This is a genomic window from Streptococcus infantis, assembly GCF_047464615.1.
In the GTDB taxonomy this organism is placed as follows: domain Bacteria; phylum Bacillota; class Bacilli; order Lactobacillales; family Streptococcaceae; genus Streptococcus; species Streptococcus infantis_Y.
The window spans coordinates 1-115,343 of record NZ_JASHBO010000005.1; the positions used below are offsets into that span (position 1 = coordinate 1).

General features: G+C 39.3%; 111 protein-coding genes, 1 tRNA gene and 3 pseudogenes (1 of these 115 running past the window's edge). 19 read left to right on the plus strand and 96 right to left on the minus strand.

Annotation, left to right across the window (positions count from 1 at the left end; all coding sequences use genetic code 11):
* Nucleotides 1–164: 164 nt before the first annotated feature.
* The 15 genes from QM450_RS03695 to QM450_RS03765 all read right to left on the minus strand — a co-directional run bounded on the left by QM450_RS03695 (nt 165) and on the right by QM450_RS03765 (nt 11,577).
* On the minus strand, nt 165–1,685 hold the full coding sequence (locus QM450_RS03695; protein WP_414319697.1) for an ABC transporter permease/substrate-binding protein: 1,521 nt from the start codon (nt 1,683–1,685) through the stop codon (nt 165–167).
* On the minus strand, nt 1,678–2,406 hold the full coding sequence (locus QM450_RS03700; RefSeq protein ID WP_414319698.1) for an ATP-binding cassette domain-containing protein: 729 nt from the start codon (nt 2,404–2,406) through the stop codon (nt 1,678–1,680). The genes QM450_RS03695 and QM450_RS03700 overlap by 8 nt, the downstream gene beginning before the upstream one ends.
* Entirely contained in the window at nt 2,407–3,366 is a 960-nt protein-coding gene (locus tag QM450_RS03705) for a zinc-binding dehydrogenase (RefSeq protein WP_414319699.1), read from the minus strand.
* 13 nt (nt 3,367–3,379) lie between these two features.
* Nucleotides 3,380–4,144: an ester cyclase gene (locus QM450_RS03710; RefSeq protein ID WP_414319700.1), complete on the minus strand. Its 765-nt coding sequence runs from the start codon at nt 4,142–4,144 to the stop codon at nt 3,380–3,382.
* A 3-nt stretch (nt 4,145–4,147) separates the two neighbouring features.
* Nucleotides 4,148–4,597, minus strand: coding sequence for a MarR family winged helix-turn-helix transcriptional regulator (locus tag QM450_RS03715; RefSeq protein WP_414319701.1), 450 nt, complete (start codon nt 4,595–4,597; stop codon nt 4,148–4,150).
* A gap of 660 nt (nt 4,598–5,257) precedes the next feature.
* On the minus strand, nt 5,258–5,770 hold the full coding sequence (locus QM450_RS03720; protein ID WP_414319702.1) for a GNAT family N-acetyltransferase: 513 nt from the start codon (nt 5,768–5,770) through the stop codon (nt 5,258–5,260).
* Nucleotides 5,771–6,159: 389 nt separating this feature from the next.
* Nucleotides 6,160–6,723, minus strand: coding sequence for a hypothetical protein (locus QM450_RS03725; RefSeq protein WP_414319703.1), 564 nt, complete (start codon nt 6,721–6,723; stop codon nt 6,160–6,162).
* A 117-nt stretch (nt 6,724–6,840) separates the two neighbouring features.
* Entirely contained in the window at nt 6,841–7,101 is a 261-nt protein-coding gene (locus tag QM450_RS03730; RefSeq protein ID WP_414319704.1) for a hypothetical protein, read from the minus strand.
* 111 nt (nt 7,102–7,212) lie between these two features.
* The gene (locus tag QM450_RS03735) at nt 7,213–7,530 is read right to left on the minus strand and encodes a hypothetical protein (protein ID WP_414319705.1); all 318 of its coding nucleotides are present in this window, start codon (nt 7,528–7,530) and stop codon (nt 7,213–7,215) included.
* 250 nt (nt 7,531–7,780) lie between these two features.
* A complete protein-coding gene (locus QM450_RS03740; protein WP_414319706.1) occupies nt 7,781–8,296 on the minus strand; it encodes a hypothetical protein in 516 nt (171 codons plus the stop codon).
* A gap of 150 nt (nt 8,297–8,446) precedes the next feature.
* Nucleotides 8,447–8,986: a T6SS immunity protein Tdi1 domain-containing protein gene (locus QM450_RS03745; protein ID WP_414319707.1), complete on the minus strand. Its 540-nt coding sequence runs from the start codon at nt 8,984–8,986 to the stop codon at nt 8,447–8,449.
* A gap of 173 nt (nt 8,987–9,159) precedes the next feature.
* Nucleotides 9,160–9,366, minus strand: a complete 207-nt coding sequence (locus QM450_RS03750; RefSeq protein WP_414284306.1) for a hypothetical protein — start codon at nt 9,364–9,366, stop codon at nt 9,160–9,162.
* Nucleotides 9,367–9,391: 25 nt separating this feature from the next.
* Nucleotides 9,392–9,904 (minus strand): hypothetical protein, encoded by a 513-nt coding sequence (locus QM450_RS03755; protein WP_414319708.1) that lies wholly within the window; start codon nt 9,902–9,904, stop codon nt 9,392–9,394.
* Between the two features lie 708 nt (nt 9,905–10,612).
* On the minus strand, nt 10,613–10,951 hold the full coding sequence (gene cadX / locus QM450_RS03760) for a Cd(II)/Zn(II)-sensing metalloregulatory transcriptional regulator CadX (RefSeq protein ID WP_000711088.1): 339 nt from the start codon (nt 10,949–10,951) through the stop codon (nt 10,613–10,615).
* Between the two features lie 11 nt (nt 10,952–10,962).
* Complete coding sequence (locus QM450_RS03765) at nt 10,963–11,577, minus strand: CadD family cadmium resistance transporter (RefSeq protein ID WP_000615750.1); 615 nt, start codon at nt 11,575–11,577, stop codon at nt 10,963–10,965.
* 28 nt (nt 11,578–11,605) lie between these two features.
* Here QM450_RS03765 and QM450_RS03770 point away from each other — a divergent pair, with 28 nt between their 5' ends.
* Together QM450_RS03770 and QM450_RS03775 are read left to right on the plus strand one after the other, a co-directional pair.
* On the plus strand, nt 11,606–11,779 hold the full coding sequence (locus QM450_RS03770; protein ID WP_071788300.1) for a FanG protein: 174 nt from the start codon (nt 11,606–11,608) through the stop codon (nt 11,777–11,779).
* 251 nt (nt 11,780–12,030) lie between these two features.
* Nucleotides 12,031–12,408 (plus strand): annotated as a pseudogene (locus QM450_RS03775) (hypothetical protein).
* 460 nt (nt 12,409–12,868) lie between these two features.
* Here the strand turns inward: QM450_RS03775 and QM450_RS03780 are convergent.
* The 4 genes from QM450_RS03780 to QM450_RS03795 form a co-directional block, all read right to left on the minus strand.
* Nucleotides 12,869–13,063 (minus strand): hypothetical protein, encoded by a 195-nt coding sequence (locus QM450_RS03780; RefSeq protein ID WP_000469564.1) that lies wholly within the window; start codon nt 13,061–13,063, stop codon nt 12,869–12,871.
* Nucleotides 13,044–13,376, minus strand: a complete 333-nt coding sequence (locus tag QM450_RS03785; RefSeq protein WP_414319709.1) for a hypothetical protein — start codon at nt 13,374–13,376, stop codon at nt 13,044–13,046. Before QM450_RS03785 ends, QM450_RS03780 begins: the two co-directional genes overlap by 20 nt.
* A gap of 359 nt (nt 13,377–13,735) precedes the next feature.
* Nucleotides 13,736–14,575 (minus strand): phage replisome organizer N-terminal domain-containing protein, encoded by an 840-nt coding sequence (locus tag QM450_RS03790; protein WP_001014727.1) that lies wholly within the window; start codon nt 14,573–14,575, stop codon nt 13,736–13,738.
* Nucleotides 14,576–14,583: 8 nt separating this feature from the next.
* On the minus strand, nt 14,584–14,865 hold the full coding sequence (locus QM450_RS03795; protein WP_000005472.1) for a hypothetical protein: 282 nt from the start codon (nt 14,863–14,865) through the stop codon (nt 14,584–14,586).
* Nucleotides 14,866–15,012: 147 nt separating this feature from the next.
* On the opposite strand from QM450_RS03795, the gene QM450_RS03800 reads away from it, so the two are divergent.
* Both QM450_RS03800 and QM450_RS03805 read left to right on the plus strand, forming a co-directional pair.
* Nucleotides 15,013–15,531, plus strand: a complete 519-nt coding sequence (locus QM450_RS03800; protein ID WP_000181350.1) for a helix-turn-helix domain-containing protein — start codon at nt 15,013–15,015, stop codon at nt 15,529–15,531.
* Between the two features lie 51 nt (nt 15,532–15,582).
* Complete coding sequence (locus tag QM450_RS03805) at nt 15,583–16,737, plus strand: tyrosine-type recombinase/integrase (RefSeq protein WP_414319710.1); 1,155 nt, start codon at nt 15,583–15,585, stop codon at nt 16,735–16,737.
* A gap of 131 nt (nt 16,738–16,868) precedes the next feature.
* On the opposite strand, the gene rpsI is transcribed toward QM450_RS03805, so the two are convergent.
* The 8 genes from rpsI to pbp2b form a co-directional block, all read right to left on the minus strand.
* On the minus strand, nt 16,869–17,261 hold the full coding sequence (rpsI, locus tag QM450_RS03810; RefSeq protein ID WP_000075973.1) for a 30S ribosomal protein S9: 393 nt from the start codon (nt 17,259–17,261) through the stop codon (nt 16,869–16,871).
* Nucleotides 17,262–17,279: 18 nt separating this feature from the next.
* The gene (rplM, locus tag QM450_RS03815) at nt 17,280–17,726 is read right to left on the minus strand and encodes a 50S ribosomal protein L13 (protein WP_001044622.1); all 447 of its coding nucleotides are present in this window, start codon (nt 17,724–17,726) and stop codon (nt 17,280–17,282) included.
* Nucleotides 17,727–17,885: 159 nt separating this feature from the next.
* On the minus strand, nt 17,886–18,593 hold the full coding sequence (locus tag QM450_RS03820) for a TIGR02206 family membrane protein (protein WP_414319711.1): 708 nt from the start codon (nt 18,591–18,593) through the stop codon (nt 17,886–17,888).
* Between the two features lie 120 nt (nt 18,594–18,713).
* On the minus strand, nt 18,714–19,325 hold the full coding sequence (locus tag QM450_RS03825; protein ID WP_414319712.1) for an NUDIX hydrolase: 612 nt from the start codon (nt 19,323–19,325) through the stop codon (nt 18,714–18,716).
* The gene (locus QM450_RS03830; RefSeq protein WP_414319713.1) at nt 19,312–20,685 is read right to left on the minus strand and encodes a UDP-N-acetylmuramoyl-tripeptide--D-alanyl-D-alanine ligase; all 1,374 of its coding nucleotides are present in this window, start codon (nt 20,683–20,685) and stop codon (nt 19,312–19,314) included. The genes QM450_RS03825 and QM450_RS03830 overlap by 14 nt, the downstream gene beginning before the upstream one ends.
* Nucleotides 20,686–20,738: 53 nt before the next feature.
* Nucleotides 20,739–21,782: a D-alanine--D-alanine ligase gene (locus QM450_RS03835; RefSeq protein ID WP_414319714.1), complete on the minus strand. Its 1,044-nt coding sequence runs from the start codon at nt 21,780–21,782 to the stop codon at nt 20,739–20,741.
* Between the two features lie 175 nt (nt 21,783–21,957).
* Entirely contained in the window at nt 21,958–22,554 is a 597-nt protein-coding gene (recR, locus tag QM450_RS03840; protein ID WP_315639846.1) for a recombination mediator RecR, read from the minus strand.
* Nucleotides 22,555–22,564: 10 nt separating this feature from the next.
* On the minus strand, nt 22,565–24,622 hold the full coding sequence (gene pbp2b / locus QM450_RS03845) for a penicillin-binding protein PBP2B (protein ID WP_414319715.1): 2,058 nt from the start codon (nt 24,620–24,622) through the stop codon (nt 22,565–22,567).
* Between the two features lie 174 nt (nt 24,623–24,796).
* Between pbp2b and QM450_RS03850 the strand changes: the two genes are divergently transcribed.
* Nucleotides 24,797–25,642 (plus strand): MurR/RpiR family transcriptional regulator, encoded by an 846-nt coding sequence (locus QM450_RS03850; protein ID WP_414317604.1) that lies wholly within the window; start codon nt 24,797–24,799, stop codon nt 25,640–25,642.
* 544 nt (nt 25,643–26,186) lie between these two features.
* Here QM450_RS03850 and QM450_RS03855 read toward each other — a convergent pair.
* The 16 genes and pseudogenes from QM450_RS03855 to QM450_RS03930 form a co-directional block, all read right to left on the minus strand.
* A pseudogene (locus QM450_RS03855) lies at nt 26,187–32,446 on the minus strand (SIALI-17 repeat-containing surface protein).
* Between the two features lie 321 nt (nt 32,447–32,767).
* On the minus strand, nt 32,768–33,652 hold the full coding sequence (locus QM450_RS03860) for an ROK family protein (RefSeq protein WP_414319716.1): 885 nt from the start codon (nt 33,650–33,652) through the stop codon (nt 32,768–32,770).
* Between the two features lie 15 nt (nt 33,653–33,667).
* Complete coding sequence (locus QM450_RS03865; RefSeq protein WP_414319717.1) at nt 33,668–34,585, minus strand: dihydrodipicolinate synthase family protein; 918 nt, start codon at nt 34,583–34,585, stop codon at nt 33,668–33,670.
* A gap of 164 nt (nt 34,586–34,749) precedes the next feature.
* Nucleotides 34,750–35,400 (minus strand): DUF624 domain-containing protein, encoded by a 651-nt coding sequence (locus QM450_RS03870; RefSeq protein WP_414319718.1) that lies wholly within the window; start codon nt 35,398–35,400, stop codon nt 34,750–34,752.
* Between the two features lie 20 nt (nt 35,401–35,420).
* A complete protein-coding gene (locus QM450_RS03875) occupies nt 35,421–35,873 on the minus strand; it encodes a YhcH/YjgK/YiaL family protein (protein WP_301559561.1) in 453 nt (150 codons plus the stop codon).
* Nucleotides 35,874–36,073: 200 nt separating this feature from the next.
* Nucleotides 36,074–36,916, minus strand: coding sequence for a carbohydrate ABC transporter permease (locus QM450_RS03880; RefSeq protein WP_311523629.1), 843 nt, complete (start codon nt 36,914–36,916; stop codon nt 36,074–36,076).
* A gap of 15 nt (nt 36,917–36,931) precedes the next feature.
* Nucleotides 36,932–37,798 (minus strand): carbohydrate ABC transporter permease, encoded by an 867-nt coding sequence (locus tag QM450_RS03885; RefSeq protein ID WP_075227343.1) that lies wholly within the window; start codon nt 37,796–37,798, stop codon nt 36,932–36,934.
* Nucleotides 37,799–38,031: 233 nt separating this feature from the next.
* A complete protein-coding gene (locus tag QM450_RS03890) occupies nt 38,032–39,357 on the minus strand; it encodes an ABC transporter substrate-binding protein (protein WP_414319719.1) in 1,326 nt (441 codons plus the stop codon).
* A gap of 114 nt (nt 39,358–39,471) precedes the next feature.
* Entirely contained in the window at nt 39,472–40,170 is a 699-nt protein-coding gene (locus QM450_RS03895; protein WP_414319720.1) for an N-acetylmannosamine-6-phosphate 2-epimerase, read from the minus strand.
* A 293-nt stretch (nt 40,171–40,463) separates the two neighbouring features.
* The gene (locus QM450_RS03900; protein WP_414319721.1) at nt 40,464–43,466 is read right to left on the minus strand and encodes an SIALI-17 repeat-containing surface protein; all 3,003 of its coding nucleotides are present in this window, start codon (nt 43,464–43,466) and stop codon (nt 40,464–40,466) included.
* Nucleotides 43,467–44,137: 671 nt separating this feature from the next.
* Nucleotides 44,138–45,118: an acetylxylan esterase gene (locus tag QM450_RS03905; RefSeq protein WP_414319722.1), complete on the minus strand. Its 981-nt coding sequence runs from the start codon at nt 45,116–45,118 to the stop codon at nt 44,138–44,140.
* A 511-nt stretch (nt 45,119–45,629) separates the two neighbouring features.
* On the minus strand, nt 45,630–46,556 hold the full coding sequence (locus QM450_RS03910) for an ATP-binding cassette domain-containing protein (RefSeq protein WP_414319723.1): 927 nt from the start codon (nt 46,554–46,556) through the stop codon (nt 45,630–45,632).
* A gap of 10 nt (nt 46,557–46,566) precedes the next feature.
* Nucleotides 46,567–47,634: an ABC transporter ATP-binding protein gene (locus QM450_RS03915; protein WP_414319724.1), complete on the minus strand. Its 1,068-nt coding sequence runs from the start codon at nt 47,632–47,634 to the stop codon at nt 46,567–46,569.
* 8 nt (nt 47,635–47,642) lie between these two features.
* Nucleotides 47,643–48,569, minus strand: a complete 927-nt coding sequence (oppC, locus tag QM450_RS03920; protein WP_414319725.1) for an oligopeptide ABC transporter permease OppC — start codon at nt 48,567–48,569, stop codon at nt 47,643–47,645.
* Nucleotides 48,569–50,065, minus strand: coding sequence for an ABC transporter permease (locus QM450_RS03925; RefSeq protein WP_414319726.1), 1,497 nt, complete (start codon nt 50,063–50,065; stop codon nt 48,569–48,571). Before QM450_RS03925 ends, oppC begins: the two co-directional genes overlap by 1 nt.
* Before the next feature lie 65 nt (nt 50,066–50,130).
* A complete protein-coding gene (locus QM450_RS03930; protein WP_414319727.1) occupies nt 50,131–52,110 on the minus strand; it encodes a peptide ABC transporter substrate-binding protein in 1,980 nt (659 codons plus the stop codon).
* Nucleotides 52,111–52,291: 181 nt separating this feature from the next.
* Between QM450_RS03930 and QM450_RS03935 the strand changes: the two genes are divergently transcribed.
* Nucleotides 52,292–52,362 (plus strand) — tRNA-Cys (locus tag QM450_RS03935).
* A gap of 86 nt (nt 52,363–52,448) precedes the next feature.
* Here the strand turns inward: QM450_RS03935 and QM450_RS03940 are convergent.
* The 11 genes from QM450_RS03940 to QM450_RS03990 form a co-directional block, all read right to left on the minus strand.
* Entirely contained in the window at nt 52,449–53,780 is a 1,332-nt protein-coding gene (locus QM450_RS03940) for a hemolysin family protein (RefSeq protein ID WP_414319728.1), read from the minus strand.
* Between the two features lie 252 nt (nt 53,781–54,032).
* The gene (locus QM450_RS03945; protein ID WP_414319729.1) at nt 54,033–54,863 is read right to left on the minus strand and encodes a DNA/RNA non-specific endonuclease; all 831 of its coding nucleotides are present in this window, start codon (nt 54,861–54,863) and stop codon (nt 54,033–54,035) included.
* Nucleotides 54,864–55,216: 353 nt separating this feature from the next.
* Nucleotides 55,217–55,411, minus strand: a complete 195-nt coding sequence (locus QM450_RS03950; RefSeq protein WP_414319730.1) for a DNA-directed RNA polymerase subunit beta — start codon at nt 55,409–55,411, stop codon at nt 55,217–55,219.
* The gene (gene murA / locus QM450_RS03955; protein ID WP_414319731.1) at nt 55,398–56,684 is read right to left on the minus strand and encodes a UDP-N-acetylglucosamine 1-carboxyvinyltransferase; all 1,287 of its coding nucleotides are present in this window, start codon (nt 56,682–56,684) and stop codon (nt 55,398–55,400) included. The genes QM450_RS03950 and murA overlap by 14 nt, the downstream gene beginning before the upstream one ends.
* Nucleotides 56,685–56,709: 25 nt before the next feature.
* Nucleotides 56,710–56,940, minus strand: coding sequence for a DUF1146 family protein (locus QM450_RS03960; RefSeq protein ID WP_000615324.1), 231 nt, complete (start codon nt 56,938–56,940; stop codon nt 56,710–56,712).
* Between the two features lie 56 nt (nt 56,941–56,996).
* A complete protein-coding gene (locus QM450_RS03965) occupies nt 56,997–58,034 on the minus strand; it encodes a SepM family pheromone-processing serine protease (protein WP_414319732.1) in 1,038 nt (345 codons plus the stop codon).
* Nucleotides 58,018–58,506, minus strand: a complete 489-nt coding sequence (coaD, locus tag QM450_RS03970) for a pantetheine-phosphate adenylyltransferase (protein WP_414319733.1) — start codon at nt 58,504–58,506, stop codon at nt 58,018–58,020. The genes QM450_RS03965 and coaD overlap by 17 nt, the downstream gene beginning before the upstream one ends.
* On the minus strand, nt 58,496–59,035 hold the full coding sequence (gene rsmD, locus QM450_RS03975; RefSeq protein WP_045762698.1) for a 16S rRNA (guanine(966)-N(2))-methyltransferase RsmD: 540 nt from the start codon (nt 59,033–59,035) through the stop codon (nt 58,496–58,498). Before rsmD ends, coaD begins: the two co-directional genes overlap by 11 nt.
* A gap of 60 nt (nt 59,036–59,095) precedes the next feature.
* Nucleotides 59,096–60,088: an aspartate--ammonia ligase gene (gene asnA, locus QM450_RS03980; RefSeq protein WP_414319734.1), complete on the minus strand. Its 993-nt coding sequence runs from the start codon at nt 60,086–60,088 to the stop codon at nt 59,096–59,098.
* A gap of 96 nt (nt 60,089–60,184) precedes the next feature.
* Nucleotides 60,185–60,868 carry a Bax inhibitor-1 family protein gene (locus QM450_RS03985; protein ID WP_414319735.1) on the minus strand — a complete coding sequence of 228 codons (684 nt, stop codon included), beginning with the start codon at nt 60,866–60,868 and terminating at the stop codon, nt 60,185–60,187.
* A 53-nt stretch (nt 60,869–60,921) separates the two neighbouring features.
* On the minus strand, nt 60,922–61,662 hold the full coding sequence (locus QM450_RS03990) for a TrmH family RNA methyltransferase (RefSeq protein WP_414319736.1): 741 nt from the start codon (nt 61,660–61,662) through the stop codon (nt 60,922–60,924).
* Between the two features lie 33 nt (nt 61,663–61,695).
* Between QM450_RS03990 and QM450_RS03995 the strand changes: the two genes are divergently transcribed.
* Nucleotides 61,696–61,974 carry an acylphosphatase gene (locus QM450_RS03995; protein ID WP_311523064.1) on the plus strand — a complete coding sequence of 93 codons (279 nt, stop codon included), beginning with the start codon at nt 61,696–61,698 and terminating at the stop codon, nt 61,972–61,974.
* A 77-nt stretch (nt 61,975–62,051) separates the two neighbouring features.
* Complete coding sequence (yidC, locus tag QM450_RS04000; RefSeq protein WP_045762702.1) at nt 62,052–62,978, plus strand: membrane protein insertase YidC; 927 nt, start codon at nt 62,052–62,054, stop codon at nt 62,976–62,978.
* An 83-nt stretch (nt 62,979–63,061) separates the two neighbouring features.
* On the opposite strand, the gene pflA is transcribed toward yidC, so the two are convergent.
* The 13 genes from pflA to QM450_RS04065 form a co-directional block, all read right to left on the minus strand.
* Nucleotides 63,062–63,856: a pyruvate formate-lyase-activating protein gene (gene pflA / locus QM450_RS04005; protein WP_001287990.1), complete on the minus strand. Its 795-nt coding sequence runs from the start codon at nt 63,854–63,856 to the stop codon at nt 63,062–63,064.
* Nucleotides 63,857–63,989: 133 nt separating this feature from the next.
* Nucleotides 63,990–65,243: a diaminopimelate decarboxylase gene (locus QM450_RS04010; RefSeq protein WP_414319737.1), complete on the minus strand. Its 1,254-nt coding sequence runs from the start codon at nt 65,241–65,243 to the stop codon at nt 63,990–63,992.
* Nucleotides 65,244–65,315: 72 nt separating this feature from the next.
* Nucleotides 65,316–66,140, minus strand: coding sequence for a pur operon repressor (gene purR, locus QM450_RS04015; protein ID WP_414316910.1), 825 nt, complete (start codon nt 66,138–66,140; stop codon nt 65,316–65,318).
* A 102-nt stretch (nt 66,141–66,242) separates the two neighbouring features.
* On the minus strand, nt 66,243–67,184 hold the full coding sequence (locus QM450_RS04020; protein ID WP_414319738.1) for a 3'-5' exoribonuclease YhaM family protein: 942 nt from the start codon (nt 67,182–67,184) through the stop codon (nt 66,243–66,245).
* Complete coding sequence (gene rmuC, locus QM450_RS04025; protein WP_075232255.1) at nt 67,174–68,430, minus strand: DNA recombination protein RmuC; 1,257 nt, start codon at nt 68,428–68,430, stop codon at nt 67,174–67,176. Before rmuC ends, QM450_RS04020 begins: the two co-directional genes overlap by 11 nt.
* Before the next feature lies 1 nt (nt 68,431).
* On the minus strand, nt 68,432–69,094 hold the full coding sequence (locus QM450_RS04030; protein WP_153225132.1) for a thiamine diphosphokinase: 663 nt from the start codon (nt 69,092–69,094) through the stop codon (nt 68,432–68,434).
* A complete protein-coding gene (gene rpe / locus QM450_RS04035; protein ID WP_049528300.1) occupies nt 69,057–69,713 on the minus strand; it encodes a ribulose-phosphate 3-epimerase in 657 nt (218 codons plus the stop codon). The genes QM450_RS04030 and rpe overlap by 38 nt, the downstream gene beginning before the upstream one ends.
* Nucleotides 69,714–69,723: 10 nt before the next feature.
* Nucleotides 69,724–70,602, minus strand: a complete 879-nt coding sequence (gene rsgA / locus QM450_RS04040) for a ribosome small subunit-dependent GTPase A (RefSeq protein WP_414319775.1) — start codon at nt 70,600–70,602, stop codon at nt 69,724–69,726.
* A 1-nt stretch (nt 70,603) separates the two neighbouring features.
* A complete protein-coding gene (gene rsmA / locus QM450_RS04045) occupies nt 70,604–71,476 on the minus strand; it encodes a 16S rRNA (adenine(1518)-N(6)/adenine(1519)-N(6))-dimethyltransferase RsmA (RefSeq protein ID WP_414319739.1) in 873 nt (290 codons plus the stop codon).
* A gap of 19 nt (nt 71,477–71,495) precedes the next feature.
* A complete protein-coding gene (locus QM450_RS04050; RefSeq protein ID WP_414319740.1) occupies nt 71,496–72,209 on the minus strand; it encodes a dimethyladenosine transferase in 714 nt (237 codons plus the stop codon).
* An 89-nt stretch (nt 72,210–72,298) separates the two neighbouring features.
* On the minus strand, nt 72,299–73,726 hold the full coding sequence (locus tag QM450_RS04055; protein ID WP_414319741.1) for an SseB family protein: 1,428 nt from the start codon (nt 73,724–73,726) through the stop codon (nt 72,299–72,301).
* A gap of 132 nt (nt 73,727–73,858) precedes the next feature.
* Nucleotides 73,859–74,422: a ribonuclease M5 gene (gene rnmV, locus QM450_RS04060; RefSeq protein ID WP_414319742.1), complete on the minus strand. Its 564-nt coding sequence runs from the start codon at nt 74,420–74,422 to the stop codon at nt 73,859–73,861.
* On the minus strand, nt 74,419–75,195 hold the full coding sequence (locus QM450_RS04065) for a TatD family hydrolase (protein ID WP_414319743.1): 777 nt from the start codon (nt 75,193–75,195) through the stop codon (nt 74,419–74,421). The genes rnmV and QM450_RS04065 overlap by 4 nt, the downstream gene beginning before the upstream one ends.
* Before the next feature lie 154 nt (nt 75,196–75,349).
* Here QM450_RS04065 and QM450_RS04070 point away from each other — a divergent pair, with 154 nt between their 5' ends.
* Entirely contained in the window at nt 75,350–77,194 is a 1,845-nt protein-coding gene (locus tag QM450_RS04070) for an APC family permease (protein ID WP_414319744.1), read from the plus strand.
* 295 nt (nt 77,195–77,489) lie between these two features.
* On the opposite strand, the pseudogene QM450_RS04075 reads toward QM450_RS04070, so the two are convergent.
* Nucleotides 77,490–79,453: pseudogene (locus QM450_RS04075) on the minus strand (peptide ABC transporter substrate-binding protein).
* A gap of 143 nt (nt 79,454–79,596) precedes the next feature.
* The gene (gene rpmH / locus QM450_RS04080) at nt 79,597–79,731 is read right to left on the minus strand and encodes a 50S ribosomal protein L34 (protein WP_000831905.1); all 135 of its coding nucleotides are present in this window, start codon (nt 79,729–79,731) and stop codon (nt 79,597–79,599) included.
* Nucleotides 79,732–80,473: 742 nt separating this feature from the next.
* On the opposite strand from rpmH, the gene QM450_RS04085 reads away from it, so the two are divergent.
* The gene (locus QM450_RS04085; RefSeq protein ID WP_414319745.1) at nt 80,474–80,710 is read left to right on the plus strand and encodes a hypothetical protein; all 237 of its coding nucleotides are present in this window, start codon (nt 80,474–80,476) and stop codon (nt 80,708–80,710) included.
* Nucleotides 80,711–80,750: 40 nt separating this feature from the next.
* Here the strand turns inward: QM450_RS04085 and QM450_RS04090 are convergent, their stop codons facing one another.
* The gene (locus tag QM450_RS04090) at nt 80,751–81,086 is read right to left on the minus strand and encodes a helix-turn-helix domain-containing protein (protein ID WP_414319746.1); all 336 of its coding nucleotides are present in this window, start codon (nt 81,084–81,086) and stop codon (nt 80,751–80,753) included.
* A gap of 154 nt (nt 81,087–81,240) precedes the next feature.
* Here QM450_RS04090 and QM450_RS04095 point away from each other — a divergent pair, with 154 nt between their 5' ends.
* On the plus strand, nt 81,241–83,847 hold the full coding sequence (locus QM450_RS04095; protein WP_414319776.1) for an SEC10/PgrA surface exclusion domain-containing protein: 2,607 nt from the start codon (nt 81,241–81,243) through the stop codon (nt 83,845–83,847).
* A gap of 5 nt (nt 83,848–83,852) precedes the next feature.
* The gene (locus tag QM450_RS04100) at nt 83,853–84,296 is read left to right on the plus strand and encodes a hypothetical protein (protein WP_414319747.1); all 444 of its coding nucleotides are present in this window, start codon (nt 83,853–83,855) and stop codon (nt 84,294–84,296) included.
* A gap of 292 nt (nt 84,297–84,588) precedes the next feature.
* Here the strand turns inward: QM450_RS04100 and rpmG are convergent, their stop codons facing one another.
* From rpmG to QM450_RS04120, 4 genes are all read right to left on the minus strand, one after another.
* Entirely contained in the window at nt 84,589–84,738 is a 150-nt protein-coding gene (gene rpmG / locus QM450_RS04105; RefSeq protein WP_001265622.1) for a 50S ribosomal protein L33, read from the minus strand.
* A 15-nt stretch (nt 84,739–84,753) separates the two neighbouring features.
* Entirely contained in the window at nt 84,754–84,936 is a 183-nt protein-coding gene (gene rpmF, locus QM450_RS04110) for a 50S ribosomal protein L32 (protein WP_000290417.1), read from the minus strand.
* Between the two features lie 147 nt (nt 84,937–85,083).
* Nucleotides 85,084–85,284 (minus strand): PTS ascorbate transporter subunit IIC, encoded by a 201-nt coding sequence (locus QM450_RS04115; RefSeq protein WP_414319748.1) that lies wholly within the window; start codon nt 85,282–85,284, stop codon nt 85,084–85,086.
* A gap of 2 nt (nt 85,285–85,286) precedes the next feature.
* The gene (locus QM450_RS04120; protein WP_414319749.1) at nt 85,287–86,294 is read right to left on the minus strand and encodes an SPFH domain-containing protein; all 1,008 of its coding nucleotides are present in this window, start codon (nt 86,292–86,294) and stop codon (nt 85,287–85,289) included.
* A gap of 184 nt (nt 86,295–86,478) precedes the next feature.
* Between QM450_RS04120 and ilvD the strand changes: the two genes are divergently transcribed.
* Together ilvD and QM450_RS04130 are read left to right on the plus strand one after the other, a co-directional pair.
* Entirely contained in the window at nt 86,479–88,182 is a 1,704-nt protein-coding gene (gene ilvD, locus QM450_RS04125) for a dihydroxy-acid dehydratase (protein ID WP_414319750.1), read from the plus strand.
* A 106-nt stretch (nt 88,183–88,288) separates the two neighbouring features.
* Complete coding sequence (locus QM450_RS04130; RefSeq protein WP_414319751.1) at nt 88,289–88,657, plus strand: glyoxalase; 369 nt, start codon at nt 88,289–88,291, stop codon at nt 88,655–88,657.
* A 43-nt stretch (nt 88,658–88,700) separates the two neighbouring features.
* Here QM450_RS04130 and QM450_RS04135 read toward each other — a convergent pair whose 3' ends face one another.
* From QM450_RS04135 to tgt, 3 genes are all read right to left on the minus strand, one after another.
* On the minus strand, nt 88,701–89,042 hold the full coding sequence (locus QM450_RS04135; protein ID WP_153225650.1) for a metal-sulfur cluster assembly factor: 342 nt from the start codon (nt 89,040–89,042) through the stop codon (nt 88,701–88,703).
* A 266-nt stretch (nt 89,043–89,308) separates the two neighbouring features.
* Entirely contained in the window at nt 89,309–91,126 is a 1,818-nt protein-coding gene (locus QM450_RS04140; RefSeq protein WP_414319752.1) for an acyltransferase family protein, read from the minus strand.
* Between the two features lie 132 nt (nt 91,127–91,258).
* Nucleotides 91,259–92,401: a tRNA guanosine(34) transglycosylase Tgt gene (gene tgt / locus QM450_RS04145; RefSeq protein WP_004250663.1), complete on the minus strand. Its 1,143-nt coding sequence runs from the start codon at nt 92,399–92,401 to the stop codon at nt 91,259–91,261.
* 116 nt (nt 92,402–92,517) lie between these two features.
* Between tgt and QM450_RS04150 the strand changes: the two genes are divergently transcribed.
* A complete protein-coding gene (locus tag QM450_RS04150) occupies nt 92,518–93,375 on the plus strand; it encodes a DUF975 family protein (protein WP_414319753.1) in 858 nt (285 codons plus the stop codon).
* Between the two features lie 51 nt (nt 93,376–93,426).
* On the opposite strand, the gene QM450_RS04155 is transcribed toward QM450_RS04150, so the two are convergent.
* From QM450_RS04155 to QM450_RS04200, 10 genes are all read right to left on the minus strand, one after another.
* The gene (locus QM450_RS04155; RefSeq protein ID WP_414319754.1) at nt 93,427–94,854 is read right to left on the minus strand and encodes a cytosine permease; all 1,428 of its coding nucleotides are present in this window, start codon (nt 94,852–94,854) and stop codon (nt 93,427–93,429) included.
* A complete protein-coding gene (locus tag QM450_RS04160) occupies nt 94,854–95,039 on the minus strand; it encodes a hypothetical protein (RefSeq protein WP_153225647.1) in 186 nt (61 codons plus the stop codon). Before QM450_RS04160 ends, QM450_RS04155 begins: the two co-directional genes overlap by 1 nt.
* A gap of 1 nt (nt 95,040) precedes the next feature.
* Complete coding sequence (locus QM450_RS04165; RefSeq protein WP_414319755.1) at nt 95,041–96,819, minus strand: phosphotransferase; 1,779 nt, start codon at nt 96,817–96,819, stop codon at nt 95,041–95,043.
* A gap of 354 nt (nt 96,820–97,173) precedes the next feature.
* Nucleotides 97,174–97,536 (minus strand): DUF1304 domain-containing protein, encoded by a 363-nt coding sequence (locus tag QM450_RS04170; protein WP_414319756.1) that lies wholly within the window; start codon nt 97,534–97,536, stop codon nt 97,174–97,176.
* Between the two features lie 10 nt (nt 97,537–97,546).
* On the minus strand, nt 97,547–97,963 hold the full coding sequence (locus tag QM450_RS04175) for a MarR family winged helix-turn-helix transcriptional regulator (RefSeq protein WP_414319757.1): 417 nt from the start codon (nt 97,961–97,963) through the stop codon (nt 97,547–97,549).
* 253 nt (nt 97,964–98,216) lie between these two features.
* Nucleotides 98,217–99,341: a LysM peptidoglycan-binding domain-containing protein gene (locus QM450_RS04180; protein ID WP_414319758.1), complete on the minus strand. Its 1,125-nt coding sequence runs from the start codon at nt 99,339–99,341 to the stop codon at nt 98,217–98,219.
* Between the two features lie 176 nt (nt 99,342–99,517).
* Nucleotides 99,518–100,132: an HAD-IA family hydrolase gene (locus QM450_RS04185; RefSeq protein WP_414319759.1), complete on the minus strand. Its 615-nt coding sequence runs from the start codon at nt 100,130–100,132 to the stop codon at nt 99,518–99,520.
* A 3-nt stretch (nt 100,133–100,135) separates the two neighbouring features.
* Complete coding sequence (locus QM450_RS04190) at nt 100,136–101,416, minus strand: MATE family efflux transporter (protein ID WP_414319760.1); 1,281 nt, start codon at nt 101,414–101,416, stop codon at nt 100,136–100,138.
* A gap of 60 nt (nt 101,417–101,476) precedes the next feature.
* Nucleotides 101,477–102,961, minus strand: coding sequence for a threonine synthase (gene thrC, locus QM450_RS04195; RefSeq protein WP_414319761.1), 1,485 nt, complete (start codon nt 102,959–102,961; stop codon nt 101,477–101,479).
* A 74-nt stretch (nt 102,962–103,035) separates the two neighbouring features.
* Nucleotides 103,036–104,313: a gamma-glutamylcysteine synthetase gene (locus QM450_RS04200; protein ID WP_414319762.1), complete on the minus strand. Its 1,278-nt coding sequence runs from the start codon at nt 104,311–104,313 to the stop codon at nt 103,036–103,038.
* A 369-nt stretch (nt 104,314–104,682) separates the two neighbouring features.
* Between QM450_RS04200 and adhP the strand changes: the two genes are divergently transcribed.
* From adhP to QM450_RS04220, 4 genes are all read left to right on the plus strand, one after another.
* Entirely contained in the window at nt 104,683–105,702 is a 1,020-nt protein-coding gene (gene adhP / locus QM450_RS04205; RefSeq protein ID WP_251937337.1) for an alcohol dehydrogenase AdhP, read from the plus strand.
* 351 nt (nt 105,703–106,053) lie between these two features.
* On the plus strand, nt 106,054–107,043 hold the full coding sequence (locus QM450_RS04210) for a PTS sugar transporter subunit IIB (protein WP_075230374.1): 990 nt from the start codon (nt 106,054–106,056) through the stop codon (nt 107,041–107,043).
* Nucleotides 107,044–107,072: 29 nt separating this feature from the next.
* Entirely contained in the window at nt 107,073–107,885 is an 813-nt protein-coding gene (locus tag QM450_RS04215; RefSeq protein WP_281335193.1) for a PTS mannose/fructose/sorbose transporter subunit IIC, read from the plus strand.
* 14 nt (nt 107,886–107,899) lie between these two features.
* Complete coding sequence (locus tag QM450_RS04220; protein ID WP_000818311.1) at nt 107,900–108,811, plus strand: PTS system mannose/fructose/sorbose family transporter subunit IID; 912 nt, start codon at nt 107,900–107,902, stop codon at nt 108,809–108,811.
* Between the two features lie 234 nt (nt 108,812–109,045).
* Here QM450_RS04220 and QM450_RS04225 read toward each other — a convergent pair whose 3' ends face one another.
* The 9 genes from QM450_RS04225 to gtfB form a co-directional block, all read right to left on the minus strand.
* Complete coding sequence (locus QM450_RS04225) at nt 109,046–109,465, minus strand: leucine-rich repeat domain-containing protein (RefSeq protein ID WP_223339927.1); 420 nt, start codon at nt 109,463–109,465, stop codon at nt 109,046–109,048.
* A 338-nt stretch (nt 109,466–109,803) separates the two neighbouring features.
* Nucleotides 109,804–110,049 carry a glutamate synthase gene (locus tag QM450_RS04230; protein ID WP_414319763.1) on the minus strand — a complete coding sequence of 82 codons (246 nt, stop codon included), beginning with the start codon at nt 110,047–110,049 and terminating at the stop codon, nt 109,804–109,806.
* A 166-nt stretch (nt 110,050–110,215) separates the two neighbouring features.
* Nucleotides 110,216–110,794 carry a DUF4230 domain-containing protein gene (locus tag QM450_RS04235; RefSeq protein WP_000493216.1) on the minus strand — a complete coding sequence of 193 codons (579 nt, stop codon included), beginning with the start codon at nt 110,792–110,794 and terminating at the stop codon, nt 110,216–110,218.
* Between the two features lie 261 nt (nt 110,795–111,055).
* The gene (locus tag QM450_RS04240; RefSeq protein ID WP_414319764.1) at nt 111,056–112,372 is read right to left on the minus strand and encodes an ISL3 family transposase; all 1,317 of its coding nucleotides are present in this window, start codon (nt 112,370–112,372) and stop codon (nt 111,056–111,058) included.
* A 138-nt stretch (nt 112,373–112,510) separates the two neighbouring features.
* Nucleotides 112,511–113,845: an aminopeptidase C gene (gene pepC / locus QM450_RS04245; RefSeq protein ID WP_315640006.1), complete on the minus strand. Its 1,335-nt coding sequence runs from the start codon at nt 113,843–113,845 to the stop codon at nt 112,511–112,513.
* 110 nt (nt 113,846–113,955) lie between these two features.
* A complete protein-coding gene (locus tag QM450_RS04250; protein WP_153225671.1) occupies nt 113,956–114,678 on the minus strand; it encodes a pseudouridine synthase in 723 nt (240 codons plus the stop codon).
* A gap of 244 nt (nt 114,679–114,922) precedes the next feature.
* The gene (gene asp5, locus QM450_RS04255; protein WP_075230877.1) at nt 114,923–115,147 is read right to left on the minus strand and encodes an accessory Sec system protein Asp5; all 225 of its coding nucleotides are present in this window, start codon (nt 115,145–115,147) and stop codon (nt 114,923–114,925) included.
* A gap of 4 nt (nt 115,148–115,151) precedes the next feature.
* Nucleotides 115,152–115,331 carry an accessory Sec system protein Asp4 gene (gene asp4, locus QM450_RS04260; protein WP_075230876.1) on the minus strand — a complete coding sequence of 60 codons (180 nt, stop codon included), beginning with the start codon at nt 115,329–115,331 and terminating at the stop codon, nt 115,152–115,154.
* Nucleotides 115,324–115,343: the final stretch of an accessory Sec system glycosylation chaperone GtfB gene (gene gtfB / locus QM450_RS04265; protein WP_414319765.1), read on the minus strand. The gene runs 1,327 nt beyond the window's last position; 20 of the gene's 1,347 nt are visible here — the last part of the coding sequence; its start codon lies off the right edge, out of view; it ends in the stop codon at nt 115,324–115,326. The genes asp4 and gtfB overlap by 8 nt, the downstream gene beginning before the upstream one ends.

The following is a 115,343-nucleotide window of genomic DNA, read 5'->3' on the forward strand; positions in this document are numbered from 1 at the left end:
AGCTCCTTGAAGCTTTGACCTTGCTTTCTAAGTTCATAGATCTGAACTTTATCATCATAAGTTAATTTCATAATAAAAATACCCCAAAAGTTAGTTTTTTTCTGTCTAACTTTTGGGGTGCAGTTCAAGATGGGGTTTTTGTTAGTATAAAGTCTTTTCTACGTTTATTTTTGAAGAATTCCTTCTTGAAGGAGAAAGTCCCGTGCTACTTCTTCAGCAGACTTGCCTTCCACACCAACCTGATAGTTCAGCTGGCTCATTTGGCTCTCAGTGATTTTACCAGCTAGTTTATTGAGGACTGCTTCCAATTCTGGATGTTTTTCGAGTAATTCAGCTTTCATAAGTGGTGCCCCTTGATAAGGAGGGAAAAGATGTTGATCATCTTCTAAAACCACTAAATCATAGCGTGCAATTTCTGCATCCGTTGAGTAAGCATCTGTAATTTGAAAATCACCAGACTGGATGGCTTGGTAGCGAAGGGCTGGCTCCATCGTTGCCACATTGAGATTCAATCCATAAACAGACTGCAACCCTTTATAACCATCCTCACGGTCATTAAACTCTAGAGTAAAACCTGCCTTGAGCTGTCCTTCTACTTTTTTCAAGTCTGAGATTGTCTTAAGTCCATATTCTTGGGCAATCTTTTTCGGCACAGCTATGGCATAGGTATTCTGATAAGCCATGTGATTCAGTAAGACTAGATTATTCTGTTTATTAATACCATCACGCGCTACTTCATAAACTTCTTCAGAGTCATTGCTCACTTTAGGAGCTGGTTGTAAGAGGGAGCCTGTAATAGTACCTGTAAATTCTGGATAAATATCAATATCCCCTTTTTTCAATGCTTGGTAAAGGAAATCTGTCTTCCCAAAGTTAGGGTTGACCGTCACCGTCATATCAGTATTTTCCTCGATGAGAAGTTTATACATATTCATGAGAATCTCAGGCTCAGGTCCCAACTTCCCTGCAATGACGAGATTGTCTTCCTCCTTATGGGGAATGATGCTTGGAGCATAACTAGCTCCCAAGCCAAGGACCATGACAGCAAAGGCTGCAACAATCGTACGCAACTTTGCCTTTTCCAACCATTTGAGAATGCTATTAAAGAGAATGGCTAAAATAGCTGATGAAATAGCCCCGATTAAAATGAGACTAGCATTCCGACGATCAATACCCAAAAGGATAAAAGAGCCTAATCCTCCAGCTCCCACAAGGGCAGCTAGAGTCGCTGTCCCAATAATCATAACAGTTGCTGTGCGAACTCCTGATACAATAACAGGCATTGCAAGTGGAATTTCAAACTTCTTAAGTCGCTCCCACTTGGTCATACCAAAAGCAATCCCCGCCTCCTCAAGATTAGGATCAATGCCGTTCAAGGCTGTGATTGTATTTTCCAAAATCGGAAAAATAGCATAGATGACAAGAGCTGTGAGAGCTGGTAAGGTTCCAATCCCCATGAAAGGAATAAAGAGACCCAACAAAGCCATTGAGGGAATGGTCTGGAAGATGCCTGCAACTTGTAGCACCCAGTTCGCTGCTTTTTTATGACCATTTAGATAAACAGCAAGTGGGATAGTCAGAAAAATAGCGACCAATAAGGTCAAAAGAGATAATTGTAAGTGTTGCCCCAGAGCAGTTAACCATTCACTAAAACGCTCCTGAAAAGTTGAAATGAAATTAGACATGAAGGCTACCTCCAAACAAGTTTGCTACAAAGTCTGTCGCAGGCGCTTGTAAAATTGTTTCAGGTTCTGCCACCTGGCGAATTTCTCCATCCTGCAAAACTGCAATTCGATCCCCTAATTTTAAGGCCTCGTCCGTATCATGTGTTACGAAAATGGTCGTCATGCCGAACTCTTTGTGCAAGTCTTTGGTGAGAGCCTGCAACTGCTTGCGAGAGATGGCATCCAAGGCTGAAAAAGGCTCATCCATCAATAGAATTTTTGGTTCCCCAATGATGGCGCGCACAATGCCAATCCGCTGTTGCTCCCCACCAGATAACTCGCTTGGTAAACGATGGGCATACTCTGCAGCAGGTAGCCCCACCTTGTTCAAGAGTTCTTCGGTTTTAGAGGTGATTTGCTCCTTGCTCCAGCCCTTCATCTCAGGAATGAGAGCTATATTTTCCGCAACCGTCAAGTTAGGAAATAAGGCAATGGCTTGGAGGACATAGCCGGTACTGAGACGGAGTTCACGCACCTCATAGTCCTTGATACGCTTCCCATCCATGTAGATATCACCATCTGTTGGCTCCAAAAGACGATTAATCAATTTAAGCATAGTGGTCTTCCCAGATCCTGAAGGACCCACTAGTACCATGAATTCTCCATTTTCAATGCGGAGATTGACATCTTTTAAAATATTTTTATCCGTGTAGCGCAAGGCTACATGTTTGTATTCAATCATTTAATCTACCTCATTTTTCACGATCACTTTGCCAAAAGAATGGCTTCCTTCCAGATAAGCATGCGCTTCCTGAATTTGGTCAATCTTATAAACTTTTTCAGGTCCTACATCTACATGATACTGCTCGACAAAATCTACCAAAGCCTGAAGCTTGTCTTGAGACACATTGCCAGAAACAAAGGTCGTCAAGTAGAGATTGCGATAGAGCATCTCGATCGGATCAAAGTCTGGAACAGTCCACTGACCACCCAGTAGCCCACAAGAACAGATAATTCCGCCTTCTGCTGTCCGCGCAAAAGTATCGAGAATAGCACTTGGACCAACAAGGTCCAAAACCTTATCGAACTGCTCTTTCGTGTGCAAGACTCCATCCTTCTCCAAAATCACCTGATCAAATCCAACCGCTTTCAGTTGCTCTTCCTTAGCTAGATTTCGGCTAGTTCCTGTCAGGTGAATATTAGGAAATCTCCCTTTCAGCAATTTAGCAAAGGCAATTCCTACACCACTGGTTGCTCCGCGAACTAACACCGTATCTTTCTCCTCAATCTTAAGGTTAAGAAAAGAGCCAAAAGCCGTGTAATACGTTTCCGGAAGGGCAATCAAACTTTCCAAATCAAGTTCTGTCTTGATTGGATAAATTTGCTCATTTGGAAGAAGGGTATACTCTGCATATCCTCCATCAAAGGCTCGCCCCATCTCCCCCATAATGGAAATGATTTGCTGGCCAATCTTCAAATCTGGTCGTGTCGTTTCTTCCACAAGACCGACACACTCAATCCCTAACACACGAGGAAATTTTACTGATGGTGATTGTCCCTTGCGTGTAAAAATTTCACTGTGATTGATGCCAAATCCTTGGATTTTCACCAGGGTCCAACCTGCCTTCAGGACTGGTTTTGGTAGTTCGACAACTTCTAATACCTCTGGTCCACCTGGAGTGCTCACCACAACTGCTTTCATAAGGTCCTCCTTCTTAAAACTTCCCTCTATTAGTCAAGTCTTCTACCTTAGGCATCACTTCCTTATTATCCCAATGTTCAACAATCTTTCCATTTTCTAAACGGAAGATATCGTATTGAGCATAGGCAACGCCATCAATCAATACCTGACCATAACTCACTACAAAATTTCCTTGCGTTAAGAGTTGGAAAACAAAATCATAGGTCACATCATGCTCACCTACGTAATCCTTATAGGCTTGGCTTCCTTGCTCAATCTCATGATTATGCTGGATCAGATCCTCTGCCACAAAGTCTTCCCATTGATCGAGCTCCTTGTTTTGAAAAATTTCTGTCAAGAAACGACGGACCAGCTTTTTATTTTCCACTGTCTTGTCCAAATCCTTGATCTCAAAGTCTCCAAAGATTTGGTCTAGTTGGCCATTTTCAGGTGTGCGATAGTAGTCAATAACGTCCCAATGCTCAACGATGCGACCATTTTCATCTGCACGGAAGGTATCTGTCGTCACCCATTGGGCTTCTCCACCGTTCAGATATTGGTGGACATGAACAAAGACTAGATTTCCATCTTCAATAGTCCGAACAATCTTAATCTCACGTTCTGGATGGCGTTTGAAAAAATCTACAAAGAAAGCAGCGAATCCTTCTTTCCCATCCGGCACTCCTGTCGAGTGTTGGATATAGGTATCCCCTACAGAGCTCGCCTGCGCTTCTGCTACACGCCCATCTTGAATAGCATGAATATATAGATTTTGTGCATTTTGGGATTGAAGGGACATGATTTATTCCTCGTTTTCTTTTTTCTTTAAATTAGTGATAATACGCTCTTGATAAGCTTCAAATTCTCGGATTTCTTGATCTGAAAAACCTTGGTAGAAAATCTCTCCCAGTTCTTTACTGACACGGTCTCCAATTTCTTTTTGCGCCCAACCGAGATCTGTCAAAGAGATATATTTTTTTCTTTTATCCTGTGTACAAGGCTTAATCGCAACCAAACCCTGTTCTTCTAATTTCTTAACCATACTGGTCAATGTATTATTGGCTAGACCCGTCGCAAGAGCGATATCGGTCGCAGTAGCACAACCCAACTCTTGCTTCCACAAGATTGTTAAAATTTTTCCCTGCTCACTTCTGTATTGGGCATCTGGTTCCTTGCTCAAGAGTTTTTGAAAGATTCGCCCATTCAACAATCGAATCTGTAGAGATTGATAGCCACCTAACATCTTATCCATTTTGTCTCCTTTTTATTCTATATGGAACTTTCTGAAATTATTGTAACGTTTTTGATTACACCTGTCAACTGTTTCGATATAGAAATAATAAAAAACTTCCTACCCAAAAGTAGAAAGTCATCATTTTTATAAAATCAAACATGAATCACATCAGAAGCATTCCTCTCAAAGAGAGTACTATGGACTAGATAAGGATCATACTTAGAATTTTGGCTAGAAACCAAGCATAAAGGAATGATAAAAATTTTTATAAAATACAGTAAACAAAAGAGTAAGAAAAGACTAAAACTAAGATTCCTTAATTAAAAAAATAAAGATAAAAGAAAATTAAAGCATTTAATAGAATATTAACCCCCGTAGCAAAACTGGCAGATAGAATATTCGTCTTAAGATGAGGATTAAAGAGTTTGATAAGAAACAAGGCTAATAAAGAGATATTATAGATACAAATTGGCTTGAAATCATGACGATAGAAAACTAAAAACAAGAACAAAGAATGCTATAGTGTATTGAACTTAGAGTAGTACAATATAGATTCCAAAACATTTTTAGCAGTCTTGGTGTACTGTTCTAGATTCATTCTACTATATTTTCCGTATAAAAGTAGACGAATGTCTACTGGGAATGTTGAGTTTTGGCAAACGACTGGTAATGATGATGCTATAGATTCCTTATTTCAAATACTGCCGTATGAATCCACTCGTTATGCATTTGAAAGTCATTTTCTATGATTTTACTAAAGGTGAAACCGTTTTTTAAAAGCACTCTCTGAGAAGCCAGATTATCCCTTGCCGTTCCTGCGATAATCTTATGTAAACCATAAGTAGTAAAGGCTTTTTCTAAAACGAGTTTAACCGCTTCGCTGGCATATCCTAAATTAGTAACATTTTCTCCAATCCTATATCCAAGTTCTGCTGTTTTTCGATCATCCTCTAAGACACTTAAATTGATTCTTCCGACCATAGTACCTTGTGCATCTCTAATAAGATGCATATAGACATCATGGCTCTCTTGTTCCCTTAACAATTCCCTTGTAATTTCTTTAAAACCTTCTGAGTCAAAATAGTGAGCTGGTCTAGGAGGTAAACTTCGCTCAAAATACTCCCGATTTTCTTTTTCAAAAGAATAAACATCTATGCTATTTTCTTCAGACATCAACTCTAAACTTATCATTCTAAACCATTTCCTATCATTCTCTAAACTCAAATTTACTCATGTTCACACAAAGTGACATTTACAGAATTTACAGAGCTATCTTAATTTTTTCATATCGTATCTACATTATAACACCACATACTATGAAGAAAAATAATATCCATCAAGGTCCTCATAAATTCCAACATCTTACTAAACAGGTTGGAACACCTATGGAAGCTATTTAAAAAGCACTAACGCGCAAGCGATACAGGCTTTCCTATCAGAACAAATGCGACGCTTATCCTGGCATTTAGTTACAGTTCAAACTCTAACTTGACATCTAGAAATTCCAATCGCGGGATTAGCACATTTGCAAAGTAAGATAAAGTTTTCAAGGGTGCGACCAGTTATCTTTGTAAAAACATTTAATAAAAATCACTCGTCCAGAAGGGTACTGGCTTATAGTCTTTTAAAGACAGAGAAAGTTTTCTATTTCCAAATTCAATCTCAAAATAATCGTATAAGTCTTTGCCATAATAAATAATATCTAAATCCACTACTGATAAAATAGGCATCTCCTGATTCTCATAATTAGGAAGAAATCGATGCCCATATAAGGGGATTAAGCGAGGTGCTGCTTCTAACATTTTCCTGATTTGAACATTTCTGTCCAAGAGTGCAGTTGGCTCGTTCCCCCAAGAGGCATCCCACACCAGTTCATCCAAACTCTCCAAAATTCCTTCATAAGGAGCAGCTAGGTTCCGTTTCATATGTTCTATATTTTCAGCCGAAAAATCTCTCCAGTTATAAAAACCTTCTGAAATAGGCAACAATTGTTGATAAACTGCCAACCACTGCTCAGGAAATTCAATTTCATATATCATCTCGACTTTTTGTATTTCTTCATCACTTAGACCTGGTTCCAAAGAAACGCCATTCTCGAGCAATAGCATCTTAATCCTATCGATTTTCAAAAGATCTCCAACCATTTTTCTCCTCCGACATCTCCCCGTATTGAAGTAGCTCTCTTACAACTTTCGGTATCAGAACTCCACATACATCACATGGATATAGTTATGAAAGCTGCAGTTCTCCTTACAACCAGACTAGAATGACTTCAAAAAATCAACAAGCCCATCATGTAATTGTATATTCTTATTTAAGACTTCCTTGCTCTCTTTATCAGATAACTCCAAGTTCATGTTACGATAGCCATCCAACAATTCCATCGTCAAAACCAAAGTATCATAACTGACATTAAAGAGCAGTTCTTCTTTAGTTAAATCACTTTGATGGAGATTCATATTTACAGCTTGTTCCTGGATGATTTTTAGTTCTTGCAAAAATATTGCTTGCTGATCTATCATACTTCATCTCATTTTTCTATTTTTATTAGGGGTATGTTGAACTTCCTTATCGCATAAGCTGGAGATTCAAGTTATCAAAATTCTTTCTTTGACAAATGAAGATTGCTCCTGTTATAAGATAAATTTCCTGAATAATTCTGGAATTTCACCTTCTTGTATAAATAAAGTCTTTACAGCAAAATCATTATCGCAAAAAACGACTTCTTGAAAGACATTATCCATTCTCCACTCGATATCCGTATAAGGAATATTATCATTTTCTACATTAATAATTTCAAACCAACCTATCACCACTCCATAAAAAATAATCTCTTCCAATATCTGAGGCGAATACCCTTTATTTTTAATAAAAAACGAAAATAAGGTCGAAATAATAGCATCTTCTTCAGCTATCGAGAGTAAGAGTTCTCTTAAATCTTCAAAAGTCATTTTATTTACCTCCAGTCAAAGGAATTCTGCCTTCACTTGCAGATAATCTTGTTTTAAATTGACTCAACTACAAGGTTCATCCTAGCACCAAGTCACTATCGCGCAACTACTAACAATCTCCTTTGAGGATTCAAACAAGGTATTGATTTCAAAACTGAGTCCCTATCTAATCAGATATACTTACTGGATAAATGAAATGAGGTACGAATTGCTATCGTTTATCATTAGCTATTCTAAAATAGTCATTATACTACTCTTCAAAATTAACCTTTAGCCAAAAAGCTTCTATATCGCCCTTCTCATTTAACGCTGCAATACAATCTGGATAAAACTCAACATACTCTACTGAATCTGATAATTTTTCCTTACCAAAATAAGTATATCCTTTGCTTGGTGAATAATAACTTACCCAACTATCTGATTGTACGAATCGAATACTATCCCCTAAATCTAACTGGCATTCATCCAATAATAGAATAACACTCCCTTTATTCGAGTTAGGAATGAGAACATCTCTTTCTTCTGCTTGTACTATCTGAGGAAAAAATCCAAAAATTTGTACGCACGCATTGTTCTCTGAATCAAAGCCAAGTTGGAGTGTGTCAAATAATATGTAGTAATCAGAATTTTTTAGAGGTATGGAATCAAAACTATATTCTTCTGGTCTATAAACTAATCGTCTATAGTTCATATCATATTCTTTTGTAATTTTAAACATATATAATCGCCTTCTAAAATTAAAATGGGCAATAGGTTTTGTAGCCATATCAACCACTAGCTTAAAATTTCTAGCACTTCATCCAGTATGAGCATCTGAAGTAGCCAGCGATCATCCCTTGACCAAGTATTATCTTTTGAATCATCACCAGCGCTCGTAGGTTTAGTTCCCCTAGATTACTATCCTTGATTCCAAATCCTAAAATCCCACACCACCTGTAATCTGGGTAATGAGGTCTAAATGTTCTTTTATGCCAACCTTGTCAATATTGACTAAATCCCTTTTTCCTCCAAGTACAAGAAGAGGAACAAAGCCAAAGAATTGATTGTAATCCAAGTTCCCATACTCCTTAACCGATTTTTCATAAAAAGGAATATCAAAATAATCCTTTAACAACTCTTCATCCTTTAAATCTTCTAGAAAATAGTACATATCTTCTAAAATAGTGGTGAAATTTTCCTCCTTGTATTCTACAATTCTCAGATAGTCTCTTTCCTCCAGAGTGATAATGTCCCCAAATGCAGTTATAAAAATAGGAATAGATAAATCACCTCTAAAATAGGTCTTTTGCACAAATTCTATATATTCTTCTGGATTGATAATTTTTAGATAACCATCAAGTAAAAAGCCCAGTCCATATTGTTTCCACAATTCCACTAATTCATCTGGAACTTTTGGGGCATACTTTTCAATGACTTCTTCTGGCATCGCTGCATATTTGGTAAATTGTAAGTTCATTTTTTCTCCTAGTATTGTAATTTAACATTTAAGTAAATTTTATTTAAGTCTTCATAAGGTGTGGTTCTAACGATTTCATCCACAACATTATCTTTAATAGTAATTGCTGTAAAATTTTTAGACTATAGCGAAATTATCGTAGAATCTATCCCAAACTCTAGAAAATTTTATTTTTAACCGAAGTAAAAAAATAAATCTTTACAAAAATCAATCTCCTCTTGAGTTAAATCTCCGTTTTTTTCTTTGTCTAAACTATAGAGCACACCTCTCACAGTATTAACAGACTTTGCTTGCTCTAACATTTGTAAACGTATGTCTGGATTATCAATGTATTTAATAATAATATTACATAATTTTTCTTTAACATCATCATAATTCATATTAGTCACCTATAAGATCCACTTTTTAAAATTCAATTACCGAATTAGTTTTCAATTGTGGATAGCCTCCTTTCCCATATTCGGGATAATAAGATGTGATTGGCTCCAAAACTTTTCCTGTATCTCCGGCTTCCTTAGGAACATACACATTATCCATTATCTGAAGTGTATCGAACTCTCCACGAAGCTTCGCATTACTCCAAGCAGGAGATATTTGATAAGCATCTTGCATCTTACTAGCTAAATCAAATTTAGATAAACCGATGTAACTTCTAGGGACTTCCATAGTCCTCATTGTCTGTTCAGCATACTTAGAATCCATATAACGATAGGCCGTTGATGACAAAATTCTGCCATCAGGCGATACATAAAAATCCGGTTTAGATGTAACTTTAGGCGCTGGTAAAGCTAACACAGGATCTGGTTCTAGCAAGGTAAGTGGCTTACTAGTCGGCCCAGGCAATGCTAGTTGCTGAACAGGAATTACATCCTTACGTGGCCTCGTGACTAGTAAATCCCCTGCCGTCAGCTTCGTCATAAACACATCAACCGTAGGAACTCAAACTATTTGGCCACTTAGGCCTTCAGTCACTGCCTTAATAAACTGCCGTCCTGACTATCATAATATCTTTCTCATACATAGTCAAGTTCAGACACCAAAAAAACATCCAAGAGAAAATCCTTAAATATCAATAGTATCGTATTGATTAAGGTTTTGAGGCAACTGACTTTGTTCATTTGTAAGCGACTAAAGTCGCAACAATGGTGTCAATTGCACCAATTTAGTAAGAAAATTTAAAAAAGAACACCCTGAAAGGTGCTCTTTGTAAGTACAGTAATTCTCTCGAATTAACGTTTACTAAATTGTGATGCTTTACGAGCTTTCTTAAGACCTGGTTTTTTCTACATTATGATATTTATGGTAAATTATCACTAAAATCAAGTAATTTTAAGAGATAAATCCTCAATATTTACATATATAATCCTTTTGAAAATCGAGAGGTTATCAAAGGGTTATCACATTTTAGTTTTCGGAGCTTATGTAGTTGAGAAATACGAAATACTGTATCATAAAGATGATGTACAGTTTAGCAACAAATATACAGTTTCTTCGTGCCTGGACAATTTCTTTTTCTATCCTGAAGATATTTAAACAGTTCTATATATTATTTCTTGTGAGTAATTTTCATCAAAAAATTTCATAGAGTAGCTCCCTAGAATCATGGAAAAGTAGTAAAAATAGTTGTTATCCTAGTTGATTAAAAAAATCCCTGATTTCCTCATCTTTTATAAAATAATATATAATTTTCCCCTCTCTTCTAGTGCCCAAGATGTTTTGATTGGCTAGTTTACGAAGATGGTGGGAAGTAGATGCCATACTGAGATTTAGTAAACAGGCTATATCACAGACACAGAGTTCTTCAACAGCAAGAAGATAGAAGATGATATTTATCTGTTTATTATCGGTAAATTTTGTTAAAATGCGAAGTGATTTTTGGACTTTTTCCTTTTCAAGGTAGTTCGTTGCGGTTGTAATATTTTGCTGATTTATAACATTCACTTGGCAGATACTATCTTTTTTCATAATATTTTCTCCTAGCCTAATATAGTCCATAGTATGTCAAAACTGTTATTTTCAATCAGGATATATATCCCCAATCCTAAATAAACAACGGCAATAAACCATCTGCTATATTTTTCCAAAATTTCTCCAACAGAAGAGACTTGTGCCAATTTTTGGGCAGAAAAAACCAAGAGATAAATCATGACTAGAAAGGTAAGTAAAGCTACTATCAAATTTGCTAAATTTAAGGTAGTAAAATATGGAACAAAGACACCAATATTGTCAGCACCACAACTTGCAAAAGTAATCATAGCGACTAGAAATATCAGGTTTTTATTATCTTTGCGCAAACCTTCTTTGGCAATAGCTTCTCCATCAGAATCTCCTAAAAGCAAAACTTTGAGACCTAGGAAAATTGGAATCAAACCGAGTAAACCTAAAATCTCTTTACTAGGAATATAATTTAAGACAAATGCAAAAAGCAAACTTAGCAATATTAGACTAACAGAGCCTAGAAATTGTCCTAAATAGATGTTAATGATGTCTTTTCTGCTTTTTCTTTTGGCAAAAAATAACATTAGGATAATAAGTAAGTCTACGGCTGTCCCAGAATACAGGATTATTGAAGTAACAACATTTTGAATCATAAAATACCTCATTCAAATATATTTTTGAATGTATTCTAACATTAAACTTTGTAGATGTCAACTTAAAATCCACCAAAATATAGATAAGAAGTTAGTGTACCAAATATTAAAAAGCCCTGCCATCGAAATGACAGCAGGGCTTAACTTCAATATCCAGATAATATATTTATCTAAAAAAGGTACAGTTTTTATTGATTTGTAGTGCGATATAATGAGTTTCCAAAAATCAAAAATCGCTTAAAATCAATATTTTGACATCTATTGACGTGTACTGAAACCCTTACTTAACCTCTGTAAGGATATAATTACGGTACCAGTATATCATAAATAATAACAAAATCTTGACTTTCCGAAACATAATGATTTTCCCGAAAGAAAGAGATCAACCTAAAAAATTACTGTCTTACTTATGTAATGTTTCTTTAATATAATATAGAAATAAAAAGTATGTAAATGAAAAGATTTATCACATTACTTTTAGTGTCTCTATCTACAATTTTATTAATTGCATGCTCTAACCAATCAAGCAATTCTTTAGATGGCGAATACCGTTGAATAAACGAGAGTAGAAATGAAGTTGCCTTTACCATTTCAGGTAACAAAGGAAATAGCAACAAAGGAGAGGCCGACACCTTTACAATTGATAAAGACAGTGCAACAATCGAACCGACTGGCTCTAATATCATAAACCGAAAAGAGAATTATACCTTCAAGGATGACGTATTCACTGTAGATATTTCAGGAACAAAGCAGGAGTATTACAAAAAGGATAGTGAAGAAATACAGCGACAAGTAAAACCCTCAAACTATTTGATATTCTTTATACAATAAAAACGCTTTTGTACTGACCCCAAAAGTTAGATTTTTTCTGTCTAACTTTTGGGGGTCAGTACACACCCGCATAGCGGGTATTTTTTTGTCTCGCACCTAGCGGAGTGAGACAGGCTAATAGTCACATAATAAAAAATTTACTTAAAGTCAGATTTTAAATACTTTAGAATAGTTCTTTCTAAAACTTACTCCCAAATTTTTTTGCTCGTATAATTCATCAGGGGTTTGGGGATTCCCCAAAATTCAAATCATCCCAAAAAGTACATACACTTTGTGTATACAAATTTTAGGATGATTTTGGGAGTGTGTGTATACAGACTCTGAGCTCGCAAAGTCATATTATGAGAAATCTTTCCTTCTCGATAAAATAATCCCAAAAATCAATTTGACTGTCATTTGTGTGTACAAATATTTTAAGAAGATATATAAAAAACGCTGCAAAATTTTTAACAGCGTTTCCTTATTTTAAAATTCTCATATGTCTTTCTTTTTTATGGTTAGCATCATAGTATTCCAGCATCGCATGATACAAACGAGCCTTCGTTTTATCTTGTTGTTTAATTCCATGAAGAAATAATTCTGCTCGCTTTAATTTCAATATGTATTCACATATCTGATCAAAATCCTTATCCATATTACTTTTGAAAATAAACATCTTTTTCCTCCATCATATCAACTATTTTTTGCATCAAAATAGACATATCCATTTTGTTTTCATAGCTTATTCTCCCAACTACAGTTGCAAGACGGGCTATAGAATTGATATTCTTTCCGACTTGTTCCAACTCTTCTGTTAAAGGAACTAAACCTTCAAAAGAGACTTTTTGGATGTTCAAATCTGTTCGTATTAATTTTTGTCTAGCAAACTCAGAAAAATTACGAATATTTTCCTTCCTCATACAATCATTTAATTTTTTATTTTCTTCTTCCGTCAAAAACACCTGTTTCAACACAGATTTTATTCTCATGGTCCTATCACCTCGTTTTCTTATTTAGTCGTTTTACAAGTTCTTTCACTTGTTTACTTGTCTTCTTTTCATATTCTATCATCAGCTCAACGCAGTAGTGAAATATCCTTACATTATCCAAATCCTCACTTTGTTCTGCTATTCTTTCTAACTGACGTAAGTTATTGATAATTCTTCTAACTTGAAATATAAAGTCATGATAAGATTCAAAATCAAATTGAAGATAAATAGGCGAGCTCTTAAATAACATTTTTCTGGCATAAGAGGAAAAACTTAGATGATTTGTCATTTCAATCAAGTTATTCACTATTTCATTTTGCTCCTCAGTGATGTAACATTTCTTTAGAACAGTCCTATATCTACTCATTTATCATATACTTCTTTCGGGCATTTTCATGGGCAATAGCTTTGCACTCCAGCATACGTTCCTGCTTTAAATTCTCCATAGACTTAAATAAATACGCCAAAGGAGACGTCGCATCCTCAGGAATCCGTTCAATCATGCTAATGACTTCATCACTAGTTACATACCCACTAGCCAAATACTCGCCTATCTTCATCTTCTGAGCATGTGTTAAAGTGTAATTGTTAGGATACAAAAATCTATCATTGTACTTATAAGAAATGGATTCTAACAAAGAATAATATTTGGGTGGAATATAAGTTTCAGGCTTTCTAGAACTATTATCCAGTATATTCTCAATCTCTTTCTTATTCTTACTCTTGTTCTTAATCTCTTGCGTTACATTATCATTTTCATCCGTTACTGTAACGTTACAGTCTAAAACGAGTTGTGGCTCGCCTGTAATTAGTGCTTTTTGTTTTTGTCTATGACGAGCAACACGTTCCCTAGTTTGTTTTCTAATCTTTTCTAGTCCATCTATATTCTGATGTTTCTCCCATTTTGGAATGGTAATAGCGCCATCTATAATTTCTATCATGCCAAATTCTTCAAACATGCTGAGAGCTAATTTTACAGATGTAGCCTTTCGCCTAAACACTGTTGAAAGCATCTCTTCTGTGTAATAAACCTTGTTCCCTAGACTTAATATGCCACTATTATTTTGCTTTCCTGCAAGCACCAGAATTTTAAACCATATTACAATAAGAGTATCTCCTTCTGGCATTGATTCTATTAGCTGAATTTTTTCATCATCAAATATATCTGTTGTTATCTTGATCCACTGAACACCATTCATACGAGTACCTATCTTTCATATTGCTTCAACCATCGTGTTACTGCTCTTTTATCGTATAAAGTCACTCCATCAATCACCATGGTTGGCATTCCTTCTTTCGTCCATTTTTGGATTGTTGTCGTAGATACATCTAACCACCTAGACAAACCTGACATACGAACCATAGGTTTATAAAGTTCTTTATCTTCAAATACTCTTGCTACAGCATTTGAAATCATCTCATCATAGTGAGCACGTAATTGCTTCTCTAATTCTTTAGGAAGCTGGACAACTAAAGTAGTTTCCGACATAAATTCACTCCTCATTTCTAAATTAAATAAGCTCCGAAACCATTTAATTTGTTATTCATTTTGAATTATATATCCTTTTTGAATTTTTGTCAAGCTTTTTTATTCAAAAAGAATAAAATGTGTTATAATGATAAAAAGGAGGTTCTTATGACGAATCATATTACTAAACTGATAGAAAATAGCGGAAAAAAATTGACAGAAATTAGCGAAGCTACAAATATAGCCTATCCTACACTTTCTGGATACAATCAAGGAATCCGCAAACCTAAAAAAGATAATGCTGAAAAATTGGCAAAATACTTTAATGTTTCCGTCGCTTACATTATGGGACTTGATAGCAACCCACACGCTCCATCAAATCTTAAAATTGTTACAGATAGTTTCAAAACATCTAAAATTGGTTCTGTGACACCTTTTAAAAGCGATATGGAGAAGTTAAAGAAGAGCATCGAATTTGGCGAAAGGGCATTAACACTACCACTTGATGATAGTTTTTCAGATGAATTTCGTCATATATTCTCAGAATATCTAGCTGAGAAAAACAAACGTTTTATGTCTGAGTTTATAGATTATATGAATCACCAAAATAAAGATTCTAAAGTTTGGCAGAGCTGGATTAAAACAGACGAATACGCTATCCGCCAAGAAGATAGAAAAAATAGATAGACACTCATTTCTCAATTACATAAGCTCCGAAAACTTAGATACGGAGAAAAAATGTCTATACACAAATACAAAACAAAAAAAGGAATCCTATACTATGTCAGCTTTTACATTGGCTTAGATGCTTATAGAAAGAAAAAAAGGCACTTAAAGAGAGGGTTCAAAACCAAAAAAGAGGCAAAATTGTACGAAGCTCGTTTAGAAGCTGGTGTCGTTGCCCCCACAGTAAGTACCGACAAACCTAACCCCAAAGTCACTTATAAAGAACTTTATCAAGAATGGTTTAATGCCTATGTTGGTACCGTTGAAGAAACAACTTCTTCCCAAACTAAGAATATCTATCGAATACATATTCTACCAATATTTGGCGATAAATTTATTGACCAAATTAGTCCTTTAGACTGTCAAAACTTTATTACACAAAAATCTCAGACTTTCAAAAATATCAAACAGATAAAATCCTATACCTCAAAAATTTTTGATTTTGCAATCAACATGAACTACATTGATCGAAATCCAATGAAGAATGTTATCATGCCTAAAATCAAAAAAACTAGATCAGATAATTTTTGGTCACTGGAGGAATTACATCATTTCCTTGATATAGTGAAAGAAACCGAGCCATTTAAACATTTTGCTTTATTTAGACTGCTTGCATTTAGTGGACTACGAAAAGGGGAGTTATACGCTTTAAAATGGGCTGATATTAACTTTGACAGCAATCTATTGAACATAGATAAAAGTCTAGGAAGAATTGACGGTAAAGCGATTGAAAAGAGCACAAAGAATGAATCTTCAGTTCGTACAATCTATCTTGATGATGAGACAATCGATATTATTAAGCAATGGAGAAATTTCTATCTGAAAGAACAATCTCAGCTTCCTCTTACAAAGCTGAATATTAGTGATGAATATATGTTCTCTTACATATCAAGTAATGACAAAATTGAACCTTTGCATGCTGATTACATTAATAACGTACTGAATCGAATTATTAAAAAGCATAAATTAAAACCAATTAGCCCACATGGGTTTAGACATACACATGCAACACTTATGTCTGAAATTGGAATCGATCCTTCTAATACATCAAAACGTCTCGGTCATGCAAGCAGTCAGGTGACATTAGATGTCTATACTCACACCACAAAAACTGGTGAGAAAAACTCTATTGACAAATTTGCAGACTATCTCAATAAAGCAAAATAAATCATGATTTTAAAAATTTAGAAGAGGTTATCAGAAGGTTATCACAAAGCTATTTGAGCTCAAAAATCGACAAAAAAGCACTTTGCAAAATTTTTGCAAAGTGCTTTGAAACGTTGATATAATCGTATTGATTAACGTTTTGAGAATTGTGATGCTTTACGAGCTTTCTTAAGACCTGGTTTCTTACGTTCAACTTTACGTGAGTCACGTGTAAGAAGTCCTGCGCGTTTCAATGAATCGCGGAAGTCTGGGTCTACTTGAAGAAGGGCACGAGCGATACCGTGACGGATAGCTCCTGATTGACCAGCGTATCCACCACCTACAACGTTAACGAAAACGTCGTATGAACCTACAGTTGAAGTAACTGCGAATGGTTGGTTGATTACAAGACGAAGGTCAGCGTGTGGGATGTACTCTTCAACATCTTTTTTGTTAACAGTGATTTTACCAGTTCCTGGAACAAGGCGAACGCGTGCAACAGCGTTTTTACGACGTCCAGTACCTGCATATTGTGCTTGTGACATACTTTATTGTTCCTTTCCTTAGATAAGTCCTGAAATATCAAGAACTTCTGGTTGTTGTGCAGCGTGAGTGTGCTCTGCTCCAACGAATACTTTCAATTTCATACCTTGAGCGCGGCCAAGAGTATTGTGTGGAAGCATACCTTTAACTGATTTCTCGATCAAACGAACTGCATTTTTAGAACGAAGTTCACCAGCAGAGATTGATTTCAATCCACCTGGGTGGTTTGAGTGAGTGTAGTAGATCTTATCAGATGCTTTTTTACCAGTCAATTTAACTTTTTCAGCATTGATAACGATTACGAAGTCACCTGTATCAGTGTGTGGTGTGAATGTTGGTTTGTTTTTTCCGCGAAGTACGCTAGCAACAACTGCTGAAAGGCGTCCAAGAGGTACATCAGTTGCGTCAACAACGTACCATTTGCGTTCTACTTGGCCTGGTTTAGCCATGAATGTAGTTTTGTTCATGATTTCTCCTATATGAATATCGTTTTTGTTTACAGGGCGGATGTTCCGGTCCGCAAGTTATTTGAAAGGTTCCGGGGCCTTACAAATGGGGTAAACAATACCGTCTACTATTGTATCAAAATTCTCAGATAAAAGTCAAGAGATTGGGAAAATATTTTTTTATTTCTGCCAGATTCTCAATCTTTTTTCTTCCTGTTCCTGAAGGATTGTCTGAAAAATTTTAGAGACTAAATAAATGGCACAAGTCAGGAATAGCGTAACCACTAGATAATTGATCAAACGACCGTGGTCTCCAACCAATGGCGGTTTTGTCAAAAAGCCATAATCTCCACCTGTTACTAAATTGACCATGAAAATCAAAGCATTGAGCGAAAACGTGATAATTAGGATTCGTTTGAAATCCAGTAAACTAGCATCGTAGTCCTTCAGGAGATAAATCAAGGAATTTCCAAGGAGGGCTAGGTGTCCGAAAATAAAGGACAGGATGGCAATGTGGGGGAAGGGATAGGGATCTGGCACTGGATAAATAAAAGCTGCCAAAGTTCCAAAGGTTCCCAATACAGCAAAATACTGTTTGACTCTAGAGACACCTGGGGTCAAAAGCACTACAAACATAGCCAAACGGCAATGATAAAGGGGTAGACTTTCAGTTAGAGGCATCTGATTTACTAAATACCATCCGTAGAGCAGGATTAGCTGTACCGCCTGTAAAATCTGGAAAAATCGCTGACAGGCCTTTTTCTCACCATAACGATAGGCAAGAAACACAGTCAATGCTAATAAGGTAAATAGACTTCCATACCAAAGAAGGTCAAACTGGGGTGGCTCCGTCGGCTGCGTACTAAATAAAGCTTCCAAAAGATTCATGTAACTTTCCTCATTTTCATATAAGCCAATCTCTTACTGATTTTTATAGAGCCTAGCTTACATTTATTTCTTATAATTTTGTGTAAAAGAAACTGTCGATCTTAATATAAAACAAAGCTTCTAATCGACATATTGTTCCCGCTCACCCTGATAGACCTGCCATAGAATTTCCATTTGTTCTTGGGTTATTCGTTTTTCAGATAGGGGTGGGAAATTCTTGATATCAAAAAATTCAAGTTCTGCAATTTCTTGATTTTCTTGAAATTGTCCATCCAATAACTGACAGTCAAAGACGAACTTGGCATACTGTTTGTTCTGAAGTTGAAAGCGGTTGGTATCAAAAACTGCCAATAAAGAGCCTACTTCTGCCGAAAAGCCTGTTTCTTCCTGAACTTCTTTTCGGATATTTTCCTTAGGCGAATAACCTACTTCACCAAAGCCACCAGGTAATGCCCAAGTATCCTCTCCTTGCCCTCTAACCAAACAAATCTTCTGATCTTGAACAATCCAAGCCCTTACATCCATCAAGGGAGTTGCATAGCTACCTGACGGCTGAAAAATTGCAGTCAATTCCTCTTGATCGAGCTCTGTTTGATCCTGCAAGACACTCCATAAAATCTGACGTAAATCCTCATAACGTTCACGGTCATAAGGATCCTTGGAATAGGTCAACCCAGTATCAGTGATAGCTAACATTCTCTGAATAGCTTTGGCGAAATCAGTTGTGCTCATTTTCTAGGCTTTCTACTAGCTTGGCTAGATTCATAGAGTTCGAACCTTTAAGCAGAATCTGGTCATGTGCGCCAAGACTTTCCTTGACCTGCTTAACCATGGCTTCAAACTGGTCTTCCTCAACTGTTTTCTTGAAGTAGTACACATGACCGATTGGGAACATTTGACTGGCTAGTTGAGCCAATTCAGCAATGTCTTCACCGTAAAAAATAACAGTATCAAGGACATCGGGTGTAATGCTCAAAATCATTTGATTGTGGAGTTGAACAGACTGGTCTCCAAGTTCTTTCATATCTGCCAGAACTGCGATTTTCTTACCACCTTCATTGGCTGGGATGGCTGAAAATGTTTCAAGGATGAGCTTCATAGCAGTCGGATTGGCATTGTAAACATCTGACAAGATATCCGCACCGTTGGCTGCTTTTTTCCACTCGGTACGATTGCGAGTCAATTCAAGATTTTGGAAGGCTTGACCAATCTGCTCCTCAGTCACTCCTTCTTGCAGGGCAACATAAGATGCAATCATAGCATTAGTCGCATTATACTTACCAGTCACTGGCAAGTCGAGAGCCTGCTCCAAGAAATTAGCCTTGAAGGTTAAACTATCCTTACGCTCAATCAATTCTGTAATTTCGAGTTCTGCACCTGGACCAAAACGAACTACTTTTTGGTCAGCAGGTAGATAATTCTCTACAATGGGATCAGCTGGTGCTAAAAGCAAGGCACCCTGCTCCATCCCATCAGCGATTTGCAATTTCCCTTTGGCAATTTCAGAACGGTCCTTGAAGAAGGCCAAATGAGCTTCTCCTACCAAGGTCACGATAGCTGTCTTTGGATGAGCTAGTTCAGATAAGAGATGGATGTCTCCTAGGTGATCCTGTCCCATTTCCAAGACCAGCTTTTCGGTATCATCCGGCATATGGAGAACCGTGTAGGGAAGGCCAATCTCATTATTGTAGTTCCCTTGTGTTTTGTAGGTTTTGTAGCTTGTAGAAAGCAAATGAGCCAACATATCCTTGGTCGTAGTCTTCCCATTTGAACCTGTGACAGCAAAGACATCGACACCAATCTTTTGAAGGTAATAGGCCGCAAGATTTTGAAAGGCTGTCAAAACATCTTCTACCAAGATATAAGGATGACCTTCTACTTCTTTCTCTGATAAGGTTAAAGCTGCGCCATTTTCAAAAGCTGTCTCGATAAAGTCATGACCATCACGCGCCCCCTTGAGTGGCACAAATAAATCACCAGGTCCAATCAAACGGCTATCAAATTCTGCCTTGACTAGTGGGCTATCCACATAGCTAGTTACATCATTTTTTGAATCGACAACACGCGCAACTTCGTGAATCGTAAGTTTCATGTTTACTCCTTTAAAAAGGGACAAGGAGTCCTTCCCCGCCCTTATAGCTGTCTTTATAATAGGTGTGCTTCACGCTTGTTAAAACTTTCTTTAGCAAGGTCAACCAAACGCTCAATTAGTTCTGGATAGCTAATCCCCATATTGTCCCAAAGCAATGGATACATAGACCATTGGGTAAATCCAGGCATAGTGTTAAGCTCGTTTAGGAAAACTTCTCCCTTATCTGTATAGAAGAAATCGCAACGTGATAGACCAAGCCCACCAATAGCACGGAAGGCAGTTTCTGCATTTTTACGCATGACTGCTACTACATCATCACTAATCTTGGCTGGGATATCCATAGTAATCTTGTTATCGATATATTTGGCATCGTAGTCGTAGAAGGCTACGTCTTTGACAACTTCACCAGGTAGCGTGCTCTTAACATCATAGTTCCCTAAGAGACCAACCTCGATTTCACGCGCGTTGACTCCTTGTTCTACCAAGACACGACTATCGTACTTGAAGGCAAGCTCTAAAGCTTGATGGAGTTCTTCTTTATTTTCAGACTTAGAAATCCCTACACTAGAACCCATATTTGATGGCTTGGTAAAGACTGGATAGGTTAATTTGTCTTCAACTTCAGCAATCTTAGAAGTCAAATCATCACCTTCAACAATCGCTACGTAAGGGACTTGGGCAATCCCAGCAGACTCCAAAACGCGCTTAGTTGTGATTTTATCCATGGCAAGGCTTGAAGATAGAATGTTACAACCGACATAAGGCATTTTCAAGACTTCTAGGAAACCTTGAACAGAACCGTCTTCTCCCATAGGTCCATGAAGAACTGGAAAAACAACTGCGCCTTCTTCGTAGATGGCACTTGGAGCAATTTTCTTGTCCCAATCAATCGTTTCATTGGTCATGAGACGTTCATCTTGTCCAGGAGTTTGGGTAAATTCTTGGGTTTTGATGAAATCACCGGACTGGCTGATAAAGAAGGTTTTGACTGCAAAACGATCATAGTTGACCGCACGCATGACACTCTCAGCTGACAAGACAGACACTTCACGTTCTGCACTGCGTCCACCATATAATAGAATAATTGTTTGTTTCATATGATTTGTTCCAATTCTAATAGAATACTCGTCCTTTAGTATATCACATTTGTCTCTTTTTTTAAACTTGTACAGCAAAAAACAAGAAAAGAGACTAGAAGAAAAATGGTCCAGTCTCTGTGTTCTTAAAATTTTATACCTGCTAGCTAATTATTTAGCGATTGAACCTCATAGACTAGAGTTCGGTACGATTTTCGATGGCTCTTAAAAGTGTTACTTCATCCGCATACTCGATATCAGCTCCCACTGCTAGACCTCGTGCTAGACGAGTAACCTTGATCCCTGCAGGTTTAAGAAGTCGAGAGATATACATAGAAGTCGCCTCACCATCAGCTGTCGCATTGGTGGCTACAATGACCTCTGAAACCTCGCTATCCATGAGACGTGTCATGAGACTTTTGAGATTGATATCGTCAGGACTAATCCCATTCATAGGGGAAATCAAACCGTGTAAGACATGATATAGTCCATGGTATTCTTGGATATTTTCCATAGCAGCGACATCGCGACTATCCTCCAAAACCAAGATAGTTGATTGGTCACGGCTAGGATCAGTACAGATGGAACAAGGATCATCATCCGTCAGACGTCCACAAACAGAGCAATAGGTCAATTCTCGCTTAGCCGCAAGGAGATTTTTTGCGAATTCATTGACGTCATCATCTGACATCCCAATGGTATAAAAGGCCAGTCGGGTCGCTGTCTTAATCCCGATACCTGGAAGTTTAGAATAGCTGTCAATCAGCTTAGCAATAGGTGTTGGGTAAAGCATGGCTTCCTTTCTAGTTCATTGGATGGTGTTGGTTGTAAAGATTGATAATATCGCGAGCAATAGATGGACCGACACCGTTGGTTAGGTTAGTATTGTGGGGGAAGACAACTGCAACTGCAATCTGAGGATTATCGGTTGGGGCATAGGCTACTGCGTTGGTATTATTAGCCTTCTGACCACCATTGACATAACTTTCGGCTGTACCAGTCTTACCACTGATAGAGACTGTTGCCCCATTTGAAAAGGCACGACCTGTCGTAAGGGCACTAGTTCCGTGTGATACTTGGTAAAAACCTTGTTGTAGGATGGACATGTCAGATTCGGAAATATTGATTTTATTCATTTCGGTACTAGCTGTTTGCTGAATCAAACTTCCTAAACCACCTTGCTCATTATTATCATAGACTCCCTCTACTATACGAGGAGCCAAGCGAACACCATTATTGGCAATAGTTGCTACATACTGAGCTAGCTGCATCGGGGTATAGTTATCGAACTGTCCAAAGGCGTTATTTAGATAATTCGCCAAATCATAATCTTTAGGGATAAATCCTGTTGACTCTTCTGGTAGATCAATTCCTGTAGAAGCTCCCAGACCGTATTCACCAAAGGTTGAACGTAATTTCGCCATAGCAGACTCAAGATTGCTGGTTCCTACTGTCATATTAGGCTGATAGGTTTGCCCCATGATTCCGAGGGCAGTTTGAACCATGTAGGTATTAGATGAATATTCCAAAGCCTCAACAGCTGTAATCGGGAAGGAACCGTAAGAAAGGGTATACCAAGAATTAATTGGTGCAGAACCTTGAAAGACAATTGGTTGGTCTGTCAAGGTTTGGTTGCCAGACAAGACTCCATTTTCCCAACCTGAACTGATGGTTGCAGCCTTAACAACAGACCCTGGAACAAAGACATTGGTGACAGTTCCGAGTGAGTCTGGATTCAATTCACCAGATTCAAGATTGTGCTTGATTCCTGACATCGCTAGAACAGCCCCTGTCTTAGGATTGAGGGCAACCGCATAGACACCTTCCGAATATTGGGCACCTCCGTTAGCAAGTTCAGAATTAAAATAGCTTTTCAGAAGGCTATCTACACTATCCTGGAAGGCCAAATCAATGGTCAATTTGATATTTTTACCCTTGCTACCTTCCTCAATATTTTCTACACTTTCCATATCTCCATGTTTGTCGAGATGAATTTCCTTAACAGTACGTTTCCCTTGTAGGACTTCCTCATATTGTTTCTCAAGGTAAGAGGTTCCAACACGGTCATTGAGAGAATAACCTTTTTTAAGATAGGCATCTACTTCCTCAGCTGGAAGGCCTGATTTTTCACTTGAAACACTTCCTACGATAGAGGCCAGAGAGGTTTCAAGAACCTTGCGATCCCACGAAGTCGAGATGCTAATCCCAGGTAACTCTTTAGAGGCAGAAGCAATTTGAGCGACCTGAGTATCGCTTAAGGGATCCGTTTTTATATTGCCTGTTGCAAAATTTCCAACTGCATTGAGCTGACTAAAGAGATAAATAGTCTTCTTTTCATCCTCTGTATAATTAGTTTGGCTAGAGGTAACACTCTCAACAGCATTGTTATAGAGATCCGATTCAGAAAGTTGATTACCATCAGAATCAAAACGCTTATCTTTGGGTAAGGCCTCTACCGTTTTTTTATAAACTGCTGGATCAGCTAGATAATAGTCAGCCATCTGACGTTCTGTCAAATTTGGAGAGGAAACTGTTACATACGTTAAAAGTTTAGTAGAAATATCCTTTAAATCTGTAGCCGTCATCTTATTACTTCGTGTGAAAGCCACGACTTGTTTGACGGTATTTTCTACCAAGGGTTTTCCAGCCGCGTCATAGATTTCTCCACGAGCAGAACCCGTTGTTACCCTAGTTTGGCTAGCAGACGCTAACTTGGCTTCATAGAAATCCTTATTTACGAATTGCATATAGAGCAAGCGACCAATGATGGTCATGAAGAGCAAAATAACGATTGCAAACAATAAATTAAGCCGAGTCGGTATCGAATGGCTGTTGAATTTTCTCATACAAAGCAGTCTCATTTCTAATCAAAATCTTACTCTTCATTGTACCATAATTTAAAGAGAAAATTATGGAAAAAGAAAAGACTTTTCCTTTTTATCCAAAAAACAAAGCAACTGTGGTATAATTAAAGTAAGCGCTATTTTATAGATTTCATTGATAAAAATTTTAACCAATAACTACAAAGGAGTCCCATGAACAAGCAAGACATCTCTACGATTATTGATCTTCACTTTGAAGAAATGACCGATTTAGAGCAAGAGATTGCCCGCTATTTTTTGCAGGCAGATACCATTCATGATGACTTGTCTTCTCAGCAGGTCACTCAAAAACTTCATATTTCACAGGCCGCTCTCACTCGCTTTGCCAAAAAATGTGGCTTTACGGGTTATCGAGAGTTCATTTTCAAATACCTACAACAAATTGACAACCTTTCAGTCCCACAACAGGATATGAATCCTTTGACCCAAAGAGTCTTGAGGAGCTATACAAACATCCGAGAAATGACACAAGAATTGATTGATGATGACCAACTGGAGCGCATTGCCCAAATGATTGATCAATCAGAACGCGTCTATTTTTTTGGTACGGGAAGTTCTGGACTCGTTGCGCGTGAGATGAAATTACGTTTCATGAGACTAGGTGTCGTTTGTGAGGCTTTGACAGATCCAGATGGATTCGCCTGGACAACTAGTATCATCGACGAAAAATGTTTGGTCTTTGGTTTCTCCCTTTCAGGAACAACTCCATCCATCATCGACAGTCTACTAGACGCTCAAGATACGGGGGCTAAAACTATTCTTTTTACTAGCACGCCTAGCAAGGAAACTCAGGAATTTACAGAAACTGTACTGGTAGCAAGTCAGAGTCAGGCTTCCTATATTCAACGCATTTCTGCCCAACTTCCTATGTTGATCTTAATTGATCTACTCTATGCTTATTTCCTAGAAATTGACCGTGAGAGTAAAGAAAAAATCTTTAACAGTTATTGGGAAAATAAAAAACTAAATGGCTATCGTAGAAATAGAAGATCTAGATAAGCCTTCATCCCTTTCAAGTGAATAATCATATGAGTAACCAGCGATTAAAGTCGCTGGTTTTTATACTCTTCGAAAATCTCTTCAAACCACGTCAGCTTTATCTGCAACCTCAAAGCTGTGCTTTGAGCAACCTGCAGCTAGCTTCCTAGTTTGTTCTTTGATTTTCATTGAGTATTAGTTTGCTCAAGTCCTATAACTGATGACTTATGAACATAAAATTCTACACCTAATTCTTGATATATAGCAGATTGAACTTAGAATAGTACAGTACGGATTCTAAAACATTTTTAGAAATTGATTTGACTTTCCTAATCTCTTTTGTTCATATCTTATTTCAATCAACTATAAAAAAGCGAACAAGACTGAATTCTGACTCTCAGAAAACTCGTTTTGCTCGCTTTTTATAATTGAGATTAGTTATTGGTTTCAATCTCTGAAGTTTGGACAGTTATTACAGCAGTTTCTTTAAACAATGCTACTATTCTGCAATAACTTCCCACAAAATCTATACTTTCTCAAAAGTGTTTCTTGAGTTTGACAAATTCTATTCGTCTTCTTTTTTCTTTCCCATTGCAGCTAAGCCAAGAAGTGCTCCTACAGCTCCCAAGCTTGCAAGGGTAGCAGTTTCTTTTGCTCCTGTTTCAGGGAGAATGTCTTGACGATTTGCAGGTGCTTGATAAGTCTTTTCTTGTGACATAGCCTGAGCTACATGTGACTGCTCATCCTTGTATTCTGGGAGCTCATGGACAGTTGCCTCTGCTCCATTGACACCACCTGTGAACTCTGGAACATCATGGATAGCTGCTTCTGTTCCATTTACTCCACCAGTAAACTCTGGAAGTTCATGACTAGCCGCTTCTGAACCATTGACATTACCAGTAAACTCTGGAACATCATGGATAGCCGCTTCTGCTCCATTGACACCGCCAGTAAACTCATGAAGTTCATGACTAGCTGCTTCTGTTCCATTGACACCACCTGTGAACTCTGCTACTTCATGGATTGCTGGATCTGTTTTACCTGATTCAACTTTCTTAGTTCCGACTAGCACAATCTCATCTCGCGGTGCTTCCACAACTTCGCGAAGTTTTTCAGTACGACTTCCATCCAATGCTACTTCTATGCTGACGCGTTCTTTACCTTTACGACCAGCCTGAGCTACTCGAGTTTCACCTTCTGGAAGTGTTGGATCATCTTGCTTCACTGTCTTAAATCCGAGAGCTTCTTCAACAACTTCAAGGCTTGGCTGACTAAAGCTCAATTCTTTAACACCATCAGCTGGTGCAGATGTTCCTTCAAAAGTACCAACTTCGATGACACGATCTTGAGCTTCTTCACGTTCAACCTTAACTGTCTTACGTGTGTCTCCATCTACTTCTATATAAGTCGTTACTTGACCTGCTTTGCCCTCTGAAACAACTTGTTCCTTGCCTTTGGCTAAGAAGGCATTCTCACGACGAACAGTATTAAAGGCGATTGATTCTGTCGTTACTTCAAGGCTTGGTTGCGTTTGAACTAAGACCTTATCTCCTTCAGTCGGAAGATTTGAATGTTTTACTTCCTCTTTCGGAGTCGCTTGAAGCTGATTGATGGAAGTTAGAGCTGCTTGCAAGGCTTTGTCTACTGCATCCTGTGTCTTAGCTGCTTCAATCGCTGCGATTGCTTGCTCGGACAACTCAACTAGTTTCTTCTTAGCTTCCTTATCATCACCTAGTTCCTTAGTCTTGTTTTGAATAGCCTCTGCCAAACTTGCCATGGCCTTATCATAGTCAATCTTAGGCTCTTCTGGTTGGGCTGGTTGCTCTGGTTTTGGTTCCTCTTTTGGAGTCGCTTGAAGTTGGTTGATAGAAGTTAGAGCTGCTTGCAAGGCTTTGTCTACCGCATCCTGAGTCTTAGCTGCCTCAATAGCAGTAAGAGCTTGCTCTGATAACTCAACTAGTTTCTTCTTAGCTTCCTTATCATCACCTAGTTCCTTGCTCTTGTTTTGGATGGCCTCTGCCAGACTTGCCATAGCCTTATCATAGTTTGGCTCTTCTGGTTGGGCTGGTGTTTCTTCGACACCGTAGTTTTCTTCCTTATCAAGGATCGTTTGCAAGGCTGTTGCTGTTTTGAGAACTTCTTGTGGTTTAGCATCGCTTGCTGAAAGTTGCTCTGATAATTTGTCCAAGTTTGACTTGAAGGCTTGACGCGCCTCTGGAGTGTTCTTCAAGCTTGTTTAGTCAAATTTATCCAATTCATCCTTCCAGTTCTTCATAGCTTGAAGCAACTCTTCTTTGGTATAAAGAGCACTATCTTCTCCATGAGTGATAAACTGGTCAACTTGGATACCAATATTTTTCGTAGTATCATTACGTTTTGGATCCAATTGCAAGGTTACAGCATACCAACCTTCTTCAAGTCCTGTCAAACGAACGAGAGTCTGATCACCTTGACGTGTGGCAGCTGTACCACTGAAGTACTTCTTACCGTTGTATTCAGACGCATTACCTAGACCATCTTGATACTCGACTCTTCTACCGTCTAACGTCACCTTGTAGATACCATGACCTGGGTCTACAAAACCTTTAATTTCTAAACCTGTACCGTAGAAGTAGGCTGTTACACTAGCATTTTTCTTTTGCTCTTCTGTTAAACGACCAAATGACGCCCAAGACTCAGTGTTTTGGTATTTACCTGATGAATTGGTTTCATGGTGCCAACCTGGGCTATAGTCAAGTTGACTGGCCTGATCATCATGACTGACTTGATCTTTTTGAAGCAATTCAGCTTTCATCACTCGAATCGTTGCTTCTGAAGCAAAGCCAAGCAAAGCTTCATCTGAAGCACTCGTCATTTTCACTTTGAAGTCAAAGATAGAGTCAGCTTGCTCCGTAAAGTCAATTGTTGGAATTGTCAAAGTCTTTTCTGTTTCACCTTCTTGGAAGGTCAAATCAGCTGTTGTATCCTTATAAACCTTACCGTGAACCCCTGTTCCTGGTTCAGTCACGACATGGACTGTTGCAGCTCCTTTGCTACCACCAACACGTTTAATGGTTACAGTAACTGGTTGGCCTTTTTGAACTTCATAGGTAGTTTCTTTCAACTCAAACATACCTTTACCAGCATTATTGAGCGTGTAAATACCTTCAGTTGCAATAGCTTTGCCAGTTTTGTTGACGAGTTTGATGGTGTGTTCACCTGGAGCCAAGTCATCTGTTTCATAAACCATCTGGCTACGTTTACGAGCCGCATTATTAGTTTGTACGTCTGCAACCTTTTGACCATCCACATAAACTGACATTTCACCGTGATTTGGATCAACTGTAGATACGACATAAGCCTTAGTTCCATTGAAACGGTAGGTTACGCTAGCATCTTTTTGATTGGTCCACATGGATGTTCCACGAACGCCTTCAGATTCGTCATACCAGGTTGTATTTGCTTTATCAGCTGTTGTATTTGAATGGTAATCCAAGCCTAGAGGATAGCCATCTGTTTTTTCGATACTACTTGGTGTCTTATAAACAGAGAAGTTTGTCAAAATAGGGGTTGCTTGTGAATTCGTGATAGTCACACGAATCTTTTGGGCTTCTACTGGTTGACCTTGGATTAGGCGACGATAACCAACAGTTGAGCCTTCACCGTATGGTACCCAACGGCCATTGAGTTCAACTTCAACCTTAAATCCTGAGATGCGTTGACCTTTAGCGATATCTTCTTTGAGTTCGACTACGTCAAAGCGTCTCTTTTGACCGAGATCAACAGTAAATTCACCTGTCTTGGCATCATTTGACAATGCCCAACTAGTATCATCCTTACCATCGGTTAGGTTGCTTGCTTGGTACAAGTGATTCTTACGAGTAGAGCTTGCAGTTACAGTTGCTCCCTTAGCGAAGTCAGTTGCATACATTTGATCCAAGGTTGCTCGGAATTCTTTCAAGCGAGCGACGTCTGCATCTGCAAATTTACCTTCTTTATTTGGTGGAATGTTGAGTAGAAGTGGCGTTCCACGACCAACAGACTTGAAGTAGATATCCATCAAATCTTTGATTGATTTTGGTTGTTGATTGTCATGGTAGAACCAACCTGAACGGATAGAAACGTCTGCTTCACCGACAGAGTACACATCTCCTTCTGGGTCTCCATGATTGAGATATTCATTCTTCACATAGTCAGTGATCTTAGCTTTCTTAACCTTATGCCAAACTGGATCTCCAGCGATACCACGTTCATTACCGATCCAACGGACACTTGTTGGTTGAGCAGAGAAGATAGCGATATCTCCTTCAGCTTCCTTGATGTACTTGAACCACTCGTCAAAGGTGTAGGTTACTTTTTGAGCTCCGCTACCACGCGCACCATCCATCCACACTTCGATAAATTTACCCTTATTTCCGTATTTAGGATTGCCAAGGATTTCCTTGAGTTGGTTGAGATAGTATTCGTTATACTCTTTTTCAGTTGAAACATGATATTTAGGGTTATTTGCATCCCATGGTGATAGGTAAACACCCATATTCATGTCATATTTCGTTGCTGATTTAGAGATTTCTTCGAGAAGGTCTCCCTTACCGTCTTTCCATGGACTTGCAGCTACCGTATGGTCTGTGTATTTAGATGGATAAATCACAAAACCGTCATGGTGTTTGACAACCATGATTGTTCGTTTGAACCCAGCATCCTTCAAGGTCTTAATCCACTGGTCTGTATCAAGGTTTGTCGGGTTAAAGTTTTGAGGATTTTCTCTACCATTTCCCCACTCAGAGTTAGTATAGGTATTCATACCATAGTGGATGAAGGCAGCTAATTCTTCCTTGTGGTAGTCCAACTGGGCCTTACTTGGTAGTGGTCCATAGTTTCCAATTTCTGTTTCTTCGTCTTTTGGATCCACTACTGGAGTTGCAGGAGTTACTGGTTTTGGATCTTCAATCTTTTCGTATTCAAAAATAACTTGGTTCACTCCTTTATGTTGGATTGTTGCTTCTTGGCTTGCATTGACTGCACGGTAGCCTGCAATGTCTTTGGCTTGAAATCTGTGAACAAAGGAAACTTCATATTCTTTACCATCGTTATTATCCACAGTCGCAGTTGCTAATTCTTGGTCGGTACCTTTCAAACGATAATGAACGTCAAAGGAACCTTTATTGACCTTATAAACAACCTTGATAACGCGAGTTCCTGCAGGAGCCTTGCTCACAACGCTATAATCATCTTCCCAAGCGTCTTTTAGTTGCTTATTGACAGTTTTGCCGTCAATCGATACAATCTCATATTTTTCTTTATTCTTCTTGAAGAAGTCAGTCTTTTCAATTTCTGTTTTATAGTTATAGTCGAACTGAGTTCCAACTTCCGTCTTTTCAACAAAAGTATCGTTTTCTTTGACTGGATTATCATTTTGATCTAAGTGTTCAACAACAACTCGTCCATAGTCAACACCTTCAAGGAGAGTTGCAACACCACTTTCATCGAAGGAATATTTGTTTTCACCAATAACAGCTGTCTTATTTCGAAGCATTTCTCCCTCTGGAGTGAAGTAATAACGATTGCCGTTATCGCCTTGATACCAGCCTTTAACACCGTATTTATCAATGATTTCTTTGACCCATGCCAATTGTTCTGGTGAGAGGACAAGCCCTCCTCCAAAACGGTCTTTTTCAGCAATGTTCGCATTATCGACAGTTCCACGTTGGTGGATCCCAATGACCTTACCATCACCGTTGATAATCCCACCACCTGAAAGACCTGATACAGAAGTCAAACGATAAGTGACACCAACTGTTCCCTTATCATCATACTTTTCAGTACCTTTAACAACACCATCAGCCTTATACAATTGACCTGGAACAATTGGTTCTTTCAATTCTGGAGAAGTAGAATCTGTTGGGTAGCCGATCGTGCTAACTGGCTCACCAGGGTTATAGGTACGGTATTCAGCTAAAGGAGTAAAGGTTGCAGCCTTATTTGGGCTTGCAATCTGTACTGGAACTGGTGCAACAACCAAGGCTAGGTCATTTTTGTACCCTTCACCAAACTTTTCTTTATTCCAGAAATGGATGTCCTTTTCTTGGAACAAAACAGTTTTTCCTGAAGTTGGTAGAGATCTTTCTTTTGGAGTATTAGAGCCGACATTGTAATAGAACTTAGCAGTATCACCACCTAAGATATTACCAGTATTGGTTTCGGAATCCTTCTTCAAGAAATTATGAGCCACTGTCAACATGATATTTGGAGCGACAAAGATACCAGATCCAGAATTGAGGTAACGCTGAGTTCCACCACCTGCTAGAGGTGAACTGAAAATTGTATAAACCATCGCTGCTGATGTAGCTGGCTGGCCTTCATAATTAATACGTTTCAGATCTTGGCCACCATTGATAATGGCTCTATTTTCTTTTTCGCCTTCAGTTGGAGCTACTTCTGTAGGTTTCAAGATGCTCTTAGTCTCTACTTGTGGACTTTCTTTCTCTGAAACAATGGCTGAAGTGTCCAGTTTTTTCACTGGTGTATCAGGATAAGCACGGTCAGGAATTTCTTCAGGGAGTAAATCACTAGCCACTTCAGCAGTTTTTCCTTCCTCTGCCACCTTCTCGACAGCAGGTTCTGTTTTTTCAGTTACTTCTTCTTTGACTGCTTCTTCTTTTTTATGATCTACATCTACTACTTCTTTTGCTTGACTATCTACTTCAAGTTTTGGTTCCGTCACAAGTTCACTAGCCGCAACATTACCAGATGCAAAAAAGCAAGACCGACTGCTACAGAAGCAACACCAACAGTCAGTTTACGAATACTAAATATTCTACCTTTTTCTAAAAAATATTGTTTCATCAAATACTCCTAATCTTCTAGAGCAGTCAGCTACTGCCCGAGCCCAGTGTTATCTGGCGACATTTTTTGTTTGATTCCCTAGCTTAAAACTCTGCTCCTAAGCTATTTATTTTGGGGCAAGTCTTCATTAGGAAATCGCTTACATTTTCAAAAAATAAAATAATGCTTTCATTAGCAAGAATTTTTCTAGAGTTTTCGCATTATTATAAATATACTATGTTATATTAAAAAATGCAAGGGTTTTCAAAGTTTTAACTAGATTTTTACTAAATGATCATTTTACTGTTTATGACTAAAAAATCCTAAATTGGCAAGGCCAACTTAGGATTGTTTTGTTTTGAAGTGATAGTAAGCTCCAAGCATACCCGCAGTATTTTGATGACGCGCAAACTCTAATCTTGTTTTTTCCGCTAAACTTGGAACAAGCGCATCTTTCAGAGCTGTACGAATTTTCGGTTTCAAAATCGCTTCCTGCCCCATAATACCACCACCTAGTATAACAACCTCTGGATTGGCAACATAACAAATGTTAGCAAGACCTTTCCCAAGATAGTCTACCATACGGTCAATTCCCTCCATACAGAGTTTATTGCCTTCTGTAGCTTCTTTGAAAATTCTACGACCATTCCAATGGGCTACTTCTTCACCATGAGCCTTAGCTACATACTCAACCAAGGCAGTTGTAGAAGCTAAATCTTGGAAAGCCCCATCTTGCATATGCATATAGCCAACTTCACAGGCAGAATTACTAAATCCATGGAAAATCTGGCCGTCAATGATTAAGCAACCGCCGATACCTGTTCCGATGGTCAAACAAAGCGTTATTCCTGCACCTTTTCCAGAACCAGAAACAGCTTCTGCTAGCCCTGCACAGTTGACATCATTTTCAATTTCACAAGGAACTTGGAAACTTTCTTCAATTTCTTTTTTAAATTGAGTCCCTGCATAGTTTGGGATCTGTGGACCAGCATAGAAAATCTCACCCTTATCAGGATCCACCATTCCTGCAGAAGAAATAGCCACACCTGCCACTGGACCTTTTTCGAGATAGCTAGCTACAATGTCTTTTGTTTTTTGTAAGATGTGTGGACCACCCTTTTGAGCCTCAGTTGCTACTTCGTGAGACTCTACCAGTTGTCCATCTTGGTCAATCAAACCATATTTGATATTAGTTCCGCCAATATCAATTGCAACGTAATTAGTCATAAAGCCTCCTATTGATTAGAGGAAACGCTCCTTAGTTTCACGAATCAATTGAGCAGCTGCTTCTACAACTGGACGATCTTCTTCGGTCACTGGTGTAAGTGGAGAACGAACTGATCCGATATTAAGTCCTTCATTGATTTTCAAGACTTCTTTGATAACGCCGTACATATTTCCATGTGCAGCAGTCAATTTACCAATGATAGCGTTGATTGCATATTGCAATTCACGCGCTGTTTCTAGGTCTTTATCTGCAATCAATTGGTTGAGTTTCAAGAAGAGTTCTGGCATAGCACCATAAGTACCACCGATACCAGCTTTTGCACCCATGAGACGTCCACCTAGGAATTGTTCATCTGGACCATTAAAGACAATATGATCATCACCACCAAGACTTACAAAAGTTTGGATATCTTGAACTGGCATTGAAGAGTTCTTCACACCGATAACACGTGGGTTCTTCAACATTTCTGTGTAAAGACTTGGAGTCAAAGCAACACCTGCCAATTGAGGAATGTTATAGATAACATAGTCTGTGTTTGGTGCTGCTGCACTGATGTCTTTCCAGTATTTTGCTACTGAGTATTCAGGCAAACGGAAGTAAATTGGTGGGATTGTTGCAATAGCATCTACTCCCAAGCTTTCTGCATGACGAGCAAGTTCGATACTGTCTTTAGTATTGTTGCAAGCCACGTGAGCAATAATGGTCAATTTACCTTTAGCAACTGCCATGACTTCTTCCAAGATCAATTTACGGTCTTCTACGCTTTGGTAGATACATTCACCTGAAGAACCGTTGACATAAAGTCCTTGAACACCTTTATCAATAAAGTATTGCACCAAAGCACGAGTACGTTCTGGGCTTACTTCGCCCGCATCATCATAACATGCGTAGAAGGCAGGAATGACACCTTCATATTTTTTTAAATCTGACATAGATTTCTCCTAAGATTTCTTATTTTCTGCTCTGGGCAGATGATTTTTTACTATTTTAGTATACACCTTGTGAAAAACGCTTTCAATACATCCAAGCCACTTAGATTTTAATTTCTATTCATCTCCCATAGCTTTTCATGTTTGAAAGTAGTTTCATATCATTTTCAATCTGCTTGATATTTAGCAAACAATTTTTCCATTAATCCAGCCTGGCAAAAGGCAAGAAGACCAAAGCCAAAGAGTAGAAATGCTGATCCACCGAGCACTAGAGTAAAGCCTGATAGATAGAGAAGCATCATGATTAATAAAATAATCGCAAGCATCAAGAAGAACCACACGAAGTTAAAGCTGACCAGGAGCAACCCCTTTTGAAGAACTTCTTTCCAAGTCAAGTCATAGCGTGCTGCAATTGGATAACTAGCCAACATCACTAGGGTTAAAAATATCAGTATTCCCAAGCAAATGGCCTTAATTAGCTGGAAGCCTAGACTGGTTTGCCCCCAGAATAAAGATAAGTCAACCACGCTAATCAGAAAAATTCCTAGTTCCAACAAACCTAACTGGAGACCTAATTTCAAATTTTGCTTGAAGGCTCTCATATAAGTTTTAAAAACAGGCACCCGTCGGCTAGTCTTAACTTCGAAAATTGTCTGATAGAGACTGATCTTTGCTACTCCAATCGTCACAATAGGCAAACAAGACACAACAAAGAGCAGGTTAACCGTCACAATATCTAAAACCTTCTCGCAAAAACGCATCAGAAAGTTATCCGTATCAAATGCCGCTTTTATCAATCCAGATCCTTTATGTGCCATTGTTTGCTCCTCCTAACTGACTAATCGATTAAAATTTTAAATAAGTATTTGCGAACTTTATCTTCCATACCTGCATAACCATTAGGTTGATGAGGTTCACCTGGGAAAAAGACTGCAAAATTGTGATAACCCAACAAGAGTGGGTATTGTTCGTGACAATGAACAAAGCCGATATCGCTAGCCTCGTCAAAAGCTACTGCCTCGTCTTTAACACGGGAACCATAGCTTGAATACTCATGACCTTCAACCAACAAATGCAAATCTGCATAGTTTTTATGATGCTCAAAGCGATCATTTTCATCTTGGTTGAGAACATTTTCCTGTACAACTAGAAAGACCTTATCTCCATCAATCTCGTATTTGCCTAATTCAAAACTATCTTTACGATGCTCATAGAGATAATCAATGGCCTTATCTAGATTAGGATGAATTCCCTTGTAAAAGCTAATGTTTTTTAAATCATCAAAAATCATAGTAATTTCCTTTACCTGATTGTTACCTTCAGACATACGATGTCTAGCCAGTAAGTTTATAAGTGTCTAACAAAACTTCATGAAGTAAGCAACTCCTCTCCATTTTGTAGACACTTATATATCCTGTATTTTCTTAGTCTATCAACTATACTTCTGCATATTGATAAACAAATTGTACTATATTCAATCTTCGTAGAGTACTATCCTTTGACAGCTCCCATAGTAATCCCTTGAGTGAAGGATTTTTGGAAGACAAGAAAGACTGTTACGATTGGCACAGCTGCAAGGGCAGCCCCTGCCATGATCAAACCATAGTTTGTTGCCATCTCGGCCTGCATAGTTGCAACCCCAAGTGAGATGGTCAAGTTTTGACGTGAAGTCAACATTACCAATTGCATGAAGTAGTCATTCCAAGTATTGATGAAGGTAAAGATTGCAAGAGCTGCAAATCCTGGTTTTACAATAGGAAAGGCTACGCTCCAGAAGGTACGAATTTCACCACATCCATCGATTTTAGCAGATTCGAGCAATTCTGTCGGAATGTTCTCACTGAACTGTTTCATAAGGAAGACCCCAAATGGCCATCCAATCAAAGGCAAGATAACTGCCCAAAGAGTGTCATGGATTCCCATGAAGTTGACGATACGTACCAATGGCACAAGAACAACTTGTTTTGGAAGAGCCATGGCAGCGATAAAGATTGCAAAGAGAATGCGTTGTCCATAGAAACGTTTCTTAGCCAATACATAACCTGCTAGTGAAGAGGTTGCACAAACCAAGAACATCGTTACTAAAGAAATGAACACTGAGTTCCACATCCATTGCAAGGCTGGGTTTTGCACCATCAATTGTTGGAAGTTCTCCATTGTTGGAGCTTTAGGGAACCATTGTGGTGGAATCATAATGGTATCAGGTTGTGATTTGAATGCACCTGTCAAGATCCAGTAGAATGGGAAGATAAACAGTACAGTCAACAAGAGCAAAATGATTGTTGAAATAACAGTAAAGGCTGTTAATGGTTTCTTTTGTTGTGTAGGTTTCATAGCTGTCTCCTTTCCTTAGTATTCTACATCGTTTCCGAGGATCTTGAATTGAGCGAAGCTGACAAGGGCAATCATAACTGCCAAGAATACACCGATAGTGTTAGCATAGCCATATTCAGTCAATTGGAAGGCTTTTTCGTAGAGGTAGTACATAAGCGTACTTGTTGAGTAGTTTGGACCACCAGATGTCAACAACTGAATCAAGGCGAAACATTGGAATGAGTTGATAGTTGTGATGATTGCGATATAGAGAGTTGTTGGAAGGAGGCTTGGCCATTTAATCTTCCAGAATACTTGGAACTCAGTCGCACCGTCAACACGCGCTGCTTCTACAAGTGAGTTATCAATATTACCCATTGCAGCGATGTAAAGAATGATTGGTTGACCAACTGATGTTGTCAAAAGGATAATCATAATCGCCATCAAAGCCCAGTTTTTATCTCCCAACCAAGAAATGTTTTGGCTGATGATGTGGCTTGACTTAAGCACGAAGTTCAAAATACCTGATAGTGGATCGTAGATCCATTTCCATACTACTGTTACGGCAACACTACCTGTTACTACAGGAAGGAAGAAGACGAAACGGTAGAAAGATCTAGCGATGGCATTTTGTTGGTAAGTTTGTGATGCTACAAAGAGCGAGAAGAGTACAACGACTGGTACAGACCCGATAACCAAGATTACGGTATTAATCAAAGATTTTGTAAAGACAGGGTCTTTAAACATACGAATGTAGTTGTCCAAGCCCACAAACTCAAAGCTAGTCATCGAATAGTTGAAGAAACTTGTGATGAAGCCCATGATCATTGGAGCTAAAACGAAGACGGTAAAGAAGATTAATACTGGTGCTAGGAATGCGTAGGAAATAATAGTTTCCCGCATGCGAATTTTATTGATTTTCACAGTTGGCACCTCACTTTCACATAGTTTTGTTTTTTTGACTGTTATCTGACCCTGATCTAAAATCAAAATGAAATTTTTCTAAGATTCGTCAATGTAAAAACTTCATTTTAATTTTGACCTGTCAGTTGCTTCTATTTCAAACAAAAGTCCCCCTTTTCATACACAGATATGCTCAGGGAAAAGGGGGGAACTCAGTTTTTATTTAGGGCTTATTATTTAGCTGCTTTTTTGATTGTTTCATTCGCTTTTTCAGTGAATGCTTTCAATGCTGCAGCAGGTTGTTCGTCACCATTTGATACAGCTTGCAACATTGGGAACCAAAGTGTTCTCATTTCAGCAAATCCGTCGATTGTGTTGTAATATGGTGAGTAGTATTGAGTCCAACCACTGATTGTTTCCATACGTTTGTCATCGTAAAGTTTTCCAAATGAAGTACGAACTGGGAATGCTCCTGTACGAACTACGTCTTTAGGACCCCACTCTTTATCATCAGCGATGAATTGGATGAATTTCTTAGCTGCAGCAACTTTCTTTTCATCTTTGTTGTTAAATACTGCAAATCCGTTTACAAGGTATTCAAGAGCTGGTTTGCCAGAATCAGATGGGAATGGAACTTCTACCACTTCAACTTTACTTGCTTCCAAAAGTTTAGCTTGGATACCGTTTTGAGCTGGTGCCCAAAGGATTGTGTATGAAGTTTGACCGTTTGCAAAGTTTTGGATGTCTGCTCCACCGTCAAATTGTGAACCGTTATTCAACAAACCATCTTTGATCCAGCTAGCTGCTTTTTCAAGACCTTTAACGAATTTAGGATCGTCAGTTGTGTATTTAGTTACTTCTTTATCAGTTACAGAACCGCCGTAAAGGTTAGCGATGAAGGCACGTGTTCCTTGGTCTCCCCCTTGACCAGAACTGAACAATGAACCTGGAGTGTATCCTTTATCTTTAAGTGCTTTCAAGACTTTTTCAAAATCATCAGTTGTCCAACCTTCTTTAACAAGGTTAGCTACACCAGCATCTTCCAACATTTTCTTGTTCATAGCCATGTAGAATGGTGCAGAACTGATTGGATACATGTATGCTTTGTCACCAGCTTTACTTGCTTGTACGATGTTTTCGTTGTTAACATCTTTCACAAATTCATCTGTAAAGAGGTCATTCAACTCAGCCAATTTACCATTTTTACCGTAATTGATGATACGACCTGGTGCATCGAAAAGTACATCTGGAGCTGTACCAGCTTCGATAGCTGTTGTGATTTTTTCTGGTCCAGATTTGAAGTCGATTGTTTCTAATTTAACTTTGATATCTGGATTTGCTTTTTCGAAAGCTTCGATGATAGATTTTTCATAAGTTCCAACACCGTCACCAGATTTTTCTTGAGTAAATACCGGGAATGCCCACCAAGTAATTTCTGTTGTTGCTGCTGCATCGCCTGATTTGGCAGCATCTTTGTTAGCGTCTGATTTGCCACAAGCAGCAAGTGATAGAACCGCAGCACCCGCAAGTACTGTACAAGCTAGTTTTCTAAATTTCATTTGTATTCTCCTAATTGATAAGCGTATCCATATTGGATAATGAGCAATGTCGACTTTGTATACGTTTTCATTTTTTCCTACTAATCAACCACTCTCCTCGTTTTTTATATTGTGTTATTTAAGACCCACAACAAATCGTTCCGTAATCTCTTTTGGTCTAGTAATAGCGCCACCAACTACGATACCTCGCACTCCGTAACCTAGGATTTGCTTAGCTTGTTCTGGTGTGTGAATTTTTCCTTCAGCGATGACGTCCACCCCTGCATCACAGAGTTTCTTGATGAGTTCAAAGTCTGGGCCATCCACTTTTGGACTGTAAGAAGTGTAACCTGATAAGGTTGTTCCGACAAAGTCAATTCCCGCTTCAACTGCTGTTAGACCTTCCTCAAAGGTACTTGTATCAGCCATCAAGAGTTGATTTGGATATTTTTCTTTGATCTGACGGATAAATTCTTGGATTTCTAAGCCATCATGACGTTCACGTTTGGTACAGTCAAGAGCAATGACTTCGATGTCAAGAGCTGCTAGTTCATCTACCTCTCTCATAGTCGCTGTGATGAATGGTTCCTGTGGTGGATAGTCCCGCTTGATAATCCCGATAATCGGAAGTTTAGTGACCTCTTTAATCTCCTTAATATCTCGAACACTGTTTGCTCGGATACCGACTGCACCACCTTGTTCAGCTGCTTTCACCAACAAGGGGATAACTCCTCCCGCTTCTGTGTAGAGCGGTTCATGAGGAAGTGCCTGACAAGAAACGATGATTCCATCTTTGATTTGTTCAATCAAGGCTTCTTTACTAATTTGTGGCATCTACTTTCCTCCTTTTCTTTTCCTTTGTGTTTATGTGACTATTATAGCTTATTATTAAAGCGCTTTCAACAACTTGTGCTAGAATAGATTGGAGTTTCAAAACAATTTTATGCAACAGTTTCTTCTGAAAGTAGTTTCAGGGGCCTAACATCTATCCCAACACCTCTTAAATCTTAAAACCAGCCTTTTTTTCTAGCAAACATAAAAGAAAAAGGCCGTAACAAATTTCCGTTACGACCCTTTCTAGCTAAGATCTAGTTTCACTAAGGAAACCTTCACTTTCAACGATTTGACTAATCTTCTTTTCTCTTCCCTAAAGCAAACATACCAAGGAGCATCCCCACAAGTCCTACAGATGCAAGGGCGGTGGCATTTTCATTTCCTGTCTTAGGAAGAACATCTTGACGAACTGCAGGTGCTTGATAGGTCTTATCTTGTGCCGTAGCCTGAGATACAATAGACTGCTGACTTGTGAACTCCGGTACTTCTTGTACGGCTGCTTCACTACCATTGACTCCACCTGCAAATTCTGGAACATCGGCTACTGCAGCTTCCTCACCATTGACTCCACCTACAAATTCTGGTACTTCGTTAACAGCTGCTTCGCTTCCATTAACTCCGCCTGTGAAGTCTGGAAGGTGATGAATCTCAGCATCCGCACCATTCACTCCGCCTGTAAAGTCTGAAAGATGATGAATCTCAGCATCCGAACCATTGACCCCGCCTCTAAACTCTGGCTTAGCTACGGTAGGAGCTGGAGAATCACCTAATGTAGATAGAACACCGCTATACTCTGGAACTTCTGTAATAAGTGAGTCGCCTCCGTTAACTCCACCTTTAAACTCTGGCTTAGCTACTGTAGGGGCTGGAGAATCACCTAATGTGGATAGAACACCGCTATACTCTGGAACTTCTGTAACAAGTGAGTCGCCTCCGTTAACTCCGCCTGTAAAGTCATGCTGTTCAACTGTTGGGGCCGATTCTTCTCCTGAGGTTGATAATACACCCGTATACTCTGGAACTTCTGTAGCAAGTGAGTTGCCTCCGTTAACTCCACCTTTAAACTCTGGCTTAGCTACTGTAGGAGCTGCAAAGTCACCAGATGTACCTAAAATACCAGAATCTTCTTTTCCACTATCTTTTTTTGGATCTAATTTCCCAGCTAAATCCTTATCCGAATCCTTCTTAGAAGGTTCCACTTCTTTATCTTCCACATAGACAGGATCTTCTGGTTGACCCTCAATATAAGAACGAACCCAATCCAGCTGCTCTTTTGATAAAACCAAACCACCACTGCGGCTTCCTACAACACCATTTTGGTGAACGCCAATTAAAGCACCTTTATCATTATAAAGACCACCACCAGATGCTCCAGGTTTCGTACCTCCATAGCTAATTCCCTCTATTCCAGAACCGAAGTCTGTAGTTCCTACTACTTTGCTATCTAAAACTGGACTTAGCTTGTTATCTGGAAAACCATAGACCGAAACTGAATCCCCCTCTGCAACTTTCGAAGATTGTTTTACAACCTCTACAGGAGTTACTCCTTTTACTGCTTCTTTTAACCGAACCAAAGCTAAGTCATTTTTAAATCCAAATACTGAATCTTTCTTATTCCAATAAACAATATCATCATCTGAAAAATTCACAGACAACCCATTCGGTAAAGTTGCTTTATACACTGTATTGGTGCGACCAGATTTAGTAACTACCTCAGAACCTTTAACTGTTAAAAAATTATGAGCTACTGTTAACACCAAATTGGGTGCAATTAAAGTACCTGACCCCGACCCATCTGGCGTTTGAATGTGCGTTGTAGCATAGAAATTCTCTGAACCATTCGGAGCTTGTAATACCTCTTTACTAGGAACAGGTAAGTTCGATTTACCACTCAAATCGACTTTACCAACTTCAGTTCTTGCAAAATCCGAAGAAGACGTAGATGGAGGAGTTACCGAATCTACTATCGCTCTTATAATTGTATCTCCTAAAGCTAACTTACTGACATATTCATCAGACCAAGTAGTATCACTTGCTAGTTTGTTAATTGGCACTCCGTTATAGGATACCACTTTAGCTGTTGGGGAAGTTGCTATTAACTGTTTGAAGTCTGGATTTTGTTTTAAATGAAAATTCAAACCACTTCCAACAGGACCTTCCTGAACAACCTTATCTGAAATCAAACGAGTTCCTTTAGTATCTTCCACTCGAAGTAGAACACGACCTTTTTCTTCACCTTTTACTAAAGTAGCTCGACCTTTTTCATCAAAACTATACAAAGCACCGTCAATCTCAGACTCTACATCTTTTAAAGCTATATGATTTTCATCATAGTAGTAACGGTTTGCACCATCTATATACCAACCCTTTATACCATATTTATCAATCATAGAACGAATCCAAGCTCTGTGCTTTTCTGTAAAGATAGTACCACCGCCAATACGCTCACTCTCAGGGGCGCTTGAAGTATTTGTTCCGTGCTGGTGAATACCGACTACCTCTCCCTTATCATTAAACAAAGGAGCACCTGAAAAACCTCCTAAAGCTGAGGAATGATAAGTGACTGCACCACTCTCTTTATTGATACTGCTCACAGTTGTTGAGACTGAATAAGCCTTACCGTCTTTCAAGCGAGCTTTATTCTCTTCACTTAAATTCGGAGTTGAAAAGTCATTAGGGTAGCCGACCATAGTGATTTTATCACCAGTAGAAACCTCTTTATGACTCAACTCTCTTGGAGAGTCCTCACCACCTGTCATAGCTTCTACAGGCTTTTTAGTTACCACTACTGCTAAGTCGTTGCTATAATCTTTACCAAAGTCTTTGCCGTTATACAAGTGAATAGAGTCTTTTTCAAGAGTTTCCGATACACCAGAAGTAGGTACTTTATTGTTCTTTTCCGTCTCTGAGTTCATCACAACATAACTACGAGCAGACTCTCCACCACGTAAGACCGCAGACTTATCCTCTTGGTTTTTATCATAGTAGTTATGCGCCACTGTCACCATCACATTTGGCGCTACGAATACACCACTACCAGAAGCCGTTTGTTTTCCACTTGTTCCGCTATCATAAGTGGTATAAGTCATAGCAACACCTTCTGCAGATTTACTATGAACGTCCACATCGTGAATATCACTACCGCCTTGAATGACATCAGCATAAACAACCTCACCACCAATAACTGGTAACTCTGGTGCAGCTAAGCCAATCACTGCGGATAGTGTCAAGCAACCAATTAAACCATAAGTTTTGGATTTACGAAATTTTCCCAAACCTTTTAAACATACAAACATACATTACCTCACTTTAACTTTCAAAGTTAATTTATCCAAGTATATTCTAAAAAATAAAATATTACAGTTTTCATTAGCATAACACTCTCTATTTTGATTCTTACAATAAAAATAGCTATAGATTATTTTGTTCCTTTACAAATGATATTTAAGTACTGTATCTCCAAGAATATAGTTTTTTATAAGATATTATCCTAATCAGAAAAACTAAGTTATACATAAACTTATATATAAATGTTAATTTGTAGCGAAACTGTATATTTTCTTATAAATTATAACACATTTCACAGGCGCTTTTCAATGTATTGAAAGAACTTATACCAAACTAGATAGCAAAATGAATTGTTTTACACCAAGGTCAAGAAAAAAACTCATACTCAATAAAAATCAAAAAGCAAACTAGGAAGCTAGCCGCAGGCTGCTCAAGACACTGTTTTGAGCTTGCAGATAAAGCTGACGTTGTTTGAAGAGATTTTCGAAGAGTATGAATTTCAAAGTATATATGAACTAGAATATAGTTGATTGAAATAAGATGTGAACAAAGAGGTTAGGAAAGTCAAATTAATTTCTAAAAATGTTTTAGAATCTATATTGTACTACTCTAAGTTCAATCCACTATATTTGCTGACTAGACTCTATACAAAAAGAGAGCTACTAGGCTCTCTCATTCATCACTTCACATATTTAAAAGGAATTTTACTACCACACAACCAGTTGTAAACTTGATCATTGACATGAACATTCATGGCTTCATGAGCATATTCAGGCATGATACGATAACTCTTTTCACAAGCCAAACGGTTGTAAATAGCAAACTGAGTGATTGGATAGCAGACATCGTCATCAAGTCCAGTAATCATCCGAACTTCCCCCTTAATACGATGGGCAAGATTTTTTACATCGATATAGCTAAGTGTTTTCATAATCTGCTCTTCTGTCTCATGGAATGGATCATAGAACTTAAAGTAACGAAAAAGCTCATCATAGGCTTCGCTGGTATTTCCAATCTCTAGCACTCGTCTAAAGTCTGATAAGAATGGATAAATAGCAACTGTACGCTTGATACGTGGATTTAACCCCGCAGCCACTAGAGCCAGCGCTCCTCCTTGAGAAGCTCCATAGCTTGCTAATTGGCCTTCATCCACTTGTGGGAAGCTAGCTACAATCTCAACTAATTGATAAATATCAAGATAAACATCCTTATAGAAGAGTTGCTCTTTTCCTTCTACTGCACCACGAATAATTTGGCCCTTAACTGTATTTCCGAGTGGCGAACGTAACCCATCTTGTGAGTAACCAGACTGACCACGGACATCCATAGATACGACACCATAACCAGCGACTGTAAAGGCTAACATATCTGTCCAATCCCAACAACGTCCCATATAGCCATGGAAGTGAAAAATAACTGGTACTTTCTGTTCTGATTTTGGTAAGGCCACGCGCGCATAAACAAGACCTTCCCGAGTGCCCTTAAAAGTTAGCTCATAACACTTCACATTTGGAATACGAAAATCACGTTCCTCTAGTTGGTAATCTGGCAAGACTGAAACCTTCTCAATCTCCCCATCCCAAAAATCGTCAAAGTCTTGCGGAACTTCATCTCTTCCCTTATAATTTTTCATTTCTTCTACTAATGCTGGATTTCTCATAAAACTCTCCTTAATTTTGTAACCGTTACCATAACTCTAGCACATATAGGTAGGCTTTGCAAGATAGATTTTTAAATAGAAAGTGATTTTAATTTTGAAAATTCATAAAAGCTTATCTGAAAGTAGTTTTATCCATTCCATTCTGTATAGATTCAATACTCTTTCAAAGAATAACAGCTTCTTTGGTCTCTCCTCCAAGAGTCATTGAAGACTAGTCTTATACTCTTCGAAAATCTCTTCAAACCAGGTCAACGTCGCCTTGGATTATATATGTAACTGACTTCGTCAGTCTGATCTGCAACCTCAAAGCCGTGCTTTGAGCAACCTGCGGCTAGCTTCCTAGTTTACTCTTTGATTTTCATTGAGTATTAGCATGTTTTCGGGTATATATAGTAGATTGAATCTAGAGCAGTACACTATAGTTGTCTATCTTTAAACTAGTGTTTTTTACAAAATAAAAAAGGTTCATAACCTTAATAGAATTGTTCTATCAAGATTACAAAACTCTTTCTTATTTCAACTCTTTTTTATAGCGTTCCAACTCTGCTTGGTTTGCCCAAACATAGTGGCCTGGACGAATTTCTACCATAGAAGGTTTATCAGTTTCATAGTCATGTTGATCTGGATCATAGACTTTCAAAACTTTTTTACGTTCCAAGATTGGGTCTGGAATAGGAACAGCTGATAGAAGTGCTTGTGTATATGGATGAACTGGATTGTTAAACAATTCTTCAGTCTCAGCCACTTCAACAATAACACCCTTATAAATTACCGCGATACGATCAGAGATGAAACGAACTACTGACAAATCGTGGGCGATAAAGAGATAAGTCAAGCCTAATTCCTTTTGGAATTTCTTGAGCAAGTTCAAAACTTGGGCACGTACTGAAACGTCCAAAGCTGAAATCGGCTCATCCGCAATAACGAAGTCAGGTTGCATAACCAAGGCACGGGCAATCCCGATACGTTGACGTTGTCCACCTGAAAACTCATGTGGGTAACGTGTCAAGTGTTCAGCCAAAAGTCCCACTTCACGAATGATATTTTGAACTTTTTCTTTTCTTTCTTCTTCATCTTTAAATAAATGGTGGTTATAAAGACCTTCAGAAATGATATAGTCAACCGTTGCACGTTCATTCAAACTTGCAGCAGGGTCCTGGAAAATCATTTGGATACGACGGATTAATTCCGAAGCTTGTTCACGTGATTTTTTACCATTAATTTTTTGACCTTCAAAGATGATATCACCTTTGCTGGTATCATTAAGACCGATGATAGCACGACCAATTGTTGTCTTACCACTACCAGACTCTCCAACAAGTGAGAAAGTTTCTCCTTTGTTGATAAAGAAGTTCGCATTTTTAACAGCGACAAACTTTTTGCTTCCTTCACCGAAGGAAATTTCTAAGTCTTTAATTTCTACTAATTTTTCAGACATTTCCTTCCTCCTAGTCCTCAAGATGTGTAAAGCCCATCTTTTCACGAATCTTGTCGTGTAAATCTGCAATCACCGATGGTTTTTCAACTTTTGGAGCTTGTTCATGAAGCAACCATGTCTTAGCCCAATGAGTATCAGATACTGCAAACTGAGGTGCTTTTTCCTCGAAGTCAATCTTCATAGCATAATCTGAACGAAGAGCAAAAGCATCTCCCTTCAATTCAGTATAAAGCGATGGAGGTGTTCCAGGGATTGAGTACAATTCACCTTTGTCATCCGCAAGTTGAGGCAAGCTTGACAAGAGGCTCCATGTATATGGATGACGTGGGTCGTAGAAGATTTCTTCAACAGTACCATACTCGACGATTTCACCAGCATACATAACTGCAACTTTATCAGCAATACTTGCTACGACACCTAGGTCGTGGGTGATAAAGATTGTTGTAAAGTGGTATTCGTGTTGAAGTGACTTCAACAAATCAATAATCTGTGCTTGGATGGTCACGTCAAGAGCTGTTGTCGGCTCATCACAGATAAGAATGTCTGGACGACAAGCAAGAGCAATCGCGATAACGATACGTTGACGCATTCCCCCAGAATATTGGAAAGGATACTCGTCAAAACGTTTCTCAGAATCTGGAATACCAACTTTATTCATATAGTCAATTGCCATCTCTTTAGCTTCTTGAGCAGTCTTACCTTGGTGTTTAACAATAACTTCTGTGATTTGACTTCCGATTGTCTTGATAGGGTCTAGACTGGTCATCGGATCTTGGAAGATAGTTGCAATCTTGGCACCACGAATACTTTCCCATTCTTTATGAGAAGATAAGGCTGTCAAATCTTGTCCTCGGTAATTAATACTACCTTGTGCAATACGACCATTTTCTTCCAACATTCCTGTGAATGTTTTTGTCAAAACTGATTTACCTGAACCTGACTCCCCAACTAACGCGAGGACCTCTCCCTCAATCAAATCAATGGAGACACCTCGAATAGCTGTCAAAATCTTGTCACGAACATCAAATTCCACGACAATATCTTGAGCAGTCAAAATTACATTTTTTTCTTTTGTCATTTCTACTCCTATCTATGTGTACGTGGATCACTAGCATCCGCTAGGTTTTGACCTACTACGAAAAGGGACAAGGATACCAAGACCAAAGTTGTCAATGGAATCCAGAAGAGGTATGCATTGGTTGTTACGTTTTGAGAATAATCTGAAATCAAACGTCCCAAGCTAGGAACTGTGATCGGCAATCCAAGTCCAAAGAATGAAAGGAAAGCTTCATATGAGATAAAAGATGGAAGCATTTGCGACGTACTCGTAACAATAACAGATACCAATTGGGGCATAATGTTTTTCATAATAATTTTGTAACTTGGTGTTCCCAAGGTACGTGAAGCAAGGTTGTACTCTAAATCACGGTAACGTAACATTTGGATACGAATTGAATAGGCAACACCAATCCAAGTGGTTACACTCATGGCAAAGATCAAATTCCAGAATCCTGCACCGATAGAGTAAGTCAAAACAATAACGATCAAAAGTGATGGAATATTGTTAATAACGTTGTAGACTTCCATCATGATACGGTCAACTGATTTTGAGATCCCCCAAATTCCACCAATGATAACACCGATAAAAAGGTTGACAAAGGTCGCAATGACAGAAATCAAGATAGAGTTACGAGCTCCAAACCAGACACCATCAAAGAGAGATTTACCATTACTGTCTGTTCCAAACCAATGCTCAGCATTTGGCTTAATGTAACGAGCGCTAAAATCATTTACCTTACTTACATCATTGAAGTCAAAATCAGAGAACATTGGGTAAATGAAACTCATCAAAACAACTGCAATCAAGATACCTAGCATGATTACTGTTGATTTCTTCTTCAAAAACTGTCTAAAGACAGAACCCCAGTATGAGTAGGCAGGAGCATCAATTGCTTCAGAGGCATAATCATCACGTTTTACAAACTGAAATTTTTCATTACTAATTGTAGACATTATTTGCCTCCTTTCTCTGTCAATTTAATACGTGGGTCAATCATGGTCATCCAAATATCTCCAATAAGGTTTGAGAAGATTGAAACACAAGTGAAGATAAAGACGAGACCAACTACCATATTATTGTTTGAAGCCTTTACAGAGTCGATCAACATTTTACCCATACCTGGGAAGGCGAAGACTGTTTCAGTAAGAGTTGCTCCACCAATAACACCAATAATTGAGCCTGGGATACCAGAAACGAGTGGTACCATAGCATTTTTAAAGATGTGCTTATCAGAAATCTCTTTCTCAGACAAACCTTTAGCACGAGCAAAACGAACGAAATCTTGTGATTGCAAGTCAATCATATAACGACGAATCCAAATTGCCATAGTAGGTGCTCCTAGCAAGCCCAGAATCACTGCTGGAAGGACATAAGAACGCCAATCACCCGCACCCAAGATTGGGAATGAGTCTGGGAAGCCGATTGAAGAACCAATCAAACGAATAATATAGACTAGGGCAATCGTTGGAAGAGCCAACAAGAACGTTAGAGTCCCTGTAGCGAAACTATCGATCCAAGTGTTTTTGAAACGAGCCATTGCTGAACCAAGAGGAATCGCAATCGCATATGAAATCGCAAGACCAATCAAACCAGTGATAGCAGAACTTGCAATCATAGATGGGTACTGATAGTTGCTTTCAGTTGCTGTATACGGATCATCTTTACCGTAGTTTGCTACTTCACGAGCATCAGCTTGACTCGGAGATTTATAAGTTCTTGAGTAAATATTAACTGATGATGTTTTCTTACCAGTTGGGAATTGAACTTCAGAAGTCTTCGTTTGTCCTTGTCCTTGTGTAATAACTTGAAGAACAGGAGTATTTGCATAAGTTGGATAAGAATCTCCTAGGTTCAAGTTGACAAAGTTTTGGTGAACAAATGGGAACTGACTATTGAAGTACAAGAGGTATTTGTGTTTAGTACCTGAACCCACAAGAGACCAACCGATAGCAGGGTCATTCTCAAAGCGCAAATAACGCTCTAAGTTAGGATTCTCAGGATCTTGAATCTTGTTTGTATGGTCAATATCAAGCAAGTTTGCATAGAATTTGAACACACGCTCAAAAATAGGAATTTCACGTGTAGCGTAGAATTGACCACTCTCTGTAAACTCACCTAAAGTCCAACCATTCCCAAGTTGTTGGATATATTTTTCATAGATTGCTTTATTTGTATCATTTGCATCTACTGTAACAGAAGAGTCAATGCTACTAGCTTTTTCCTGCAACTCTTTCGTATCGTAATATTCGATATAACCCATACGCTCAAAGACGGTATTTTCATAGTTATCACGTTTATCAGCCGTTGTTGCAATTTTATTATAGTTAGTATCTTGTTTGAAGATCAACTTCCGTGGAACCATCGTATAGATGATTGTGTAAATCAAGGTCGTTACTAAGAAAATAGAAACCAACGACCGCAAGATACGCATAAAAACATATTTTTTCATATTATTTCCTTTAAAATCCCAAAAGAACCTTCTCCTTTAGGAGAGAAAGTTCTGATGAGCATTATTTATTTCACATGACTCGCTAACTCTTTTTGAGCTTTTTTGTTTGATTCAGCTTTTTCTTTGAGCCATTTTTCACGAGCTTCTTTGTACTCTTTGGTTGTTACAGTGTTAGCTTGCAATTGAAGATATTTGAAGTAAATATCTGAGCCTTTATCACCTGATTGAGTATAAGATTCTGAGAATGGTACTACGCGTGAAATAACTGGAGCAGCACCAGTAGACGACATAGCTGGAAGGAAGAGTGAGCTATCTGTCAACCAAGCTTGAGCTGCTGCATATTTCTCATAACGTTTGTTAAGATCACTTGTTTCACTAGCTGCATCATCAACTAATTTGTCGTAATCTTTCAAACCAACTTGAGCAACCGCTGGATTTGATGGATTATCATAGCCCATGTAGGTCTTAGTTGTTTCACTATTAGTTGATTTCAAGATATCAAGGTAAGTTGATGGATCATCATAGTCTGGATTCCATCCAACAGCACCTGAAAGGTCCCAATCTTCTGCTGCCGCACTAGCAGCGTAGTATGTGATATTGTGTAATTCATCCGTAGTGATTTGTTGGATATCGATAACTACATTATCTGTACCCAAAGCGGTCTCAACAGATTGTTTGAAGGACTGAATACGCGCAATGTAGTTCTTAGCAGTTTGGTCAACTGGAATATCCAAGTGGATTGGGAATTTTACGCCATCTGCTTCAAGGTCTTTTTTAGCTTTAGCTAATTCTGCTTTCGCTTTGTCTGCATTGTAAAGTCCATCTTGAGCATCTGCAAAGTTTACATCTTTCCACTCATCACCATAAGAAACAACTTTCTCAGTGACCAAGTCACCAAATGTTTTTTCACCTGCTGAAACAAATTCTGGTTTTACGAAGAGGTTACGAACAGCAAGTGCTGCTCCATCTTTACCATTAATCTGAGCCGAATATGCAGTGCGATCAAATGCAAAGTTCAAAGCTTGACGGAAATCTTTATTAAGAAGGGCTTTCTTAGTAGAAGTTTTTTCTTCGTCAGTTGTTTTTGAAGTATACTTATAGCTTTGGCGATCAATATTGACACCCAAACCAGCAACACCAGAACCTTGTGGGTTATAGTAGATATTATCTTTATATGTTTCTGCTACCTTAGAATAGTTCGAGCTAGTAGGGAAGAGACGGGCATAGCTGTATGCACCACTTGTAAAGTTACGCTCGATTGATTCTTGGTCCGAACCATCATAATAAGCAAGCGTTACAGTATCAATATGAACATTGTCTTTATCCCAATACTGTTCATTCTTCGCAAACTCGATAGAAGACTTAGCTGTCAATCCTTTAAGCAAGAACGGACCATTGTAAAGCAATGATGTTGGATCTGTCGCCTTACCAAAGTCTTTTCCTTTTGATTTTTCAAACTCTGCGTTCAAAGGCCAAAAAATTCCGTAAGACAGTTTAGAGTTCCAGTATGGTTCTGGTTGGTTCAATGTATATTGAAGAGTGTAATCATCGACTGCTTTAACACCTACTGCAGAGAAGTCTGTGTTGTTTCCTGACAAGTAGTCAGCCAATCCTTTAACAGAATTTTGTGCTAGGTAAAGGGCGGCTGATTTATTGTCGGCTGCGTGTTTCAAACCTGTAACAAAGTCATTTGCAGTTACTTCTGCATATTCTTCACCATCAGATGTGAACCATTTTACACCTTTACGAATTTTATACGTGTATGTTAAACCATCTTGAGATACTGACCAATCTTCAGCGACTGCAGGAGTAAGGTTACCATACTTATCATTCGTAAAGAGTCCATCGATACCGTTTGAAGTGGCAACTTTTGTACTTTGTTTACCAGAGATAAGGTAGTCCAATGTTTCTGGATCAGCAGTGTATACATAACCATATGCTTTTGGTGCTTCAGCATTTGATGTTTTTGAAGAACCACAAGCTGCGAGAACGCCTGTTGCAAGTAGGGCAACCCCCGCTACCGCAAAAATCCGACTTTTTTTCATGTTTAGTTAACTCCTCTATTAAAATTAATGAGATACTGTTGATTATACCATAATCCCTTTCAAAAGTAAACGAATTTTCAGAATATTTTGTCGCATGCCTTTTGGAAGCAGGAAAACTTACATTTTCAGAAAAGAAACTATTGACGAGATTTAATTTAAAAGGTATAATAATAAAAGTTAAGGCGGTATAGCCAAGTGGTAAGGCACGGCTCTGCAAAAGCTTGATCGTCGGTTCAAATCCGTCTACCGCCTCTATATTATCAAAGGCTCCTACAGGGGTCTTTTCTTTTTTACTACCAGAAAAGCTTTATCAGTTCTACTCTGATAAAGCTTTTGTTTTATTCTGTTTCTTCTTCTGATTCGAGTTCTTGGATTTGAACCTTAAGCTTGGTTACACGTCCATTTTTGACCTTATCATTGGTTAGAGTGATATGCTTATTGCTACTTTCTAACTCATAGCTAAGTTTTTCTGATGTTGGAATAGTTCCCACACCGGTCAAATAGTAACCTGCAATCGTATCTACATCATCACTTTCAAGTTCAACATCAAAGTAGTCATTGAAGTCATTTAAATTCATTGTTCCTTGGACGATATAGGTATCTTCTCCAATTGTATGAACATAGACTTCAGCTCGGTCAGTTTCATCATCAATCTCACCGACAATCTCCTCAAGGAGATCCTCTAGCGTAACTAGACCAGCCATACCTCCATACTCATCCAGTAGGATAGCCATTTGTCTTTGTGAATTTCTCAACTCTTTTAATAAATCATCCACAAAAATGGTCTCAGGTACAAAGAGTGGATCTTGTAAGATTCGCTTCCAGACAATATTGTCAAAACCGCTGGCAAAGGCTTCTTTGAGGAGACTCTTAGTATGAATCAATCCAATAACATTGTCCTTATCTCCATCATAAACAGGAATACGAGAAAAATTCTGTTTTAAGATACTTTGGATAATGGTTTGAGTGTCATCTTGAATATCTACCATGAAAGCATCGGTTCGAGGAACCATGACTTCACGTGCCATGAGCTCGTCTAGCGAGAAAATCCCTTGTAACATTTCAATTTCATCAGCATCCAAGGTTTCTTCACTCTTAGACAACATGTACTCAATCTCATCACGAGTCATTTTTTCATCTGCATCGTCAAATGTCATCGGTGTCAATTGACTCAAGAGATTAGTTGATGCTGATAGCATCCAAACAAAGGGACTCACAATCTTACCAAGAGCAATAATAAACGGTACTGTTCGGATAGCCAAGGAATCCTTAAGATTTAGAGCAATTCGCTTAGGATAAAGCTCACCAAAAACAATAGAAATATAGGTCAAGAAAGCTAATGATAAGAAGCTAGCTACCGCATAGGCAGTTTCGCTATTTCCCATCCAAGAGGCGATCAACTCTCCAAGTGAATCTGCTAGTTTAGCCCCTGACAAGATCGTAATTAAGGTGATACCAACTTGAATGGTTGATAAAAAGTGATTGGGGTTTTCAAGTACCTTTAGTAAACGGATATAGCGTTTATCTCCCTCCTCAGCTTTTTGCTCAACACGTGAACGACTAAGTGAAACCATGGCCATTTCTGTTGCAGAGAAAAAGGCATTTAAAAAGGTCAAAACAACTAATAAAACAAATTGCAGTAACAAATCCTGACTGCTCGGGTCTTCCATTTTCCTTCTCCTAAAAAGTATAATTGAAACTATTATACCATATTTTCCAATTTCTACACATTAATTTTCAATTTCTAGGATAAAGGGTCGCTGAATAGAGAGCTGCAATCCAAGTCCCGACGCCCTAGTTCAAGCCTTGTAAATTTTCAAAAAAGCTCTTTAAAATCAGAAGAGCAAAAAACAACCAATCGTGTCAACAGTTCATGACTAATAAAAAACGAGGTTGGGATTTTCCCTCAACCTCTTGATCAATTAGTTATTTTTTGTGACTGTGACCTCACCTGTTCGGTAATCTAACTGAATTCCCTTTTGGACATTTGGAATAACGACATTAAACTCCAATTCTCCGTCAGAAGATTTAGCTTCAATCTGCGATGCAGACGGCACCAAGTCTTCCTCAGACGCATAGAGCAACGTCACACGGTAACGCACTCGTTTATTCTGATCTAGGGCTTTTCGAACCAAACTCTCATAGTAGTTTTGGCCTGTGGAATCTTCTGCACGCGCTTGGTTGGCCCAAGCTGTCTGTACGGCAATATTTTTAGGATTGCTGGTAGAGGCATCGAAGCCATCTAAGCCACCTATCAAGGCATAGCCTAACAAGTGTCCTCTATCAACTGCGTGATTATAACTTCCTTTTAGGTTCTTAACCTGATGCCATCCCGCTGGTGTCCAAGATGTTGAACCATTGCCAGTTTCTTCACGGTCCTTGTACTGCCGTGTTGCTTTTGACATGATTGCATTCGCTACTGTGGGAACTGTCTCTCCTCCTACCGTTTTTGTCTTGTTATCCGCATAGGGTTTGCTTGAAACCTTAGCATCCAGATTGGTTTTATTGTTATTGACGATAAAGGCTCCTGCGCCATTCCACTCTAGAGTACCCTTAATTTGTTTTTTAACCGAATCTGTTAGGACACTTTCAGCCAGTTCTTGACTTGGAGTATCAGACGACTGTGATTTTTGTTTTACTTGTGTTTTTGGTGCAGTGTTGGAAGACTGCATTTGTTTAATATAGTAGCTTCCTGCTGACAAGAGCAAAAAGAGCAAGAGGCCAATTAGGGCCTGCCTTGTTTTTTTATTCATATTTTCTCCTTGTACTCTTCGAAAATCTCTTCAAACCACGTCAACTTCACCTTGCCGTATATGTGTTACTGACTTCGTCAGTTCTATCCACAACCTCAAAACTGTGTTTTGAGCAACCTGCGGCTCTCTTCCTAGTTTGCTCTTTGATTTTCATTGAGTATTACATTCACTTCTTAGAAAAAGACTGGGACAAAAGTCCTAACCTCTCAATTGTATTTGGATTGTCGAGCAAGACGCAGTGGTTGAGTGGGCTCTACTGCGCTGATTTTATCAGCTTTTACAGCCCTACTCAACTGTGCGGAGGTGGGACAACGAAATCGAATTCTAACGAATTACCGATTTCTGTCCCACTCTCATTTTCCTGTAAATTTTGTGATGAGTTCTTGCCATTTTGCTGGCGCCAAAATAGCCCAAGGGTCTTCCCCTTTTCCTAGTATGCCATAGCCAATCATCAAACCAATTGCAAGAGCTAAGAATCCTAGTAGTAATACTACAATTACTAGGATAAAGCGACGTAAGACATATTTGGATTGTTTATTCATCTTCATCAGCTTCCACACTTACCCGTTCAATTTTAGCTCCTAACTGGGCTAATTTTTCATGAAAACGGTAGTAACCTCTATCTAAATGGACAAGCTTTCCTACAACTGTTTCGCCTTCAGCTACCAATCCTGTCAAAATCAAGGCTGCACTGGCACGTAAGTCTGTCGATAGAACTTCTGCCCCTTGGAGAGGCTGTCCTCCGACGATACGGGCTGTATCACGGATAATTTCTGAGTGTAAGCCCATCCGACGCATCTCTTCTAAATGTTGGAAGCGATTCTCAAACACAGTCTCCACCATGGTTGACTCACCTTGAGCAACGGTCATTAGAGCAGTGAACTGCGCTTGCATGTCTGTCGGAAATCCTGGATGTGGAAGTGTCTTGACGTGGACAGCCTTTAATTTTTCACGTTGAGAACGAATACGAATTCCTTCGTCCTCATCGATGACTTCAACACCCATTTCCAATAATTTAGCAATCAAGGGACGATTGTGTTCCCAGATGGCATCTTGAATCAAGACATCTCCACCTGTAATGGCAGCTGCTACCATAAAGGTCCCTGCTTCGATACGGTCCTGTACAACATTGTGGGTTGCACCGTGTAGTTGCTCAACACCAGTAATCGTCACAGTTTCTGTTCCTGCTCCCTTGACCTTGGCACCCATTTTATTTAGGAGAACAGCCAAGTCGACAATCTCAGGTTCACGCGCAGCATTTTCAATGACTGTCACACCGTTAGCAAGAGTTGCCGCCATCATCAAGTTTTGAGTAGCACCTACACTAGGGAAGTCCATGTAAATGTGAGCTCCGTGCAAGCGTTCTGCCTTAGCTTCGATATAACCTGCCGTCTGAGTAATCTCAGCCCCCATCGCTTCGAGTCCCTTTAGGTGAAGGTCGATAGGGCGACTACCGATAGTACAACCACCTGGCATCGAAACTTTAGCATGTCCTACACGAGCTAAGATTGGCCCCAATACTACAATTGAAGCACGCATCTTGCTGACATACTTATAGGGAGCTTCTTCTGTGATATCACCGGTTGCATCAACTTCAACAATATGTTCTTCTTGATCAAAGTCTACTTTCGCATTTAATCCACGAACCACCTGATTCATGGTAAAAACATCCGATAAAATAGGAACATTTTTTAAGACCGTTTTTCCTTCACTTGCTAAAATAGTTGCTGCAAGCAGTGGCAAAACTGCATTTTTTGCGCCCTCGATGGTAACACTTCCAACCAAACGATTATCGCCACCTTGAACTACAATTTTTTCCATAGAGTATTTTCCTTCACTTACAATTTTAGAATAACGTTCTAACTGCTTCTTGCCAAAGTTGGTAGAGGTTCAGAAAAAAGGAACTAATCAGATATCCTAAACCGATACTACACAATACTACCAAGAGTCGAACCTTCTTCGCATTATCCTTTGTCACCTTCAAAATTTGATCCCATCTGACCAAATCTTTCAATAGCTGAAAGACTAGGTAGACAAAAAACATATGACTACTAAGGGTAAAAAACAATTGAATCATTTGCCTATTATACCATCTTCTTTTTTTCTACGCTAGTTTAGGGATTCGCCTACTGTTTAGGGATTGTTTTTCAAATAGTCAATCGCATCTTGAAGCGTTTTGACTGGAACGATTTTCATGTCTGTTTTAATCATTTGAGCTGCTTCTAGAGCTGTGTCATAGTTACTCTTGGCATTTGGATTTGCCTTTTTAGCTTCCTCAGTTACTGGATTGTTAGGAGCAAAGAATACAGTTGCTCCCTTTTTAGCTGCGGCCACAACCTTTTTATCAATTCCACCAATGTCACCTACGTTGCCATCTCTATCGATGCTTCCTGTACCCGCAATAATCCGTCCATTTCGAAGAGTAGGGTCTGCAATTTGCGTGTAGATGGATAAACTAAACATCATCCCAGCACTAGGACCACCAATGCCAGCAGTTGAAAACTTGATTGGCACATCACTAGATACTTCTGTGCGGTCAATCAAACCGATTCCGATACCATTCTTCCCATTTTCTAGAGTAATGATCTTTCCTTCAGCAGTCTTAACTTTTCCATCCTCCTCATAAGTAACCTTAACCTGATCACCTAGAGTTTGAGAATTAACGTAGTCAACCATCTCCTTGGAACTCTCAAAAGTCTTATCATTCACAGATGTCACGGTGTCAGCAATATTAAGAACTCCCTTGAAAGTCGAGTTATCTGTTACAGTCAAAACATAGACACCCAGATATTTGAGCTCGATTTCCTTACCCGCCGTCTTTAGGCCTTGATATTTGGCCATGTTTTGCGAAGTTTCCATATAAAACTGGTTGATTCGCATAAATTCTGCATCTGACGAACCACCAGTCATCTCTTTGGCACTATGTATGTCCGTAAAAGGTGTTAGCCAAGCATAGACTAAGTCAACTAGTCTAGCGTGCTTAACTCCAACCGTCACAAATTGGTAGGAACCTTCCTCTTGGTCAGGTTGGTTATTAACTTGTAAAACCTTTCGAATATCTTCAGAAGTCCCTGGCACTTCAATATAATAAGGCAGGGGCACTGTAAAAGCGATAAAAGTGATAATGAGCCCAATAATGAGATATAAGGGCCATCTAGTTTTTTTCTTCATTGTTTAACTCCTCTAGGACAGCATTTGGTACATACTCGCTGATATCTTGACCAAATTTTAATAGTTCTCTCACAGCTGAAGAGCTGATGTAAACATGCTCTGGCCGACTGTGGAGATAGATTGTCTCCATTTCTCCTGCTAGTTGATGGTTGTAAAAATCAAAACTAGCTTCATACTGAAGATCTGTTGCATTACGCAAGCCACGCACCAAGACCCCTGCACCTAATTTTCTAGCAACATCAACGACTAATTCATCGTGAGAAGCTATGACCTGAACATTATTCAGATGTGCTAGTGCTTTTTCAACAGTTTTCTTTCGGCTCTCTATCGGTAAAAATCCCGTTTTATGGGGATTATAAAAAATTCCCACATACAATGTATCAAAGAGCTTACTTGCACGCTCAATGAGATCCAAATGTCCATTGGTCATCGGATCAAAGGAACCTGTAAATAGCCCAATCTTATCTGACATAAACCGTCACCTTACTAATCCCATATATTTTTTCCTTCCAGATGCCCAAACAAGCGATTTCTTCTGGAAGTTCTACTGATTTATCTGTTTCGCAAACCACCATGACATCTTCTGAAAAAAGATTTCTCTCCGCCATTTTTTCAATATCTGACACGATTTGTTCTTTTGCATAGGGAGGATCCAAGAATATAAGATCAAAGACTCCATCCACCTGCTCCAAAGCACGGCTGGACTCCATTTTCAATAATTGAAATTTAGAGGTTTCCTTAGTCATCCGGATATTTTCTGCGACTATATTCTGGGCTCGGCGATCCTTCTCAACCAGAACGGCACTGGACATCCCTCTTGAGACTGCTTCGATGGATAGACCACCACTGCCAGCATAAAGATCTAGCACTCGCCCACCTTCAAAGTAGGGACCAATCATATTGAAAATAGCGCCCCTAACCTTATCTGATGTTGGCCTTGTCGTTTTACCGTCCAGCGTCTTTAAAGGACGCCCACCGTAGATTCCTGATACGATTTTCATACCGTATATTATACCAAATTCTTATCAAAAAAAGAAAATCGAACCTTACGGCTCGATTGATTAAAGAATATTTTCGTAAGTATCTCTCACTTCTTGAGGCCAAACACTGGTTTGAACTTCTCCGATATGCTTTTTACGAAGCAGGAACATAGCCATACGAGACTGACCAATCCCTCCACCGATTGTCAATGGGAAGAATCCATTTAGGAGAGCCTTATGCCATTCTAAAGTTAAACGGTCTTCGTCTCCTGTGATAGCTACCTGACGGCGAAGAGTGTCTTCATCGACACGAATTCCCATTGAAGATAACTCAAAGGCTGCACCAAGATTCTCATTCCAAACTAGAATATCCCCATTCAGACCCTTATAGCCATTTTCAGTTTCTGTTGTCCAGTCATCGTAGTCTGGTGCACGACCGTCATGAGGTTTTCCGTCTGATAACTCTCCACCGATACCGATCAAGAAGACCGCTCCAAATTCCTTACAAATAGCATTTTCACGTTCTTTAGGTGTCAAGTCTGGGTAGCGTTCCACCAACTCTTCAGTATGGATAAAGGTAATTTGTTTAGGTAGAATTGACTCAATATCGTAGCGTGCTTCCACTGCAAGTTCTGTCAAACGGATGGCCTTATAAATCTTTTCTACTGTTTCTTTAAGATAGGCAAGATTGCGTTGTCCGTTTGGAATAACTTTTTCCCAGTCCCACTGGTCTACATAGACTGAGTGAGTCGCATCTAGTGAATCTTCGTCTGGACGAAGGGCCTTCATGTGAACAAAGAGGCCTTCACCCTCGCCAAAACCAAAACGGGCCAAGGTATGGCGTTTCCACTTAGCAAGCGAATGTACCACCTCATAAGATTCATCTGGAATTTGCAAAACCTTAACAGAAACTGGATGTTCAATCCCTGAAAGGTTATCCTGCATCCCGTCCCCAACCTTACTCAAGATTGGCCCCTGCACTTCTACAACTTCTAACTTATCTTTCAAATACTGGGTAAAGGTATTTTTTACAAAGGAAATTTCTTCCTGTTGATGGATAAAACTTTTCTTCATACATCTCTCCTTTTAAATAATAAGATGATTATACCCTTTTGCTAGTAAAAATAAAAGTAAAAATTTAAAAAAGAGCTCATTTGAGCTCTAAAAGTATTAATCGTCACTTCCAAAGATACGCAAGAAGCTAAGAAAAAGGTTGATAAAGTCAAGGTAGAGGCTAAGTGCCAAAGAAATTGCCCAACCTGTAGCGACTCGACCATTTGATTCTTCATAAACATAGCGAATCTTTTGGTTATCCCAAGCAATCAAACCTGAGAAAACAAGAACCATGACAATACTGATAATGTAGTCGAAGAGACCACTGTTTAAGAATACATTAACAATCATAGCTAAAATGAGACCTACCAGGGCTGCAATCAAAGCACGCCCGATACCACTCAAGTCCTTTTTAATCACAACTCCGATAATTGCCATGACAAAGAAGAGGGCAGCGCTAGAAATGAAAGCCGTTAGAACTGTTCCTGGTAGATAGAGTGATACGATGAAACTCAGTGAAAAACCGTTCACTACTGAATAGATGAGAAACATCGGAAGAGCTGCTGGGCTATTTTTATAAGCCATATTACTTGCTGCAATTACAAGAGCAACTTCAACTACTCCTGTCACGATTAGCCATATGCGGGCATTAAACATCAACTGAACAAGAAGGTCTTGGAAAGTTGTTAACATCAAGGCTGAAACAAGTGCGGATAAGGCAATCCCAACTCCTACAAAAGCATAAACTTTTGCATAAAATTGATTCAAACCTGAACGTTCTTGAATAATTGTTTGATTCATATCTTTTTCTCCTTATGAAATCTTTTTACTGATTATAACAAAAATCAAATCATTTAACTCAAATAAAACATGAGTATGCCTGCAGCAATAGCGACATTGAGGCTTTCCGCTTGTCCTTTCATGCTGATGTGGACCAATTGGTCTGCCTGGTCTGTCATGAATGGACTAATGCCTTGACCTTCATTTCCCATGACTAAGGCAAAATCTTCTAACCGATCCAGTTCACGATAATCTTTAGAGTTTTGGGACAAGGTAGTGGCTAAAATCGGCAAATGACTCTTTTTCGCCTCTTCAACAAATGTTTCTACAGACATGCGATAAATCGGTAAATGAAAATGACTACCCTGCATGGATCGGAGAGTCTTCAAGCTATAAATATCTGCTGACTTACTTGAAACGATGACTCCAGAAAAACCTGCCGCATCTGCCGTCCGAATCATGGTCCCCACATTTCCAGGATCCTGCACATCTTCTAAAAAGAGATACTTTCCTTGGCTCAAATCTGGTAAATGCTCCTCCTCCTTTTGAACAATGGCAACAATACCCTGAGGCGTTTGAGAATCTGCTAAATCGAGCAAGATTTCTTCTGTCACAAGGACAGTCTGAGGATAGTCTACTAATTTTTCACCATACTCTGCGAGAGCAAAAATTTTCTCAATCTTTGCACCTGCCTGAATAGCTTCTTCAAACAGATGCCATCCCTCAATTAAATAAGAAGATTTGCGATATTTTTTTTGATGTAATTTCTTGGCATTTTTTACCACAGAATTGGCTTTAGAGGTTATAATAGTCATAGAAATATTATAACACAATCAAGGAGGTTTGGTATGCAAAAGGTTAAAATGATCGCCCAAGGTCGCGTCCAAGGAGTGGGCTTCCGCTGGGGAGTCTATAGTCTCGCTCTAGAACTAGGTGGCATTACGGGTCGTGTCTGGAATAACGATGACGGAACCGTTGAAATCCTTGCCCAAGCAGAATCTTCAGCCATTATGGCCAAGTTTATCCAAGAGATCCGAAAAGGCCCTACCCCATTCTCTAAAGTAACCTATCTTGATGTTCAATTGAGTAACTTTCCATCTTATTCAGACTTCAAAGTCGCAAATTAGGTCTCTAGAACTATTGTATATTTTCCAAAAAAACAGTAGAATAGAAAGGTATAATTTTTAAAGAAGGAATAAAAACAGTGAAATCAATTAAACGAATCGCTCTCTCAGTCATGGGAGTGGCTATGCTATTAGTCTTAACGGGTTGTGTCCAGGTTGATAAATCAACAGGACTCCCAACTGGTCCCGTTTGGGATTTCTTGGGTGCTCCAATGGGAGAAGCTATCAAATACTTCGCTAATGATCAAGGTCTCGGTTTCGGTGTTGGGATCATCATCGTAACCATTATCGTTCGCTTGATTATCCTCCCACTTGGTATCTACCAATCATGGAAGGCAACGCTTCACTCTGAGAAGATGAATGCTCTCAAGCACGTCCTTGAACCACATCAGACTCGCCTGAAAGAAGCAACAACTCAAGAAGAAAAACTAGAAGCTCAACAAGCTCTCTTTGCTGCTCAAAAAGAGCACGGCATCAGCATGTTTGGCGGCGTAGGATGTTTCCCTATCCTCATTCAAATGCCTTTCTTCTCTGCTATCTACTTTGCTGCCCAACATACTGAAGGAGTTGCCCAAGCAAGCTACCTAGGAATTCCTCTAGGCTCACCTAGTATGATTTTGGTTGCCTTTGCTGGTATCCTTTACTATCTTCAATCACTCCTTTCTTTACATGGAGTTGAGGATGAAACTCAAAGAGAACAAATCAAGAAGATGCTCTATATGAGCCCTCTCATGATTGTCGTGTTCTCTGTCTTCTCACCAGCCAGCGTTACACTTTACTGGGTTGTCGGTGGTTTCATGATGATTCTTCAACAATTTATCATCAACTACATCGTTCGTCCAAAACTTCGTAAAAAAGTACGCGAAGAATTTGCTAAGAACCCACCAAAAGCAAGCAAAACTTCAAGCACTCGTAAAGATGTAACCCCTGAACCAGCAACAGCTATCACAACTTCTAATAAGAAGAAAAACAAAAAACGCAATGCTGGAAAACAACATTCTAGATAAAAAATAAAAGGCTTAGCTTAAATGCTGAGCCTTTTCTATAGTCAAAAAGAGGCCGAGAAAAAATCCCGACCTCTTCTTTCATTTTATCCATGTACACGTTTCATGTAATCTTGATAGCTTTCTGTATCCATCAATTCCTTAGCATTCTTGACGCGATCTGCTGTTGGAGGTTTAACTCCTTCAAGGGAATATGGAATCCCAAGTTCACGCCATTTGAACTCACCCATAGTGTGATAAGGCAAGATTTCAAACTTATCAACATTTTTGAGAGTTTTTACAAACTTACCAAGTTCAATCAAATCTTCATCTCTGTCTGTCAATCCTGGCACTAGCACGTGACGAATCCAAACAGGTTTACCGATTTCTGACAAGTACTGGGCACAAGCCAAGATGTTTTTATTGGTTTGACTGGTTACAATCTTGTGCTGTGCTTCGTTGATTTCCTTGATATCAAGGAGAACCAAGTCTGTCACGGCCATTAACTTGTTGAACTTTTCTAGATAGCGTGGTTTGTTACGGAATGGAAGGGCACAAGTATCCAAGGTACAGTGGATACCCTTTTCTTTTGCCTTAGTAAAGAGAGCAATCAAGAAATCAATCTGCAAGAGGGCTTCTCCTCCGCTGACTGTGATACCTCCCTTGTCTCCCCAGAAGCCACGATAACGAAGCGCTTCTTCTAGAACATCATCTACTGTTCGTACACGAGATTTATTGGTTTCCATAGCCCAAGTATCTGGGTTATGGCAATATTGGCAACGCATCTGACAGCCTTGCAAAAAGACAATAAAACGAATTCCAGGACCATCTACCGCCCCAAAACTCTCTGTCGAATGCACCATTCCTGTCACTTGTCCATAGTCAATTATTTCCTCAGACATATCGTTACCTTCCTTGAAAACGTTTTATAGTCTTTATTATACCATGACTGAAAAGAAAAACCACAGATTTTGCCTATTTTTTAGAAAACAATCTGTTTTTCACTTTCAACTTTCATGATTTTCAAAATTTTTATTAATCCTTGTCAAAATCAAACCCATAGAGAGTCGCAAAATAATCCTCTGGTCGCTCTGCTCGGCGGATCAAGCGTGCTCCACCGTCCTCTGTATAGAGAATTTCTGCCGAACGAAGCTTGGCATTGTACTGGTAGCCCATAGAGAAGCCATGCGCACCTGTATCATGAATGACTAACAAATCACCAATTTCTGTTTGAGGTAGTTCACGATTAACTGCAAACTTATCGTTGTTTTCACAAAGAGAGCCAACAACATCAACCACTTCAGTCTGACCATCAGGATGCATCATATTGGTGATGTGGTGATAGGCACCATACATAGCTGGTCTCATCAGGTTGACAGCTGACGCATCTACTCCTAGATAAGTACGGTAGGTTTTCTTTTTATGAGTAACTTTTGTAACTAGAATTCCATGGGGTGCCAACATAAAGCGACCTAGTTCTGTAAAGATTTTAACCTGACCAAGACCTGCTGGTGCGAGGACTTCTTCATAAACCTGACGAACTCCCTCTCCAATCAAAGCAATATCATTAGGCTCCTGGTCTGGGCGATAGTTAACCCCGATACCTCCAGAAAGATTGATAAAGTCCAGTGAAATACCTAACTTTTCCTTGATTTCTACTGCCAATTCAAAAAGCTGACGTGCTAATTCTGGATAGTAGAGATGGGTCACTGTATTGGAAGCTAGAAAGGAATGAATTCCAAAGGTTTTAGCTCCCTTTTCTTTCAAGATGGCAAAGGCTTCAAAAAGCTGTTCCTTAGTCATCCCGAACTTAGCTTCACCAGGATTATCCATAATGTCCGTACCCAGTTCAAATACGCCACCAGGATTGTACCGACAAGAGATAATCTCAGGGATGCCTGCTGCACGCTCTAAATGTTCGATATCTTCAAAAGCATCTAAATTAATCGTCGCACCTAATTCTCGCGCATAAGCATACTCTCTATCTGGGGTGTTATTAGATGAAAACATCATATCCGCCCCTGTAAACCCAAGCTTGTGACTCATTAAGAGTTCTACATAACTAGAACAATCCACTCCACATCCTTCTTCTTGCAAAATCTTCAAGATAGCTGGGGTTGGGGTTGCTTTAACTGCGAAGTATTCTTTAAAGCCCTTATTCCAAGAAAAGGCTTTGTTTACTGCGCGTGCTTTCTCACGAATCCCTTTTTCATCGTAAAGATGGAATGGGGTTGGAAACTCCTCAACAATCTTTTCTAAGGAATTACGTTTAATAAATGGTGTTTTCATAGGACTCCTTCATATTCATTATCAAAGAAAGGCTGGGACGAAAGTTCCAACCTTTGTATTTCAAGTCAATTCTTATTTTTCTGTATCGAAGATATTTCCAACTTCAACTTCAATTTGTTGGTTCTTCACATCAATATTTGTGACTCTCAAGAGTGACTTGTAGTCGAACTGTTGTTCACGGTCTTCCTGTGCATTATCAGCAAAGACAGCTACACCAGCCAACTCTGAATCAAACTCAGACAAGAGGCTAATCATCCCGTTAATGGTTCCTCCACCCTTCAAGAAGTCATCGACGATTAAGACACGACTTCCTGCTTTGAGGCTACGTTTTGAAAGGAACATCTTTTCGATACGGTCACTAGAACCTGAAACATAGTTTACACTAACAGTTGAACCTTCAGTGATTTTCAAGTCGCGACGAACAATGACAAATGGAACATTGAGAACATTTGCTACTGCATTTGCGAGCGGAACCCCTTTGGTCGCAACAGTCATAACGGCATCAATCTTCTGATCCATAAAGCTCTTAGCAATAATGCGACCGATATTTTTCAAAATAGCTGGAGTGCTCAATAGGTCAGATAAATAAATGTAGCCACCTGGCAGAATGCGGTCACTCTCTGAAAGTTTATCACGAAGCTCTTCGATAATCGTTTTAGACTCAAGAGTAGAGATCGATGGTGTAAAAATAACACCACCACCAGCACCTGTCACCGTTTGAATATGACCGATTTCAATTTCTTCGAAAGCACGTTTAATGATGACGATATCTTCAGAAATAGACGATTTGGCAGATTCATACTTTTCCGCAAAGGTGTTGAGACTGGTTAATTTGTATGGATTGTTAATCAAGTAATTGGAAATGACAACCATCCGATCACTTCTTCTTAATTTCATTATATTTTTACCATTCTTTTTTATTTAGTCTTTTTCTCATTATATCACACTAAAGCAAAAAAACGAACTTTATTGCCTAAATAAAGTTCATTTTTTTAGTTTCTAGTCTAATTTTGGCTTGTAGAAGGAACGATTGTCCATAGCAAATACTTTATTGGTCATTTCTCCCTTATCAACAAGGGCCAGAGCTGTTATCATCATCATCATGCTGGCATCCAAATTATCAATCATATGAATAATTTCTGCTTCCATCACTCGAGGACGAACTGGACTACCATACTCAAGGAGACCATGATGACTGAGAATGACATGGCGAAGAAGTACAACCTCTTCTCTGGTATCATCAATGCCAAGTTCCATTACCGCTTTGGTAATTTCGCTATCAATCAGAGCGATATGACCGATAAGGTTTCCTCTTACTGTGTACTCTGTCTGGTCAGGACCTGTCAACTCAATAACCTTGGCAAGGTCGTGCAACATAATTCCCGCATAGAGCAAGCTCTTATTGAGCTGAGGATAAATATCTGCAATTGCTTCTGCCAAACGAACCATAGTGGCAGTATGATAAGCAAGACCTGTTTCAAAAGCATGATGGTTGGTCTTAGCAGCTGGATAAGAGTAGAATTCCTTGTCATACTTGGTGTAGAGATTCCGAACAATTCGCTGCCAAATTGGATTTTCAATTTTAAAAATCATCTGCGCCATATACTCACGAATCTCTTTGGCATCTACTGGAGATTTAACCTTGAAGTCAGCTGGGTCATTTGGTTCGCCAGGTTGTGGTAAGCGAAGGGTGATTTGATTAACCTGAGGCGTATTGTTGTACACTTCACGACGACCTTGCATATGGACTACTTTCCCTGCTGTAAAGGTTTCAACATTGTGGGGTTGAGCATCCCAGAGCTTCCCTTCGATTTCTCCACTATCATCTTGGAAGGTGAAGGCTAGGTAGTTTTTCCCAGCACGTGTCTGTCTCAGGTCAGCTGACTTGATCAGGTAAAAGCCTTCAAAAAGCTCATCTTTCTTCATGTGACTAATCTTCATATTCTTCCTCATCTTCTTGGAATTGTAGCAAATCAAGCGCAGGCTCACCTTCTGATAACTCAATGTGACGAAGCGTTCGCTCGATAGCTGTAGTACGACGGTTTAATAAATCATCAATATTGCCAGAGGCATGTTGGAGATGTTTTTGTGCCTTGACCAGAATACCTCCAAACTTGCCAAATTCTGTTTTGACACTAGCTAGGGTTTTACTGATATGGTCAGCACTCTTTTGGATATTGAGAGTCTTGAAGCCAACTGATAAGGAGTTAAGAAGAGCCGACAAGGTACTTGGACCTGCAACAATAATCTGTTCCTCCCGTCTCAAATCATCAAAGAAAATCGGATTGCGAACGATTTCCGAATAGAGACCTTCTGTCGGAACAAATAAGACTCCAAAATTAGTTGTCCGAGGTGGCGCCAGGTACTTACTCTTGATATCCTTGGCAAAACGCTTGACACTTGCTAAGAGAGACTTACGGCAGCGTTCGATTTCATCCTTATCACCTGCTGCATAGGCTTCTTCCAGACGGTAATAATCCGCCAGGGGAAACTTAGAATCAATCGGTAGATAAACATATTCCTGGTCACCTTGCCCAGGTAACTTGATGGCGTATTCCACACGTTCACTAGAGTTTTCAACCGTTGCAAATTCTCGTTCATACTGGGCAGGTGTCATGATGTCTTCAATAATCTGCCCCAGTTGTAATTCACCTAGAATTCCTCGGGTCTTGGTTCCAGAAAGGACTTTATTAAGCGCACCGACATCTCGCGCAACCGTCTGCATTTCACCCAGACCTCGATTGACAGATTCCAGTTGTTTAGAAACCGTCTCGAAGGATGCTTGCAAGCGAGTTTGCAAGGTCTTTTCTAACTTTTCCTCGACTGTTTGGCGCATCTGTTCCAAGCGTTGCTCATTTGATTCCTGCAAGGCTTGGAGACGTTGGTCGGTCTTATCTCTGGTTTGGAGGAGGTTCTCATTCATTTCCTGCCGAACCTGAGTCAGACCCTGATGCAATTCGATACGCACTTCCTGCAAGCGATCACTGACAGCCACTTCAAGATTTTTTTGATCAATCTGACTAGCTTGTCGAGCTTGTTCAAAGCGATAATCCAGCTGGTCTGAGAGATTATCTGCCTGATCTTCTAAACTCTTGGTCAAATATTGCTCCTGCTTGTCCTGCCTTTGCCAAATCAGAAAAAGCCCGGCTAGGTTAGCAATTAATAACAGTAGTAATACAATCTCCATCCTACCTCCTGTCCTTGCTATGCAAGACAACCACATAGCCATCTGGGCAAGTCACTGACACTTCCCTATCTATATATTCGTTAGAAGCGTAAACTTTCTTAAAGAAAAAATTCTCCTCTGTCAGTTCATACTTGGCACCGAGTATTGTCAAACGACTATCCCTCACAGGCATAAAGGCCAAATAATCATAGTCCGAACGTGGTTCTAGCTGACTGGTCCCTTCTGGGCAATAGCTAATCAAATTTTGCCCATCCTCAATCTCTATTTGACGCATATAGGGCGCCAATTTAAGATTGCTGGGTAGAAAGACATTAGCTAACATATGGTCAATGCGACCACCTAGGGCACCAAAAATAGTGACCTGAGCTTGAGGACTTTTTTCAAAAATCGTTAAAAGCGCTAGTTCCAGATCCGTATCATCTTTTTCTGGCTGGGCTTGGACAAAGCGCTGGGCATTCGCCTGAATCAACTGACGTTCTTCTACAGTCACAGAATCAAAATCCCCAACTGCAAGAGCAAGAGGAAGTTTTTCCTCTAGTACCCAAAGCGAGCCTCGATCCACACCGACAAAGCAGTCAAAATTTGTCCGATAGTGACCGCGGTCTCCGCCTGCAAAAACTGCAACTTTAGTCCAGTTGTTTTCTGAGAGCTTGCACTCGTTCATTGACATCTCCCTTAAAAACATAGGATCCTGCTACAAAAACTGTTGCACCAGCTTCTTTGGCTTGAGCAATAGTTTTATCATCAATCCCACCATCCACTTCAATTTCAAAATTCAAGCCTTTTTCCTCACGAAGGGAAACCAATTCACGTATCTTATCCATGGTTTCAGGCAGAAATGCTTGTCCGCCGAAACCTGGGTTAACGGTCATGACTAATACTTGGTCAACCAAATGAAGCACATGCTTAATCGCTTCAACAGGCGTACCAGGATTGATGACTACCGAAGGTTTAACACCGAGAGAACGAATTTTTTGAAGAGCGCCATGGATATGAGGTGTTGCCTCAACATGGATGCTGATAATATCCGCTCCCGCACGCGCAAAGTCCTCTAGATGATGTTCAGGATTAGAGACCATCAAATGGCAGTCAAAGACCATCTTGCTATGAGGACGAAGGCTTTCAACCACACCTGCACCAAAGCTGATCTGAGGTACAAAGTGACCATCCATGATATCGATATGGGCGTATTCTGCCCCAGTTGCTTCTAGGCGTTTAATTTCACGTTCAAAGTTGGCATAATCCGCTGCCAGAATTGACGGAGCAATCTTGTATTGAGACATAGGTTTCTCCTTATTTTGGAATTTTTTTGCTGACTTTTTTATAGGTTTCTCTACGATTTTCAATCTCACTGAGGAATTGTAGGTAGTTGTCAAAACGGAAGGTGGCAATGTTCCCCTCTTCTACTGCTGGTTTCACTGCGCAAGATGGCTCATGGGTATGAGTACAAGTACGGAACTTACAGTCGCGACTGACACTAGCAATCTCTGGAAAGGCCTGGTTCAGCTCTTCCGCACTTGATACTTCATAATCTAGCGATGAAAAACCTGGTGTATCTGCGATTTTCCCACCATTGAGGTTGTAAAAACTAACAGCTCGAGTAGTATGGCGACCACGACCCAGACTGTCTGAGATTTCTCCTGTTTCGAGATTGAGGTCAGGTGCAATTTTATTAAGAAGGGTTGACTTACCAACACCCGTCTGCCCCATAAAGACTGTCACTTTGTCTGTCAACAAGGGCAAGAGTTCCTCTTTACTAGTCACAAAGTCGTATCCAATAGCACGATAGGTTTTCTCGTAAAAATCCAGTTCTTCACTATCCTCTAGTAAGTCCATTTTGGAAATATAGACGATAGGATGAATGCCCTTGTGTTCTAAGAGAACCAAGAACCGATCCAACAAGTTGCTATTAAAGTCAGGTTCTTTAACGGACATAATGACAACAGCTTGGTCAATATTGACAATGGGTGGACGAACCAGACTATTTTTTCGTTCATGAATTTCCAATATATAGCCTTCTGAGTTCTCCTCTGCAGAAAATTCTACCCAATCTCCAACATAGGGTGTATGGCCTTTTTTACGAAAATTCCCACGCGCGCGTGTTTGATAAACTTGACCATCACTTTCCACATAGTAGAAACCGGCCAATGCTTTAATGATTTGTCCCTGCATCTTAGAGCCCTTGTCCTTTAAGCGCATCTGCTAGACTAGCAAATTCTTCTAGGCCAAGAGCTTCACCACGTACAGATGGTGCCAGTCCAGCCTGGTCCAAAGCCTTGGTCAACTTGTCCTTGATTTCCTCAGTTTTCCCAAAGTAACCAGTCAAGTTGTTCCACAAGGTCTTGCGACGATGAGTGAAACTAGCCTTGGAAACCTTAAAGAAGAAGTTCTCATCTTTTACTGCTACCGCAGGCTCTGGACGGCGTACCATTTTCAGGATAGCTGAGTCCACGTTGGGTGCTGGTACAAAGACCGTACGAGGCACGATAAAGGCAACCTTGGCTGTCATGTAATACTGAACTGCAATGGACAAGCTACCATAAGCCTTGGTATTTGGTTGAGCAGAGATACGATCCGCCACTTCTTTTTGCATCATGACCACAAACTCACTAAAAGGAATACCACTTTCAATCAAGTGCATGAGAATAGGGGTTGTGATATAGTAAGGCAAGTTTGCCACTACCTTGATGGGTAAGTCAGGATTTTTGAAATTTTGGATATGTTGCGCTAGGTCAACTTTTAGAATGTCCTCGTTGACTACGGTCACATTGTCAAAATCCCGCAAGGTATCCGCTAGGATTGGTACCAAGCGGTGGTCAATCTCAAAAGCCATGACTTGAGCTGCACGCTCAGCCAGAAACTCTGTCAAGGCACCAATACCTGGCCCGATTTCGATAACATTAACCTGGTCATCAATCTCAGCCGTATCCACAATTTTTTGAAGGATATTGGTATCCGTCAGGAAATTTTGCCCGAAGGACTTTTTAAAGGTAAAACCGTGACGCTCCAGCACTGCCTTGGTCACGCTATAATCTGCAATTCTCATTTATTCTCTTTTCTATTTATTAGCTAAAAATAATATATAAAACCCACATAATTCCTAGTGCCAACAAAATCCAAAACACTAAAAGAACACGAGGTTTGCTCCCTTTTGAATCAGATCCAGTCGTATCAAGCACTTTCTTATCTTCTTGGGGGTTCGTTTTCTTCAGTTCATCCTGATAGGCAACCGAATCTAGAATATTGTCTTCTGGCAATAATTCTGAAGCATAATAGTCAGGAAAGCCCATAGCAAGACCAATTAAGTTCTTTTCAGTCAAAGAAAAATCTAAATCTTTGGGTTGATTTTCCCGAATAGCCCGTATATTTTTTAACAGTTTATCAGAAACAACAGACACTTGGTCCATAAAAACAACATCTAAAAGATCAAATCCGAGCACATCACCATCTTTGACATTTGCAAGAATATAACGGACAAAGGCATCATATAGTTGCACGGATTGTTGGGCATTCTCTTCTAAAAAAGATCGGTTTTTGAGGGCATTCTGCTGGAATTTTTCAATAGAAAGCAAGATATCTACATTCTGCTCTTGGTAAAATCTTTCTGCTTGCTCTTCATCTTCTTCCAGTTTTTCTGCTGTTTCCCAGAGAGCAATCGGAGCTTTTAAATCTTCTTCATCCCAAAACAATTGCCAAAAATAAGGTATCGTGTAGATGCCTTCTGTTAAGATACGAGCTTCATCTCCGTTTTTTAAGTAAATATAACTTCTATTTGCCATATCATTTCCTTTCACAACCTTTGAAAAAGGTTAGTGGTTCAAGTAGGATGTAGATAAAACTATAAAGTTTCCCAATGTAAAGAAACTCTCTAATCTTTAGCTCTGCCTTCTAGTTCCTCACCAAGCTTTTGCATCTCTTTAAAAGCTGTTAGGCTAACATAAGCACCCGCTTCATAATACTCCGTTGGGTTTATGGCATAGTCAAAGCCTTCAATCATGCCTCCTGCTTCTTCAATCATGCCATTCCACTTTTCATCAAAGACCATTCTCAGACGTTTCCAATCTGTAAATACCGGAACAGAATTTCTGCCATCTTTTCCTTCTTTAACTGGAATGTTGAAACTAGAATCTTTTTCTAAAACGAAGGAATTTCCTTCCTGACTATCGCCCTTAAATTCCGAAGCCGCATCTAGAGGAATTAGGAATTTAGCTTTCGGCATAGCTTCTGAAAAGAACTTATAATAGAGCTTATAAATTACTTCTTCATCTTCTGTCGTCGGGCTATCCAATTGTCCCATCAACAACATCCATCTTACTAGGTCAGGATTCATTACAGGAACTTGTATTTCTGGTAAATCAGAAAAATCTGGTTTTTGGACTAAGGCTGAAGCACTGATGCTGACTTCCTTGGAATTAAAAATTGCTCCCAAGGCACCATTTAAGTAAAAGGCTGTCCCAAGGAAATTCTCAATCCCTTTTTTATCTTCCGTATTTTCAATCAGTTTTACGACAGAGTTTGGTCGACTATCAATGGTTTCCTTGAATTGGCGATACCAAGATGGCGTCAAAAGCATAATCATGGGATCAGTACATAGGTATCCCTCTTCTCCCCTGTCATAGGTCGTTGAGAAAAGATAGGGTTCGCCTGTTTTTTCTGAAAAAACTGCATAAACTGAATCTGCTGCTAACAACTTATCCTTGACGATTTCCGCTAGACGTTCCAACTTACGAGTGTTGGATTGATAGCTTTCTTCACTTTCGGTTTCCTGATTTTGACGGCATTTCCATAAAAAGAGGCGTAAAATCTCTACACTGTCATCAAGACTAGCTGCCAAATAGTCTTCATTTGTTAATTGCCCCTCTTGGATGGCTACAAAAGCACGATAAAGAGCATCTGAATAGCTAGATAATTTTTGATCTTCCTCAACACCTGAACTAAAGAGTACACTTCCTTTTTTCAGTTTATCCAAAGAAGGAATCCTATCAACCACTAGATGGGCAAGAACTTCATCAGTAAGACTATCTGCTTCTTTGTTTTGACTGCTGAGTTTTTTAACCTCTACAGTACCAAGAGCATCCATTCCTTGGTCGGGATTGCAAAACTGCAACTGATCTCCAACCTTGATACTACCTTCTAAACTCCCAACAATCAATAATTGATTCGTTTCCTTCATTGGGAACAAATCTAAAACTCCAATACATGCATTGTTTTTAGATTCTTCTCTTTCATTCTGTGCTTCAGTTATTTCAGTTGCCTCTGCAGTTTCCGTCTTTTTTAAAAAATCAAAGATTCCCATAACTTTTCCTCATTAACTCCACACAAGCCTAATCCCGTGGAGCACTTTTCTAATGCTTGCTATCAAGCCTGATTAAACCGTATATGATTACTTCTATTGTATCATATTCCCTTGGTATTTTGGGGGAGTTTCTCAATTCTCATATGATTTCATGGCATCTTCAACTTCTGCCAAGCTAATCCCAAATAATTCCAAACGCTTGAGGAGTTGTTTACCATTGGAATAACCGATACGAAGGCTTTCTCCTAGATATTCTCTGCGTTTTCGGCTGTCTGCGCCTGCTAGAAAACCAAGACGAATCAAGTCGCTACGGCTAATATCAAAGTCGCTTTCTACTTCAAACTGTTCAGTTACTTGTTCTAGTGCTGTCTTCAAGTCTTCGTAGCTAGCATGCTCAATTCCTAGAGAACGTCCCTTAGTCTTAGATTTTGGCACTGCCTCATCACGTTTGAGAAAGGCGTGCTGAACTGTCGGAATGGCCGTCATAATCATCCGACGAATGCGTTCCCCGTTAAAATCAGGATCTGTAAAGACAATCACCCCATGACGTTGGTGTAGACGTTGGATTCGTTCAAGATCCTGCTCATTGATAGCTGAGCCACGAGTCTCATAGGTCTCCACATCAAAATAACGTTTGAGATTGGCCGTATCATCACGCCCTTCGACTACGATGACTTGGGAAATTTTCTCTTTCATGATTTACTTTCCAGTCCAAAAATTCGTTCCGCATTTGCACTTGTCGCAGCAGCTAATTCTTCTGTCGACACGCCACGCAAATCTGCAATAAAGTCCACTACATAGCGCGTGTATGCTGTCTTGTTTTCGCGACCACGCTTGGGAACGGGTGCCAAGTAAGGCGCATCTGTCTCTACCAAAATCTTATCCAAAGGTAACTCTTTGGCTGCTTCCTGGATATCTGTTGCCTTCTTGAAAGTTACCACTCCAGAAAAGGAAATGGTCATACCTAACTCCACAAACTTTTCAGCCCATTCCAGAGAACCTGAGAAGGAGTGCATGATGCCACCACGGGGACCAACTCCCTCACTCTTGATAATCTCATAGGTATCTTCTAGCGCATCACGTGTATGGACCACAAAAGGTAAGTTCAAATCCTTAGATAGCTGAATCTGACGACGGAAAACCTTCTCTTGAACTTCTTTAGGCGCTGTCATCCAGTGATAGTCCAAACCAATCTCACCCAAGGCTACCACTTTAGGATGTTTTAGCTTGTCCAACAGGTATTTCTCAACGTCTTCTGTATAAGTCCCTGCTTCGGTCGGATGCCAACCAATCGTCGCATAAAGTTGGTCATATTCTTCCACCAATTCTAGAGCACGCTCAATTGTTGGTTTGTCAAAACCAACAATATTCATCCGAGTTACGCCCATCTCAGCTGCTAAGGCTATTTCTTCTGCTTCTCTTCCTGAAAATTCTTCCACATTCAAGTGGGTATGTGTATCAAAAATCATTTATATTCCCTCGTTTTTTCTACCTTCTATTATACCAAAAAACTAGTCGCATCCTTATAGGAAAAAATATTTTAAAATCACTCACTTTTTCTTGACGACTTATTTTCATAGCAGTATAATAGCTCTTGTTGAAAATTTCAGAAAAGGAAAGAAAATGTTTACAAAACTAAAATATACCTTTATTGGTCGTCCTCTTAAGTCCTTAACTGAAGGCGAGGGAGGACTACTTGGAAAAACACAAGCACTTGCAATGCTTTCAAGTGATGCCCTATCTTCTATCGCTTATGGACCTGAGCAGGTCGTTCTTGTCTTGGCTAGTCTTTCTCCCCTCGCTATCTGGTGGAGTCTCCCTATCGGCATTTTTGTCCTCTTGCTACTTGCTAGTCTAACCATTTCTTACCGACAAATCATTCACGCCTACCCTCAAGGTGGGGGTGCCTATATGGTAACTCGAGAAAATCTATCTCCTGAGTTAGGTTTGATTGCTGGAGGAAGCCTGCTTGTTGACTACATGCTAACAGTTGCCGTATCCGTCGCCGCAGGAGCTGATGCGATCACAGCAGCACTTCCTGCTCTCCATCCCTACAACCTCCACATCTCCATTTTTTTGGTCTGTTTACTCATGCTTTTGAATCTGCGAGGCTTGAGGGAATCTGCTAGTTCTCTGATGATCCCTGTCTATCTCTTTATCTTTAGTACGGTCTTCCTATTATTGTTTGGTATCTTCCAACTATTGACTGGTTCTCTCAGCTACCATGCAACTTCTACAATTGGTCAAACTGTCCCAAGTCTCTCAATTGTCCTAATCTTAAGAGCCTTCACCAGCGGTTCAGCTTCACTAACAGGGGTTGAAGCCATCTCAAATGCTGTTCCATTTTTCAAAACTCCTAAAGAGAAGAACGCTGCTCAGACACTGACCATCATGTCTCTGATTCTTGGATTTCTATTTGCAGGAATTACCTTCCTAAACTACTGGATGGGGATTACACCTCAACACGGAGAAACAATCCTTTCACAGATGGCTAAAGGAATTTTAGGGGATTCAGCTCTCGGTCAAGTTGTTTATTATCTCTTCCAATTTTCAACAGCTCTCATCCTAGCCGTAGCTGCAAATACTGGTTTTTCGGCCTTTCCGATGCTGGCTTACAATATGGCTAAAAACAAGTACATGCCCCATCTTTTTATGGAAAAAGGAGATCGTCTAGGCTACTCAAACGGTATCCTAACCTTGGCCTTTGGCGCTATGATTCTTCTGCTCATTTTTAACGGAAATACAGAACGCTTGATTCCTCTCTATACTATCGGAGTTTTCGTTCCTTTTGCACTTTCTCAAACAGGGATGATTCACCACTGGAAAAAAGAAAAAGGCTCTCATTTCTTAAAATCTGCCTTTGCAAATATCCTCGGTGCCATCATTTGTTATGCTATCGTTCTTATCTTACTCTTCTTCAGACTTGGAGATATCTGGCCCTTCTTCCCAATTATCCTAGTCTTAACCTTCCTCTTTTTGTCCATCCACAGTCATTACCAAAAAGTGGCCAAACAACTTCGACTTTATGAAGGAATTCAAAAGAAAGCCTACGATGGCAATGTCGTCCTTGTCTTAGTAGGAAATGTTACTCGAGTCAGCGTTGGAGCGATTAACTATGCTCAAAGTATTGGAGATGAGGTTTTGGCGATGCACATTTCCACCAAGGAAACTGAAGAAAAAGACCAAGAAATTCTCCACGAATTTGCCGACTATTTCCCAAATATTACCTTAAAGAATATTAATACTAGCTATCGCGATATCATCACACCTACAGTTCGCTATGTTCGAAAAATCTCTCAAGAAGCCAAGAAAAAGAACTACACAGTTACAGTTCTAGTACCCCAATTTATCCCTAACAAACCTTGGCAAAATATCCTACACAATCAAATGAGCCTCAAATTAAAATATGCTCTCAGATGGCACGAAGATGTCGTCGTTGCCAGCTACTCTTATCATTTGAAAGAATAAAGAAAAGGCATTACCAGAACCAACAAGCTCCTGGTAGTGCCTTTTTTCTGAATCTAGTCCCTAAAATTAGACTTATACTCAATGAAAATCAAAGAGCAAACTAGGAAACTAGCCGCAGGCTGCTCAAAGCACTGCTTTGAGGTTGTAGATGAAACTGACGAAATCAGCTCAAAACATGGTTTTGAGGTTGTAGATAAGATTGACGAAGTCAGTTACCTATACCTACGGCAAGGCGACGTTGACGCAGTTTGAAGAGATTTTCGAAGAGTATTAAAATTTTATTGATAACCTTCTTCTATCGAACGTGGTTAGCCAAATCTTCTTGGGCTTTTTTATTAGACTCTGCTTTTTCTTTTTGCCATTTTTCATAAAGTTCTTGATACTGTTTAGCAGTGACAGGTTCCTTTTGCAATTCAACATATTTGTAGTTGTCCGCATCTCCCTTGTGTCCTACAAATGAGAAGGCCCCTGTAAACGGAACACTCTTACGGAAAATAGGATTTGCTCCTGCACTTTGAACTGGTAGGAAGAGAGCACTATCTGTCAACCAAGCTTGAACTTCGGCAAATTTTTCATAACGTGTTTGCGTATTTTCATTCTCACTATCTGCCGCATCCAACAACTTCTTGTAGGTAGCTAGACCGAGTTTTTCCTTGATATCATTGTCTTTCCCTGGAGTCAAGCCAAGATTTTTTAGTTGAGAACCTGAGTCTGGATCCAAAAGGTCAAGATAGGTTTTCGGATCTGAGAAATCTCCACTCCATCCTGAGATATCGATGTCATAATCCTTTTGATCGGCGGTATCCGCAAAGAAGGTAGCATTGTCTTTCTCATCTGGTGACAATTGAATGATATCAATAACCACATTATCTGAACCAAGCGTTGCTTCAACGGTCTGCTTGAAGGAGCTTGCCTGCTGAACGTCCAACTTAGCAGTTTGGTCTACCAACATATCCAAGTGGATAGGGAAGGTCACGCCTTCTGCTTGCAAACTTTCTTTAGCCTTGGCAAATTCAGCCTTGGCTTTTTCAGGATCCAAGAAAGCTGCTTGGGCATCGTTTAGATTGATGTTAGACCACTCTGTACCATAGTTGACCATCTTTTCATTGACAGCATCTCCAAAGTTTTTGCCACCGATTTGAACAAAGTTACTTGGTGTGACTGTGTTTCGAAGGATTCGGTCAGCTCCATCTTCTCCATTCGTCTGGGCAGCATAGGCATGACGGTCAAAGGCAAAGTTAATAGCCTGACGGAAGTCTTTGTTTTGCATTGCTAGACGAGAATCCGTCTTTTCTTTGTCCGTCTGTTTCATGGTTTGCTTGTAGCTTTGACGATTGACGTTGAAGAGATAGTAGAAGGTTATAGCATTTTGAGGAGTATAAGTAATCTTGTCTTCATTCCCTTTTTTCAGCTGGTCAAAGACTGAGCTTGTTGGGAAGATACGACCATCTGTATAGTTGCCTTCCAAGAATCCTCTAGCCAAACTGTCTTGATCTGAACCATCATAGAAGGAAAGTTTTACTTTCTCAATCTTCACATTATCCTTGTCCCAGTAATTCGGATTTTTTCAAACTCAATTAAAGATTTTGATGTGAATGATTTGAACAAGTAAGGCCCATTTGACAGGATACTAGATGGAGTTACACTTCCAAATTGATCTCCCTTGGATTTCAAAAAGGCTTCATTGACTGGACTTAAAATGCCACCTGTTGTCTTAGAATTCCAGTAGGACTCAGGCTTGTTCAAGGTATATTGGAGAGTATAGTCATCGACTGCCTTGATACCAACAGTCTCAAAGTCTGATGATTGCCCCTCAACATAGTCCGCCAAACCTTTGATAGAGTCTTGCACCAAGTACAAGTTTTCTGCCTTTTTATCCGCCGCATACTTGAGACCTGTCACAAAGTCATGAGCTGTTACTTCAGCATATTCTTCTCCTTCAGAGGTATACCACTTAACACCTTGGCGAATTTTGTAAGTATAAGTCAATCCATCTTTTGATACTGTCCATGATTCAGCCATGGAAGGAACCAAATTGCCATACTTATCATTTTCCAACAAACCATCAATCAAGTTTGTCGTAATGCTAGAAGTCGAGCCACGTGTCGAAGTAATGTAGTCTAGTGTATCTGGATTGCTAGCAAATACATAAGAGTAGGTTTTATCAGATGCATTTGACTGTGTCGAGCTACAAGCTACCATCAAGAAGCTAGCACTCAAAATTCCAGCCCCTAGTAAGAGAGCTTTTGATTTTTTCATAAATATTCTCCATTTATATAGTATATGAAATATTATACACTATTATAGAAAAAATAGAAAGCTTATACAAACTATTATTTTAGAGCAAAACAAAAGCCAGTAGACTCGAGTTCCTACTGACTTCTTTGTTGAATTCGTTTGGATTATGCAGCCAAAACTTTGCGTCCTTTACGACGACGAGCTGCCAATACGCGACGACCGTTTTTAGTTGACATACGGTTACGGAATCCGTGTTTGCGCGCACGACGTAGTTTACTTGGTTGATAAGTACGTTTCACGATGAATACCTCCTCATAGATTTTGTATTCGTTTAGCCGGCTATAAAGTGATCAGTTACTAAACATACTTTACTATTCTATCTGATTCTTTCGCATTTGTCAATAGCTCTGGCAAATGTTTCCAGCTTTTTTGCTGAGGGGATAATTTGAAAATCCTTCCAATTTACTTTCGAAATCTATAAAATATCTAATGTACTAGTAATTTTCCCAATTGGTACACTCAAAGTTCCAAGTTTTTCCTCTTGAAACCTTCCGCCTGCCTATTAAATGTAAAAGGTGCTTTCTATATTTTCCTTCTGTCACTTCTTGCATTTAAAAAGCAACAACACCGTAGGATGACGATTCTACCGTCTTTTAATTGGCAATAAACAAGATATTTAGCAATAATCCTTTCTAGTTATCATCGATTAAATATCATTTTAAAAAAAACTAATATGTGTAGTTATCTAAAACCTCTATCTATTCTTCTTAAACAACACAATCATTAAAAAACTCCATAATATCAAGTTTAAAAAGTGTAGAGTTCCCAAATAAGAAAACTAAAATTAATGACTACGCTCTAATTGTATGGATTGATCACTTTTATAAGAGTATCTCTGAACAAGATAATCTATTTGAAATTATTAGCAAATTAGATACTCTGTCGAAAGCCATTGAATATCTTCCTCTTGTTGAAAAGATATTTGAGTCTGAAGAAAATATTGAAATATTGTCTCGGTTAGATAATCGTCTTGCTTCATTTATGTTAGTTGAACATCTAGAAGAGTTAGGTTTATTGGATTGCATTGAAAAAGCAACTAATGGACTAGCTGGTATGAATGAATTTAACATTAAATTTGGAAAAACTTATGATAAATTTGTTTTACTAGATTGGTTATTCAATAACGCTAAGAAAGCATTGAATGGTGAAGATATATCTGAATTTGTTTATAGTCAGACTAAAACAGGGCATGATATAAAGAGAGAAACTAAAAACTAAATTAGCAAATTTAAAAAAGCCAAGTTCAAAAATACTTGGCTTAATTTATTTGTTTTAATATATCTCGGAGAGCCTTTATAGTAGGTTCTCTTTTTTCTGTCGGTAGATTTCTAATATCTTCAATGAGTTGTAAAAACTCTCCGCTTTGATTTTGATTTTCAATATTAAAAAAAGTATTCATATCAACTTCAAGCGCTTGTATGATTTTTTCAATGGTCTCAAGCTTAACGTTTAACTGTTTATTCTCTAATCTATAGATATAGTTGAATCCCAGATCAGCCTTTTCTGCTAGATATTCTTGTGTCATTCCGCTTTTCAGTCTTAGAAGTCTGATTTGTTTTGCAACAAATTCTCTTAAATTTATTTTTTCAGTCATGATAGTACCTCATAACTATCATACAAGTTTATCTCATTGAATAAATCGTTATCAAAAGACTGAAATTGTTACAAAAATAATATTCAAAAGACTGCAAAGTGTGGTATAATATTATTTATAAAACAGTCTTTTAAGACATAAAGGAGTTTATATGATGGAATCAAACACACAAGGTCACGGCACTATCAAAAAATTGCGCACAGGTGCAGTTATTTCAACGCTTGCAATCTCAGCTCTAGGGGTATCTACTGGGGTATCGGCTAGCGAGACCGAGGTTGCGGTTAATGAGCCAGCAACTAGGGTAGTTGCTAAAGTTCCGAGTCAACAAGACGTTGACAAGGCTAAAGTTGAATCGGATAAAGCTAATCAGGATGTAGCTAAGCAAAAAGAAGTGGTTAAAACTGCTGAATCTCATCTTGCTGATAATGAAAAGGGTATTGCTGAAATTACTAAAAAGATAAAAGAAGAAGCTAATTCTGTTACACCTGAAAAGGTTGCTGACGCTAAGGCTGACGCTGACAATAAAGCTAGTGAGTTGGCTACTGCCGAGAAGACTGTAGCTGATGCTGATAAGTCTGTAGCTGCGACTGCTGAGAAGGTTGAAGACCAAACTAAGGTAGTATCTAACGCTGAGAAAACTGCCACTTCCACAGCTAATAAGGTAGCTGACGCTCAGAAGAAAGTAGATGCTCTTTCATCTACTACTGATGTTGCTCCACTTGAAAAAGAGGTAGCTAAGCTTACTAACCAAGTTAAATCTGACTCTCAGGCAGTAGCTACCACTCAGACTAACCTTGATAACGCTAAAAAAGCTCAAGCCAACAAAGACCAAGCTATCAAAGATGCTCAAAGTGGGGTATCTAGCGCTGAAACTAATCTCACTCAAGCCACTACAGCCCTTGCCACTGCTAAAGCTGACCAGATTAACAAAGACAAGGCAGTTAATTCTGCTAAACTTGACTTAGATACCGCTAAAGAAGAATTAGATGATGAGAGTAATTCCATACCTACGATTACTCTAAGTCCAGAGTATATCTCACTTCTCAAGGAGTACTTTAACAACGGTAAACCTGAGGAACTATCCAAGAAGCTTGAAGAGCAGGGTATGAAGGAACTACAAAAAGTAGGTAAGCCTCTACTAGCTGCTGACGTAGTCTATGATGTTGAGATACCATATAATGCAACTAAAAAAGATAAAAATACTAAGATAGATATAAATAACTTAAGTTATGAGACTCGTAAGGAAATAACTCTTTTCGCAGCTGACTTAATTAACCAGATTCGTAAACAATATGGTTCTGAGCCTGTTAAGGTTACAGAAGGTTCAATAAATCTTGCGGATGAAGTTGCAAAGTTGTCAAAAGAGGTAAGTAATCACGATTTTGAAGCCATCAAAAGTGTGAACTCTAGAAATAAATTGTACTTAGCTGAGAATTTATACTTTATGCCCTCGTTTGCAACAACACTTGCAGAACTCAAGGGTGATATTTATCAGTCTATCCTCAAGATGTTGTATGATGACGCTCTATCTGAGTGGGGACATACTAATATTTTTGTAGATAACCACAAGAGACTAGAGGGTTATATGCAGTACATGGGGGTTGGGGTACGTAAGGGTAGTAAGTATCCGACTGTCATTCATTTCGACGGTACTTCTGACAATATGATTTCAGAAGGCTCAACCTTTGATAAAACTGAAGTGGGTATCCCAAGCAAAGACGAAAAAATCTCACAACTAAAAGAAAAACTTTCATTGGCTAAATCAACTTATGAAGACGCCCTTAAAGCCTCTAACGAAGCTAAAGCTACAGTCAAAACTGCCCAAACTGCCTACACCAACGCTGAGACAGCTCTTGCTAATGCTCGTACTCACTTGTCAGATTTGGTAGGCGACAAGATTGATGTTCCATTACTTGAAAAAGTTCTTAATGATGCCAAATCTAAGTTGGCTGAAGACACTAAAGCTTTGCAAACTGCTAAAGAATCACTTGCTCTAGCTAAATCAAACGCTACTGAAAAGGCTAAGACTCTTGCTGATGCTAAAACTGCTCTTGAAACTGCTAAAGCTGAACAAGTAACTGCAGACAAGTCTCTTACAACTGCCAAAGGTGAGTTGGAAGTCCTTACTAAGGCTCATGATGTAGCAGTCTTGGCTCGTAAGTCAGCTGGTGAAGACCTCGCTCGCAAACGTGAAGCATCTAAAGAAGCTACTGATACCCATACAGTTCTTGCTCTTGCTCTTACTAAACGTAATGAAGTCCTTAAGGCTTTGGACAAAGAGCTTACTGATGCTAAATCTAAGCTTGGTGTACTTCGTGCTGAGTTGGAAACTGCTAAGGAAGAGTTGGCTCGCCTAGAGGGTATCGCAGAAGTTAAGGCTCGTGGGTATGAGAACTTTAAGCAACTCAAAGCCGACCATGACGCATACCTTGCTAAACAACAACAACGCTTGCAAGCTTTGAAAGACAAAGAAGATGCAATCCGTAAAGCAGGTGGTCAGCCTAAAGAAGTTACTGACGCTAACGGTAAAGTTGTTGATGTTGTGGATGCTAAGGCGCAAAACAAACCTGTTAATGTTGCGACAGTAGGAACTAAAGACGATAAAACATATCAAGCTCCTGCACAAGCTACAAATGCAAAAGCAGAACCTAAGAAACAACTTCCAAATACAGGAACAAAGGAGACAATGCTAGGCTTATTAGGTTTAGGGTTATTAGCAAGTTTAGGATTAGGATATATAAAAAAGGATAGAAAAGGGTAGAATAAATGAGTAATACAAGAAATTGTCTAAGAGAATTTATCAAATATAATTTATCAATTAGAAACTTTACTGTAACAAATCAAGGAAATTATTTGAAAGCAATAAAAGGGAAAGAAAAATATAGAATTTTGCCCGTTACTAGAACAATTCCGATAGAATCTGAAACTACTACTGTTGAAGCAAACTATGAAACTGTTAAAAAATTTCAAAAATATAATAATGGAAAATATATTGATTGTATTGCTTATGCCATAAGCAAAGTATCAGATAATAAAATTCAGGGGCTCGAATTATTTATAATTCCTATAGTAGAATTTGAGAAATATGTTCAACCTGATAAAAAAACTGGGGATGTTTTATCGAGAGCTTCTAATCACTATCATTACAACTATGCAAAATATAGTCATCAAATTAATGAATTAGTCCATGATTCTTGGATGAGAAAGTAAAAAATAAAAAATCTTCTTACTTATTGTAGGAAGATTTTTTTGGATTCCTAAAATTTATTGAAAAGACTGCACTATTCCAACAACTTTTAGGAATGAAAAAAGTCCTAGAAAATTCTTAGGACTTTACATTCTTCGATTGTTGACTTTCTTTTTTATTTCAAAAAAGGTTGCCAAAAAGGTTGCCAAAAAGGTTGCCATAGAACGGATTTCAAATGATTTGTAATGAAATTCAATATTTTAAAAATCGCATGAAATCAATGTTTTTCAGTATGTACTGAAATGTAATGAAACCTTATTTAACTTCTGTAAACACAACGTGTTTGCGAAGTTTTGGTGAGTATTTCTTCAATTGAAGACGGTCTGGAGTGTTACGTTTGTTTTTAGAAGTAAGGTACAAGCGTTCACCAGATTCTTTGTGTTCAAGTGTAATATTTACGCGCATGGTATCTCCCTTCTATTATTCAGCTGATGCAGCTTTAGCGATCTTACGTCCTTTGTAGTATCCTTTAAGTGATACGCGGTGAGAACGTGAGTAATCTCCAGTAGTTTCGTCAAAGTTTACAGATGGAGCTGTTACTTTGTAGTGTGTACGACGTTTGTTTTTCTTCGCTTTTGAAGTGCGACGTGCAGGTACTGCCATTTTGATTTCTCCTTTTAAGATATAATTCAGTTAGGTTTGATTTTCATCAACTTTAATAGTATATCAAAACTTTTTTGTAAAGTAAAGTTACTTGACAAAAAAAGATAAAAAAATTTTCCTATCCAATCTTATGGATAGGAAAATAGACTAAATATCAATCTCGAATGGTTCATCAATGGTTTCTGAGACATCTTTCCCGTCTTTTTTTCGTTGTTTGACGCATTCGGTGAGAAGATATTCGATTTGCCCATTGACTGATCGGAAGTCATCTTCTGCCCATGATGCGAGTGCAGCATATAACTTATTCGAGAGTCGAAGGGGGATTTGCTTTTTTTTAGCTTCTGCCATTTCTAATAAAGGCTTCCTGTATTGACAATTGGTTGTGCATCATGATTGCCACAGAGAACGACTAGGAGATTTGAAACCATAGCAGCTTTTCGTTCTTCGTCTAGTTCAACCAACTCTCCTTCATTGAGACGTTCCAGGGCCATTTCAACCATTCCAACAGCGCCGTCTACAATCATCTTTCGTGCATCGATAATAGCAGATGCTTGTTGACGTTGAAGCATGACGGCAGCAATTTCTGGTGCATAAGCTAGGTAAGTAATACGTGCTTCAAGGATTTCCAAACCAGCGTCCTCTACGCGACTTTGGATTTCTTCACGAATGCGACTAGCTACAATTTCACTAGAACCTCGGAGGCTTCCTTCATCAGCTTGCCCATCACCTGTAGTATCCACATTCGGAGACACATCGTAAGGATAGATGCGGACAATATTACGAAGGGCGCTATCACACTGCAATGAGAGATATTCTTTATAGTTATCAACGTTGAAAACTGCTTTAGCTGTATCGACAACTCTCCAAGTAACTGCGATTCCGATTTCAACAGGATTTCCCAGACAATCGTTAATCTTTTGACGAGAATTGCTCAAGGTCATAACTTTGAGAGAAATCTGTTTCTTGCCAATTTCAATGTTTACATCATTGCCATTGGATGATTTCATCCCTGAAAAAGGTGATTTTGTACTAACATCACCACTTTGACCAAGTCGAGTGTGGTTTGCAGGATTGACCGCTATACTGAAGGGATTGACAAAGTAAAAACCAGGTTCTTTGATAGTCCCAGTATAGTTACCAAAGAGGGTTAAAACCAGAGCTTCCTGAGGTTTGACAACTTTTAAACCAGCATGAGCTAGAACTGAAATTAAGATTAATAAAAGTCCGATAATAATTCCAAAAATATTTTCCGAACCTGCACCCATGATAAATATAAAGACACCAAGTACGAGTGCCAACTCGATAATTATCAACGCTACTACACCATTTGGTTTTGAATTGATTAGTTTTTCAGTCATCAGAATGACCTCCTGTTTTTGATATCTAAATGATATCACTTTAATTTTAAATGTCAACAAAAATATGCAATCATTTTTAAGAAGATTTCAATGTATTGAATTTTCTGAAAATTCAAGAATTTTCTTCTGTTCATTGCTTTTAAAATGTGCTATAATGGTAAAAACTGAAATGGGAGAGAACTTAATGACAGAATTAGATAAACGTCACCGCAGCAGCATCTATGATAGCATGGTTAAATCACCAAACCGTGCCATGCTTCGTGCGACTGGTATGACAGATAAGGACTTTGAAACACCGATTGTTGGGGTCATTTCGACTTGGGCAGAAAATACACCATGTAATATCCACTTGCATGACTTTGGGAAATTAGCTAAAGAAGGTGTCAAATCTGCTGGTGCTTGGCCTGTTCAATTTGGAACCATTACGGTAGCAGACGGAATTGCCATGGGAACGCCTGGTATGCGCTTCTCTTTGACATCTCGTGATATTATTGCGGATTCTATCGAAGCTGCTATGGGTGGTCACAACGTAGATGCCTTTGTAGCTATCGGCGGTTGTGACAAGAACATGCCTGGTTCTATGATTGCCATTGCCAATATGAATATCCCAGCCATTTTCGCCTACGGTGGTACTATCGCCCCTGGAAAATTAGATGGTAAAGACATCGACTTGGTTTCTGTATTTGAAGGAATCGGTAAATGGAACCACGGCAATATGACGGCTGAGGACGTCAAACGTCTCGAGTGTAACGCCTGCCCCGGCCCTGGTGGTTGCGGTGGTATGTATACTGCCAACACCATGGCTACTGCTATCGAAGTTTTGGGTATGAGTTTGCCAGGCTCTTCTTCTCACCCAGCAGAATCTGCTGATAAGAAAGAAGACATCGAAGCAGCTGGACGTGCTGTCGTCAAAATGCTTGAACTCGGTATCAAACCGTCTGATATCTTGACTCGTGAAGCCTTTGAAGATGCTATTACTGTTACTATGGCTCTCGGTGGTTCTACTAACGCCACTCTTCACTTGCTCGCCATTGCCCATGCGGCTAATGTTGACTTGTCACTTGAGGACTTCAATACCATCCAAGAGCGTGTGCCTCACTTGGCTGACTTAAAACCTTCTGGTCAGTATGTCTTCCAAGACCTTTACGAAGTTGGTGGTGTGCCTGCGGTTATGAAGTACTTGCTGGCAAATGGATTCCTTCATGGAGACCGCATCACATGTACTGGTAAGACTGTCGCTGAAAACTTAGCTGACTTTGCAGACCTCACACCAGGTCAAAAAGTCATCATGCCACTTGAAAATCCTAAACGTGCGGACGGTCCGCTTATCATCTTGAACGGTAATCTTGCTCCTGACGGTGCAGTTGCCAAGGTGTCAGGTGTTAAAGTGCGCCGTCACGTTGGTCCAGCTAAGGTCTTTGACTCAGAAGAAGATGCGATTCAGGCCGTTCTGACAGATGAAATCGTTGATGGCGATGTAGTCGTTGTTCGTTTCGTTGGACCTAAGGGTGGTCCTGGTATGCCTGAGATGCTATCACTTTCATCAATGATCGTTGGTAAAGGTCAAGGAGACAAGGTTGCCCTCTTGACAGACGGACGCTTCTCTGGTGGTACTTATGGACTGGTTGTTGGACATATCGCTCCTGAAGCTCAGGATGGTGGACCAATTGCCTACCTTCGTACAGGAGATATCGTCACTGTCGACCAAGATACTAAAGAAATTTCTATGGCCGTATCCGAAGAAGAACTTGAAAAACGTAAGGCAGAAACAACCTTGCCACCACTCTATAGCCGTGGTGTCCTCGGAAAATATGCCCATACCGTATCTTCTGCATCCCGTGGTGCTGTTACAGATTTCTGGAATATGGAACAATCTGGTAAAAAATAACTAAAAAAATAAGCAGTCGCTAAATGACTGCTTTTTCTAATCCTTTGTCTTATCTCGTGAAATATGATAAGATAATTGCTCTAACTATGATTATAAAGGAGAAATAATGTTTTCAAAAAATACAGGAATTATGCTCTACGTAGATGATGTAGCAGCTGAGAGAGACTTTTGGTCTGCTATCGGTTTTGAAGTTTTTAATCAATCTGAAATTATGGGTTTTGAAACTTTTGAAATGAAACCTCACACGGACAGTACACTGACTTTTACTGTCTACGCCAAAGACTTTATTCGTCAGGTATCGCCAGAAGTAATCGATATGAAACCTAGCCTACTCTTTGAGTCAGCGGACCTTCACGCCCTTCACAAGCGCCTAGCTGCAGTGACTGATACCACAAGTCCGATCAATACTCAACCTTTCCCTCACTTTAACTTTGCAAATCCAAGCGGACACTATTTCGCAGTTAAGGGAATCTAATAACAAAACAGCTCTCTGTTTATTAGCAGAGAGCTCTTGTATTTTAGCGTGGTGGTAGTCCAAGCGCTATGCGACCATAGCGACTAATTCGCGTAATCTTCCAAGCAGGTGACCAGGTAACTTCAACCCTGACATCCTCAATTCCTTCAATCTGTTTTAAACCTGCAACTATTTCGATGGGTAAACTTTCTGCACAGTCACAGGCAGTATCGGTGAAGGTCATGACAATTGTACAAAGACCAGCCTCGTCCAAATGAATCTCGTAAATCAAGCCAAGATTATAGACATCTAGTTCCACATCTGTATCGTAAACTTTTTCTAGCTTGTCAATGATTTGATCCCCTAATGCTAAAGCACGATCATTGATTTTGATATCTTCTCTCATTGCATTCCCTCCATTTTGTAAACTGCACCTATTTTCTCATAATTCTGACAATTTGGCAAGTCTTTCCCAATCAAGACCGGATTCGCCATAAAAACTACAGACTAGAAATTAGTCATAGTTTGGACCAAACTGCCCAAAGACCTAACAACCTATAGCAAGAGAATATTGGCATAGCTTAGAGAATTAAACTTAGAGAATGATTGAGCTTCTAAGAAATACTTTCTAAAAACAAAAAGTAGAGAACGGTCATCTCTACTTTTTAAATATTATTTTGACTTCACAGGTTTATCTGCCAAGGCCTTGATAGCTGATGCTATCGTTTCTGCGTAGAGCTTAGCTCCCTCTTCTAGTTTGGCATTATCACTTCCAAAGTGAACCTGGTCCGTTCCTTTCCAGATGTCTGGATGATCTTTAGATACCTGATTCCAGTCTGCAACCTCAATGTAAGGATACTTTTGAGCCACTTCACGCACATAGCTAGCATACTGTTCTACATAAGGCTGAGTTGCTTGAGTTGTATCACCCTCATAAGGTGTCATAAGTACAAGTTGATGTCCCTTGGGTAGATTCGTTATCAAAGAATCGATATCAGCCTTATAATCCTCAGGGTTATTCACTCCAGTAGCAATAACGACTATTTTAGGGAGGACTTTATTCTGACTGTGGTTGAGCATAATAGCATTGGCTTGCTTGGTATTTCTGCTTACTTGACCATCTGTCTGAGCGTCTGGTAGAACCTCTTTTAGTCCAGGTGTTGCACGCAAGGTTACAGAATCTCCGATGATGGATACACCATCGGCAATATTGTAGCGACTTGCTTCTGCTTGATCCGCCATGGTTTTTGTACGGGTGATATTGGTTTGAGCTTGATTGAGGCCATTTACCATCAAATCCGTTTCAAAAGCACCGACTTGGGGAGCAATAAGCATCACAATCAGTGTCAGTAAGCTAAGGAAACCAACGCTACCCGCAAAAATTGGTTGAATATGCGGAATTTCTTTTACCGTTTGCAATAAGCTACTATTCTTCCCTGCAATGAAAGGTTCAATCACATAGAAAGAAAGGCTTGCAAAGAGATAAGAAAAGATAGTGGTGAGAATCACAGCTGGTAGATTGCTCATCAACTGAGAGAAGATGATATAAAACGGCCAGTGGAAAAGATAGACGGCATAGCTGGTGTCAGCTAAGAAGCTAATTACCTTTGGTTCTTCAATCGTCGGAGTTTTCTCATGCAAAAGTCGTGCTGCAACGATCATCAGAAGGGCAGCTAAACTTGCCAACAAGAAGCCAAGCAAGTAGGCAAAGAGATAATTGAATTTCACGAAGAAGGTCAATAAGAGCAAAACTCCGAGACCTGCCCCGAATACTAGCAAGGTCTTTTTCAAATCCCAGGTATTATTTAAACGCTTAACAAGAGTAGTCGTTTGACGAACACCTACCAAAGATGCCAAAATACTGCCTAGAAAGAAAGGATAGACGTGAGTAAAGCTAGAAAAGTAGAGCGTCGAGTAGGAAGAAACGATAAAGCTACCGATAAACATTGAAAGAAAACCGATGATAAAGACAGCTGATGATAGAAGAAAGACTAGCCCTCTTAATTGTCCAGATGATTTTACCCGCTTGGACAAGAACCAAACTGCCAAGCCCCACAAGATATAGTAATGAACTTCAACCGCTAAACTCCAGTTATGAACAAAGAGATGAGGAATGAACTGAGATTCATAACTTCCCCCTGTTAACATTTCATAGAAATTGGTCATAAAACCAAGGACACCAGCAATCTGACCACCAATCCCGGCTACATAATCCTGCCGAACCAAGAAAGTAAAGGGCATAACGACAAGGATCATTAAGACGACCGGTGGAAAAATCCGATAAAAACGTCTTCTAAAAAATCCTAGAATATCAATCTTACCTTTTTGTCCAAATTCTTCTAACAGGAGTGACGTAATTAGAAAGCCCGAAAAGGTGAAAAAGACGTCAACCCCGAAGAAACCTCCTGGGAAAACCGTCTGAAAAAAATGGTACAAGAGTACCAAGAGTAAGCCTGTAATCCTAATCAAGGAAAACCATTTTATACGCATACGAGTTTATTCTCCGTTCATTAGAGTAGTTAAAAAACCATCTAATGTTCATTCCATACTACCTTTATTTTATCAAAAAAAGAAGAAAAATCCTAAGAGAAAACTTAGGATTTCAGCTTTAGTCTACTAAACTTAGAAATTACGACCTGATTTATTGTAGCCATATTTTTCAACAAAATGCTCACGGAATTCCAAGAGATTGTCATCCATAATAGCCTGACGAACCTGCTTCATCAGATTGAGCAAGAAGTAGAGATTATGGTAACTGGTCAAGCGGATACCAAAGGTTTCATCGGCCTTGAGCAAGTGACGAAGATAAGCACGGGTGTAGTTCTTACATGTGTAGCAATCACATTCAGGATCAAGTGGTGTAAAGTCCTCCGCAAACTGGGCATTCTTGACAACCAAACGTCCTTGGCTGGTCATACAAGTTCCGTTACGAGCGATACGAGTCGGCAAGACACAGTCAAACATATCCACACCACGAATCACTCCATCAATCAAGCTATCTGGTGCCCCTACCCCCATAAGATAGCGAGGTTTGTTTTCAGGAAGGAGTTGAGTGGTGAAGTCCAAAACTGCGTTCATCTCTTCATGAGTTTCTCCAACTGCCAACCCTCCGATAGAGTATCCTGGGAAGTCCATGCTGACAAGGTCATGAGCTGACTGACGACGAAGATCTTCAAATCCTGCACCTTGTACAATCCCAAACAAACCTTGGTCATGTGGACGACGATGAGCTTTCAACCCACGCTCTGCCCAACGGCTGGTACGTTCAATTGACTTCTTCACATAATCATAAGGCTGATAAAATTGAGGACATTCGTCAAAGGACATCATGATATCTGAGCCTAGATTGTTTTGGATAGAGATGGCTTTTTCAGGTGAAAGGAACATCTTGGAACCATTGAGGTGATTCTTAAACGTTACTCCTTCTTCTGTGATATTACGGCTATCCGCTAGGGAATAAACTTGGAAACCTCCACTATCTGTCAAGATAGGCTGATCCCAGTTCATGAACTTATGAAGTCCACCTGCACGTGCAATGAGTTCATCTCCAGGACGAAGCCACAAGTGATAGGTATTAGAGAGGATAATCCCTGACCCCATCTCTTTCAACTCTTCTGGCGATTGGGTTTTAACCGTTGCTTGAGTCCCAACCGGCATAAACATAGGAGTTGGAAAGGTTCCGTGTGGCGTGATAATCTCACCCAGACGAGCTCCCGTGTGTTTTTCTTTCTTAATCAAACGATATTTGATTGGTGAATCTGACATTTTTTACCTCCGAAGCTGGGAAAGACAGTCCCAGTTCTTACTTTGTGCCCAAGGGCATACTGTATGATTCTATCAAAAAAAACAGGAACTGTCACGAACTATGGTATAATGAAAGAATGAAATACCCAAAAATTGATTTAAAAGAAGTTCGTCAACAAGCTAAACAGTTTCAAGCTGAACATCCACGTCTATTGCTTGTCTTTTTATTACCAAGCATTTTCCTGATTCTATCCAGCTTTTTAAGTCCATTGTCCTTACTTGATGAGGGGATTCTTGAGCAATCCTTCTTTACTTTTTTGATGAGCTTGATCCAGTCTTCACTCTTTCCTCTAGCAGTCGGATTTACAAGTTCTATTATCCTAGCTGGTGCTCTGTTTACAACCATTAATCTTTACAGAATTTCCGAGATAGAGCTTTCCTTTAAAGATAGTCTGTCCTTACTTGACAATCGCTTCTTCACCCAGACCTTTCTGACTCTCTTGCTCAAACGTTTCTATCTCTTTTTGTGGAGCATCCCTAATCTTTTTGGTGTCTACTTACTCTTCTATAGCAGTGCCATGGCTCGTAAATTTGTAGAACTTCATCCCGAATTTCCAGCCGTAGACGTCACCAATTCAGATATCGAACATTTTCTGCTCACTTTTGCACTCTACTTCTTTGGTAGCGTCTTTCTGATGATTTTGGGAACCATTGCCTATCTGCCGCAATACTACGCTTATTCCCAAGTAGAGCTTCTCCTATGTGATACCCTTGCAATTGGAATTGCCAAGCCAAGTCGCGTACTCAAAACCAGTCGCTTCCTTATGAAAGGTTATAAGTTCCAACGCTTCGTACTTGATTTACAGCTACTTCCTTGGTATCTCCTTATCTGGATCAGCTTCGGAATTGCGAGCATCCCTACTTTCCCTTATATCTATAGTAGTCAATTCTTCTTTTATCAAAGATTACTCGAAATCAAGCGGAGAAAAGTTTAATGTGAATGATTAAAACCAGCACCTTCAATAGAAAGTGCTGGTTGTTTTTATTTAAATGGTTACTTGATCTCTGTCTTTAATCATGTAGTGTTTTAATGGAGTTAGGCTTGCCAACCAATATAGGAAGCCACCAAAAATCGCCGTAAAGCCACTACCTGTTGTGATTAAGAAGATCGAACTTTGAATTTGTTTAGTTAGGGGATTGTAAACAAAGAGTACCGCAACTAACAGAGATACGAATACACAAGACAAACCAACTAAATTAAATCCCTTAGTAAACTCATAAGCCTGATGTCCATCTAAGAAATAAGCTGATCGTAAATCTAATTTCCGTTTTCTTATCAAGAAATAATCAACAACAATCATTCCAATAATAGGTCCTTGAATATAAGCTGCAAGCGAGATAAAAGAACCAAAATATTCTTCTACGCCACCCCAAATTGTTAACGCACTCACATAAATCATGGCAATCCAAACCATTAGTTTATAGCTCACCTTAGGCATACCGCTTTTAACAATCATACAGTTCACATAGGATCCTGTCCCTTGAGTTCCAATATTTGCAAAAGCTACTAGCAATAAACTAAGAAGAGCAAAGGTAGGAGTACTCAAGGTTGAAAGCATCGCCGTTGGATCACTCTCGTAAACTCCTGTTCTTACAAACATAGCTAGAGCCATAACACCACCCGTCGCAGCAAAGAATGGTGCTACCACGCCATAAGATAAAGAAGTAGCCCAATACCCACTACGTTCTGATTTTGCTAAACGTGGTAAAATTAATGCTTGCGTCGACCAAGAAAAGGCAGTCGCTACATTCCCCTCTCCTGAAATCATAAATCGCTCTAGCGGGCTCAAATCTCCTTGTACTGCTGGTTGAACGTTCATAATGTCAGTAATCGGAACTGCTATAAAACAAATTCCAACGATAATCAATCCAACAACTAGTAAAGCAATTACCATAAATCGATTAATACCTTTTATAACCTCCGGTCCACCAAGGGCAATCAAGGTCCCCAATAAGACACAAAGTGTCCCAAGAATTGGTGCCCAAATCCCCTTCTCCAGTCCAAGGCCAAAATTATTAGCTAGATGAATCATAGAACTGGCAAAAAGATTTGCAGTAACTGCATACCAACCAAAATTTGCTAAACTGATAGTTGTTGACAAAAATGCCACTCCGCGCTTCCCTAAAACCGCTCGAAGCCAAATCCATAAATCAATTCCATATCTCACTGCAAACAAGGTGGGAAGACACTCGATAAAAACCCAAATAATATTAAAGCTAAAAATATTGATTAACATCTGGCTGAAGGTCAAATATTGAGCAACATACGCTCCTTGTGTGTAACACCAAGTTGCAATCGCAAAACCACTTGTTGATAAGAATAGATCCCAGAAGGAATATTGCCGATCCTTACTAGTCATTGGAACAATCCCAGTTATGGTTTCTTGTTGAATAAAGTCGGTCGTTTTCGACATTATTTAATTCCTCCTGTCATAGCTAAGATAATCAAGATTAGATTAATTCCAATGATAACACCAATCAAAGCAAAATCTTTTTTTAAGAATGGTTGCGCAAAATCATAGTCTGGAGATTCCATTTCTTCCAGTCTTCGTTTCGTTTCATCTGCTACCAATTGTTCAATTTCAGATACAGATTTCATCTTATTTTTCTCCTAGATATAACTCTAATGAAAGTTGTCCGTATTGTCTGGTAAATCGATACCAAGTATAAAGAAATTCTCCCACAGGTTTTCCAACACTCTCTTGGAATAAGGCCCACAAGAACCAATAATAAGATGTCACTGCCACATAGGCTAAATAATGACGTCTTGTTTTTGTATCTGGAACTTCTTGCAAGTAAATCTCAAGTACTTTCTCAGCTTGTTCAACAGTATAATTCGAACAACCAATGAAGGTACCTAAATCCCCTGCAGGGTCTCCCATACCAGAATACTCCCAATCAATCAGACTCATCTCCTCTTGTTCGTTTAGGAGAAAATTAGGGCTATAGGAATCTCCATGACATAAAACTCTCTCAGTGTCATCCTGTTTTAAAAATTCTCTAATAGTTGAAATGTTTTTATCGAGTTCATCAAGTCCATCAAACTCAAAACGATTGCTAGCCTTCAATTTTTCTCTAAAATCATCAATTCCTACAAATAAATCAAAATTATGAGTTGTCTTCTCTCCAGACTGATGTAGTTTTCTCAAGAGCCCCATAGCTTTTTCTACATGATCCCAATTATCATAATCAAGCGGTCTAGCGTTAGGGATAAATTCTGAAATCTTCCACCCTTCGTTTTTATCCATTGCAACAAATGTTCTGTCTATTTGTAGTTTTGCTGCAATTTCCATAGAAGCCGCTTCACTTGACCTGTTGATATATTTTTCAGTTCCTCTTCCAGGATGACGGTAAACATATTTTTTATCAAGACAATCAAAGCTAAAGGATGTATTGGTCAAACCATCTTTGAGTGGTTTAATATGAACAATATCCGAAGCATCACAATTCAAGGTCTTGCAGATATTATCAATAATCTCAGAATTAGAATTCATCAAGTAGCGGTCATCAAATTGACGCAACTCATCTAAGGAATCAAATTCTTTAACAATATCCGCTGAATAATGACGAGCTTCTAGATGCAATTCATGAACATTACGGGTATAGTAATCTTCCCAGAGCTGTTCTTTATAGGGCTCGTGTTTAAACTCAGTTTCTAAAATTTTTACGAATTTTTCACTAAAGGCACGGTCAAAATACACATGTCCCACCATAGCCCAAGTATCTTTACCACCAATCTGTATGTCAACAATCATGTTGTTGGAGTCTTCGGTAGCACAATATTCGTCTGTCTCGCCTTCCACAAATATTGTTGAATAGTAACCCCTATAAATATACTTCTCAAATGGATTTTCGGCAAAATAATTGTCCGATGAACAAATATAAGTATTTGATAGTTGATTTCTAACCAACATTAATGAAGAACAGTTATTGTATTTATAGTAATCATTATTGACAACGATTTTTACACCATATTTTTCAGCAAGGTAAAACATTTTTTCTTGTAAATAACCTACAATAACTGTAATATCTTCTATACCTGCTTCCTGTAGTTGTTCAATTTCCCTTTCAATCAGGCGTTCCCCTTTGACTTTTAACAATCCTTTTGGTACTTCGTAAGACAAAGGAGCAAAGCGACTACTCATTCCTGCCGCCATAATGATTGCATTTTGTACGCGATAAGGCTCTAAAGCTTCTTTTCCTAACTCAGATAGGTGACCTTCTTGATCAATCCAATTAGCTTCTTTCATTTCTTTAAGCAGGGAATTAATTGTTCCTAAAGAAACTTCCAATTGTTCCGCTAACTGTCTTTGTGTAAATTCCTCCTGTGGATGCTCTTGCAAAAAAGACAGTAGTTTAAATTGTTTTTCTGAAATCATATTGATAACCTCTTTTTGTTCAATGCTTGTTTAAAAAAGATTATAGTATGAACAGTCGCTTTTGTCAAGTATTATCCAAATAAACTTTAATAGTAAAGAAGTAGTCTTGAATAACATGACCACACATTTCCATAAGTTTTTAAAGATTTACAAACAGCACTTCCTTAACCACACTGAAGTGAACCAACTTAAAAACAAAAATTCGTATAAAAGTCTAATTGTAAATAAAAAAGCGAACCATACTTGTTTCTGATACTCAGAATTCTATCTTGTCCGCTTTTTTATTTAATTTATCAAGCATAAGGATTTATAATAATGGATTTTTAAATCCAATATTTTTTCCACTTCCGCTTTTTATTTCAAGAAAAGGATACTCAAGAGTGCTAAGATTGCTGGACCACCTTGCTTGAGAATGATTTTTTTATCTGCTGTTAAGGCACCATAAGTAGCTGCTCCTATGACAAATAAAACAAAGATTGTTACGATTTCTAAGCTATGTGAGAAATAAATTCCGTAAATAAGAAATACCCCAATCAAGGCATTATAAATTCCTTGATTTTTGAACAATGAGATGACAGATGGTCTTGCTAATTCTTCTTTGTCCATATTAAAGACACGGCTGGTTGCGTCTGATTGGGTTGCGATACTCTCCAAATAAAAGATATAAAAATGTTCGAGGGCAACAATAGTTGCTAAAATAGTAGTAATGATTGACATCGTTTTCTCCTTAAAATTCTATTTTTTCTAATCCTGATACTAGTTTTGTCAACAAAGCTGTCAGGTCTTGCTGCTCAGTAGAGGATAAGATGTTCTCCATCTGCTCCTTCACTCGCAAGTGATGTTTAGGCGGATTGACCAAGAGTTGATTCTTGACTTCTTGGGTTAATTCAACTAAGACTTCTCGTTGATTAAGCGGATTACGTTTGCGACTGACATAGCCTTCTGACTCTAAAATCTTGAAATGACGGGTCAAGGCTGCTTGGTCAATCTGTAACTTCTCCTGAACGGCAATCTGGTTACAGGGTGAATTTTGTAGTAAAAATTGCAGGATTTGATAGCGGGTCAAACTAATTCCCAATTGTTTCTCAAAAAGTTGAGTAATCGTCTGATCCACTAAATGGAGCTGATAAAGCAATTCATGCATTTTTAGTATGTTTCTCCTTTCTTTGATATTTGATTCATCAACAGTTGACTTATCAAGTATAATGCAGAACAAGTATAATGCAGAAAGATTAAAAACGCAACTATTTTGCTCACTCCGTTAAATTAGTCTACTAGTCACAATCCCTCAAGGCTATGTTTTTCTATTTTATGCCTAGAGTTTATTTACGCTATCTAAGAGTTTGAAAATAAAAAAAGAAGCGGAAACTAAATCAGTTTCCAACTTCTTATTATTCTTAGTTCATCGATACGTGAACGTGGTCATAGTGATTTTCTGTTACGCTACCACGGTCTGGCATTGGATTCCAAGTGTAGGCTGGTCCGTATTTGCTATCGAATGGTGCATAGAAACGTTGTTTCCAGATGATGTAGCTGATGCCACGGCTAGCCATATTTTGGATAGCATAATCTGCAATTTGGTCTCCAAGAGCAGAGCTTACTGGAACCATAAAGTCAATGGCAAGGCCTTTTCCGTGGTCACCGCTATCTCCTGGACGGTAACCACTAAAGGATGTAATGCCGAACAAGTTGGCAATTTCTTCTTTAAAAGCAGCTGTTTGTGGTTGAAGTCCTGCATTCTCTGATTTTGCTGCAGCAAGTCCTGCATAGTCAGGAGCTGCTGGGGCTGCATAAGTCGCTGATGAACCTTGACTTGCTTCAGCTTGGTAAGTTGATGGTGTTGATTGAGTCTCTGCTACAGTTTCTGTAACTAGTGCTTCTGTTGTAGTCGTTTCTTTCACTACAAGTGTTTCTGCTACCGGCTCTTCTACTGGTGCTGAAACTTCTGCAACAGCTCCTGTTGTTGTTTCTGCTGCAGATTCTTCTACTGGTGTTGCAACTTCAGTAGTGGTTTCTACTACTGACTCTTCTACCGGTGCTACAACTTCTGTAACAGCTGCTTCTGTGACTGGCTCAGCTACAGTTGTTTCTGCAACTGGTTGAGTTAAATCTTCAACCTGTACAGTTTGGTCATCTACAGTGACTTGGTTGGTTGTCAAATCTGCTGTTGCAGTTGTTCCTTCGCCACCTTGAACTGTATCAGGGGTTTGAATTTCAACCTCTGTCACTTCTTCTTTTTCATTTACAGTTGTTGTAAGGACTGTCTCAGGGAAGATCAAATCAATATTGCTGATCTTGTTCAAGTTAGCAAGAACGGTCACATCCACTCCCAAAGCTTCGGCAATGGTACTTAAGGTATCACCATACTGAATCGTATAGCTTGTTTTATTCTCACTCTTGGTAACATCGTTTTGAATTTGCTCAACACTACGCGCTGTCCACACTAATTCTTCTGCTTGAGTTGCCAATACAGGGGCAAGGGACAAGGCTACTGTTGATGCTAAAATAATTCTTTTCTTCATACTATCAAACTCCTTTTCAAATGTAGTACCTGTCTATCATAACACAAAGAAAATAGAAAAAAAGCCCTTTTGGGGCTATTTAACAGAACTGTACATTCGTTGTAACAAATCACATTACTTGAAATAGTTTGTTAGTTTCCTGTCATCAGGCTGACACATTCTTCTTGAAGAAAATTCTAGAAGGAAAGCGAGCTAATAGCTTCTAAATGCTCTATCTGTTGATTACAAGTTGCAGGAGAGGCAAGAAAATTGATACTCTGAATCCCACTATTTTGAGCAAATTCGATATCCAAAGTCCGATCGCCGATATAATAAGTCTGCTGAGGAGCTAGTTCATACTTATCTAGAAGATAGATCGCAGCTTCTGGACTAGGCTTCCGAGAAAAGCCACTTTGATTGGTTAAAATTTCTGTGAAATAGTGGGCCAAACCCAAATTTTCCAAAATTGTAAAAGCATTGTCCCCTTTATGGGTATAAACAAACTGCTCAATTCCTTGCTGGTCTGCCCAAGCTAAGATTTCACGCGCCCCCGGCATCAGAACAACTTGAGCATTCTTCTCAGCCAAACTCTGAGCACGAACCTGATTGAGCATATCAGCATCCAAGCCTCTTTCTTCTCCCACCTTTTCCAACAGATCTTGAACGGAAGTTTTTAGAATAAAGGCACGAACCTCAGCCTTATCATAAGGAATGTCAAACTGAGCAAAGGTCTCTTCGATTCCTGCTAAGATAGCCTCATAAGAGTCCAATAAAGTTCCATCTAAATCCCAGATAAATCCAATTTTTTTCATATGTCATCCTTTCAAAGAGATATATTGCTTATAACGATAGCGCAGGAAGAACCAGCGAAAACCATTGTCCAAAAGCGTTCCTGCCCAAATACCAGGCAAGCCCCAACCAAGAACAATTCCCATCAGGTAACCTGTCCCTATACGGATACACCACATTCCGATACTTGTCGCATAAAAGGGGAGGCGTGCATTCCCCAAACCCTGCCAAACAGCTGTATAAATGACTGTTCCCGTCGTCATAGGAGTCCCTAGTAGAGAGAACAGCGTCACCATAACACTGGCTTTAATGGCCGCAGAATCACTGGTATAGAGGTAACTTAGTGGCGTTCCCAGAGCATAGATACTAAGTGTTAAGGGCAGCATGAGAAAGAGGGATAGCCAAAAAGTTTGCTTACTTAAGTTGTCTACCCTTGCCCAATCATCTTCCCCTACTGCTCGAGCCACCTGCATAACTGTTGCCGTAGCAACACCAAAGGCTGGCATATAGTTAAATTGAGTCAAGACTTCACCAATCGCGTTTCCTGCGACAGCCTCTGTCCCAAAGGAAACAACTAGGGCAATAATAACCACATCGCCAGCCCGCATCATAAGACGTTCTCCTGCCGCTGGGAAAGCCAAGGTCAGTAAGTCTTTGTCCAGTCCAAAGCTTGGTCTCGTATATGGAAGTTTTAATTGTGACCACAAAATCACAACCCCGACCAAACGTGACAAAATAGTCCCCCAAGCTACACCAGCTATGCCCATATCAAGAACAAAAATAGCTAGACTTGAAAAGAGAATATTCAAGGCATTGGATAAAAGACTCACATAAAGGGGAAGGCGCGGATTATGAGTGGCGCGAATCAAGGCACCTAGACTAGTCATCAAGCCCAAGAGGACGATTGTCCCACCAACTAAAGCTAGGTATAGTCCACCACTCTCAGCCACAGACGCTTCTGTCCCCAAAAGACCAATCATCTCTTGACCGGCAAAGATGGACAAGCCCCCTAAAACTAAACTCAGTAGCAGGGTTATCTTGAGCGCTTCTGTCACATGGTAGGCTAGTCTAGACTGGTCCTTCTGCCCCAAACTTTTGGAAATAACACTGGAAATCGCAGCTCCTAGAGCAATAAAAATTGCCTGGTAAATGGTGATAATATTGCCCGCTACGGATACACCCGAAATGGCTATCAAACCTAGATGGGCTACCAGATAGCTATCCACCATTCCCATGAGCATCTGCAAGAAATTTTCACCCATGGCTGGCAGAGCTATGTTGAGAATATCTTTATATTTCTTAAACAATCCTTCCTCCTGATGAAAAGAAACTCAGTTAGTTTCCCAACCGAGTTTACTTCCTCTCTTTTAAAGTCCTAGATAAGATTCTACTGCAGTCTGCATCTCTGCTGCTGCAACAGTTGTCTTGTGACGAACTGGAGCTGTTTCAAGGCCATCCACTGCTGGTGGCACTGCTACTCCTGAGATTTCATGTAATTGAGCCAAGGCTTCAAAGTCGCTAAGACCTGATTGTCCAGTTACAGCTTCCACCGCAACCACTGGGAATTTGTACGGACTAGCTGTTGATGCAATCACTGTCTTGGTCGCATCAACAGTCGCTGCTTGGTATTTTTTAAATACAGCTGAAGCAACTGCTGTATGAGGATCCTCGATGTAAGAGTCTGACTCGTAGACACGCTTAATTTCTGCTGCGGTTTCCGCTTCTGTCGCATACTCCGCTGCAAAGAGGTCAAGAATCTCTGCATCAAAATCTTTCAATTCATACTGACCTTGAGTGTTCAAAGCATCCATGAGTTCAGCTGTCTTAACTGCATCATTACCCAAAAGGTGGAAAATCAAGCGCTCCAAGTTTGAAGATACCAAGATATCCATAGACGGACTAGTGGTAACCTTAAACTCACGCTTCTTGTCATAGACACGAGTTTTAAAGAAGTCTGTCAAAACATTGTTGTCATTTGAAGCACAAATCAGTTTCCCAACTGGTAGACCGATTTGCTTAGCGTAAAAGGCAGCCAAGATATTTCCAAAGTTTCCTGTTGGAACGGTGAAGTTGACCTTGTCACCAGCCTTAATATCGCCAGTCTTAACAAGCTGAGCGTAGGCATAGACATAGTAGACAATTTGTGGGACCAAACGGCCAATGTTCATAGAGTTGGCTGATGAAAACTGTAGCTTATTAGCTGCCAATTTGTCACGAAGGGCCACATCATTGAACATATGCTTAACGTTGGTTTGAGCATCGTCAAAGTTCCCATCAATAGCGATAACATGAGTGTTGTCCCCAGTTTGAGTGGTCATTTGCAATTCTTGTACCTTGCTGACACCATCTTTTGGATAAAAGACGATAATTTCAGTTCCAGGGACATCCGCAAAGCCTGCCATGGCAGCTTTACCAGTGTCTCCAGAAGTTGCAGTCAAGATGACAATCTTGTTTTCCAGTCCGTGTTTCTTGGCAGCTGTTGTCATAAAGTATGGCAAGATAGACAAGGCCATGTCTTTAAAGGCAATGGTTGAACCGTGGAAAAGTTCCAAGTTATATTGGCCATTTAGTTTCACAAGAGGAGCAATGGCTGGCGTATCAAACTTGCTGTCATAGGCGTTGGTGATACAGTAGTCCAACTCTTCTGCTGTAAAGTCATCCAAAAAGGCTGACAAGACAAGCTTAGCTACTTCCTGGTATGAAGCGTCCTTTAATGTTTCAAAATCCAAATCTACCTTTGGATAGCTAACTGGAGTAAATAAGCCTCCATCTGTTGCCAAACCTTGCAAAATCGCTTGGCTGGCTGTTACGGTATTTTTTGCGTCACGCGTTGATTGATAAACTAATGTCATAAATCTCTATCCTTTATCTATAGTCTTATTCATTATAACATGATTTTTCAGAAAATTCTTCCTTTATAAGAAAATTATAGAGTCAATTTTTCTTTCAAAGGCTCTAAATAGGTTGTTTCTTGCTGACCTCTCATTTCAAGACCTTGCTCTGCTATAGCTAGCAAATCTTTTGAGAATTGAACAATTCCAGCTGTCTCCTCATCTGAAAGCTGTTTCTTTGAAAACTGACGTCTCAAAGATTTGTAGTCACGACCAAATCTCTCAAAGAAAGGTGCTGTTTCTAGATAAGTTTCAAGCTTATCTAAATTAACTAGCAAACCTAGATGAAAGGCAGCCGAGGCAAAAGTGCGGTCTAGCGGTTGCGTACAAACACTACGAAATTCGACCGTTCCTCGAGTTGTTAGGTCTTGATATTGGTAACTACGGTGCGTTTGAAAATCCTTCTCTTGAGGAACAAGCAGAGTTTCTTTTCCATTTAGAGTATAGGCCGAAACTTCCTCAGTAGCTAGGTAATCTCTAGCACGAATCGGAGAAAAATAGTAGGTTTCTCCATCTCGTTCTGCTGTAAAAATCGCAGAGCGGTCGAGATAATCAAAGAAATCATCTTCATCTTTGAAGAGTCTGGCATTGACACCAACATTCTCTGGATAAATCCCATGCATGGAGTCTTCCCAAAAGATATCTCGTGAAATCTGAGTATCCCATTCTGCTCCCGAAAACTCAGAATTGGCAAACAGGTAAGCTTTGGCTGCCTCAAGCTGAGTGAAAGCATTAATGACACGTAGGTAGTTAGCAGTCGATACGTCCAACTGAACTTGACTCCCACAGATAAAGGCTCCATATTGGGGAAAGTCATGCAAACCAGCTCTCTCTTGGCGACTTCCCATCTGCAAGTAATCCATCAGCATCTGGTAACGTGGATAAGCCACAGGTCGATTGTCATTCTGATCCCAGTTTGGGTGAATCCCCCAGCCCTGGATAGCATGATCCTTTTCTCCAAGCTTTTCCTGAATGACCTTCATATAGGCCTCGAAGCGTCCTTGGACCTCTTGGATATTCTGGGCTCTGCCAAAGGCAAACTCCAAGGTCGTGTAGGAAACCTCAAACAGAATCCGATCCTGACTCTTCGGTTCTACAAGTTGAATTGGATTGCCATCCTGGTCCTCTTTTTTAACTTCCAAGCTGAGAGAATCCACCAAAAAACGCATCAAGTCCTTACTGACTTCAATATCTGTGGGTTTCCCTTTCGTATGTACGATAGGAAACTCCAACTCAATACCAATGTAGAGTTCTGGATTTTCTTTTATATTTTTTAAATAACGGTTTTTCAATAACTGAACTGAAGGGGACATACATACCTCTCATTCTAACTTCTCATACTAGAAAACAAATTACTCTCTATTATACCAAAAAGTCCTAGAGAAGGACCTTAGAAAATCTGTTTGCAAGCTCGCTCCCTAGATTTAAGACAAAATAACTTCCTCATTATATGAAATTTTATGATAAGACGTCAGATATCATTGTTCAATTTTCACAGTCTTATCAACCGGTTAAGCGATTACATATATTTTTGCATCAAATCCCTTGTACTATAGTAAATATAGTGATATAATTCACATATAGACAAAAAGAGGGCAGTTCAAATTCGACTTCACTTGAATCATGAGTCAAGGCAAGTCCCTTTTCCTCTGCACCTCAACGAATCATCAAGGAGGATAGCTATGAAAGCTGTTGTTGTAAATCCAGAAAGCACTGGTGTTGCTATTGAAGAAAAAGTGCTCCGTCCGCTCGAAACTGGGGAAGCACTTGTTGAAGTTGAGTACTGTGGTGTCTGCCACACTGACCTCCACGTTGCCCATGGTGACTTTGGTAAAGTTCCAGGACGCGTTCTCGGTCACGAAGGTATCGGTATCGTAAAAGAAATCGCCCCTGATGTTAAAAGTCTCAAAGTTGGCGACCGTGTCAGCGTAGCTTGGTTTTTTGAAGGCTGTGGTATGTGTGAATACTGTACAACTGGGCGCGAAACTCTTTGCCGTACAGTAAAAAATGCTGGCTACTCAGTAGACGGCGGTATGGCTGAACAATGTATCGTAACTGCAGATTATGCTGTTAAGGTTCCAGAAGGGCTCGATCCAGCCCAAGCTTCTTCTATCACTTGTGCCGGTGTTACTACCTACAAGGCTATAAAAGAAGCAAAAGTTGAACCAGGCCAATGGGTTGTCCTCTATGGTGCTGGAGGCCTTGGTAACTTGGCCGTCCAATACGCTAAAAAAGTATTCAACGCTCACGTTATCGCAGTAGATATTAACAACGATAAACTTGCTCTAGCTAAAGAAGTTGGTGCTGATATCGTGATTAATGGTCTTGAAGTCGAAGATGTTCCAGGCCTTATCAAGGAAAAAACAAACGGTGGCGCTCACTCAGCTGTCGTAACAGCTGTATCAAAAGTTGCCTTCAACCAAGCAGTGGACTCTGTTCGTGCAGGCGGTCGTGTAGTAGCTGTCGGTCTCCCATCTGAAATGATGGACCTTAGCATCGTCAAAACAGTTCTTGACGGTATTCAGGTCATCGGTTCCCTTGTTGGTACACGTAAAGATTTGGAAGAAGCTTTCCAATTTGGTGCTGAAGGTCTCGTTGTTCCAGTTGTTCAAAAACGGCCTGTCGAAGATGCCATTGCTGTCTTTGATGAAATGGCTGCTGGTACCATCCAAGGTCGCATGGTTCTAGACTTTACTCATTAAGATAAATAATAAATAATAAAACGAGGTAGGGACAGTAGACCCCACCTCGTTTTTTAGCAATAAAATTTTGGCATGACAATTAATTGGACTTGGGGCAATTTTTAGACGCCCAAGAGCACTACTGACGTAAACTTCCTAGCACCACCGCTTTTTTATATTAAATTTTTTTACCATTTTATAGACGATTTTATAAAAAGTTGATATATCAATATTTGTAAAAATGAGGCTTTGAGATTTTTTTCACTCTTTATTATAATTAGTTGCATTTTTTCTGAAAACGATTTATACTTAAGGAGTCTTAAAGTTTTCTTAAACTACAAGTCAAACATTTTATAAGGAGGAATGACAATAATGAGTATCGGAATCATTATTGCGAGCCACGGTGAATTTGCCGCGGGTATTCATCAGTCAGGATCTATGATCTTTGGTGAACAAGAAAAGGTTCAAGTCGTAACCTTTATGCCAAACGAAGGTCCAGATGATTTATACGCCAAGTTCAACAATGCTGTGGCTGCATTTGACGCAGAAGATGAGGTTCTAGTCTTGGCTGACCTTTGGAGTGGTTCTCCATTTAACCAAGCTAGTCGCGTAATGGGAGAAAATCCTGAGCGTAAATTTGCCATCATCACAGGACTTAACTTGCCGATGTTGATCCAAGCCTATACAGAGCGCCTCATGGACGCTACTGCAGGTGTTGATAAAGTCGCTGCAAATATCATCAAAGAATCTAAGGATGGCATCAAGGCTCTTCCAGAAGAACTAAATCCAGCTGAGGAAGTTGCTACTGCTGCAACTGCGCCTGTAGCCCAAGCTGCTATTCCAGAAGGAACTGTCATTGGAGACGGTAAATTGAAAATCAATCTTGCTCGTCTTGACACACGTCTTCTTCACGGACAAGTCGCAACTGCTTGGACACCAGATTCAAAAGCTAACCGTATCATCGTTGCTTCAGATAACGTAGCTAACGACGATCTTCGTAAAGAATTGATCAAACAAGCAGCTCCTAACGGAGTGAAGGCTAACGTTGTACCAATCAAAAAATTGATTGAGGTTGCAAAAGACCCTCGTTTTGGTGAGACACACGCCCTTATCTTGTTTGAAACACCTCAAGATGCTCTTCGTGCTATCGAAGGCGGTGTGCCAATCAAGACTCTTAACGTTGGATCAATGGCTCACTCAACTGGTAAAACAATGGTCAATAACGTATTGTCAATGGACAAAGACGACGTTGCTACATTTGAAAAAATGCGCGACCTTGGCGTTGAATTTGACGTACGTAAAGTACCAAACGACACTAAAAAAGATTTGTTTGACTTGATTAGCAAAGCTAACGTTCAATAATTAACATTAAATAGAAAAGGAATAAAACCATGTCAGATATTTCATTCATTTCTGCTATCTTGGTTGTAGTTGTTGCCTTCTTCGCAGGTCTTGAAGGTATCCTCGACCAATTCCAATTCCATCAACCAATCGTAGCATGTACCCTTATCGGTCTTGTAACTGGTAACCTCGAAGCAGGGGTTATGCTTGGTGGATCACTTCAAATGATCGCCCTTGGTTGGGCTAACATCGGAGCTGCCGTAGCTCCTGACGCGGCTCTTGCTTCTGTTGCAGCTGCAATCATCATGATTAAAGGTGGTAACTTTACTACTGAAGGTATCGCAGTCGCAACTGCTACTGCAATCCCTCTTGCCGTAGCTGGTCTTTTCTTGACTATGATCGTTCGTACCATCTCAGTTGCCTTGGTTCATACTGCAGATAACGCTGCTAAAGAAGGAAACATTGCTGCTGTTGAACGTGCTCACTACTTTGCCCTTGCTCTTCAAGGTCTACGTATTGCTATCCCAGCTGCACTCTTGCTTGCAATGCCAACTGAAGCCGTTCAAAGCGTATTGAACCTTATGCCAGAATGGCTTAAAGGTGGTATGGCTGTCGGTGGTGCTATGGTCGTTGCCGTTGGTTACGCTTTGGTTATCAACATGATGGCTACTCGTGAAGTATGGCCATTCTTCGCAATCGGTTTTGCTCTTGCAGCAATCTCTCAATTAACTTTGATTGCCCTTGGTGTCATCGGTGTTGCCCTTGCCTTCATCTACCTCAACCTTTCTAAACAAGGTGGAAACGGTGGCGGAGGAGCTGCAACTTCTAACGATCCAATCGGTGATATCCTAGAAGACTACTAGAAAGGGGAACAATCATGGCTGAAAAAATTCAATTATCAAAATCAGATCGCCAAAAAGTTTGGTGGCGTTCACAATTCCTTCAAGGTTCTTGGAACTACGAACGTATGCAAAACTTGGGTTGGGCTTACTCCTTGATCCCAGCTATCAAGAAACTTTACACTAAAAAAGAAGACCAGGCTGCTGCTCTTGAGCGTCACCTTGAGTTCTTCAACACTCACCCATACGTAGCTGCTCCAATCATGGGGGTTACTCTTGCACTTGAAGAAGAACGCGCTAACGGTACTGACATCGATGACGCTGCTATCCAAGGTGTTAAGATTGGTATGATGGGGCCTCTTGCTGGTATCGGTGACCCAGTCTTCTGGTTTACAGTTCGTCCGATCCTTGGTGCCCTTGGTGCATCACTTGCTGCAACTGGTAATATCGTTGGACCACTTCTCTTCTTCTTTGGATGGAATGCAATCCGTATGTCTTTCCTATGGTATACACAAGAGTTTGGTTACAAGGCTGGATCTGAAATCACCAAAGACATGTCTGGTGGTATCTTGAAAGACATCACTAAAGGAGCTTCTATCCTTGGTATGTTCATCCTTGCCGTTCTTGTACAACGTTGGGTATCAATCAACTTCACTATCAACCTTCCAGGTAAACAATTGTCAGAAGGTGCCTACATCGTCTTCCCAGAAGGTCCTGTTACAGGTGGAGAATTGAAGGGAATCCTCGGCCAAGCACTTAGCGGATTGAGCTTGGATAGCGTTCAACCACAAACCCTTCAAGGACAGTTGAACTCATTGATCCCAGGATTGATGGGACTTCTCCTTACTTTCCTTTGCATGTGGTTGCTTAAGAAAAAAGTATCTCCAATCACAATCATTCTTGCCCTCTTTGTAGTTGGTATCGCAGCTCGTTTCTTCGGTATCATGTAATCTCGGTGAGAATTTACAAACAAAAAAAGAATCAGGTTTATCACCTGATTCTTTTGGCTCTTTGTCAAATAGTGTTGATGAAGAACCTAATGAAAAAAGAATCCAACAAAAATTGGACTATCTGTCTCCGGTTGGATACCGAAGACGGTAGCCCTAGGGTGTTTTTATTAAATTCTCACTTTTTGGGGTCAGTCCCTAAGCCTGATAGTAATTTTTTGTTCATACTATTCCCCTTTAGTCATTTACTACTTTAAGTTGCATTGCTTTAGCTACTTCTTCTGCCTTTGATCCCTTAGGTGTATGGATTTCTACATCTGGGTTACAGTTATCCACAAAATAGAAGTATTCTGTAATTTCTGTTACACTTGCTGGAATTGTAATAGATTTAATTGATGATGTCCCCCAGAATACTAATGTTCCAATACTCTTTGTTCCTTCTGGGAATACAACTGATTCTAATGAACTGTCAGAGTTGAAAACATCATCTTCTACTGTTTCTATTGACTTACCAAAGTGGACATACTTTAACTTATTGTCAATCGTAAACGCACCTTTTCCAATATATCGTACTGTATCTGGTAAAACGATTGCCTCACAATGTTTCAAGTTCGCAAGACCACGTTCTCCAATTGCGATAACAGGTTTACCTTTAATTTCCTTTGGTACACGAACAACCTTATCGTCAGAAGTACAACTATAGATGACATAACCTTCTTCCCATAAATATACGCATGTTAATATATTGATATCTTTAAGGATTTATAACTATAGTTCCTTAATTTTCCCAGTAAAAAAACGAAAGGCACCACAAGTTATTTATGTGTTTTCTTTAAACGATTCATGTACTTCTGTCGCAACTTCTCACCCGCCTTTAATTGCGGTTGCGATAGATTGAGGACCTAAATATGCATCCCCTGTTATTAGTTCATTTCTATTGTATTCTGATGTTGACCAAAAGTCAAATTTTTACCTTTCATCTAGAACACTAAAGTCTACTTTTGTTCAATTGCTGCAACGACAAGGTCACATGGAATAATATGTTCACTACCTGCCACTTCATGCGTTGATCTTCTTCCACTTTCATCTGATTCACCAAGTTCCATTGTAATAACCTTTACACCAGTTACTTTCCCACTCTCATCACGCAATACTTCTTTAATATTCTCTAAGAAATGGAATGTAACACCTTCATTGTGTGCACCTTTGATTTGTAGTGTAGCTTCTAGTATATTGTTCATATGGTCATCATTCTTTTGTTTTAGGTTTCAGCGCTTTTAATATAATGGATGTTGGCCTTTTTGTATACACTAAAATAGGGTTGGTGGAAAATTTCCATCAACCCTAAAAATTATAGAACCACACAAAACCCTGACCAGAGATGGCCAGGGTTTTGTATTTCAAAAATTATTCTGTAAATTCTATAGTTACTTTTACTTCAGAATCCATTGAAGAAAATATTGTTTTATAATAATTGATTGCAGATTCTTTAATTTCACTCTTAAATTTATCTAAATACTCTGCTTGTTTATCACTAGAAAGTTGGTTAGCGACCAATTTCCCAGTATCAATATCTTCTGTAGTTCCACTTAATAACTCTCCATGACTATCATATAAATCATAAGGATTATCTTTTGAAAGTTCAACACCAATTACTTCCAATTTTGGAACAATAACCTTATATTCTTTTTCGCTTATTTGTTCAACCTTTACACTACTTTTAATTCCAAATTTAGCTTTATAATTTAAAATTACTAATGCTGCTTTTTTAGAGAACGGCACATCAAACCCAAAAACTTGAGTTGTTTTTGTTTCAGAAATAATTTCATTAATTCCCGCATTCAAAAATACAACTTCATTCACTTTTTCAATACTTTCGATATTAATTGACGATTTGACTTCTGATTTATGTTCCTTAGGTAAGAAAAATAGCACTCCAATAGCTATAATAGCTATTAATACCACATTCAATAGTACACTAAACATATTAACTTTCTTCTTTAATATAGACAAGATAAAAAAACCTCACTTTAAATAATCTATCTAAATTTTACACATTCTAAAGAAAATAGTCAATATTTTTTCGTACTATCTTCTAAAATTAATTGTGCCTATTAAAAATGAAATTAGTTTGTTGCATTTGATTATATTTTTTGAACACCAAATCCATTTAAAATTGAGTGCTATTTTGAGCACTAAAAAAGGGCTCTTTGTCAAATAGTGTTGATGAAGAAATTTAGGAAGGGATTAAGCAACTAATTGTTGCTTAATTCCTTTTTGTTTTGGGCCAAACATTTTTGTTATTAAAATAATCCTATTTCTAAAATGGTAATAGTTTCTAAAGCCGTAGGCATTTCTTTTAAGCACTTTTATTTTATTGTTTATTCCTTCAATAGGGCCATTTGTTCTAGTTGGATACTCACAAGTATTTTGAATATATGGCAAGTAAGTCATAAGAGTCTTTAATACTCTTTTTAAACCAGGAGATAGGTCTAATTGCGTAGCTGCTTCAATCGTTTCCTTGAATTCTATATAATCTCTATCCTGTATACATTCACGAAGTGAATGTACAACCTCATAATCATTTTTAAGAGATGGATTTTTTTCTAAGATATAATCTACGATTCCTTTACTTGTTATGAAGCTTTCAAAAAGCTTATAACGATTATATTTATAGTTCTGAAGTTCATTAGAGTTCTTTAAAATTAACTTCCAATAATGTTTTAACTTTCGATATAATTTAGAGTCTTTATAGCGATGCTTATTCATGACACGTACCCGAGTTCGATTTAATTCTCTATTTAAGGCTTGTACGATATGAAAAGGATCAATGATAATTTTAGCGTTAGGAAACATTTCTTTTATTAATTGAATGTACGGTAAGTACATGTCGATGGAGATAGTTTTTACCTTTAATCTAGTCTTAGGCTCAAAACGATGAAAATACTTTTTCAAGCTGTAAGATTTTCTATCTCGTACAACATCGACCAGCTTGTGTGTAGTGCTATCACAAATAATGAAGCTCATATTACTATCGGAAGATTTGACGGATTTAAATTCATCAAAACACAAATGCTCAGGTAAATCGTGTAATGGTTTAATCTTTAGTAAACGTGTTGTATCATCTATGATACGTCTTACCGTATGAACTGAAACATTTGTTTCTTTTGCGATATAGGTTTCAGATACTGTTTCACTTATTTTTGATTTAATTTCGTTTTTTAAGCGTTTAGAGATATGACAGTGTTTTTCTACGATTCGACTAGTGTCTGCGGTAAATGAAGAGCCGCATTCTCTACAGAGAAATCTCTGCTTGCGTAGATTTAAGTAGGCCGCTAGGCCTGAAACAGAACAGAGAGTGATACGAGATGTTTTCGTGCCGTTTTTAACGATATTATTATTTCGGCTAACACACCCACAAACGGTACAAAATTCTGGTTTATGCGTATAAGTAGCTGCATAAAATAAAGATTTTCTCTTTTTAAATATCTTCTCTTGAACTTTATTATCCCAAATAATGTTTTTATCTTTGATTTGTAGTGTAGCTTCTAGTGTATTGTTCATATGGTCATCATCCTTTTGTTTTAGGTTTCAGCGCTTTTAATATAATGGATGTTGGCCTTTTTGTATACACTAAAATAGGGTTGGTGGAAAATTTCCATCAACCCTAAAAATTATAGAACCGTTCTTTTTATATCTCATTTATTCTGCCAAGGCACCCATTGGATCCCATGGAGCAAGTACGATTGGTTCTGCTTCATAAGCAGCTTGTTCTTCTGCTGTTAGTAATTCCTTACGAACAACAATCTGGTAAGTGTATTCGTCCATCCAAGCATCTGAGGCAACAAAGTATCCATCTGTACCGACCTTGTCTCCCCATGAGTTTTCAACTTTCCACTTGATTGATTTGCCATTTTCATCCAAATCAACCCCTGTCAAGACCATGGCGTGAGTCATCAAGCTTTCGCTGTAGTCCAAACGTCCTGCCTTGTCTTGAGTGAGTTGAATGTCCATGCTTGATTCAAAGTCATAGACATCTGTCGCAAGTATTCCGGCTTTACGGTTGCTGAGCTGGCCAACATCTGAACCAAACCAAACAGTTTCTCCTGTCTGCATTTGGGCAATCGCCAATTCTTTCAAACGTTCCATCGGTACGTTGATGTAGCGAACTGCACGGCTACCAACGACATTTCCCAACATCTCAACTGTGTAAGATTTACCGTAAGGTTTGTCAGCAGTTGGAGCATTGATCACAGAAACGTAGTCTTCTAGTGGAAGGTCAACGTATTTCTTGTAAAACTCTTGTGGTGTGATGCCTTTTTCGCTTTGGTAGTTGTTGTCCTTATCACGATAAGCAAAGTCAAATTGACGTGGTGGAAGTCCTAGTGACATGGCAAGGAAGTTAAAGATTTCTTGCAAAAGGTCTTCTTTCTTAGCTTGTACAGTCGCTTGATCTGCACCAGAAGCCAAGAGGTCACGCAAGATTTGAGCATCTTGACGAAGCAATTTGTTAAGGATTGCATTGAGTTCACGGCTGCTGCTAGATGAAACAGACTCTGGATAAACAGACTTAGGAACGACACCATATTTCTCAAAGAGAGCCACAACCATATCCCATTGACCACCATCTTGTTGTGGAGTTTGGAGTAGGAAGCTAACCTTGCGACTTGTCAATTCTTGGTCTGCAGTCGCAATGACTTGCTCCAAGAACCAGTTTGATTTTTCATACTTGTCCCAGAAGAAGGTGTGAGCTTGTGACAATTCAAAGTTTTCAAGTTTGTATTGAGAGATGAGTTTGTGGCGGAAGGTATTAAGGGCCGCAAACATCCAGCAGCGACCAGAAGCCTTCTGGTTAGTGACCTTGTCCTTTGTCAAATCAAGTGAGAAAACAGGTGTGTTATCTACATGGCTTTGACGACGCTCAAGGGCTGCAAAGATTCCATTGTGGCTGGCAGCATTTTCGATAGCTTGGTATTTGACATTTGCTTCATAATTAGCAAATAATTTATCTGTAAATGATTCTTGAATCGCGTTCATAAAATCCTCCTTTTATTCTACAGTCTATTATAACTCTTTTCACAAAGGAAGCAACCAAAAACTGAAAAAGGCAAGGATATTTTCCTCACCTTTTTCAAAGATTCCACAGTTTACCTAACACTTTCGAGCAAGCCTTCTAATTCCTCTTTGGCCAAGCGACGCCATTCTCCACGTTTCAAATCCTCATCCAAGGTCAAAGTTCCCATGGTCAGACGTTGCAAGTCCATCACTTCCTTGCCACAGTAGGCTACCATGCGTTTAACCTGATGGAATTTCCCCTCGGCAATAGTCACACGAACTAGACTTTGGTTTTTTTCTCTATCAAGAGCCACAAGCTCCAGTTTGGCAGGCTTACAGGTAAAGTCTTTTAGCGGAATCCCTTGTGCAAATGTCTCAATGTCTTCATCCGTCATGATTCCCTTGACCTGTGCCAGATAAGTCTTATCCACATGACGTTTAGGAGAAAGAAGAGCATGAGCCAGTTGGCCATCATTGGTCAAGAGTAGGAGTCCATGCGTGTCGATATCCAAACGTCCCACTGGGAAAACTTCCTTTGATCGAGCTAAATCATCTAACAAATCCAACACAGTCTTATGTTTAGGATCTTCAGTCGCTGAGATAACCCCCTGGGGCTTGTTCATCATATAGTAAACAAACTCCTCGTACTCTAGCTTTTGCCCGTCAAAACAAATCTCGTCTGTCTCTTCATTGATTTGTAGCTTGGCAGATTTTTCCTTTTTACCATTGACCGTCACGCGCCCTGCCTTTAGAAAGTTTTTAACCTCAGTCCGACTCCCGACAGCGCAGGCAACTAAAAATTTATCTAATCTCATAAAGCTATTATATCATGAAAAAGCATAGACTTAGAACAAAAAAATAAGCCGCCTGATTGGGCGACTTTATTTTATAGGGAGATTATTATGAAAAATTTTTAGGAGTTAAAGTTAAGGTCTTCTTAACTTATGCTTATAGTATAAGCTAGATTCCTAAAAGTTTTCTTAAACTTTTCTCCTCAAACTTAAATTTCTTTAAATCTTCACTGTTAAAATCAAGCATTGTCTCTTTAAAAAATATAGATCATGAAAATGTTAAGGCCATAAAGAGGAGTAGCATCACAAATAAGGCTAAGCTAACGAGCAAAGTTAGAACTTTAACAAGCGTATTGCTTTGCCAATAGCTGGGCTTTCCGATATTACTAGTTGCATCCATAGAAAAAATTTGAGTTTGTCTTGGTTGAATGGTCACAAGGATGATTAAGGCAATAGCTAAAATAATGGTTAAAATTATCAATAATTCAGTCATTTAACTACCTCAAAAGTCCTATTAAAGTAAACAGCAAACCTATCAAAATAATCAATCCCAACAAGAAAGAGAATGTTTTACTGATTTTTTCACCACGTGTAGATTTTTCTTTTTTGATGGGTTCTTGTTTCATCTCTTCCATACGACCTTCAACATCCTGATAAAATAGATCTTTTTTAGTCATGGCTTTCTCCTA

Excerpts from the sequence above, each read along its gene's own strand:
- QM450_RS03695 (WP_414319697.1), bottom strand. The coding sequence starts at position 1,685 with ATGTCTAATTTCATTTCAACTTTTCAGGAGCGTTTTAGTGAATGGTTA.
- QM450_RS03700 (WP_414319698.1), bottom strand. The coding sequence starts at position 2,406 with ATGATTGAATACAAACATGTAGCCTTGCGCTACACGGATAAAAATATT.
- QM450_RS03705 (WP_414319699.1), bottom strand. The coding sequence starts at position 3,366 with ATGAAAGCAGTTGTGGTGAGCACTCCAGGTGGACCAGAGGTATTAGAA.
- QM450_RS03710 (WP_414319700.1), bottom strand. The coding sequence starts at position 4,144 with ATGTCCCTTCAATCCCAAAATGCACAAAATCTATATATTCATGCTATT.
- QM450_RS03715 (WP_414319701.1), bottom strand. The coding sequence starts at position 4,597 with ATGGATAAGATGTTAGGTGGCTATCAATCTCTACAGATTCGATTGTTG.
- QM450_RS03720 (WP_414319702.1), bottom strand. The coding sequence starts at position 5,770 with ATGATAAGTTTAGAGTTGATGTCTGAAGAAAATAGCATAGATGTTTAT.
- QM450_RS03725 (WP_414319703.1), bottom strand. The coding sequence starts at position 6,723 with ATGGTTGGAGATCTTTTGAAAATCGATAGGATTAAGATGCTATTGCTC.
- QM450_RS03730 (WP_414319704.1), bottom strand. The coding sequence starts at position 7,101 with ATGATAGATCAGCAAGCAATATTTTTGCAAGAACTAAAAATCATCCAG.
- QM450_RS03735 (WP_414319705.1), bottom strand. The coding sequence starts at position 7,530 with ATGACTTTTGAAGATTTAAGAGAACTCTTACTCTCGATAGCTGAAGAA.
- QM450_RS03740 (WP_414319706.1), bottom strand. The coding sequence starts at position 8,296 with ATGGCTACAAAACCTATTGCCCATTTTAATTTTAGAAGGCGATTATAT.
- QM450_RS03745 (WP_414319707.1), bottom strand. The coding sequence starts at position 8,986 with ATGAACTTACAATTTACCAAATATGCAGCGATGCCAGAAGAAGTCATT.
- QM450_RS03750 (WP_414284306.1), bottom strand. The coding sequence starts at position 9,366 with ATGAATTATGATGATGTTAAAGAAAAATTATGTAATATTATTATTAAA.
- QM450_RS03755 (WP_414319708.1), bottom strand. The coding sequence starts at position 9,904 with ATGACGAAGCTGACGGCAGGGGATTTACTAGTCACGAGGCCACGTAAG.
- cadX (WP_000711088.1), bottom strand. The coding sequence starts at position 10,951 with ATGAAAAAAGATAGTATCTGCCAAGTGAATGTTATAAATCAGCAAAAT.
- QM450_RS03765 (WP_000615750.1), bottom strand. The coding sequence starts at position 11,577 with ATGATTCAAAATGTTGTTACTTCAATAATCCTGTATTCTGGGACAGCC.
- QM450_RS03770 (WP_071788300.1), top strand. The coding sequence starts at position 11,606 with ATGTATTCTAACATTAAACTTTGTAGATGTCAACTTAAAATCCACCAA.
- QM450_RS03780 (WP_000469564.1), bottom strand. The coding sequence starts at position 13,063 with ATGTTTATTTTCAAAAGTAATATGGATAAGGATTTTGATCAGATATGT.
- QM450_RS03785 (WP_414319709.1), bottom strand. The coding sequence starts at position 13,376 with ATGAGAATAAAATCTGTGTTGAAACAGGTGTTTTTGACGGAAGAAGAA.
- QM450_RS03790 (WP_001014727.1), bottom strand. The coding sequence starts at position 14,575 with ATGAATGGTGTTCAGTGGATCAAGATAACAACAGATATATTTGATGAT.
- QM450_RS03795 (WP_000005472.1), bottom strand. The coding sequence starts at position 14,865 with ATGTCGGAAACTACTTTAGTTGTCCAGCTTCCTAAAGAATTAGAGAAG.
- QM450_RS03800 (WP_000181350.1), top strand. The coding sequence starts at position 15,013 with ATGACGAATCATATTACTAAACTGATAGAAAATAGCGGAAAAAAATTG.
- QM450_RS03805 (WP_414319710.1), top strand. The coding sequence starts at position 15,583 with ATGTCTATACACAAATACAAAACAAAAAAAGGAATCCTATACTATGTC.
- rpsI (WP_000075973.1), bottom strand. The coding sequence starts at position 17,261 with ATGTCACAAGCACAATATGCAGGTACTGGACGTCGTAAAAACGCTGTT.
- rplM (WP_001044622.1), bottom strand. The coding sequence starts at position 17,726 with ATGAACAAAACTACATTCATGGCTAAACCAGGCCAAGTAGAACGCAAA.
- QM450_RS03820 (WP_414319711.1), bottom strand. The coding sequence starts at position 18,593 with ATGAATCTTTTGGAAGCTTTATTTAGTACGCAGCCGACGGAGCCACCC.
- QM450_RS03825 (WP_414319712.1), bottom strand. The coding sequence starts at position 19,325 with ATGAGCACAACTGATTTCGCCAAAGCTATTCAGAGAATGTTAGCTATC.
- QM450_RS03830 (WP_414319713.1), bottom strand. The coding sequence starts at position 20,685 with ATGAAACTTACGATTCACGAAGTTGCGCGTGTTGTCGATTCAAAAAAT.
- QM450_RS03835 (WP_414319714.1), bottom strand. The coding sequence starts at position 21,782 with ATGAAACAAACAATTATTCTATTATATGGTGGACGCAGTGCAGAACGT.
- recR (WP_315639846.1), bottom strand. The coding sequence starts at position 22,554 with ATGCTTTACCCAACACCTATTGCTAAGCTGATTGACAGCTATTCTAAA.
- pbp2b (WP_414319715.1), bottom strand. The coding sequence starts at position 24,622 with ATGAGACTGCTTTGTATGAGAAAATTCAACAGCCATTCGATACCGACT.
- QM450_RS03850 (WP_414317604.1), top strand. The coding sequence starts at position 24,797 with ATGAACAAGCAAGACATCTCTACGATTATTGATCTTCACTTTGAAGAA.
- QM450_RS03860 (WP_414319716.1), bottom strand. The coding sequence starts at position 33,652 with ATGACTAATTACGTTGCAATTGATATTGGCGGAACTAATATCAAATAT.
- QM450_RS03865 (WP_414319717.1), bottom strand. The coding sequence starts at position 34,585 with ATGTCAGATTTAAAAAAATATGAAGGTGTCATTCCTGCCTTCTACGCA.
- QM450_RS03870 (WP_414319718.1), bottom strand. The coding sequence starts at position 35,400 with ATGGCACATAAAGGATCTGGATTGATAAAAGCGGCATTTGATACGGAT.
- QM450_RS03875 (WP_301559561.1), bottom strand. The coding sequence starts at position 35,873 with ATGATTTTTGATGATTTAAAAAACATTAGCTTTTACAAGGGAATTCAT.
- QM450_RS03880 (WP_311523629.1), bottom strand. The coding sequence starts at position 36,916 with ATGAAACCTACACAACAAAAGAAACCATTAACAGCCTTTACTGTTATT.
- QM450_RS03885 (WP_075227343.1), bottom strand. The coding sequence starts at position 37,798 with ATGCGGGAAACTATTATTTCCTACGCATTCCTAGCACCAGTATTAATC.
- QM450_RS03890 (WP_414319719.1), bottom strand. The coding sequence starts at position 39,357 with ATGAAATTTAGAAAACTAGCTTGTACAGTACTTGCGGGTGCTGCGGTT.
- QM450_RS03895 (WP_414319720.1), bottom strand. The coding sequence starts at position 40,170 with ATGCCACAAATTAGTAAAGAAGCCTTGATTGAACAAATCAAAGATGGA.
- QM450_RS03900 (WP_414319721.1), bottom strand. The coding sequence starts at position 43,466 with ATGTTTGTATGTTTAAAAGGTTTGGGAAAATTTCGTAAATCCAAAACT.
- QM450_RS03905 (WP_414319722.1), bottom strand. The coding sequence starts at position 45,118 with ATGAGAAATCCAGCATTAGTAGAAGAAATGAAAAATTATAAGGGAAGA.
- QM450_RS03910 (WP_414319723.1), bottom strand. The coding sequence starts at position 46,556 with ATGTCTGAAAAATTAGTAGAAATTAAAGACTTAGAAATTTCCTTCGGT.
- QM450_RS03915 (WP_414319724.1), bottom strand. The coding sequence starts at position 47,634 with ATGACAAAAGAAAAAAATGTAATTTTGACTGCTCAAGATATTGTCGTG.
- oppC (WP_414319725.1), bottom strand. The coding sequence starts at position 48,569 with ATGTCTACAATTAGTAATGAAAAATTTCAGTTTGTAAAACGTGATGAT.
- QM450_RS03925 (WP_414319726.1), bottom strand. The coding sequence starts at position 50,065 with ATGAAAAAATATGTTTTTATGCGTATCTTGCGGTCGTTGGTTTCTATT.
- QM450_RS03930 (WP_414319727.1), bottom strand. The coding sequence starts at position 52,110 with ATGAAAAAAAGTCGGATTTTTGCGGTAGCGGGGGTTGCCCTACTTGCA.
- QM450_RS03940 (WP_414319728.1), bottom strand. The coding sequence starts at position 53,780 with ATGGAAGACCCGAGCAGTCAGGATTTGTTACTGCAATTTGTTTTATTA.
- QM450_RS03945 (WP_414319729.1), bottom strand. The coding sequence starts at position 54,863 with ATGAATAAAAAAACAAGGCAGGCCCTAATTGGCCTCTTGCTCTTTTTG.
- QM450_RS03950 (WP_414319730.1), bottom strand. The coding sequence starts at position 55,411 with ATGAAGATGAATAAACAATCCAAATATGTCTTACGTCGCTTTATCCTA.
- murA (WP_414319731.1), bottom strand. The coding sequence starts at position 56,684 with ATGGAAAAAATTGTAGTTCAAGGTGGCGATAATCGTTTGGTTGGAAGT.
- QM450_RS03960 (WP_000615324.1), bottom strand. The coding sequence starts at position 56,940 with ATGATTCAATTGTTTTTTACCCTTAGTAGTCATATGTTTTTTGTCTAC.
- QM450_RS03965 (WP_414319732.1), bottom strand. The coding sequence starts at position 58,034 with ATGAAGAAAAAAACTAGATGGCCCTTATATCTCATTATTGGGCTCATT.
- coaD (WP_414319733.1), bottom strand. The coding sequence starts at position 58,506 with ATGTCAGATAAGATTGGGCTATTTACAGGTTCCTTTGATCCGATGACC.
- rsmD (WP_045762698.1), bottom strand. The coding sequence starts at position 59,035 with ATGAAAATCGTATCAGGAATCTACGGTGGGCGTCCTTTAAAGACGCTG.
- asnA (WP_414319734.1), bottom strand. The coding sequence starts at position 60,088 with ATGAAGAAAAGTTTTATCCATCAACAGGAAGAAATTTCCTTTGTAAAA.
- QM450_RS03985 (WP_414319735.1), bottom strand. The coding sequence starts at position 60,868 with ATGAATCAAACAATTATTCAAGAACGTTCAGGTTTGAATCAATTTTAT.
- QM450_RS03990 (WP_414319736.1), bottom strand. The coding sequence starts at position 61,662 with ATGACTATTATAACCTCTAAAGCCAATTCTGTGGTAAAAAATGCCAAG.
- QM450_RS03995 (WP_311523064.1), top strand. The coding sequence starts at position 61,696 with ATGCAAAAGGTTAAAATGATCGCCCAAGGTCGCGTCCAAGGAGTGGGC.
- pflA (WP_001287990.1), bottom strand. The coding sequence starts at position 63,856 with ATGTCTGAGGAAATAATTGACTATGGACAAGTGACAGGAATGGTGCAT.
- QM450_RS04010 (WP_414319737.1), bottom strand. The coding sequence starts at position 65,243 with ATGAAAACACCATTTATTAAACGTAATTCCTTAGAAAAGATTGTTGAG.
- purR (WP_414316910.1), bottom strand. The coding sequence starts at position 66,140 with ATGAAATTAAGAAGAAGTGATCGGATGGTTGTCATTTCCAATTACTTG.
- QM450_RS04020 (WP_414319738.1), bottom strand. The coding sequence starts at position 67,184 with ATGAAGATTAGTCACATGAAGAAAGATGAGCTTTTTGAAGGCTTTTAC.
- rmuC (WP_075232255.1), bottom strand. The coding sequence starts at position 68,430 with ATGGAGATTGTATTACTACTGTTATTAATTGCTAACCTAGCCGGGCTT.
- QM450_RS04030 (WP_153225132.1), bottom strand. The coding sequence starts at position 69,094 with ATGAACGAGTGCAAGCTCTCAGAAAACAACTGGACTAAAGTTGCAGTT.
- rpe (WP_049528300.1), bottom strand. The coding sequence starts at position 69,713 with ATGTCTCAATACAAGATTGCTCCGTCAATTCTGGCAGCGGATTATGCC.
- rsgA (WP_414319775.1), bottom strand. The coding sequence starts at position 70,602 with ATGCAGGGACAAATCATTAAAGCATTGGCCGGTTTCTACTATGTGGAA.
- rsmA (WP_414319739.1), bottom strand. The coding sequence starts at position 71,476 with ATGAGAATTGCAGATTATAGCGTGACCAAGGCAGTGCTGGAGCGTCAC.
- QM450_RS04050 (WP_414319740.1), bottom strand. The coding sequence starts at position 72,209 with ATGGCAAATAGAAGTTATATTTACTTAAAAAACGGAGATGAAGCTCGT.
- QM450_RS04055 (WP_414319741.1), bottom strand. The coding sequence starts at position 73,726 with ATGGGAATCTTTGATTTTTTAAAAAAGACGGAAACTGCAGAGGCAACT.
- rnmV (WP_414319742.1), bottom strand. The coding sequence starts at position 74,422 with ATGAAAGAGAAAATTTCCCAAGTCATCGTAGTCGAAGGGCGTGATGAT.
- QM450_RS04065 (WP_414319743.1), bottom strand. The coding sequence starts at position 75,195 with ATGATTTTTGATACACATACCCACTTGAATGTGGAAGAATTTTCAGGA.
- QM450_RS04070 (WP_414319744.1), top strand. The coding sequence starts at position 75,350 with ATGTTTACAAAACTAAAATATACCTTTATTGGTCGTCCTCTTAAGTCC.
- QM450_RS04085 (WP_414319745.1), top strand. The coding sequence starts at position 80,474 with ATGTTAGTTGAACATCTAGAAGAGTTAGGTTTATTGGATTGCATTGAA.
- QM450_RS04090 (WP_414319746.1), bottom strand. The coding sequence starts at position 81,086 with ATGACTGAAAAAATAAATTTAAGAGAATTTGTTGCAAAACAAATCAGA.
- QM450_RS04095 (WP_414319776.1), top strand. The coding sequence starts at position 81,241 with ATGGAATCAAACACACAAGGTCACGGCACTATCAAAAAATTGCGCACA.
- QM450_RS04100 (WP_414319747.1), top strand. The coding sequence starts at position 83,853 with ATGAGTAATACAAGAAATTGTCTAAGAGAATTTATCAAATATAATTTA.
- rpmG (WP_001265622.1), bottom strand. The coding sequence starts at position 84,738 with ATGCGCGTAAATATTACACTTGAACACAAAGAATCTGGTGAACGCTTG.
- rpmF (WP_000290417.1), bottom strand. The coding sequence starts at position 84,936 with ATGGCAGTACCTGCACGTCGCACTTCAAAAGCGAAGAAAAACAAACGT.
- QM450_RS04115 (WP_414319748.1), bottom strand. The coding sequence starts at position 85,284 with ATGGCAGAAGCTAAAAAAAAGCAAATCCCCCTTCGACTCTCGAATAAG.
- QM450_RS04120 (WP_414319749.1), bottom strand. The coding sequence starts at position 86,294 with ATGACTGAAAAACTAATCAATTCAAAACCAAATGGTGTAGTAGCGTTG.
- ilvD (WP_414319750.1), top strand. The coding sequence starts at position 86,479 with ATGACAGAATTAGATAAACGTCACCGCAGCAGCATCTATGATAGCATG.
- QM450_RS04130 (WP_414319751.1), top strand. The coding sequence starts at position 88,289 with ATGTTTTCAAAAAATACAGGAATTATGCTCTACGTAGATGATGTAGCA.
- QM450_RS04135 (WP_153225650.1), bottom strand. The coding sequence starts at position 89,042 with ATGAGAGAAGATATCAAAATCAATGATCGTGCTTTAGCATTAGGGGAT.
- QM450_RS04140 (WP_414319752.1), bottom strand. The coding sequence starts at position 91,126 with ATGCGTATAAAATGGTTTTCCTTGATTAGGATTACAGGCTTACTCTTG.
- tgt (WP_004250663.1), bottom strand. The coding sequence starts at position 92,401 with ATGTCAGATTCACCAATCAAATATCGTTTGATTAAGAAAGAAAAACAC.
- QM450_RS04150 (WP_414319753.1), top strand. The coding sequence starts at position 92,518 with ATGAAATACCCAAAAATTGATTTAAAAGAAGTTCGTCAACAAGCTAAA.
- QM450_RS04155 (WP_414319754.1), bottom strand. The coding sequence starts at position 94,854 with ATGTCGAAAACGACCGACTTTATTCAACAAGAAACCATAACTGGGATT.
- QM450_RS04160 (WP_153225647.1), bottom strand. The coding sequence starts at position 95,039 with ATGAAATCTGTATCTGAAATTGAACAATTGGTAGCAGATGAAACGAAA.
- QM450_RS04165 (WP_414319755.1), bottom strand. The coding sequence starts at position 96,819 with ATGATTTCAGAAAAACAATTTAAACTACTGTCTTTTTTGCAAGAGCAT.
- QM450_RS04170 (WP_414319756.1), bottom strand. The coding sequence starts at position 97,536 with ATGTCAATCATTACTACTATTTTAGCAACTATTGTTGCCCTCGAACAT.
- QM450_RS04175 (WP_414319757.1), bottom strand. The coding sequence starts at position 97,963 with ATGCATGAATTGCTTTATCAGCTCCATTTAGTGGATCAGACGATTACT.
- QM450_RS04180 (WP_414319758.1), bottom strand. The coding sequence starts at position 99,341 with ATGAAGAAAAGAATTATTTTAGCATCAACAGTAGCCTTGTCCCTTGCC.
- QM450_RS04185 (WP_414319759.1), bottom strand. The coding sequence starts at position 100,132 with ATGAAAAAAATTGGATTTATCTGGGATTTAGATGGAACTTTATTGGAC.
- thrC (WP_414319761.1), bottom strand. The coding sequence starts at position 102,961 with ATGACATTAGTTTATCAATCAACGCGTGACGCAAAAAATACCGTAACA.
- QM450_RS04200 (WP_414319762.1), bottom strand. The coding sequence starts at position 104,313 with ATGTCCCCTTCAGTTCAGTTATTGAAAAACCGTTATTTAAAAAATATA.
- adhP (WP_251937337.1), top strand. The coding sequence starts at position 104,683 with ATGAAAGCTGTTGTTGTAAATCCAGAAAGCACTGGTGTTGCTATTGAA.
- QM450_RS04210 (WP_075230374.1), top strand. The coding sequence starts at position 106,054 with ATGAGTATCGGAATCATTATTGCGAGCCACGGTGAATTTGCCGCGGGT.
- QM450_RS04215 (WP_281335193.1), top strand. The coding sequence starts at position 107,073 with ATGTCAGATATTTCATTCATTTCTGCTATCTTGGTTGTAGTTGTTGCC.
- QM450_RS04220 (WP_000818311.1), top strand. The coding sequence starts at position 107,900 with ATGGCTGAAAAAATTCAATTATCAAAATCAGATCGCCAAAAAGTTTGG.
- QM450_RS04230 (WP_414319763.1), bottom strand. The coding sequence starts at position 110,049 with ATGAACAATATACTAGAAGCTACACTACAAATCAAAGGTGCACACAAT.
- QM450_RS04235 (WP_000493216.1), bottom strand. The coding sequence starts at position 110,794 with ATGTTTAGTGTACTATTGAATGTGGTATTAATAGCTATTATAGCTATT.
- QM450_RS04240 (WP_414319764.1), bottom strand. The coding sequence starts at position 112,372 with ATGAACAATACACTAGAAGCTACACTACAAATCAAAGATAAAAACATT.
- pepC (WP_315640006.1), bottom strand. The coding sequence starts at position 113,845 with ATGAACGCGATTCAAGAATCATTTACAGATAAATTATTTGCTAATTAT.
- QM450_RS04250 (WP_153225671.1), bottom strand. The coding sequence starts at position 114,678 with ATGAGATTAGATAAATTTTTAGTTGCCTGCGCTGTCGGGAGTCGGACT.
- asp5 (WP_075230877.1), bottom strand. The coding sequence starts at position 115,147 with ATGACTGAATTATTGATAATTTTAACCATTATTTTAGCTATTGCCTTA.
- asp4 (WP_075230876.1), bottom strand. The coding sequence starts at position 115,331 with ATGACTAAAAAAGATCTATTTTATCAGGATGTTGAAGGTCGTATGGAA.